The organism is Kineosporia mesophila (assembly GCF_021129235.1).
GTDB classification, from domain to species: Bacteria; Actinomycetota; Actinomycetes; order Actinomycetales; family Kineosporiaceae; genus Kineosporia; species Kineosporia mesophila.
Genome location: NZ_JAJOMA010000032.1, coordinates 1 through 80,918, shown reverse-complemented (window position 1 = coordinate 80,918; position 80,918 = coordinate 1). Strand labels below are relative to the sequence as shown.

At 69.0% G+C, this 80,918-nt stretch carries 81 protein-coding genes and 2 pseudogenes; 40 read left to right on the top strand and 43 right to left on the bottom strand.

Annotated features, from left to right (window positions below):
- Together LR393_RS31345 and LR393_RS31340 are read left to right on the top strand one after the other, a co-directional pair.
- Positions 1-404, top strand: a 404-nt coding sequence (locus tag LR393_RS31345; RefSeq protein ID WP_407937370.1) for a DeoR/GlpR family DNA-binding transcription regulator, incomplete at its 5' end; no start/stop codon positions are given.
- Between the two features lie 13 nt (positions 405-417).
- The gene (locus tag LR393_RS31340) at positions 418-909 is read left to right on the top strand and encodes a nucleoside deaminase (RefSeq protein WP_231488818.1); all 492 of its coding nucleotides are present in this window, start codon (positions 418-420) and stop codon (positions 907-909) included.
- Positions 910-1,087: 178 nt separating this feature from the next.
- Here LR393_RS31340 and LR393_RS37290 read toward each other — a convergent pair whose 3' ends face one another.
- Together LR393_RS37290 and LR393_RS31335 are read right to left on the bottom strand one after the other, a co-directional pair.
- Entirely contained in the window at positions 1,088-1,213 is a 126-nt protein-coding gene (locus tag LR393_RS37290; RefSeq protein ID WP_407937371.1) for a DUF2613 family protein, read from the bottom strand.
- 290 nt (positions 1,214-1,503) lie between these two features.
- Positions 1,504-2,589 carry a glycosyl hydrolase gene (locus LR393_RS31335; protein ID WP_231488817.1) on the bottom strand — a complete coding sequence of 362 codons (1,086 nt, stop codon included), beginning with the start codon at positions 2,587-2,589 and terminating at the stop codon, positions 1,504-1,506.
- A 447-nt stretch (positions 2,590-3,036) separates the two neighbouring features.
- Here LR393_RS31335 and LR393_RS31330 point away from each other — a divergent pair, with 447 nt between their 5' ends.
- Positions 3,037-3,312, top strand: coding sequence for a hypothetical protein (locus LR393_RS31330; protein ID WP_231488816.1), 276 nt, complete (start codon positions 3,037-3,039; stop codon positions 3,310-3,312).
- A gap of 447 nt (positions 3,313-3,759) precedes the next feature.
- Here the strand turns inward: LR393_RS31330 and LR393_RS31325 are convergent, their stop codons facing one another.
- Positions 3,760-5,358: a methyl-accepting chemotaxis protein gene (locus tag LR393_RS31325; RefSeq protein ID WP_231488815.1), complete on the bottom strand. Its 1,599-nt coding sequence runs from the start codon at positions 5,356-5,358 to the stop codon at positions 3,760-3,762.
- 189 nt (positions 5,359-5,547) lie between these two features.
- Entirely contained in the window at positions 5,548-6,567 is a 1,020-nt protein-coding gene (locus LR393_RS31320; RefSeq protein WP_231488814.1) for a zinc-dependent alcohol dehydrogenase family protein, read from the bottom strand.
- A 346-nt stretch (positions 6,568-6,913) separates the two neighbouring features.
- Between LR393_RS31320 and LR393_RS31315 the strand changes: the two genes are divergently transcribed.
- Positions 6,914-7,804, top strand: coding sequence for a helix-turn-helix transcriptional regulator (locus LR393_RS31315; RefSeq protein ID WP_231488813.1), 891 nt, complete (start codon positions 6,914-6,916; stop codon positions 7,802-7,804).
- Positions 7,804-8,385: a sugar O-acetyltransferase gene (locus LR393_RS31310; protein WP_231488812.1), complete on the top strand. Its 582-nt coding sequence runs from the start codon at positions 7,804-7,806 to the stop codon at positions 8,383-8,385. The genes LR393_RS31315 and LR393_RS31310 overlap by 1 nt, the downstream gene beginning before the upstream one ends.
- 226 nt (positions 8,386-8,611) lie before the next feature.
- Here the strand turns inward: LR393_RS31310 and LR393_RS31305 are convergent, their stop codons facing one another.
- Positions 8,612-8,881 carry a GntR family transcriptional regulator gene (locus tag LR393_RS31305; RefSeq protein WP_231488811.1) on the bottom strand — a complete coding sequence of 90 codons (270 nt, stop codon included), beginning with the start codon at positions 8,879-8,881 and terminating at the stop codon, positions 8,612-8,614.
- A gap of 240 nt (positions 8,882-9,121) precedes the next feature.
- Here LR393_RS31305 and LR393_RS31300 point away from each other — a divergent pair, with 240 nt between their 5' ends.
- The 5 genes from LR393_RS31300 to LR393_RS31280 all read left to right on the top strand — a co-directional run bounded on the left by LR393_RS31300 (position 9,122) and on the right by LR393_RS31280 (position 15,075).
- The gene (locus LR393_RS31300) at positions 9,122-10,024 is read left to right on the top strand and encodes a formate/nitrite transporter family protein (RefSeq protein WP_231488810.1); all 903 of its coding nucleotides are present in this window, start codon (positions 9,122-9,124) and stop codon (positions 10,022-10,024) included.
- Positions 10,025-10,172: 148 nt separating this feature from the next.
- A complete protein-coding gene (gene chvE, locus LR393_RS31295) occupies positions 10,173-11,216 on the top strand; it encodes a multiple monosaccharide ABC transporter substrate-binding protein (protein ID WP_345718915.1) in 1,044 nt (347 codons plus the stop codon).
- A gap of 7 nt (positions 11,217-11,223) precedes the next feature.
- Positions 11,224-12,822, top strand: a complete 1,599-nt coding sequence (locus tag LR393_RS31290; RefSeq protein ID WP_231488808.1) for a methyl-accepting chemotaxis protein — start codon at positions 11,224-11,226, stop codon at positions 12,820-12,822.
- 268 nt (positions 12,823-13,090) lie between these two features.
- Entirely contained in the window at positions 13,091-14,368 is a 1,278-nt protein-coding gene (locus LR393_RS31285; protein ID WP_231488807.1) for an ATP-binding protein, read from the top strand.
- 83 nt (positions 14,369-14,451) lie between these two features.
- The gene (locus LR393_RS31280; RefSeq protein WP_231488806.1) at positions 14,452-15,075 is read left to right on the top strand and encodes a peptide deformylase; all 624 of its coding nucleotides are present in this window, start codon (positions 14,452-14,454) and stop codon (positions 15,073-15,075) included.
- Between the two features lie 85 nt (positions 15,076-15,160).
- Here LR393_RS31280 and LR393_RS31275 read toward each other — a convergent pair whose 3' ends face one another.
- The 3 genes from LR393_RS31275 to LR393_RS31265 form a co-directional block, all read right to left on the bottom strand.
- Positions 15,161-16,420, bottom strand: a complete 1,260-nt coding sequence (locus tag LR393_RS31275; RefSeq protein ID WP_231488805.1) for a DUF1501 domain-containing protein — start codon at positions 16,418-16,420, stop codon at positions 15,161-15,163.
- A 7-nt stretch (positions 16,421-16,427) separates the two neighbouring features.
- Positions 16,428-18,227: a DUF1800 domain-containing protein gene (locus LR393_RS31270; RefSeq protein ID WP_231488804.1), complete on the bottom strand. Its 1,800-nt coding sequence runs from the start codon at positions 18,225-18,227 to the stop codon at positions 16,428-16,430.
- 284 nt (positions 18,228-18,511) lie between these two features.
- Positions 18,512-19,945 carry an FtsK/SpoIIIE domain-containing protein gene (locus LR393_RS31265; RefSeq protein ID WP_231488803.1) on the bottom strand — a complete coding sequence of 478 codons (1,434 nt, stop codon included), beginning with the start codon at positions 19,943-19,945 and terminating at the stop codon, positions 18,512-18,514.
- Positions 19,946-20,118: 173 nt separating this feature from the next.
- Here LR393_RS31265 and LR393_RS31260 point away from each other — a divergent pair, with 173 nt between their 5' ends.
- A complete protein-coding gene (locus LR393_RS31260; protein ID WP_231488802.1) occupies positions 20,119-20,307 on the top strand; it encodes a hypothetical protein in 189 nt (62 codons plus the stop codon).
- A gap of 35 nt (positions 20,308-20,342) precedes the next feature.
- Positions 20,343-21,602 carry an AAA family ATPase gene (locus LR393_RS31255; protein ID WP_231488801.1) on the top strand — a complete coding sequence of 420 codons (1,260 nt, stop codon included), beginning with the start codon at positions 20,343-20,345 and terminating at the stop codon, positions 21,600-21,602.
- On the opposite strand, the gene LR393_RS31250 is transcribed toward LR393_RS31255, so the two are convergent.
- Entirely contained in the window at positions 21,511-22,128 is a 618-nt protein-coding gene (locus LR393_RS31250; RefSeq protein ID WP_231488800.1) for a sigma-70 family RNA polymerase sigma factor, read from the bottom strand. The two genes, LR393_RS31255 and LR393_RS31250, sit on opposite strands and share 92 nt — an antisense overlap.
- Positions 22,129-22,276: 148 nt before the next feature.
- On the opposite strand from LR393_RS31250, the gene LR393_RS31245 reads away from it, so the two are divergent.
- The gene (locus tag LR393_RS31245) at positions 22,277-23,035 is read left to right on the top strand and encodes a DeoR/GlpR family DNA-binding transcription regulator (RefSeq protein WP_231488799.1); all 759 of its coding nucleotides are present in this window, start codon (positions 22,277-22,279) and stop codon (positions 23,033-23,035) included.
- 130 nt (positions 23,036-23,165) lie between these two features.
- On the opposite strand, the gene LR393_RS31240 is transcribed toward LR393_RS31245, so the two are convergent.
- Positions 23,166-25,745 carry a LuxR C-terminal-related transcriptional regulator gene (locus LR393_RS31240; protein WP_231488798.1) on the bottom strand — a complete coding sequence of 860 codons (2,580 nt, stop codon included), beginning with the start codon at positions 25,743-25,745 and terminating at the stop codon, positions 23,166-23,168.
- A 148-nt stretch (positions 25,746-25,893) separates the two neighbouring features.
- Positions 25,894-26,058: a hypothetical protein gene (locus LR393_RS31235; protein WP_231488797.1), complete on the bottom strand. Its 165-nt coding sequence runs from the start codon at positions 26,056-26,058 to the stop codon at positions 25,894-25,896.
- Positions 26,059-26,184: 126 nt separating this feature from the next.
- Here LR393_RS31235 and LR393_RS31230 point away from each other — a divergent pair, with 126 nt between their 5' ends.
- Entirely contained in the window at positions 26,185-26,343 is a 159-nt protein-coding gene (locus LR393_RS31230) for a hypothetical protein (protein ID WP_231488796.1), read from the top strand.
- A 31-nt stretch (positions 26,344-26,374) separates the two neighbouring features.
- Positions 26,375-26,689: a hypothetical protein gene (locus LR393_RS31225; RefSeq protein ID WP_231488795.1), complete on the top strand. Its 315-nt coding sequence runs from the start codon at positions 26,375-26,377 to the stop codon at positions 26,687-26,689.
- On the opposite strand, the gene LR393_RS31220 is transcribed toward LR393_RS31225, so the two are convergent.
- Together LR393_RS31220 and LR393_RS31215 are read right to left on the bottom strand one after the other, a co-directional pair.
- Positions 26,686-27,621, bottom strand: coding sequence for a discoidin domain-containing protein (locus LR393_RS31220; RefSeq protein ID WP_231488794.1), 936 nt, complete (start codon positions 27,619-27,621; stop codon positions 26,686-26,688). The two genes, LR393_RS31225 and LR393_RS31220, sit on opposite strands and share 4 nt — an antisense overlap.
- A gap of 138 nt (positions 27,622-27,759) precedes the next feature.
- On the bottom strand, positions 27,760-29,010 hold the full coding sequence (locus LR393_RS31215; RefSeq protein ID WP_231488793.1) for a glycoside hydrolase family 18 protein: 1,251 nt from the start codon (positions 29,008-29,010) through the stop codon (positions 27,760-27,762).
- Positions 29,011-29,210: 200 nt separating this feature from the next.
- Here LR393_RS31215 and LR393_RS31210 point away from each other — a divergent pair, with 200 nt between their 5' ends.
- Positions 29,211-29,567 (top strand): hypothetical protein, encoded by a 357-nt coding sequence (locus LR393_RS31210; protein ID WP_231488792.1) that lies wholly within the window; start codon positions 29,211-29,213, stop codon positions 29,565-29,567.
- The gene (locus LR393_RS31205) at positions 29,564-30,244 is read left to right on the top strand and encodes an ankyrin repeat domain-containing protein (RefSeq protein ID WP_231488791.1); all 681 of its coding nucleotides are present in this window, start codon (positions 29,564-29,566) and stop codon (positions 30,242-30,244) included. The genes LR393_RS31210 and LR393_RS31205 overlap by 4 nt, the downstream gene beginning before the upstream one ends.
- A 51-nt stretch (positions 30,245-30,295) precedes the next feature.
- Here the strand turns inward: LR393_RS31205 and LR393_RS31200 are convergent, their stop codons facing one another.
- From LR393_RS31200 to LR393_RS31170, 7 genes are all read right to left on the bottom strand, one after another.
- Positions 30,296-30,697, bottom strand: a complete 402-nt coding sequence (locus LR393_RS31200; RefSeq protein ID WP_231488790.1) for a type II toxin-antitoxin system VapC family toxin — start codon at positions 30,695-30,697, stop codon at positions 30,296-30,298.
- Entirely contained in the window at positions 30,694-30,990 is a 297-nt protein-coding gene (locus LR393_RS31195; protein ID WP_231488789.1) for a type II toxin-antitoxin system Phd/YefM family antitoxin, read from the bottom strand. Before LR393_RS31195 ends, LR393_RS31200 begins: the two co-directional genes overlap by 4 nt.
- A 132-nt stretch (positions 30,991-31,122) precedes the next feature.
- Positions 31,123-32,178, bottom strand: a complete 1,056-nt coding sequence (locus tag LR393_RS31190) for a glycoside hydrolase family 18 protein (protein WP_231488788.1) — start codon at positions 32,176-32,178, stop codon at positions 31,123-31,125.
- A gap of 47 nt (positions 32,179-32,225) precedes the next feature.
- Positions 32,226-33,254, bottom strand: coding sequence for a Gfo/Idh/MocA family protein (locus tag LR393_RS31185; RefSeq protein WP_231488787.1), 1,029 nt, complete (start codon positions 33,252-33,254; stop codon positions 32,226-32,228).
- Between the two features lie 73 nt (positions 33,255-33,327).
- Entirely contained in the window at positions 33,328-33,912 is a 585-nt protein-coding gene (locus tag LR393_RS31180) for a TetR/AcrR family transcriptional regulator (protein ID WP_231488786.1), read from the bottom strand.
- 48 nt (positions 33,913-33,960) lie between these two features.
- Positions 33,961-34,725 (bottom strand): SDR family NAD(P)-dependent oxidoreductase, encoded by a 765-nt coding sequence (locus LR393_RS31175; protein ID WP_231488785.1) that lies wholly within the window; start codon positions 34,723-34,725, stop codon positions 33,961-33,963.
- A 93-nt stretch (positions 34,726-34,818) separates the two neighbouring features.
- Complete coding sequence (locus LR393_RS31170; protein ID WP_231488784.1) at positions 34,819-35,184, bottom strand: cupin domain-containing protein; 366 nt, start codon at positions 35,182-35,184, stop codon at positions 34,819-34,821.
- A 72-nt stretch (positions 35,185-35,256) separates the two neighbouring features.
- Between LR393_RS31170 and LR393_RS31165 the strand changes: the two genes are divergently transcribed.
- A complete protein-coding gene (locus tag LR393_RS31165) occupies positions 35,257-36,240 on the top strand; it encodes a GlxA family transcriptional regulator (protein ID WP_231488783.1) in 984 nt (327 codons plus the stop codon).
- Between the two features lie 35 nt (positions 36,241-36,275).
- Here LR393_RS31165 and LR393_RS31160 read toward each other — a convergent pair whose 3' ends face one another.
- Positions 36,276-37,064 carry an SDR family NAD(P)-dependent oxidoreductase gene (locus LR393_RS31160; RefSeq protein WP_231488782.1) on the bottom strand — a complete coding sequence of 263 codons (789 nt, stop codon included), beginning with the start codon at positions 37,062-37,064 and terminating at the stop codon, positions 36,276-36,278.
- Here LR393_RS31160 and LR393_RS31155 point away from each other — a divergent pair.
- Positions 37,063-37,896 carry a helix-turn-helix domain-containing protein gene (locus tag LR393_RS31155; protein ID WP_231488781.1) on the top strand — a complete coding sequence of 278 codons (834 nt, stop codon included), beginning with the start codon at positions 37,063-37,065 and terminating at the stop codon, positions 37,894-37,896. The genes LR393_RS31160 and LR393_RS31155 overlap by 2 nt on opposite strands.
- Before the next feature lie 39 nt (positions 37,897-37,935).
- Here LR393_RS31155 and LR393_RS31150 read toward each other — a convergent pair whose 3' ends face one another.
- Positions 37,936-38,073, bottom strand: a complete 138-nt coding sequence (locus LR393_RS31150) for a hypothetical protein (RefSeq protein ID WP_231488780.1) — start codon at positions 38,071-38,073, stop codon at positions 37,936-37,938.
- Between the two features lie 238 nt (positions 38,074-38,311).
- Between LR393_RS31150 and LR393_RS31145 the strand changes: the two genes are divergently transcribed.
- Together LR393_RS31145 and LR393_RS31140 are read left to right on the top strand one after the other, a co-directional pair.
- A complete protein-coding gene (locus LR393_RS31145) occupies positions 38,312-38,638 on the top strand; it encodes a hypothetical protein (protein WP_231488779.1) in 327 nt (108 codons plus the stop codon).
- 370 nt (positions 38,639-39,008) lie between these two features.
- On the top strand, positions 39,009-40,082 hold the full coding sequence (locus LR393_RS31140) for an outer membrane protein assembly factor BamB family protein (protein WP_231488778.1): 1,074 nt from the start codon (positions 39,009-39,011) through the stop codon (positions 40,080-40,082).
- Positions 40,083-40,218: 136 nt separating this feature from the next.
- Here the strand turns inward: LR393_RS31140 and LR393_RS31135 are convergent, their stop codons facing one another.
- On the bottom strand, positions 40,219-40,812 hold the full coding sequence (locus LR393_RS31135; RefSeq protein ID WP_231488777.1) for a GrpB family protein: 594 nt from the start codon (positions 40,810-40,812) through the stop codon (positions 40,219-40,221).
- Between LR393_RS31135 and LR393_RS31130 the strand changes: the two are divergent.
- Positions 40,762-41,508, top strand: a pseudogene (locus LR393_RS31130) (carboxyl transferase domain-containing protein); the annotation flags it as partial. The gene LR393_RS31135 and the pseudogene LR393_RS31130 sit on opposite strands and share 51 nt — an antisense overlap.
- A gap of 4 nt (positions 41,509-41,512) precedes the next feature.
- On the opposite strand, the gene LR393_RS31125 reads toward LR393_RS31130, so the two are convergent.
- Positions 41,513-43,060: an FUSC family protein gene (locus LR393_RS31125; RefSeq protein WP_231488775.1), complete on the bottom strand. Its 1,548-nt coding sequence runs from the start codon at positions 43,058-43,060 to the stop codon at positions 41,513-41,515.
- A gap of 305 nt (positions 43,061-43,365) precedes the next feature.
- Here LR393_RS31125 and LR393_RS31120 point away from each other — a divergent pair, with 305 nt between their 5' ends.
- The 3 genes from LR393_RS31120 to LR393_RS31110 are packed head-to-tail and all read left to right on the top strand — an operon-like array spanning position 43,366 to position 45,862.
- Positions 43,366-44,061, top strand: coding sequence for a helix-turn-helix domain-containing protein (locus tag LR393_RS31120; RefSeq protein ID WP_231488773.1), 696 nt, complete (start codon positions 43,366-43,368; stop codon positions 44,059-44,061).
- A 13-nt stretch (positions 44,062-44,074) separates the two neighbouring features.
- Positions 44,075-44,506, top strand: a complete 432-nt coding sequence (locus tag LR393_RS31115) for a MarR family winged helix-turn-helix transcriptional regulator (RefSeq protein ID WP_231488771.1) — start codon at positions 44,075-44,077, stop codon at positions 44,504-44,506.
- A 57-nt stretch (positions 44,507-44,563) separates the two neighbouring features.
- Positions 44,564-45,862, top strand: a complete 1,299-nt coding sequence (locus LR393_RS31110) for an alpha-amylase family protein (protein ID WP_231488770.1) — start codon at positions 44,564-44,566, stop codon at positions 45,860-45,862.
- Positions 45,863-45,866: 4 nt separating this feature from the next.
- On the opposite strand, the gene LR393_RS31105 is transcribed toward LR393_RS31110, so the two are convergent.
- The gene (locus LR393_RS31105) at positions 45,867-46,631 is read right to left on the bottom strand and encodes a TFIIB-type zinc ribbon-containing protein (protein WP_231488768.1); all 765 of its coding nucleotides are present in this window, start codon (positions 46,629-46,631) and stop codon (positions 45,867-45,869) included.
- Positions 46,628-48,133 carry a hypothetical protein gene (locus tag LR393_RS31100; protein ID WP_231488767.1) on the bottom strand — a complete coding sequence of 502 codons (1,506 nt, stop codon included), beginning with the start codon at positions 48,131-48,133 and terminating at the stop codon, positions 46,628-46,630. The genes LR393_RS31105 and LR393_RS31100 overlap by 4 nt, the downstream gene beginning before the upstream one ends.
- 327 nt (positions 48,134-48,460) lie before the next feature.
- Here LR393_RS31100 and LR393_RS31095 point away from each other — a divergent pair, with 327 nt between their 5' ends.
- Complete coding sequence (locus LR393_RS31095; protein WP_231488765.1) at positions 48,461-49,711, top strand: ATP-binding protein; 1,251 nt, start codon at positions 48,461-48,463, stop codon at positions 49,709-49,711.
- A 327-nt stretch (positions 49,712-50,038) separates the two neighbouring features.
- On the opposite strand, the gene LR393_RS31090 is transcribed toward LR393_RS31095, so the two are convergent.
- Positions 50,039-50,389, bottom strand: coding sequence for a hypothetical protein (locus LR393_RS31090; protein ID WP_231488764.1), 351 nt, complete (start codon positions 50,387-50,389; stop codon positions 50,039-50,041).
- 204 nt (positions 50,390-50,593) lie between these two features.
- Here LR393_RS31090 and LR393_RS31085 point away from each other — a divergent pair, with 204 nt between their 5' ends.
- The 3 genes from LR393_RS31085 (at position 50,594) to LR393_RS31075 (ending at position 52,511) form a co-directional block, all read left to right on the top strand.
- A complete protein-coding gene (locus tag LR393_RS31085; protein WP_331283007.1) occupies positions 50,594-51,439 on the top strand; it encodes a helix-turn-helix domain-containing protein in 846 nt (281 codons plus the stop codon).
- Complete coding sequence (locus LR393_RS31080; RefSeq protein ID WP_231488761.1) at positions 51,436-51,651, top strand: DUF397 domain-containing protein; 216 nt, start codon at positions 51,436-51,438, stop codon at positions 51,649-51,651. The genes LR393_RS31085 and LR393_RS31080 overlap by 4 nt, the downstream gene beginning before the upstream one ends.
- 113 nt (positions 51,652-51,764) lie before the next feature.
- Entirely contained in the window at positions 51,765-52,511 is a 747-nt protein-coding gene (locus LR393_RS31075) for an SDR family oxidoreductase (protein ID WP_231488760.1), read from the top strand.
- 4 nt (positions 52,512-52,515) lie between these two features.
- Here the strand turns inward: LR393_RS31075 and LR393_RS31070 are convergent, their stop codons facing one another.
- Entirely contained in the window at positions 52,516-53,052 is a 537-nt protein-coding gene (locus LR393_RS31070; RefSeq protein ID WP_231488759.1) for a TetR/AcrR family transcriptional regulator, read from the bottom strand.
- 73 nt (positions 53,053-53,125) lie between these two features.
- Here LR393_RS31070 and LR393_RS31065 point away from each other — a divergent pair, with 73 nt between their 5' ends.
- The 3 genes from LR393_RS31065 to LR393_RS31055 all read left to right on the top strand — a co-directional run bounded on the left by LR393_RS31065 (position 53,126) and on the right by LR393_RS31055 (position 56,198).
- Complete coding sequence (locus LR393_RS31065) at positions 53,126-54,172, top strand: aldo/keto reductase (RefSeq protein ID WP_231488758.1); 1,047 nt, start codon at positions 53,126-53,128, stop codon at positions 54,170-54,172.
- 176 nt (positions 54,173-54,348) lie between these two features.
- Positions 54,349-54,876, top strand: coding sequence for a SigE family RNA polymerase sigma factor (locus tag LR393_RS31060; RefSeq protein WP_231488756.1), 528 nt, complete (start codon positions 54,349-54,351; stop codon positions 54,874-54,876).
- 89 nt (positions 54,877-54,965) lie between these two features.
- Complete coding sequence (locus tag LR393_RS31055; protein WP_231488755.1) at positions 54,966-56,198, top strand: Kelch repeat-containing protein; 1,233 nt, start codon at positions 54,966-54,968, stop codon at positions 56,196-56,198.
- Positions 56,199-56,223: 25 nt separating this feature from the next.
- Here LR393_RS31055 and LR393_RS31050 read toward each other — a convergent pair whose 3' ends face one another.
- From LR393_RS31050 to LR393_RS31035, 4 genes and pseudogenes are all read right to left on the bottom strand, one after another.
- The gene (locus tag LR393_RS31050; RefSeq protein ID WP_231488754.1) at positions 56,224-57,963 is read right to left on the bottom strand and encodes a hypothetical protein; all 1,740 of its coding nucleotides are present in this window, start codon (positions 57,961-57,963) and stop codon (positions 56,224-56,226) included.
- Positions 57,964-57,993: 30 nt separating this feature from the next.
- Positions 57,994-58,395 (bottom strand): hypothetical protein, encoded by a 402-nt coding sequence (locus tag LR393_RS31045; protein ID WP_231488753.1) that lies wholly within the window; start codon positions 58,393-58,395, stop codon positions 57,994-57,996.
- 329 nt (positions 58,396-58,724) lie between these two features.
- Positions 58,725-58,844: pseudogene (locus LR393_RS31040) on the bottom strand (FAD-dependent monooxygenase); the annotation flags it as partial.
- A 161-nt stretch (positions 58,845-59,005) separates the two neighbouring features.
- Positions 59,006-59,614, bottom strand: coding sequence for a TetR/AcrR family transcriptional regulator (locus tag LR393_RS31035; RefSeq protein WP_231488751.1), 609 nt, complete (start codon positions 59,612-59,614; stop codon positions 59,006-59,008).
- Positions 59,615-59,692: 78 nt separating this feature from the next.
- Between LR393_RS31035 and LR393_RS31030 the strand changes: the two genes are divergently transcribed.
- Positions 59,693-60,895 carry an MFS transporter gene (locus tag LR393_RS31030; protein ID WP_231488749.1) on the top strand — a complete coding sequence of 401 codons (1,203 nt, stop codon included), beginning with the start codon at positions 59,693-59,695 and terminating at the stop codon, positions 60,893-60,895.
- Between the two features lie 51 nt (positions 60,896-60,946).
- Here LR393_RS31030 and LR393_RS31025 read toward each other — a convergent pair whose 3' ends face one another.
- The 4 genes from LR393_RS31025 to LR393_RS31015 form a co-directional block, all read right to left on the bottom strand.
- Positions 60,947-63,172, bottom strand: coding sequence for a putative bifunctional diguanylate cyclase/phosphodiesterase (locus tag LR393_RS31025; protein WP_231488747.1), 2,226 nt, complete (start codon positions 63,170-63,172; stop codon positions 60,947-60,949).
- A gap of 152 nt (positions 63,173-63,324) precedes the next feature.
- A complete protein-coding gene (locus tag LR393_RS31020) occupies positions 63,325-64,458 on the bottom strand; it encodes a MalY/PatB family protein (protein ID WP_231488744.1) in 1,134 nt (377 codons plus the stop codon).
- Positions 64,459-64,524: 66 nt separating this feature from the next.
- The gene (locus LR393_RS35935; RefSeq protein ID WP_269328168.1) at positions 64,525-64,653 is read right to left on the bottom strand and encodes a hypothetical protein; all 129 of its coding nucleotides are present in this window, start codon (positions 64,651-64,653) and stop codon (positions 64,525-64,527) included.
- A 26-nt stretch (positions 64,654-64,679) separates the two neighbouring features.
- Positions 64,680-65,657 carry an NADP-dependent oxidoreductase gene (locus LR393_RS31015; RefSeq protein WP_231488742.1) on the bottom strand — a complete coding sequence of 326 codons (978 nt, stop codon included), beginning with the start codon at positions 65,655-65,657 and terminating at the stop codon, positions 64,680-64,682.
- Between the two features lie 70 nt (positions 65,658-65,727).
- Here LR393_RS31015 and LR393_RS31010 point away from each other — a divergent pair, with 70 nt between their 5' ends.
- Positions 65,728-66,699 (top strand): GlxA family transcriptional regulator, encoded by a 972-nt coding sequence (locus LR393_RS31010; RefSeq protein ID WP_231488741.1) that lies wholly within the window; start codon positions 65,728-65,730, stop codon positions 66,697-66,699.
- Positions 66,700-66,703: 4 nt separating this feature from the next.
- Here LR393_RS31010 and LR393_RS31005 read toward each other — a convergent pair whose 3' ends face one another.
- Positions 66,704-66,961, bottom strand: coding sequence for a hypothetical protein (locus LR393_RS31005; RefSeq protein ID WP_231488740.1), 258 nt, complete (start codon positions 66,959-66,961; stop codon positions 66,704-66,706).
- A 225-nt stretch (positions 66,962-67,186) separates the two neighbouring features.
- Here LR393_RS31005 and LR393_RS31000 point away from each other — a divergent pair, with 225 nt between their 5' ends.
- Positions 67,187-68,413: an MFS transporter gene (locus LR393_RS31000; protein WP_231488739.1), complete on the top strand. Its 1,227-nt coding sequence runs from the start codon at positions 67,187-67,189 to the stop codon at positions 68,411-68,413.
- Between the two features lie 15 nt (positions 68,414-68,428).
- Complete coding sequence (locus LR393_RS30995) at positions 68,429-69,442, top strand: LacI family DNA-binding transcriptional regulator (protein ID WP_231488738.1); 1,014 nt, start codon at positions 68,429-68,431, stop codon at positions 69,440-69,442.
- Here the strand turns inward: LR393_RS30995 and LR393_RS30990 are convergent.
- The 6 genes from LR393_RS30990 to LR393_RS30965 are packed head-to-tail and all read right to left on the bottom strand — an operon-like array spanning position 69,423 to position 77,464.
- Positions 69,423-70,829, bottom strand: a complete 1,407-nt coding sequence (locus LR393_RS30990; protein WP_231488737.1) for an aldehyde dehydrogenase family protein — start codon at positions 70,827-70,829, stop codon at positions 69,423-69,425. The two genes, LR393_RS30995 and LR393_RS30990, sit on opposite strands and share 20 nt — an antisense overlap.
- Positions 70,830-70,844: 15 nt before the next feature.
- Complete coding sequence (hpaD, locus tag LR393_RS30985) at positions 70,845-71,918, bottom strand: 3,4-dihydroxyphenylacetate 2,3-dioxygenase (RefSeq protein ID WP_231488736.1); 1,074 nt, start codon at positions 71,916-71,918, stop codon at positions 70,845-70,847.
- Entirely contained in the window at positions 71,915-73,417 is a 1,503-nt protein-coding gene (hpaE, locus tag LR393_RS30980) for a 5-carboxymethyl-2-hydroxymuconate semialdehyde dehydrogenase (protein ID WP_231488734.1), read from the bottom strand. Before hpaE ends, hpaD begins: the two co-directional genes overlap by 4 nt.
- Positions 73,418-73,442: 25 nt before the next feature.
- Positions 73,443-74,876, bottom strand: coding sequence for a fumarylacetoacetate hydrolase family protein (locus tag LR393_RS30975; RefSeq protein ID WP_231488732.1), 1,434 nt, complete (start codon positions 74,874-74,876; stop codon positions 73,443-73,445).
- Entirely contained in the window at positions 74,861-75,646 is a 786-nt protein-coding gene (hpaH, locus tag LR393_RS30970) for a 2-oxo-hept-4-ene-1,7-dioate hydratase (RefSeq protein WP_231488731.1), read from the bottom strand. Before hpaH ends, LR393_RS30975 begins: the two co-directional genes overlap by 16 nt.
- 15 nt (positions 75,647-75,661) lie before the next feature.
- Positions 75,662-77,464: an FAD-dependent monooxygenase gene (locus LR393_RS30965; RefSeq protein ID WP_231488729.1), complete on the bottom strand. Its 1,803-nt coding sequence runs from the start codon at positions 77,462-77,464 to the stop codon at positions 75,662-75,664.
- A 114-nt stretch (positions 77,465-77,578) separates the two neighbouring features.
- Here LR393_RS30965 and LR393_RS30960 point away from each other — a divergent pair, with 114 nt between their 5' ends.
- The 4 genes from LR393_RS30960 to LR393_RS30945 form a co-directional block, all read left to right on the top strand.
- The gene (locus LR393_RS30960; protein ID WP_345718914.1) at positions 77,579-78,229 is read left to right on the top strand and encodes an IclR family transcriptional regulator; all 651 of its coding nucleotides are present in this window, start codon (positions 77,579-77,581) and stop codon (positions 78,227-78,229) included.
- A 17-nt stretch (positions 78,230-78,246) separates the two neighbouring features.
- Positions 78,247-78,552: an O-methyltransferase gene (locus LR393_RS30955; protein WP_231488726.1), complete on the top strand. Its 306-nt coding sequence runs from the start codon at positions 78,247-78,249 to the stop codon at positions 78,550-78,552.
- A complete protein-coding gene (locus LR393_RS30950; protein ID WP_231488724.1) occupies positions 78,540-78,713 on the top strand; it encodes a hypothetical protein in 174 nt (57 codons plus the stop codon). Before LR393_RS30955 ends, LR393_RS30950 begins: the two co-directional genes overlap by 13 nt.
- 343 nt (positions 78,714-79,056) lie before the next feature.
- The coding region (locus tag LR393_RS30945) for a glycosyl hydrolase family 28-related protein (protein ID WP_231488722.1) at positions 79,057-80,918 on the top strand (1,862 nt) is incomplete at its 3' end.

The window sequence follows — 80,918 nt, the reverse complement described above, 5'->3', positions numbered from 1 at the left end:
TCACCAATGCGATCAACATCGCGGGGGAGCTGACCGTGCGCCGGCACGTGAAGCTCGTGATGACCGGCGGGGTGGCCCGGGCCCAGGCGTTCGAGCTGACCGGGCCGCTGGCGTCCGGCACCCTGGCCCAGATCACCCTGGACTGGGCGATCATCGGGGTCAACGCCCTCGACCCGGCCGCCGGGGCCCGGGCCTCGGACGAGGACGAGGCCCAGGTCAACCGGCTGATGGTGGAGCGCGCCGGGTCGGTCGCAGTGGTGGCCGACAGCTCCAAACTCCGGGCCCGGGCCTTCGCTCACATCTGCCCGGTGCAGGACATCGACGTGGTGGTCACCGACGTCTCGGCCGACCCGGGCACGGTGCGGCAACTGCGGGCCCAGGGTGTGCAGGTCATGCTCGCCTGACTACTGTCGTCTCATGGAACCTCAGACGTCAGACGCTGTAACACTTCTGGACGAAAAGCATCTCGAGCGGGCTGTCGTCCTCGCCTGGACGGCCCGGGAGCGGGGCGACCATCCGTTCGGATCGCTGTTGCTCACCCCGGACGGCACCGTGCTGGAGGCGAACAACACCGTGGTGACCGGTTCCGACCCGACCGGTCACGCCGAGAGCAACCTGGTGCGCCTGGCCGGGAAGCTCGACCGCGCCACCCTCACCGGCAGCACGCTCTACACGAGCACCGAACCCTGCGCCATGTGTGCCGGCGCGATCTACTGGTCGGGCATCGGCCGGGTGGTGTTCGCCCTGTCCGAGGCCGATCTGGGCACGCTGGTCGCCGAGGAGGAGGGCGTGCCGCCGCTGAACCTGCCCTGCCGTGAGGTGTTCGCCCGTGGCGGCCGCCCGATCGTCGTCGACGGTCCCGTCGACCTGGCGAGCGCCACGGACGTTCACCGTGGCTTCTGGGACTGACGACATCACGTCGTTCTCGCGCCGAAAACGTTGATCGGCCGTGCTTTCGGGACCGATCGAGGTGGCTCCCGCCAGACGGGGAGGCGAAGGAGAACCGGTTCAGGTCGCCGACGAATCATGAGGGAGACCGCCGAGGAACTCGTTCACGGAACTCGGACGATGCGCCACTGCTGCGATTTCAGACTCCGGCAGGGAGCTCTACCTCAAGAGGAAGACGATCGGACTTGGTGAGGTCAGTGGCCCCCAGGCACGCCTTCGCCCCGGCAACGATCCCGAGAACGACCGAGGCCGTCGCGGCTGCCACCAGGATCAGTCGCCGGCGCCGGTCGTGCGGCACTGCTGGAAGAACCGGCAGGATCCGCACCGCAAACCCTCGCCAGGACAGTGCTTCCCCGGGGCGGTCCCGAGGAAATATCTGGGCTAATCATGCCGTAAGGGTATGTAAAGGCGGCACTCGTGCTCCGGGGGAGGGCTCTTGACGGATCTCACCCCGATCGCCAACGGCTGGCGGGCGGGTGAGAGCACCGTGCCTGGGAGCCGGTCTTCCCGTGGCTCCCAGGCCGGTGTCCTGGCCGGGGTGGAGAGGCAGGCGGTTCAGCTGGTGGAACGGGCCTGGGCGAAGGCTTTCCCGATCTCCGTCAAGGTTCCATCACCGGCCACCAGGTTGTTGTTGGTGTTCCAGGGGTACCAGGCATAGCGTTCGACCTGTTGGTGGCGTGCCAGCATCTTCACCGCACCCTGGTAAAAGGCGCTCACACTCGTCTGGCTGGGGTTGCTCTGATTCATGCAACCCCATTCGGTGATCCAGATGGGCCGGCCGCCGGCCTTGCTCTGGACCCAGTTCAGGTAACTCTCCAGCTGGCTCGCACTGGCGTCGCACGAGCCGGCGTTCCATCCGTACCAGTGAACGGCAATGAAGTCCACGCGCAGGTTCTTGGCCGCGACCTGGTCCATGAAACTGGAGAACCAGGCCTGCCCGGCGGTGTCGGCCGACGTGGCCGGGCTTCCCACCGCAACAGCGGGGTTCGAACTCAGGGCCGGCCACATCGACACGACCTGCTGGACGCTGAGATTGGCCTGATCGGCCTTGTTCGGCTCATTGAAACCCAGCACCGAGCGGTAACCGGCCTGGGCGATCCGGTCGATCGCACTCCGCACGGCGGCTTCGGTCTTCTCGCTCTTGCCGGCAACCATGGGGACGAATCCGTGTCCGGGGCAGTCCGTAGTGGTGGTCCAGTTGTAGAACCAGGAAACGGACAGCCGGTCCATGTCCGAGCAGCTCGAATTGGCCACCCCCTTGTACGGTTTCGACAGTGGATCGGGACTTGCGCTGGGGGTCGGCGTGACCGCGGGACTTCCCCCGGCCGGCGTGGTGGTGGGGCTGTAGCTGGTCGTGGCGCTCATCGAGGGGGAGGGCGCCGGCGCAACGGTCGTCGTCGCGCTCGGGGTGACCGGCCGGGTCGCGTGATGCCTGCCCGGACGGTGCGAGGGGGTGGGCGGGGTGAGCGTCGCGGCGGCCCGGACGGCGCCGTCATCGCTTCTCGAAGGGGCCAGGGTGTACGCCGATGCGCCGGCGGCCAGGACGATCACCCCAATCAGGGAGGCCACGCCGGCCGAGAGGGCACGCCGGCTCAGCCGGGTGGGCCGGCGGCGGCGGACGGTGGACCTGCTCTGAGTCATCTTCTGCCCTCGTAGTGTCGAGATGCCGGACCGGGTGGCCGCCACGAATGAGGACAGTAATGAAAATGCTTCTGCCGATGGATTTCCCGATATCAAGACCGTACTAAGACTGCGGGATGCCCGGGAAGCTTCAGCGCCGCGCGGGGCCCTGGTACGCGTCCACGCGGGTCGGTGCCGAACTGCGGCAAAGGTGTCGTCGATCGTCCGGGGTCATGCAATCCCGGCGCAGATCCGGTGAACGTCGGAGGCGCTCATCGGGGCGAGGCCCGAAGACCAGGCTTCGGTCGCTGCCTGTTTTTCCTGGCCGTTCTCGCCTCCGTCTTCGAGCAGTGCCGGTCCGGAGTTCGGCGACACCTGACGGTCAGGGCCTGGAAAAGAGGATGATCCAGCTTTTTGAATAGATACGAAAAGGATTTCTCCTCGCGATTGTGGTGCTACGATTCTCCCGTGGCTTTTGAGTGGCTGGAAGATTCACTGCGACAGCTGAATCGCATACAACCGCAAGAGGTACATCAGGCTCTGGCCACCGAACGCCGTTGGCCGCGAATGGCTATCGACAGTGAGTCGGGGCTTCGCGTGCTGACCATCTGGGCGCGCACGGCTGGGAATCGTCCCCTGGTCATTGCGACCAGGAAGCGCACGGAGTGGGATTGGCAGTGCCTGGGTGCGCGCGACATGAAACCCGCTGAGGTCGCTGAGTTCGAGAAGTGGGAGAACGGCTGATGGCCAACACCGTGCCCGACGGGCTGATGCAGCGTCTGGTATTCAGCGGTGAGTCAGTCGTCGCGGCTGAGGTGCCACCACGTATTTCTCCGACTCTGCCGGTAATATTTTCCCCTCATGAGGACGACCCGGCGTCCTGACCGAGTTGCCTCGCCGGGCGCCGGCGGTCAACCCGGATGGGCCTGCCGTGGGGCTGACCGAAATTCTTTGCGGTGCTACTGCGATGGTCGCTACCGGCTGTCCTCCGCCTCTGGTTCGTCACCTGGGCCGAGAGAGCGCCGATCCGGCAGCGTGCTCGTCGAACAAGTGGAATTGCGTTGGCAAACAACTCCTTTTACCCCATCGGTCGGGGAGAACGCATCAGGTGATCGGGTGGGAACCTGCCGGCAGGTGTGCCCTGTCGGTGAGTAGATCTCCGGGAAAAGGATTTTGGAGGCCGTTCCGGTCTCAGATCCGGAACTGCCCGACCAGTTCCCGTAGATCGGCCGACATCTGCTCCAGTTCGCCGGCCGCCCGGTAGGCGTCGGTCGTGCCCGCGGTGGTCTGTTCGATCGACCGCGAGACCTCGGTGACCGTGCGGGCCACGCTGCCACCCGCGTCCGCCGCCTCGTTGACGCTGCGGCTCATCTCCGCGGTGGTCGCGCTCTGCTCCTCGACCGCCGAGGCAATGGTGGTCTGGAACTCGTTGATGTTCTGAATGATCTGGCTGATCTCCTCGATGGCGGCCACGGCGCCGCCGGTGTCGGCCTGGATCGCGGCCACCCGCTGCCCGATGTCCTCGGTGGCCCGGGCGGTCTCCTGAGCCAGCTGCTTCACCTCGTCGGCGACCACGGCGAATCCCTTACCGGCGGTCCCGGCCCGGGCCGCCTCGATGGTGGCGTTCAGAGCCAGAAGGTTGGTCTGCTCGGCGATCGAGGTGATCAGCTTGATCACGTTACCGATCTCGGCCGAGGAGTTGCCCAGCTTGGCCATCACTGCGGTTGTGCCGGCGGTGACGTCCACGGCGCGCCGGGCCACTTCGACCGCCCGCGTGGTGTTCTGCGATATCTCCCGGATCGAGGCCTCCATCTCCTCCGCACCGGCGGCTACGGTCTGGATGTTCATCGACATCACCCCGGCCGTGTCGGCGACGCGGGAGGCCTGCTCGGCCCCGTTGCGGGCACCTTCGGCCCCTTGCTGACTGAGGGCCTTCAACTGGGAGGAGGCCGACGACAGCGTGCTGGAGTGATGGCCCAGTGCCGTGATGGTCTCCCGGAACGCCGAGACGGCCCTGCGCGTAGAGCTGGCCATGCGCCCCACCTCGTCCCGCTGGTGCACCCCGGAATCGCGGGAGAGGTCCCCGTCGGCGACCGCATCCAGCGCTGACGACACCCGTCGCAGCGGCAGGACGATGGACCGTCCCATCACCAGGGCCAGCAGGATCGCGAACAGCAGGGAGAAGGACAGCAGCAGTCCGACGGTCCACCGGGTGCGGCGGGCGGTGGCGGCGAACTGGGCCCCCTGAGTCAGATTCTTCTCTGCCCGGTCGATCTCGGTGATGAACAGTTGCTCGTAGACCTTCCGCAGATCCCGGTTCGCGTTGAGGGCCACCTCCACGGCGGCCTGGCGGTCGGTGTCGTAGGTGCCGAATTCCTTCTCCAGAGCGCTGAACCAGGCGTCGGTGGCTATTTTGATTTTCTGCACCTGGGCCTTGCCGGTGGCGTCGGTGCTGGCGGATGCGGTGGTCAGGGCCGCGTCCACGGCGTCCTGCCGACCCAGCGCCTCGTCCCGGTACTTGACGTCTCCCGCGATCAGATAACCCCGCTCGTCGTTGGCGGCGGCCTTCGCGCTCAGCGCAGCGGAGTTGAGGCTGGTGATGTAGGGGACGGAACGGCCCACCTCGGTGTTCCGGGTCGTCTGCAGATTATTGACCCCCATCAGGGCGATCAGCCCGATGGCGAGCGTGCCGACGATCGCCACGCCGGCCACCATCAGGATCTTGGTGGCTACCCGGCGGTCCCCGAGCCAACGACGCGTCGTGCCGTTGCTCGCCTCAGTGCTGCGCATGTTTCTCCCTCGTACTGGCCTCCCGCCTTCCTCGGAACGTCAGCGCCCGGCTTGAGGCTGTTCATCTACTGGACATCTACCGCCGCCCGGCCGGCTCACGGGTGAGTTCTGAGGGAGAGAGCCGGTTCTCCTCATCCTGGCCGACGTTCACCGAGGGAGTGTGACTGCACCGGGCAGTCACGGTGGGAGTCAGAGGGTGAGCAGCACCTTAATGGCCCGCCGCTCGTCCATCGCCTGGTATCCCTCGGCGGCCTGCTCGATGGGCAGGGTGAGGTCGAAGACCTGGCCCGGGTCGATCTCGCGGTCCCAGATGAGCTGAATGAGCTCGGGCAGGAACCGGCGCACGGGCGCGGGGCCACCGTGGAGGTGAACGCCGGAGAAGAACAGCTGCTCGCCGGGCAGCTGCACGTCGTGTGAGACGCCGACGTAGCCCACGTGCCCGCCGGCGCGGGTGGCGCCGATGGCCTGCATCATCGATTCCTGGGTGCCCACGGCCTCGATGGTCGAGTGCGCGCCGAGCCCACCGGTGAGCTCCCTGATCTTCGCGACACCGGCGTCGCCGCGCTCGGTGACGATGTCGGTCGCCCCGAACTTGCGCGCAAGGGCCTGCCGGTCGGCGTGCCGGGACATGGCGATGATCCGTTCGGCGCCGAGCTGCTTGGCCGCCAGGACACCGAGCAGGCCCACGGCGCCGTCACCGACGACGGCGACGGTCCGGCCCGGGCCGGCCTCGGCGGCGACCGCTGCGAACCAGCCGGTACCCAGCACGTCGGAGGCGGCCAGCAGGGAAGGGATCAGATCGTCGTCCGGCAGGCCCGGGGTGGCGACCAGCGTGCCGTCGGCCAGCGGGATGCGCGCGAAGTCGGCCTGCGCCCCGGGCAGGGCGCCGGGCTGGCGGTGCACGCAATGGGTCTGATAGCCGGCCTGGCAGATCTCGCAGGTGTTGTCGGAGGCGAAGAACGACCCGACCACGAAGTCCCCGACCTTCACGGTTTGCACCCCGGACCCGACCTCGTCGACGATCCCGACGTACTCGTGGCCCATCGGCTGGTGCTCGACCTGGTCGGCGCCGCGGTAAGGCCACAGGTCGGAGCCGCAGATGCAGCTCGCGGTGAGCTTGATGATCGCGTCGGTCGGCTCGACGACGGTGGGCCGGTCGGTGTGGTCGACCCGGACATCGCCGGGCGCGTACATGACGACTGCTCGCATGAAGATGGTGCCTTTCGCTGGAGCGTGATGCCTGCGGCGCAGGCCGATGATGCTTCGTTTCTCACCGGGTGCCAGCGTGCGCCCGGCCGGGTGGGGTGCGGGAGTCTCTGATGAGGGGCGCACCGGCGGTACACCCCTGAGACGCTCCGCGGGGTGCCACACCGTCCAGCCCGGGCAGTCCCACGGCTGACGGCAAGGCCCTGCGCGCCTCCGATGCGCCCGCGCGCAGGGCCTTGAACAAGCGTCCCCACCGACTGACCGGTGCCGAAGGTTGCCGGGGTGGCCGATCAAGGGGTGTACCGACAGGCTCTCCCAACGTCGTGCTCCCCGGCCTAACCTGCTGGTCATGGACACCCGAGCCGAGGTTCGCGAGTTCCTCACGACACGCCGCGCCCGGATCACCCCCGAGGGGACGGGTGTGGTGACCGGCGGCAACCGGCGCGTGCCCGGCTTGCGTCGCAGCGAGGTCGCCGCGCTGGCGGGAGTGAGCGTGGAGTATTACGCCAAGCTCGAACGCGGAGCGATCGGCGGCGCGTCGTCCTCGGTGCTGGGGGCGATCGCGGGCGCGCTGCAGCTCGACGACACCGAGCGTGCCCATCTGCTCGACCTGGCCCGCGCCGCGGACGGCATCCCGACCAGCGGCCGCTCCCGGCGCCGCTCGAGCAGGGCACCCGCTTCGCGACCCAGCCTGCAGTGGGCGCTGACCGCGATCACCGACGCTGTCGCATTCGTTCGCGACCCCCGGCAGAACCTGCTGGCCACCAACCCGCTGGGACGGGCTTTCTACTCGCCCGTGATCGGCGACGGCGGTCGCACGCCGAACCTGGCCCGGTTCCAGTTCCTCGATCCGGTGGCTCGCGACTTCTACCCCGACTGGGAACTGTTCGCGCAGATGTGCGTGGGCATCATGCGGGCCGATGCCGGTCAGGACCCGCACGACAAGGAGCTGCAGGATCTCGTCGGAGAGCTGTCCACCCGCAGCGAGACGTTCCGGAGGTTGTGGGGCGCGCACGACGTCCGCACCCATGGCACCGGGACCAAGAAGTTCCACCACCCCGTCGTCGGCGATCTCACCCTGGCCTACGAGGAACTGGCCATCACCGCTGCCCCCGGCCAGGTCCTGATGATCTACACCGCCGAACCCGGATCGCCGTCAGCCGAACGTCTCCGGCTACTCACCTCCTGGTCCGCGACACCTGCCCCGGCCGGCACCATCTCCCCGCCCAGGAGCAACTGATGGATCTGACCGTGCTGCTCGCCCACCTGGCGGCCGGGCACCTGATCGAAAGTGGCTCCGAGCAGATGGCATCCATACACGACCTCGCGCAGGACGCGCTGCTGATCACCGCCGAGCTCAACGCCGGCTACCACGCGCCCGCCGAGGTCCGCGACCTGATGCGGCGGCTGACCGGACGGCCCGTGCACGAGTCCGTCACCCTGTTCCCACCGTTCCACTGCGAGTTCGGCAAGAACCTGACGATCGGCCGCGAGGTGTTCATCAACCAGGGGTGCCGGTTCCAGGACACCGGCGGCATCACGATCGGCGACGGATGCCTGATCGGCCACGGCACCACGATCGCGACCCTCAACCACGCGGTCGACCCTCAACGGCGCGCCGACCTGCTGCCCGCACCGGTGATCATCGGCCGCCAGGTCTGGATCGGCGCCGCGGTCACGATCGTCCCCGGAGTCACGATCGGCGCGGGATCCGTCGTCGCGGCCGGCGCCGTGGTCACCAGGGACGTGCCACCCGACACGATCGCCGCCGGGGTACCCGCCCGGACCCTGCGGGAGACCGGATTCCGCACGACCCCATAGATTGCCGTCGTTGACAGGCCGCCTCGGCTCCGTCGGCCGGCTATTTGACGAATCGCCGGAACAGGTAGAAGGCCACGAGGACGAGAATCAGGATGACCAGGACGCGCACGGGAACACCTCACGGGGACGGCAGCAGAAGCACCTCATCGTCACCGCAGTCCCGCGCCCGGGCAAGGCGACCCGGACGCATCGGGCCGGTAGCCGTACGGTCGCACCCGCGATCTGCTCATTCCGGGCGCTGCCGCAGATAGGCCTCAATGAGGTTCTGCATCGAGACCCACTCCTCGTCGGAGTGCTCGGTGACGTGGTAGCCGGTGCCGGGCCTGATCTCGGCCCAGCCGTGGCGAACAAGCCATCGCAACGCATCCCGGGCGGCACCCGGCGGGTAGCCCTGATGCTCGAGGTCGCCCGGTCCGGGAAGGAGCGCGCCGGGGGCGTACTGACCCGACAGGATGCGTGCCGCGATCTCGTCGGCGATGAAACGGTAGGGGGACATGGGCACGGCTCATTCTGAGGCATGATCATGTTCTTTTCCTCCTGATCGGTGGCCGGTGCGACGCAGTTCACCCGTACGCAGTCGTTGCCTGAGGTCACCGAACGGTGAGGTGAAGTCCAAGGGCACCTCATGGTGAGTCAATAGTCCTGTCCATCAATGAATTTCGTTGGCCGTGGGAGATTCGGGCGTACGGTGTCGGGCAGACCCGCTTTCTGCGCCACGAACCGACGGAAGACCGCGATGACCACCCTGCCCACTCTCGTACCCCCGCCGGCGACCTCCCCGGTGCCACCCGCGTCCTCCATCGCGCTCGACCCGCACCAGATGGCCCGGCGGGCCGTCACCGTCGGGGTCGGCAAGGCGCACGAGAGCGTCCTGACCACGTTCGTGCTGGCCGTGCTGGCCGGCGCGTTCATCGGGTTCGGGGCGATGTTCGCCACCGTCGCCTCGTCGACCGTGCCCGGAGCGGCCGGACTGCCCTACGGCGTCTCCAAAGTACTGATGGGCCTGGCCTTCTCCGTCGGCCTGATCCTCGTGGTGGTCGGCGGGGCCCAGCTGTTCACCAGCAATGTGCTGCTGGTGATGGCCTGGGCCTGCGGCCGGGTGAGCGGCCCGGCGGTGCTGCGCAACTGGGCCGTCGTCTATGCGGGCAACTTCGCCGGGGCCGTCGGCACCGCCGGGCTGGTCCTGCTCTCGCACGAGTACCGCTCGGCCGCGGGCGGGGTCGGGCTGAACGCGCTGCGGATCGCTGACGGCAAGGGCGAGCTCGGGTTCGTCCAGGCGCTGGTGCTCGGCATTCTCTGCAACATGCTGGTCTGCCTGGCGGTGTGGCTCAGCTACTCGGCCCGCACCACGGCCGACCGGGTCGCGGCCGTCGTCCTGCCCGTGGCCGCCTTCGTCGCCGGCGGGTTCGAGCACAGCGTGGCCAACATGTACTACCTGCCGCTGGCCGCCCTGATCAAAAGTACCGCGCCCGCCTCGTTCTGGGCCTCCACCGGGACCACGCCCGGGGAGTTCACCCACGTCGGCTGGCCGATCTTCTTCGAGAACCTGGTGCCGGTGACCATCGGGAACATCCTCGGCGGGGGCCTGATCATCGGCGGCCTGTACTGGCTGGCCTACCTGCGCGAGAACCGTACTTAACCGGCCGGTAGCTCACCCCTCAAGGTGACACCCGATCGTGACGAAGGTGATGGTCGAACCGCGTCCTGGGGTGGGAGGCGGCCTGGTGGAAGGGACCGCTTTGTCACGCACAGGCATTGTCTGGGTATCGCTGGTTTCTGCGGGTGCCATGTTGCTGGCCGGGTGCGGCAGCGATACGGAAGCAGCGTCGGCCGTCATCTCGTCCGGGACCATCGGGGTGGCCATGCCGAACACCTCCTCGGCCCGGTGGGTCAGCGACGGCGACAACATGAAGAAGCAGTTCTCCCTGCTGGGCTACGAGACCGACGTGCAGTACGCGGAGGACAAGTCGGACGCCCAGGCCTCGCAGATCGCGGCGATGATCAAGAACGGTGACAAGGCCATCATCGTGGGAGCCGTCGACGGGACGAAACTGACCGCCGTGCTGGCCCAGGCCGCCGACGCCGACATCCCGGTGATCTCCTACGACCGGCTGATCCGCGACACCCCGAACATCGACTACTACGCCAGCTTCGACAACTTCCGGGTCGGGGTGCTGCAGGCCACCTATCTGGTGCAGACGCTGGGGCTGAAGTCCAAGGACGGCCCGTTCACGATCGAGCTGTTCGCGGGGGACTCGGCCGACAACAACGCCACGTTCTTCTTCAACGGCGCCATGAGCATCCTGCGCCCCTACATCACGTCGGGCAAGCTCGAAATACCCAGCGGGCAGAAGGCGTTCGCCAAGGTCACCACGGCCGGCTGGAGCGGGGACGTGGCCCAGGCCCGGATGACGAAACTGCTGGCGCAGGACTACACCTCCGACCGGCTCGACGCCGTGCTCTCGCCCTACGACGGCATCTCCCGGGGCATCGTCGCGGCCCTCAAGAAGGACGGGTACGGCACGAAGTCCAAGCCGCTGCCGGCCGTCACGGGCCAGGATGCCGAGCTGGAGTCGATCAAGGCCATCGTCGCGGGCGACCAGGGCGAGACGGTCTACAAGGACAGCCGCGAGCTGGCCAAGGTCACCGTGCAGATGACGGACGCGCTGCTGTCCGGCGGAACCCCCGAGGTCAACGACACCAAGCAGTACAACAACGGGGTCAAGGACGTGTCCTCCTTCCTTCTCCAGCCGGTGAGCGTGGACAAGGCCAACTACAAGACGGTCCTCATCGACGGCGGGTTCTACACCGCAGAGCAGATCGGAAACTGAGCCCACGATGACTTCCGAACCCACACGCCGGGGCCCGGTCTCCCGGTTCCTCGACCTGCCCACCTGGACCAAGCTGACCGCGCTGGTCGCCGCCAGCGTGCTCGCCCTGCTGACCTGCCTGGCCCTGAGCGCCGAGACCAACAGCTCCAGCACCAGCACCAGCAAGCAACTGCGTGACCTCAACGACGCCGACACGATCGTGCTCCAGCTGAACGAGATCGCCACCGAGCTGAAGGCCCAGGCCCTGAGCGCCATCCTGAGCTCCAGCCCGGCGACCCAGCAGAAGGCCGTCGAGGTGCAGGCCGCCGCCGCGAACGACCTGATCACCCAGCTCGACGCGGTCCCCCTGGCGGCCGACAACCAGGTCCCGGTCGACCGGATCAAGACCGTCTACGCCGACTACCTCAGCGTCGTGAACCGGTTCGTGGCCGGGGCGATCGCCGACCCGACCACCGCCCGGCTGAACTGGGAACAGGTCGGCGTGGACAACTACCTGGTCAGCGCGGTCACCAAGAACGGCCGCGCGTACTTCGCCGAACAGGTGAACCTCGCGCAGGAGCACCAGAAATCGACCCAGAACCACCGCTTCCTGACCATGGTGATGGCGGTCGTCATCGCCTCGCTGGTCCTGGTGGTCATCGCCCGGTTCGTCGTCACGGCGGTCACCCGGCCCCTGGTGCGGGTGCGCCAGTCGGTGGACGCGATGGCCGGTGGTGTGCTGACGGTGCCCGCCGACGTCCACTCTCGCGACGAGATCGGCCAGATGGCCGAGGCTCTCGACCGTGCCCGCAACCAGGTGCGCTCGATGGTGACGTCGGTGTCGGCCTCGGCCACGTCGCTCGCCGACGCGGCCCGGCAGATGACGTCCAACTCCTCCACCATGGTCGCCTCCGCCCAGACCTCGTCCGGACAGGCCAAGGAGGCCTCGGCCGTGGCCGTGGACGTGTCGGACAACGTGCAGGCGATCGCCAAGGGCTCGGAGGAGATGGACTCCGCCATCCGCGAGATCGCCCGCAGCGCCAGCGAGGCCGCGGGCGTCGCCGGTGAGGCGGTGGACGTGGCCAGCTCGACCACCAGCCGGGTGGCCCGCCTCGGTGAGTCGTCCGCCGAGATCGCCACCGTGGTCGAGATGATCACCTCGATCGCGGAACAGACCAACCTGCTGGCCCTGAACGCGACGATCGAGGCGGCGCGCGCCGGGGAGAGCGGCAAGGGCTTCGCCGTGGTCGCGAACGAGGTGAAGGACCTGTCCCGGGCCACCGCCCAGGCCACCGGGGAGATCACCAAGTGGGTGACGTCGATCCAGGGCGACACCGAGGAGGTCGTCACCGCGATCAGCGACATCAGCGCGGTCATCGACCGGATCCGTAACTACCAGACCGTCATCGCCAGCGCGGTGGAGGAGCAGTCGGCCACCGCGGCCGAGATCAACCGGGGAGTCACGGCCCTGTCGCACGGTGCGCAGGGCATGGCCACCAACGTCTCGACCATCGCCGAGGCGTCGCGGGTGACCACCGACGGCCTGTCGGCCTCGGAGGTGGCCGTGGCCGACCTCAGCCGGATGGCGGCCGAGTTGCAGGGGCGGGTCAACCAGTTCAGCGTCTGATGACCAGCACGAATGGTGGACGTCGTCCTCGACCCGAGGACGACGTCCACCATTTCGCTGTGGTCACCTGAGGTGTGCTGGGCCACGTGTGCCCGTCCGGTCCGACCTCCACCATCTGATGGCTCCATTGTGGGGAGTCCAGAGGGCTCCAAATTGTGGAACAGAACCTCTCCAAAATGGGGAACAGGGTTCCTCGAATTTGGGGAGTTCAAGGTCCTCAAATTCTGGTACCTTCGTGGCCAGAGGCGTGACGTGGCGGAGGCGGAACATGGTTGGTGCACTGGATGGGATTGCCGCGAGGCGGATCTCCCCCCTCCTGGAGGGCCTGCTGGTCGAGGAGCCCGTTGTTGCGTTGCACGGCCCTCGATCGGTGGGCAAGTCAACGGTGCTGAGGGCTCTGGCCGGCAGCCGCGGGGTCCCGGTTCTCGACCTTGATGACCTGGGTACGAGGGACGCTGTCGTGGCCAACCCGCAAACTGCTGTAGACACTCATGAGTTGGTGTGTGTCGACGAATATCAGCATGCTCCGGAGATTCTCGATGCCCTGAAAGCCCGGCTGAATCGAGAAGGCACCCTGCCCGGCACCGCGGTGCTGACAGGTTCGACCCGGCAGGACGCACTGCCGCGCACGGCTCAGGCACTCACCGGCCGACTGCACACCATGACCATCTGGCCACTGTCACAAGGTGAGATCGGTGGGGTCATCGAAAATTTTCTGCCGGCCCTGCGGGCGGACCCGGATGTCACGGTGGCGGCCCAGCCCACTTCTGCGACCACTCGGGCTGAGTATGTCGAGAAACTTTGCGGAGGAGGTTTTCCGTTGGCATTGCGTCGCGTCGGCGCGGCCAGGGATCGCTGGTTCGACGACTACGTCCGCCTGTCGTTGGAGCGTGACGCCATCGAGCTCGTCCGGATACGTCAGCGCACTGTCCTGCGTGAACTGCTGGAGCGGCTGGCCGGGCGGACCGGGCAGGTGCTGAACCTGGCGAAGGCAGCCGAAGGTCTGACCGGCGATCGCCGAACCATCGAGGATTACGCTCGCCTTCTCGAGGATCTGTTTCTCATCGACCGGCTTCCGGCGTGGGGTAAGACTCTCCGGTCACGAGCAGGGGCAACTCCGAAACTGCACGTCGTCGATACCGGTGTGGCGGCCCGGCTGATGCGGGTCACGGCGACGAAGCTGGCAACTCTTGATCCCACTGCCTTGGCAGAATTCGGTCACCTGCTGGAAAGCTTTGTCGTCGGCGAGCTGCGCAAGCAGATCTCCTGGCTCGAAGAGCCGGTTTCCACCGGGCATTGGCGTACGCACGATGGGGACGAGGTCGACTACGTCATCGAGTTCGACGATGGTCAGGTCCTGGCGTTCGAGGTCAAGGCGAACGAACGGGTCACCGGTAACGACCTGAAAGGCCTTCGTAAGCTGCGGGAATTGCTAGGGGACAGGTTCCTGGCGGGCGTTGCGCTGAGTACGGGGCGGCGCTCGTTCACCTACGAGGATCGCCTTCACATCATGCCGGTCGATCGGCTGTGGACACCGGTGGCATAGCAAGTTCAGGCGCGCCCCGCATCCGGTCCAGGACGCCGGACCGACTCTGGAACGTACCCGCTTTGGTCACCTAGGATTCGGCCGTGACGAACGACAGCGAACTCGTCGATCTGGTCGCGGATGTCCTCGCCCAGGACCGCCCCTGGCAGATCACGCAGGCCGGGGCCCCGGTGCTCCGGCAGACCACGGCTCCCTACGACGGGCAGTTGCCCGAGACGATGCTGCACGAGCTGCTCGACGCGATGCGGGCGCATCTGCCCGGCGTCGGGGTCGGGCTGGCGGCGCCTCAGATCGGGATCCCGCTGGCCCTGGCCGTCATCGAAGACCCGGGCAGCGCCGATCCGGACGTCACGGCGGCTCGGGAGCGCACCCCGCAGCCCCTGCTCGAGCTGATCAACCCGGTCGTCACCCCGCTGGGCGCCGGGCAGGTCGCGTTCTACGAGGGCTGCCTGAGCGTTTCCGGTTATGGTGCCGTGGTCTCCCGTTACCGGCAGGTGCGGCTGAACGCCACGGACCGCGACGGCCGGCCCTACGAGCTGGAACTGACCGGCTGGCCCGCCCGCATCGCCCAGCACGAGACCGACCACCTGAACGGGATCCTCTACCTGGACCAGGCCGAGATTCGTTCGCTGGCGACGGTTCCCGCCATGATGGAGCTCTGGAACCAGCCGACGCCGGCCGAGGCGGCGGCCGCGCTCGGTTTCTGAACGCCAACCTCCTGTTCGTGATCAGGCAAAGTCTCCCCGGGGAAACTTTGCCTGATCACGGCGGCGTAGGAGGGGCGTCACCGCATCAGGCGAACAGCCCCACGGCCTTGGGCTTGAAGCCGGGGAAGATGTTCGTCGTCGAGCTCACGCCGCAGCGTTTCCTGAGCACTTCCGAGACGATGCTGCGGTAGTCGGTGGTGCCGGCCAGGTCGCCGTCCACGCGGTCCTTGGCGGCCAGGCCGGGCCAGGTGCCGTGCACACCCTTCCTCAGTCCGCCGCCCAGCAGCAGGACCGCGTTGCCGTGGCCGTGATCCAGCCCGCCCGAGCCGTTCTCGTCGATGCGCCGGCCGAACTCGCTGAGCGTCACCAGGGTGGTCCGCTTCATCCCGGCGTCACCCAGGTGCTTGGCGAAGGCGGCCAGGGCGGTGCTGAGCTCGGTGAGCTGCTTGTACATCCAGCCGGCGTCGGACTTGCCGAGACCGGCGTGCATGTCCCAGTCACCCTGGTCGACCGTGGCCATGCTCAGGCCCAGGTCGGCCTTGATCAGCCGGGCGACGTCGTGCAGGGCGTGGCCCAGGGGGGTGTCGGGGTAGCCGTACTGCGCCGGGTCGTCGGCCTGCTTCGCCAGGGTGCTGAGGTTGCTGACGGCCTGGAAACCGGCCGTGAGCGGCTGCCAGACCGTGGCGGGAGTGCCGGCCCGGGATGCCTTCAGCGCGGACTTCCAGCCGCTGAGCGGAACCCGGGCCCCGCTGCTGCCCAGCTTCACACCCGCGATCGTGGAGATCGCGAACTTCAGGTTGCTGCCGTTCATCGACGTCGGCATCTGGCTGCCCGCGCCGACCTGGGTCGCGGTCAGGCCGCCCGGGTTGCCGAGACCGCCCAGGGTGCGGTCGATCCAGCCGGTGCGCAGACCCGAACCCGGGGCGGCGCGCTCCATGGCCTCCTGCGCGGCGAAGTGCGACCGGCTGGGGTCGTCCTGGCCGACCGCCTGGACGGCGGCCATGCTGCCCGCGTCCCACAGCCCGAAGATCGGCTTCATCGCCGGGTGCAGGCCGAACATCGAGTCGATCTTCTTGGTCACCGAGGCCTGCACACCGATGTTCGGGCGTGACTTCAGGTAGCCGGCGTCACCGTTGGGTACCACCACGGACAGGCCGTCCATGCCGCCGTGCAGCGAGAGCACCACCAGCGTGCCGGTTCCCGCGGCCGCGCCGAAGGCCAGCTCGACCCCGGAGGCGGTGGTGAGGCCGGCGGTCAGGCCCGTGGCCACGGCACCGCGCAGCAGGTTGCGCCGGGACATCCCCCGGCCCTCGGGACAGCCGCAGTTGGTCTCAGTCGTCGTCATCACGGGCCTATCGGGTCAGGTGGGCGGGTGACGACAGCAGCAGCATCGCCGTCAGGTACAGGGTTTCGTGCTGCTGCGGAGATCCGGCGGCGAACGTGGTGGGCAGCTTCTGGCCCCCGAGCGTCGCCGAGTTCAGCAGGGTGGTGACGGCCTTGCGCTCGACCGTCGTCGGGTTGCGGCCCAGCAGTTTCCGGGAGGTCGCGGTGACGGCGGCCGTGCGGTTCGTCGGGGGTTTCTTCAGGAAGCCCCCGAAGCCGGGGTTCTTCAGCCGGGCTCCGCCGCCGAGCAGCCAGGCCGAGGTGGCGTTGAAGATGATGAGCGCCGCGGCCGGGGACTGGTACGAGGCCGCCGAGTCGTCGTACCCGTTCGGCTGGGGCCAGGAGACCGGGCCGTGCCCGGCCTGACGGCTGAGCTGCACCAGGTCGAGCAGGCCGATCGGGTCGGTGGCGGGCTTCAGGTCGAGGGCCCGGGCGGTGGCCACCAGCGTCTCCATCGGCCGGCGCAGCTTCTTGCCCTTCGAGACCGAGAACTCCTTCGAGGAGAACAGCATCCGTAGTACCGGCGCGATCTTCGTGTCGTTCTTGGTGTAGGCGGCGGCCAGTTTCTTCACCAGCGACGCGGGCGGGTTGTCACTCACGAACCGCACCGCGAGCTTGCGGGCGATGTGCTGGGCCGTCTTCGGGTGCCGCGCCAGGTACTTGACGTAGGCGCGCTGGGCCGTCTTCCCCGAGGCGGCGGTGGCGTTCGCCGTGGTGAAGCCGAAAACCCGGAGCTTGCCCACGTAGTGGTTGGCCGGGAGGTAGGTGGCGCGCAGCTGGTCGTCCAGCTTCCAGCCGGTCAGCAGCAGGGCGCCCTTCTGCACGTCGCGCTCGGTGTACCCGGCGTCGACGCCGACGGTGTGCAGCTCCAGGATCTCCCGGGCGTAGTTCTCGTTCGGCTCCTGGCCGGTGGAGCCGTTGCCGTTCAGGTAGGCCAGCATCGTCGGGTGGAAGGCACTGGCCAGCAGCATCGACTCGAAGTCGCCCAGGGCGTGCTTCCGGATCACGTCGCGCTGGTAGGCGTGCCGGGTCTCGTAGGTGCCGCCGGGGCTGTCGGAGGGGAAGACGTTGAGGTGGTTGGACCAGAAGTCGACCATCACCTCGAACAGCTGGCGGCGGCTGAAGATGGCGCGACCGATGTGGTCACCCATCAGCGGCATCCAGTAGTCCTTCCTGTCCGTCGCGGCCTTCACCTGGCTGATCGTGCGGCTCAGATGCGGCCAGTACTGCTCCAGTACCTTGACGCCCGGGTCGGAGATCTTCGCCGGCTGGAGCTGCCGTTCGAGCCACTTCTTCGGGCCCAGGCGCTTGAGTTCGGCGGCGGACGCGGTGGTGTGCCCGTACGTGGCGCGGCTGAGCAGGAGCGCGGGGTCGAGGTCGCGGTTCATCGAGTACGTCGCGGCCGCGGTGGTGGTGCTGTCGTTGGAGGACGAGGTGGTCGCCTCGGTCGCGGTGCTCTCGGCGGTGGTGGCTTTCGCCGCCTGGGCGACATCGGCCGCCTCGGCGGCGTTCGCCCTCCGCCGGGCGGCGGTCAGCGTGATCTGACCGGTCTGGCCGCCCTGACCGATCTGAGCGGCCTGCTCGGCGCTGGTGGCGCTCCCGCCGGAGGGCTTCAGCAGGAACGTGGCGGTGGCGGTCGCCGCCGCCACACCGGTACCACCGGCCGCCACCAGCGTGCGGCGCGAGAGTCGCCCGGCGTCGTGGCTCGGCTCGGCGGCGACCCGTCGGGACCGCCGGCCCGGTGCGGGCGGCGGGGGCAGCTCGGGCATGGGTGGGGGAGTCCTTCCACGTCGCTGAGAATCACTGGAAATCACTGCGGTCCGGGACCGGAACGCACTCAGGACATGAAGCCGCCTGATTCCTTACGGGCGCATCACCCGGCCGTCAAAAGATTCCTGACCGCCCGAGGGCCGAGAAGCATGGAAGACAGGGGAAAATTCACAGCGAACGGCAATAAGCCATTGCTCAAGGTCATTTTCGGCCCGCCGGGGCCCGAAATTTATCGACCCGAGATTTTCTGGCGTGAACCGTTCACGCGATTTTCGAGTAACGACTAATAAATCCAGGTGAAGCCGGTCTTCCGGCCGCCCGCGCGGTAGGTCGCCACCGGCACGTCGGAGCCGGGTTCGGGCAGGTCCACGGTCGCCGCGCCGATGTCCAGCAGCGCCTCGCCCAGCGTGATGCTGCTGACGTCGTCCGGCATCGGCGCGGGCTGATCGACGGCCTCGGCCAGCACCAGGTGCACGCCCGCGTCCTGCTCACCGCCCAGGTGTTCCAGCACGGGGGCCCAGATGTCCTCGTCGTCGGGGGCGTGGACGTGGTCGTCGACCAGCACGTAGAGCCGGGGGCCGCGCCACTCGGCGCTGTTCCGGCCCCCCGATCCCTTACACCGTCCGGCCAGGGCCCAGAGCGTGCCGTCGATCAGGTCGCGCAGCGCGTTGGCGTGGAACGCGTGCCCCAGCAGGAAATCCTCGGCCACACACTCCATCAGCCCGGCCCGGTAGTCGACCAGAAGGATGCGGACCTGGGCCGGGGTGCGGCCGCGCACCAGGTCCTCGGCGATCGAGCGCAGCAGGGTGGTGCGGCCACTGGCCTTCGGCCCGCGCACGATCAGGGCCCGGTGCCGGGCGAAGTCGTGCAGCACGGAGGCGGGCCGGCCGGGCGTGGCGCCCAGCGGCACCTGCAACGTGGTGCTCCCGGTCGGGAGGGACGACGGGCGCACGGACGCGGTCGGGCTCACCAGGCAGGGTGCCCCGGCCCGCGGCTGCCAGTACTCCTCGACCGTCGCGGCCAGGCGGCGCCGGGCCGCGTCCGCGGAATCAGGGGAGAGCGGCACGCCGATACGCGCGGCGACCGGCGTGAACGGCGTCGAGCGCCCGTCCGGCCCGATCACCCGGCCCCCCACGGACCCCTCGAGATCGACGCGCGTGGTGAACCACGTCCGCAAACCGTCGGGGACCTGTGCCTCACCGTCGGCCGCGACCAGAAGGTGCACCTCGCGACCCGGGGCGGCGTCGGCGGTCGCGATGAGCTCGGGACCCAGCGCCGACAACTGCGCCGGGTAGTCGATGACCAGGTAGATCTCGGTGTCGAGGTTCGGCCGGGTGCTCAGCTGCTGCAGCAGGCCGATCACCGCGGACCGGTCGTCGGGGGCGATCACCGTGCCGACGTGCGGAAGGTCGGCCAGGTCGGCGGGACCCGGCCCGGCGGCGAGGCAGTGGAACTGCACCTCGTCGGGCGTGCGGGTCAGGGCCAGACCGGCCATGAGCACGGCGATCGTGCTGCTGCGTCCGCTACCGGGCGGGCCGGTGACCAGGGTGTGGCCACCCAGGTCGGCCCGGCCGACGGTGTTGTCGGGGCCGATGCCGACGGGGACGTGCAGTGGGGCAACAGAGGACGACGCGGTCGCCCCGAGCCCGCGGTCGGGATGGGGGAGCAGAGGGGGGAGGAGCCGGTCCAGACCCAGCAGATCGCTGTCGTGAAGCAAGGTCTGGAGATCCTCTCGTACGGCTGAACGCGGGCTGGGGTTCACCAGTATTCCGTGTTTCCGGAGGCCTCCGGTACGCGGCGGTTTTGAACCGGTCTCCGGTCGAGCCCCGTTGAATCGTCTGGATGTCCGGGATGCCGGGCCTCTAGGGACGACGGCGGGAAGGACGACGCGTGGGTACCGGTGACGATGCCGTGGTGGTCGCCGAGCAGGCCGGGGGCGCCTACCAGGACCTGACCATCAGCCGGGCCGGTGGGATCGGTATCAGCGTGACGTCCGGCGGCCTGCCGGCCTTCAGCGGGGTGACGATCACGAACCCGGTCGGTCCCGGGGCCTGGTCCACGGGGGCCATCTCGACCTGAGCGGGACCGAGATCACCGACGCGGGGGCCGAGGGCGTGCTGGTGACCGAGGAGGGCACCGCCCGGCTGAGTCGCACCCGGGTCCGCCGGGCCCGTCGCGCCGGGCTGGAATGGGCCTTCGGAGCGGGCGGTTCGGCCGCCGAGTGCGAGGTGACCGACGGTGGGGCCGACGGCATCCGGGTGCGGTCGAACGCGGAACTGCACCTGACCGACTGCACCGGCCGCAACAACGGTGGGTCCGGGCTGCGGGTGCAGACGTCGGGGGAGCAGCTGAGCGTCACCCGGTTCCGGGGGACGGGCAACGGCGCCGCGGACGTGTTCGGTGACCACACCACGCTCGTCGACTCCCTCCACGAGCCGGGCGAGGACACCGGCCAGGAGCTGCGGGCCGGCGCGACCGAGACCACTGCGGTACCGACCCCGCGAGCGGGGGAGACCGAGGTGGCCACGGCGTCCTCTGCTCCACCGAAGTCCTTCGGCAACGGGCGGCTGGCCCAGCTGCTGGGGGAGCTGAACTCCCTGGTCGGTCTCGGCGAGGTGAAGCGCGAGGTGGAGACCCTGGTGCGGCTGCACCAGATGGCCGATCGCCGTGCGGCGGCCGGGCTTCCGTCCCCACCGCTGTCCCGGCACCTGGTGTTCGCCGGGTCGCCCGGTACCGGCAAGACGACGATCGCGCGGCTGTACGGGCAGATCCTGGCCGCGCTGGGGGTTCTCGCCGGCGGACAGGTGGTCGAGGTGGGGCGTCCCGACCTGGTCGGGGAGTACGTCGGTCACACCGCGCAGCGCACCTCGGAGGCATTCGACAAGGCGCGGGGCGGAGTTCTTTTCGTGGACGAGGCGTACGCGCTGACGAACCAGGGCGGAGGCTCGGGGAATGACTTCGGCCGGGAAGCCATCGACACCCTGGTGAAGCTGATGGAGGACCACCGGGACGAGGTGGTGGTGATCGCGGCCGGGTACGCGGACGAGATGGAGTCGTTCCTCAACGTGAACCCGGGCCTGGCATCACGGTTCTCGCACCGTGTGCGGTTCGCCGACTACAGTGCCGACGAACTGGTGACGATCGTCTGTCAGCACGCGGCCACGGCCGGGTACGAGTGCACCGGCCCGACCGTGGCGGCGCTGCGGTCCCGCTTCGCCGCCACCGCGCGTGGGAGTTCCTTCGGCAACGGCCGTTTCGCCCGGCAGGTGCTCGACGAGGCGGTCACCCGGCATGCGAAACGGCTACGGGGTATGAGCTCACCGTCGATGCCGGACCTGGTGCTGCTGCTGCCGGACGACTTCGCGGGGTCCTGAGGTTCCTCCCCGGCCGCTCGGAGACCAGCCGGATCCGCAGGCGCCGCAGGGCGTGGTGCGTGCGGGTCTTCACGGTGCCCACCGGCACTCCCAGCACGGCCGCGGCCTCGGTGGTGCTGTACCCGTGCAGATAGACGTGTTCCAGCGCCTGACGGTGCTTGGGCGACAGGCCGGCGAGGGCCTGGGTCAGGAGCACCGAGTCGACGACCGCGGCGGCATGGTCGGCGGTGACCTCGACCTCCCGTTCGGTCTCCTCGACCTCGGTGGGCCGGGCGTTGCGGGCGCGGATGCGGTCGAAGGCGACGTTGCGCGCGACGGTGCTGAGCCAGCGGTGCAGCTGGACGCGGTCGCAGGTGAGCCGGTCGGCGTGCTGCCAGGCCCGCACCATGGTCTCCTGCACCACGTCCTCGGCCTGCTGGGGGTCGTTGAGGATCCGGGTGACGTAGGCCAGCAGCGAGGTGGCGTGGTGGGCGTAGAGGTCGCGGACGAACGCGTCCTGGGAGCGGGATTCGTGAGAGGTGGTCATAGGGTCAATGCTTCGCCCGGCAACGGGCAATTTCGCCCGTAGCAATACCTGTTTTGTGGGTTTCGATACCCACATCACAACTTGGGTTGAGGCGGATGCATGACTTTGACCTTGGGCGAAGATACCTTGATTCGGTGAGAGGAGACCGATGAACGCCGACGAGCGCCAGAAGGAGATTCTTCGTCTGGCCCGCGACGAGGGTCGCGTCGACGTCGTCACCCTGGCCACCGACTTCGCCGTCACCACCGAGACCATCCGCCGCGACCTGACGGTGCTGGAGCGCTCGGGCAACCTGCGCCGGGTCTACGGCGGCGCCGTCCCGGTCGGCCGTGCGCCCGATCCGGTGCTGGCGGTGCGGGATTCGGTGATGACCACGGAGAAGGAGCGCATCGCCAAGGCGGCGCTGGCCGAGGTGCCCGACGAGGGCTCGATCGTGCTCGACGCCGGTTCCACCACCAGCCGCATGGCCGAGGTGCTGCCGACCGACCGCGAGCTCACCGTCATCGTGAACTCCCCGGCCATCGCCATGATGCTGACCCCGCGCCCCAACCTGACTGTGATCATGCTCGGCGGGCGCGTGCGGCGCAGCACCTTCGCCACCGTGGACGAGTGGCTGCTGCAGCCGCTGTCGCGGATGTACGTGGACGTGGCCTTCCTGGCCGCCAGCGGCGTCTCCCTGGAACGCGGCCTGACCACACCGGATCCGGGAGAGGCCTCGGTGAAGGCGTCGATGATGAGCGCCGCCCGCCGCACCGTGCTGCTGGCCGACCACTCCAAGATCGAGAACTACTCCCTGGCCCGGTTCGGGTCGGTGTCCGACCTGGACGTGCTGGTCACGGACTCGGGGCTGGAAGACAGCGCCGCAGCTGCGCTGGGCCTGGCCGGCCCTCGTATCGTTCGCGCCTGAGCCCTCTCTCTTCTGTTCGTGATCATGCAAAGTCTCCCCAGCGTTCTAGAACTCTGAGCGGTGGCAGTTCCAGAACTCCGGGGACACTTTGCATGATCACGAACAAGATGGTGGGGGTGCCGCCTCAGCCTCATCCGGCGAGGGCGGCTGTCCGTTCCGCGGACCGGCGTCCTGCGTCCCGGGCCAGTTCGACCCGGGACCGTAGGCCGAGTTTGGCCAGGACGTGGGACACGTGGCCCTCGACGGTGCGCCGGCTGACGAACAGGCGGGCGGCGATGTCGGCGTTGGTGTGCCCCTCGGCCACCAGCTGGGCGATGCTCACCTCGGCCGGGGTCAGGGACGGCCAGCCGCTGCCCGGGCGCCGGGGCCCGCGTCGGCGGTGCACGCCGTACGGCTTCAGACGGGTGTCGAGGCGGTGCAGTTCTCCCTGCGCGCCCAGCGCCAGATAGAGCTCCCCGGCCCGGTTGTGGGCCGTGCGGGCCTGGGCCAGATCGCCTCGGCGGGCGTGGGCGAGAGCCCGGTTCTCCAGGTGCTGCGCCGAGGTCAGGGGATCGTCGTCGGGGAGGTCCTCCGGCCCGTCGGCCGGGATCTCGTCGCCGGTCAGGGTCAGGCGCAGCCGGGTGAGGGCGGTACGCCAGAGGGCGGGGGCCACCGGTACCGCGGTCAGCACGGCCAGGGCCTCCTCGGGATGTCCCCGCTGCTCGGCCAGGAGCGCGCGGGCCAGCGTGAGGTGTTCGCCGGTCCCGTCGGTCCCGATCTCCCGGGCAGCGGTCGCGATATCGCCCCGGTGCAGGGTGATCAGGGCTTTCAGGCCCCATCGGCAGTGGTGATCGCGCGGGCTGAGGGACGCGGTGGCCGCCAGCAGTTCGAGCGCGCGGTCCCAGTCCCCGTGGCGGTAGAGCAGGTCGGCGCTGATTACCCTCGCGGTGTCGATCGCGACCGCGGAACCGGAGCGCTCGGCCTCGGTGAGCAGGTCGCGGGCGGCCTCCCGGGCGGCAGGTCCGGTCAGCCGGGCCGTGCGCCGCCGATACAGCCACCGGCGCACCGGCGAGGCCGCAGGATCGGTGATGCCGGTCGTCAGACCGAGCGCTCGCTCGATGTCGGTGTCGTCGTGGCCCAGCCCGAGGCCGACAGCGACGGCCAGCGGGTCGGAACCGCTTTCGACGACCGGGGCCGCGATCGAGACCGCTCCCTCGTGGTCGCCGGCGTCCTCCAGCCGCCGGGCGAGCGTGGCCCGCAGGCGCTGCGCCCCCAGAGCGCTGAGATCCGGCGCGGCGAGGACACGGCGTAACACCGACGTACGGACGACGTCCGCGGCGGCGTCGGTCGCTTCCCTTCCGGTCGGGTCGGCCCAGGTCAGGATCCAGCTCATCGCCGCGATGACGTCGGCGTCGCGGGTCGCCCGCAGGACCGGCCCGGCCAGCGACCGGGTCTCGGTGGTGCGGCCCTGATGGAAGAGGGCCTGGGCGAGGAGGACGGCCAGCGCGTCCTGCGGGTTGCTGCTGGGGGCGCTGCGCAGTGCGGCCCTCAGCAGAAGCTCGGCCCCGGCCGGGTTCGCGGTGATCAGCGCGGTTCCGGTCTCCAGCAGCCAGGTGATGATCCAGTCCGCCACCGGGGTGGCGGGGTCGAGAGCGGCCAGCAGTTGCTCGCACACCACGCCCGGCCGGCTGCCCGCCCGGGCCAGATCGTGGGCGGCCTGCCGGTGGAGCAGGATGCGTGCCCCGGCGGGTACCCGTTCGGCCAGGGCATCCCGCAGGATCGGGTGGCGGAAAGCGAGGTGGGTCTGCTGTTCGGCGAGCAGTCCGGTGGAGCGGGCCTCGTCCAGCATCGGCAGCAGCTCGGTGACCGGGAGGGCGGTCAGCGCGGCCAGGTCGGCGACCGAGAAGCGGTCGCCCAGCAGGGCGGCCGTACCCAGCAGCCGGCGGGTGGGGGCACCGAGGAAGGCCAGGCGGTGCTCGAGGCGCTCGGCCAGACCCGGGGGAAGCCCGGGTGTTCCGGGTGTCTCGGCTGTCCCGGGACCGGCCAGGTCGATGACATCGGCGAGGTAACGGGGATTTCCGCCCGCGCGGGCGGCCAGGGCCCGCAGCCGGGCGGTGTCCGCGCAGGCACCGACCCGTGTGCCGACCACCGTGCCGACCACTGTGCTGACCAGCGTGTCCACCGCCGTCTCCGGCAGCGGTCCCAGCGTGAGCACCTCGGCGCCCGCGCCGGCCAGGGCCCGGCGCAGCATCGGCAGGTCCTCGCGGTGGGGTGCGGGGCGGTGGGCGCCGACCAGGAGCAGCGGGGCCGACCGGGCCAGGCGGGAGAGCCGTTGCCAGGCCAGGATTGTGGTCCTGTCGGCCCACTGCAGGTCGTCGACGCACAGCAGGACCGGGCCCGAGGCCGTCAGCCCGGCGACCCGCGACAGCACGTCGTCGATCGTGGCCAGGCCGGTGTCCTCCAGCGCGTCCTGCAGCACCTGCAACGGGAAGTGCGGGCTGAACTCGTCGGCCGCGGCGTGCCGCACGGTGAGGCCCGCAGCCTCCGAGACGGCGTGCCCCAGCAGCGTGGACCGTCCGGAACCGGCCTCACCCTCGACCAGCAGCACCCCGCCGCGTCCCGCGCGGAGCTGCTGGAGGTGATGACGGACGGCGCGGACCTCGGGTTCCCGGCCACCGGCCGTGAACCCGAGGAGCCCGGGGCGCCCCGGGTGCCCGTCCGCGTCCGCCATTCGCCTGCTCCAAATCTGTGTTTCCTTGCTTTTGGAACCCAAGTCCCACAAGAAATCGGATTTGATGGTGGGCCGTCAAGTGAGCGATCTGGTCACGGCCGCGCCGTCGTTCCCGCGCCGGTGTCGGTCCGGTGGCCCGTCCGGGTGCTCAGCGCTCCGCTCCCACGGTCGTGAAGGCGTGCCGGCGGCGGCGCCTCGCTTCGCGGACCAGCGCGAAGACCACCGCCAGCACCGCAGTGACGCCCAGGGCGGTCCCGGACGCGAGAGGGGAGACGGTGCGGGCCTGGGTGTCGGGAAGTGTGGCGAGCAGCAATTCCAGGGACGGATGTGACAGCGGATCTGCCCGATAGTCCTCTTCTGCCTCTCCTCCGGTGGCCGGCCCGTTCTCGTCGACGAGAACGGCAAGGCGGTCCGGTCGGCCGCCGCCATCGGCGACTCCATGTCCTTCCAGGGTGACGGCAAACCGGTGCTGTATTCGGGCGGTAACTATGTGCGGGCCACCGCCACCATGGACCACGCTGGGGCGATCCTCACCCTTCAGGCCGACGGCAACGTGACCATCGCGCTGAACAACACGCCTGTCTGGTCGGCTCGCTGAGCCGGGCCCGAACCGAATCTGGGCGCAGACGGTGCGCATCCTCACGCCACTGCTCGACAACGATCCGCGGGCGGGTGGCGTGATGTTCGTCCCGGGCACCCGGATGGTCGTGCTCGACACCCGTCTCGGTGGCCAGAGCGGCCTGGACCTGGTCTTTCTGCAGGAGGTTCCGGCCAACGCCCCGAATGCTGGCCCGGCCCACGAACGCACCCTGGAAAAGCTCCGCGACGCCATCGACTCCGCCTCCCTCCTACCGAGCGGCGGCCGAACGGTATGGCCGCCCTACGCGCTCGGCCTGCTCGGTGGAGAGACTTTCGTGGGAGCGGCCACCACGAACCAGAATTAGCTGGAGTGCACCGACAGGTCGGAGAGCTGGGCCGCGTACCAGCCGTTGACGGCGGTGTAGGTCAGCCGCAGGTAACGGATCTCGGACTGCGGCAGGGTGATGGTCACCTGGTTGTCCGGGCTCTCGCTCTCGAAGTGGTAGCTGGCCGAACCCTTCAGCCGGGTGTAGGAACTGCCGTCGGCGCTGCCCTGCACGGAGAGGGTCTGGGTGCGCTCGGACCACCGTTCGGGGAGCGAGAGCACGAGTCGGCCGACGGTGGTGACCTCGCCGAGATCCACCGTCAGGGTCTGGGGGTAGCCGGGGGAACTCTCCCAGTAGGTGCCCACACTGCCGTCGGTGACGTTGGCGGCCGACAGGCCGGGAAGCTGGCTGCTCGCCCTCACCACGGCGGACGCGGCCAGGTCGACTCCGGGAGCTGCCACCTCGTCCTCTGCGGGAGTGTCGGCGGGCTCGTCCGTCTCGTCCTCGGTAGGAGTGTCGTCGGAGGTGGCGGTCGTCTTCGTGGGTGCCTGGGGAGTGGCGACCACCGGGGGCGCCGCCTGGCCGGTGCTCGGCCGTGACGAGGACGGCCGGGTCGTTGCCCGGGCCGTCCCGGTGGGGGAGGCCGCCGGGGTACCCGAGGGGGTGGCCCTGGCCGATGCCGTGGGTCGGGACGAGGTGACTGACGACGTGGGCGACTCCCGGTAGGGGATGGTCACCTCGATTCCGGACAGGGCCGATTCCTGGGTCGATGACTCCGAGGATCGGGTCGCCCACTGGACGGCGACGACCCCGCCGACCGTGACCGCGAGCACGGCCAGCACCGACCAGAGGGTCAGGCTGATGCCGAGGGGCTTGCGGGCGGGGCCTTCGGAACGCAGCACCGGGCTGCGGCCGGAAGACATCACGTCGTCGGGTTCGGCCTGCTCCGGCGTCAGGTCGGTGGTGTCCACGTCTCCGCTCCTCGTCGAGTCGAGCGGGACCGGAAGATCACGCTGCCCGGATATTCTGGCAGGCCCCACGAGCGGCCGGGATCGCCTTCAGGAAAGTGCCTTTGGGTCAGCGGACGACTTCTTTCCGTGACGGCCCGCTCACTTCAGGCCCTGCGCGATGGCCTTCGTCAGTGACGCCTGGGCGGTGTCGCCGGAGTAGTCCCAGAAGAACGCGCCGCCGAGCTTCTGGCCCTTGGCGTACTTCATCTTCCCGGCAATGGTTTTCGGGGTGTCGTAGCTCCACCACTGGCTGCCGCAGTGGGCGTAGGCGGTGCCGCCGACGGTGCCACTGGGCGGGCAGGTGCGGGCCAGGACCTTGTAGTTCTCGATGCCGGCCTCGCCGGTGGTGGTGCCCGTCGCCGGTCCGGTGGCCGTGCCGCCGGGCGTCCTCTGGGTGACACCGGTCCAGCCGCGCCCGTAGAACGGGATGCCCAGCAGCATCTTCCGGGCGGGCACACCCTGGCTGCGCAGCTTGGCGATGACGGTCTTGGAGTCGAGGCCCTTGACCGGGGCGCCCACAAAGTTGCCCAGCGGGGAGTTCGGCGCGGTCGGTCCCCGCGGTTCCCAGCTGCCGTAGTAGTCGTACGTCATCGGCATCAGCCAGTCCAGGTACTTGACCCCACCGGCGTAGTCGGCCTGATCCAGCGTGCCGCCGGCCAGGCCGTTCCCGGTGATCGCCGACGTCACCAGGTCTTTGCCGAACTTCGCGCGCACAGCCTTCAGCAGCTTGGGGTACGCGGTGCGCCCGCTCGCGTCGCAGGTGACCCCGCAGGCGTTCGGGTACTCCCAGTCGATGTCGATGCCGTCGAACACGTCGGCCCAGCGCTTGTTCTCGACCAGCGCGCGGCACGACGAGGCGAACTTGGCGGGGTTCTTCGCGGCCTGGGTGAATCCGCCGGAGCCGGAACCCCCGCCGAACGACCAGAGCACCTTGAGCTTCGGGTACTTCTTCTTCAGCTGGCGCAGCTGGTTGAAGTTCCCGGCGACCTTCTGGGTGCCCGAGTCGGCCTTGCCGCTGACCGAGGCCTTCGCCGTGAACTTCTGCTGGTAGTCGGCGTAGGCGTCCCCGATCGCGCACTTGCCGTTCTTCACGGCCCCGAACGCGTACACGATGTGGGTGAGCCGGCTCGCCGCCCCGCTGGTCCCGATCTGCTTCACCTGCACGGCATCGTCGCCGTAGGTCGACCAGTTCGTGTAGTAACCGACGACCTTCGGCTTCGCGACGGCGGTGGTCACCGTGGCGGCAACCGGATTCGCCGCGTTCGCGCCGAACGGCTGCAGCGCGGCCACCAGGGCGACGGCGGCGACACTGACTGCCAGCCCCGCGACCACGACCCGTGTGCGTCTCACCGAAAATCCCCTCCAACTGTACAGATGCCCGCTGGACGCTAGCAGGGGCCGAGCGCGATTCCACGTCACCAAGGCCTCTTTAGGAAGGATTTAGCCGGGCCGAAAGAGCCACGAGACGATACGGCCCGTTCTGTGCCCGGTCACCGGACGCGATCGCCCATCAGGTTGCTGACCTGCGACGACGCCGGTAGAACCGGCGGGTGGACATTTGGAACTGGTTCCTGACCGTGACGGGCAGCAACGACATGTCGAGCGCCTGGTACGGGTTCTGGTCGGGTTTCGGCGCGGACCTGGGGGAGTTCGCGATCGTCGGTGGCCTGATCTCGGTCTACCGCCAGCACATCTGTCATGCGCGCCGTTGCTGGCGCCGGGGCCGCTACCAGGTGGAGGGCACGAAGTACCGGACCTGCCGCAAGCATGACCCGTCCGCGTCGGGGGAGGACGACGACCCCACCGCCGAGGAGATCGCCGCCAGCTACCGCCGGGCCCGGGTCGCGCTGCACCGTCCCCATCTGCGCGGGTCCGGGCACCGTAGCGAGCGGGGGGACGAGGAATGACGGACGACCCGGCCCGGGAGGCCGGCCTCGCCGCGCGTTCCGGTGACCTGGTGGCGCTACGCCGGCTGCTGGGTGAGCATCCCGAACTGGCCGATGCGCGGCTGGGCCCGTACGGCGGCCGAACCCTGCTCGCCGTCGCCACCGACTGGCCCGGCCACTTCCCGGCCGCCGCGGACGTCATCGCCCTCGTGGTCGCGGCCGGCGCCTCGCCCGACCAGCCGTGCCTGCCCGACGGCGGGGAGCGACCGTTGCACTGGGCCGCCAGCAGCGGTGACCTGGCCGCCCTCGACGCCCTGCTGGACGCCGGAGCCGACCTGCACGCCGAAGGGGCGGTCATCGCAGGAGGCACCGCGATGGCCGACGCCACCGCCTTCGGGCAATGGGCCGCGGCCCGGAGGCTACTCGAACGAGGCTCGCGGACCACCCTTTTTGAAGCCGCCTCGCTCGGTCTGGCCCCGGTCGTGGAGTCATTCCTGGCCGGTGGGGCGGGGCCCGACGAGATCACCAGCGGCCTGTGGGGCGCCTGCCACGGCGGTCAGCGAGCCACCGCCGAACTCCTCCTCGAGCACGGCGGCGACCTGAACTGGACCGGCTACGACCAGCTGACCCCGCTGGACGTGGCCCGGCGTTCGGGGGCCACCGACCTGATCCAGTGGCTGGAGTCGCGCGGCCGCTGAACCGAGGGCCCGTCCACCGCGTCAGGAACCTCGGGGTAAGGAGATTGCCGGTCAATCGCGCGGGGCGATCACCATGATCCCGGCATCGGTGGCCGCAGTCGCCAGACGATCGTCATAGGTAACCAGTCCGTCGAGTTCCTCCCCGAGTAACCGTGCCGAGGCCAGGTGGATGGAGTCCAGCGAGCGCAGCATCCGGTCGGGCTCGTTCATGGCGCCGTCGACGACCTCGTCATCCATGCTGAGGTAGTTGAAGGCATGCAGCAGTGCCCGCGCTTCGGGCAGAGATCCGGCCATGACTCGTCCGACGGCTCGGATCAGTTCGATCCGGAGAAGCGCCGAACTCACCCATGAGGCTCCCTGATTGCTGTCGTAGAACGATGCCAGCGCCTTCGAGTGGGGTTCTTCGGCCAGGAACTTCAGCGCTGCGGAGGTGTCGATGTAGTAGAGGCTCACCAGCGTTCCTCAGAGCGGAGTTCGGCGAGTGCGTCGCTCAGGGGTGCCGTGCCGTCGGCAGGTCGCATTTTCGGCCGAAAGCCCGGCCGTAGGGCAAGAGTTGCGCGGCCGTCGGCGACAAGGCGATCCAGGACCGGTGTCGGCTCGTGCTCGTCCACCGGCACGATGCGGGCCACCAGTCTGCCGTATTCGGTGATGGACACCGTTTCACCATGACGGACCCGGGCGAGCACATCACTGGTGTGATGGCGCAGCTCCCGCAGTCCCACCGAATGCTCGTCGTGACTGGTCACCTCGCCAATGTATAACAAATTTGTGTACACCTCCAGGGCGGAGATGGACCGCCGGGGAAGATGGCGTTGTCCGATGCCAGATCGGATATTCCGTTTCCCCATGAAGGTCAGTATGCCCGACCTCGGGCCTGGTCACGCCTTCCGGGACCAGCCCTGCTCATAGGCGGCCCAGTCGGCGGGGGTGGCGTCGAAGTCGACGTACAGGGCCAGGCCGATGCGGCGGGAGGTGCCGGCCAGGGCGAGCTGGACGCCGGTGATGGAGGCGGAGACGGTCTCGGCGCCGTCGTACCGGTTGATCTTCTTGTCGTGGTAGGCCGGGGCGCCGATGAGCAGGGTGACGTCGTCGGGGACGGCGGTGAGGGCGACCTCGGTCTGGCGGCGCACGTAGCCGGCGTAGGCCTTCTCGCTGGGCAGGCCGGAGTCGTAGGCCATGATCGCGATCTGGTCGACGTGGCCGGCGACCTGGCGCATGTAGTCCGGGGTCCACTGTAGGTAGACCGGCGACAGGCCGGTCGCGAGGCCGAGACCGGGCAGGAGCTCCACGCGGGGTGTGGCCACCGACAGCAGGGCCTGATGGGCCCGGGTCTTGGCGCGGGTCGCGGCGAGCAGGTCGACGAAGTTCTGGTCGTCGTTCGCGGAGGGCTCGAAATCGTAGTGCACGCCGTCGAAACCGTCGGCCAGGATGCCGTCCACGCCGGTCAGTACCCGGGCCCGGGTCGCTGCGGACGACATGTCCATCCGGTCGTCGGCGAGCACGTTGCCCAGCCAGGCCTGCACCCGCACCTCCGGCAGGGCGGTGTGCAGGGCCTTCACCAGCCAGGCGGCGCGGGGGCGCAGGGCCGGGTCGAGGGTGCCGTCGTCGGCGTACGGCCCGGCATGCACGAACAGGTCGCGCATGCCGGTGCCGGTCAGCTGGGTGGCCAGCGCGTCGACGTCGGCCTGGGTCTTCCGGCCGTCCACCCACGCGTGCCCGAGCCAGTAGGCGTCCTGCCCGGAACTGCGGATCGAACGGTCTGGACTACCGGAGCCTCGTACCACGAGAGTGCCGAAACCGGCACCGGCGGTGAGCACTACCAGGGTCAGCAGGGCGGCCAGCGTCCACAGGCCCCGGCGGACCGCCCGGCGCCACCGCGCAACCTTCTTCTGCTGAGCCGGTTCTGCAGTGGTGCCGGTCGATTCGTCGTCCATGTCCGGAATCATGGCGCATGGCGATCATTCCCGGGGCCGGATTGTCGTCACACCGCACCGAGCTGCTGCCGTGCCTCCTCGAGAATCCCCACCACGGAGACCACTTCGTCCATTGTATGAATCGGCGACTCGGTCAGGCCGTCACCGATGTAGCGGGCCATCGCGTCGGCCTCGTAGCTCAGGGCCGCGGACCCCTGCGGGCCGAGAGCGCCCGACCAGTGCGCGGTCTGCGCGGACGCCGGGAAACCGGCACCCATCGTCACCCCGATGCCACTGGGAGCCAGGAACGGGCCGTCGATGTCGATGCGTCCTTGTGTCCCGATCACGCTGGCGCGGGTCGGCGAGGCGGTGCGCAGCGACGTGAACGCGACACCTTGTGCCTTTTCGTACGCGAGCGTCACCGAGGCCTGCTCGTCCACCCCGGTCGGGGCGAGCGTGCCGACCGTGTGCACCGCCGAAGGTGCCCCCAGCACCGACGAGACGAACGAGACCGGGTAGACCCCCGCGTCCAGAAGCGCGCCACCGGCCTGACCCGGGGCCCACAGCCGCGACGCCGGGTCGTACTGCGACGGGAACCCGAAATCGGCCGTCACCAGACGCACCTCACCGATGTCACCGCGCTCCAGCAACTGCCGCAGCACGTCGGACTGCGGCAGGTACCGCGTCCACATGGCCTCCATCGCGAACACCCCGGCCGCCCGGGCCGCGTCCACGACCTTCTGGGCGTCCGCGCGGGTGGTGGTCAGCGGCTTCTCGACCATCACGTGCTTGCCCGCCGCGATCGCCAGCAGCGCCAGCCGCGCGTGACTGTCGTGGGTGGTGGCGATGTAGACCGCGTCGACCTCCGGGTCGGCCAGCACCTGCTCGTAGGTGTCCGACGAACGCGTCACCCCGTGGGCCTGCGCGAACGCCGTCGCCCGTTCCGGGCTGCTGCCCGAGGCGACATTGACGAAACGCTGCTGCGAGTGGCGGTGCGCGGCGTCGACGAAGCTCGCGGCAATGCCACCGGGGCCGAGCAGGCCCCAGCGCAGGGAGGGGGCGGTGGGCAGTTCACGGGGGTTCGGCAGGAACGTCATGACCAAGAAACTACGGGGGGACGTTCACCACGGCACACGCGGGGATCACCAGTTCCGGGTGGCCTGGCGGACCTCAGGACAGGATCTGGTCGGCCAGGGTCTCGGCAACGGAGCGTAACTCGGTGACATCGAGGCCGGTCCGGCCCATGAAGACGATGCCCTGCTGTGCGGTCACGATGGCGCGGGCGGCCTGCTGCGGGTCAGTGCCGGTGGAGAGGTCGCCCTCCCGCTGCGCCCGCGCCACGGCCTCGGCCAGGATGTTGCCGCGCTCCTCGAAGGCGTTGCGGGACAACGACAGCACGTCGGCGTCGGCCGCGGCCAGTTCGCTGGTGCTGTTCACCAGAAAACATCCCCGGAGCGCGTCGGCGCCGCTGGGATCCTGGGCGGGAGCGGTCAGATAGCGGCGGAGGCCGTCGATCGCCCGCGGGGAGTCGGCGAGCAGGGCCCGCAGCGCACCGTGCGTGGCGTCGACATAGTCGCCGAGCACGCGCAGATACAGGCCGCGCTTGTCACCGAAGGCGGCGTAGAGGCTGCCTTTGCCCAGGCCGGTGACGCGCAGCAGGTCGTCCAGCGACGTGGCCGCGTAGCCGGTGGTCCAGAACTGGTCGCGGACCGCGGCCAGCACGGTCGCCTCGTCGAACTGCCGGGGTCGGGCCATGTGAGCACTCTAGCCAGTTCTTGACCGTTCGGTTCACGACAGTCCTGATCAGGCCCCGGTGAACGTCTGCACCTCGCCGCCGTCGGCGAACAGTTCGCTGCCGGTCATGTAGCTCGACTGGTCGGAAGCCAGGAAGAGCACGGCGGCGGCGATCTCGGAGGGGTCGGCGACGCGGCCGAGCGGCACCGTGCTCGCCATCGCATCCAGCAGGGGCTGCACGTGAGCGGGCTCCTGGGCGATGCCGCGCAGTCCGGGGGTGTTCGTCGGGCCGGGAACGATGACGTTCACACGGATCCGCCGGGGCGCCAGCTCCGTCGCCCACACCCGGGCGAACTGCCGGATGGCGGCCTTGGATGCGGAGTAGTCGCCGAACCCGGCGTTGCCGCGACGGGCGCTGCTGGACCCGGTGATGACGATGCTGCCCCCGTCGGCCAGCAGCGGAAGTGCCTTCTGCACCGTGAAAACGGTGCCGCGCACGTTGATGCCGAAGGTCTTGTCGAAGTTCTCCGGGGTGAGGGCGTCGATGGTCGCGAGCGCGCTGCCCCCGCCGGCGTTGGCGAACACGATGTCCAGGCCGTTGCCGTCGCGGCGGATGCGGTCGAACAGATCATCGAGGTCGTCCAGGCGGGAGATGTCGCTGCGGACGGCCGTTGCGCGGTCGCCGAGCAGGGCGGCTGCGGCGTCGAGCTCGGCCTGACGTCGGCCGGTCAGCCAGACGCGGGCCCCCTCCGCGACGAAGCGCTGCGCGGCGGCCAGGCCGATGCCGGTGCTGCCTCCGGTGACCAGGGCGGTCTTTCCGTCGAGCTGTCCCACGAAATCTCCTCGGTGGTCGGTACGTACAAGTTCTTGACCGTTCGGTCCACCATAATGATGGTGGACCGCACGGTCAAGAACTCGCGTCGCTCGTCACGGGGTCGGCGCAGTGCCGCCCCCGTGGCTCCACTCCGGCTTGCCGCCGGCGGCCGTGGACGTGACGTCCGGACCGACCAGCAGGAACCGGGCCTCCTCACGGGCCAGGGGGCAGTGCTCGACACCGCGCGGAATGACGAAGAGGTCGCCGGCCCCGAGCTCGACATCGCCCGTGCGCAGCTGAATGGTGATGGACCCCTCCAGCACCAGGAAGGTCTCCTCCTGGTCCGCGTGACTGTGCCAGGTGGTGGACCCGATGCCCTTGGCCACCTTGAACAGGTTGCCGTTGGCGCTCGCCAGCACTCGCTGCGACCAGAACTCTTGCAGTCCGGCGGCTTCCGTGGCGAGGTTGATCTTGTTCATCGTTGCTTCCCTTCGACGGTCCGACCAGGTTTTCACCCGCCTGATCGGACCGGTGAGTGGTAGGAATGCCACGTGGCGCAAGAATCCGACCAGCCGCCGATCCCGGTGGCCCTGCTGGTCGACGAGAATTCCAACCCGTTCGAGGTCGGCTGCACGTGCGAGGTGTTCGGCGCCCGGCGCCGGCCCGAGCTGGGCCGGGAGCTGTACGACCTGCGCGTCGTCGCCCCCGGCGGCCGGGCCACGGCCCGCGACGCCCTGTTCACCTTCGCCGATACCGGTGACCTGGACGAACTCGAGCACGCCCACACCGTGGTGGTGCCGAACCGCCCCGACGTCGACTCGCCCCAGCATCCGCGGGTGCTGGACGCCGTGCGCCGGGCCCACGCCCGCGGCGCCCGGTTGATAGGGCTCTGCACCGGTGCGTTCACCCTGGCCGAGGCCGGCCTCCTCGACGGCCGCCCCGCGACGGTGCACTGGCAGCTGGCCGACGAGTTCCGCCGCCGGTTCCCGTCCGTCCAGCTCCAGCCCGACGTGCTGTTCGTCGACGACGGTGACGTGCTGACCTCGGCGGGCAGTGCGGCGGCCCTCGACCTGGCTCTGCACGTCGTGCGGAGCGATCACGGAGCGGAGATCGCGAACCTGGTGAGCCGCCGGCTGGTGTTCGCCGCCTTCCGGGACGGCGGCCAGCGGCAGTTCGTGGAACGCCCGGTGCCGGGCGTCCCCGCCCAGCCCCTCACCTCGACCCTGGCCTGGGCCCAGGAACGCCTGGACGGCCCCCTGCCCGTCGCGGCCCTGGCCCGGCACGCCCACCTGAGCGTCACCAGCCTGCACCGCCGTTTCCGGGTAGAACTGGGTACCACCCCGCTGGCCTGGCTGACCGCTGAAAGGGTCGAGCTGGCGCGGCGTCTGCTGGAACAAGGGAGAGCCAGCATGACGTCCGTGGCCATGAGCAGTGGGTTGGGTACTACGGCCAACCTGCGGGCTCAGTTGCACCGGCACACCGGGCTGAGCCCGACGGAGTACCGGGCCCGGTTCGGTGGGGGCCACGCGAACTGATCCTTGACCGTCAGGCTGAAACCTTGGTCAGAGTGTCATTTCCAGGCGTCCCAGGTCTCCATCCGCTGTCGGTAGACCTTTTCCACCACAGGACGCGGGTACGCACCGACGAAGGCCCGCAGAGGTGGTTGCGGGGCGTCGACCAGGGCCAGGATCGTCGCGGTCGTGGTGCGAGGGTCTTCTGGTGCGCGGGCGGTGGAACTGGCCCGGCGGGTCTCCCGGATCGGCTCGTACGCCTCGATCGGTTCGGTGCGCACCGCCGAGTCGCCGGACCAGTCCGTGCCGTACGGACCGGGTTCGACGATCGTCACATTCACTCCCAGAGGCCCGACCTCCTGGGCCAGCGCCTCGCTCATCCCCTCCAGCGCCCACTTGGAGGCGTTGTAGATCCCCAGAGTCGGGAAGGCCGCGATCCCGCCGAGACTCGACACCTGCAGGAGATGTCCGCTCTTCTGCCGACGCATTACCGGCAGCACGGCCTGGGTCACCCAGAGCGCCCCGAAGAAGTTCGTCTCCATCTGCTCGCGCGCCTGTTGCTCGGTCGTCTCCTCGATCATCCCGAAAAGCCCGTAACCGGCATTGTTGACCACTACGTCGATCGTTCCGCACCGCTCGACCGCCTGGTCCACCACGTCGAGAACCGCTGTGCGGTCGGTGACGTCGAGCAGCAGAGGGACGACCCGGTCACCGAACGCGCTCACCAGGGGATCGAGAACCCCCGGCCTTCGGGCGGTGGCGACCACCCGGTCCCCACGTTCCAGGGCGGCCTCCGTCCAGACCCGCCCCAATCCTCGTCCTGCCCCTGTGATCAGCCATGTCTTCATGAGCCCCACCCTGGCCGCGGCGCCGGAAGACAACCAGCACCCCGCCGGGGTTAGCCTGCTGGGCATGGAGAATCTGCTCGGCGAGTTCATCAAGGCCCGCCGCGGCCAGGTCAGCCCGCAGGAGCCGGGCACGAAGCATCGCCGGGTGACCGGCCTGCGCCGGGCCGAGCTGGCGTCGCTGGCCGGGATCAGCGAGCCGTACCTGGTCAGGCTGGAGCAGGGCATCGACCGGCAGCCCTCACCCCAGGTGCTCCAGGCACTGGCCCGGGCCCTGCGGCTGGACGACGATGCGACCCGGCACCTCCTCGGCCTCACTGCTCCAGAACCTGTCCGGCGAGTCACCCCCGATCTCGCCGACAACGTCCACCAGCTTCTCGACTCCTGGCCCACAACACCTGCTTACGTGCGTGACCGGCATTTCGGGATCCTCGCCGCCAACAAGCTCGCCCAGTCGCTGTCCGACCTGTACACCCCCGGGCGCAATCTCGTCCGGGAGATCTTCCTCGGCCCACGAGCCCGCACCCTGTTCCCCGACTGGCCGCTCGTCGCCGCCCAGACCGTCGCCGCGGTGCGCGCCGAGACGGAGGCACGAGACCCGGAGATGATCGATCTGATCGCAGAACTATCGCAGGACAAGGATTTCCGTCAGTTATGGGCGCGCCACCACGTGCGGCCGGCCCGCGACGAGACCAAGCGCTTCGAGCATCCGGTGGTGGGCCCATTGACACTGCGGCGCCAAGCCATGGCCATCGCCGGCGCCGACGGCTTTGTCGTGATCGTCTATCAAGCAGAGCCGCAGAGTGCCTCGGCGGCAGCCCTCTCCCGGCTCTGACGTAGTGCCGACTTCGTCATCCGCCGGTTCTTCCGTCAGTCAGGGCCGCTGGACGGTGGTGGGGTCGACGTGGTGTTCGTCGTCGATGCGGGCGGCCACGTCGTCGGCGGCATCCAGAGAACCGGTGCGACGACCGCAGTAGGCGCGCACGGCGTCCTTGCGGCGGTCGTAGAGCACAGAGAACGCTTCGCCGTCGCCGTCGCAGGCCCGTCGCCACCGCGGCCTTCACCGACCAGATCTGGCCCGCCCCGTTCGGCATTGACCGATCGTGGCGCATCCTGAGCGCCGGTACACGCCTCCAGAATGAACCATTGATTCAGTCGCCACCGACCTCGACAGTAGATTCCATCCGATCCGGGGGACTCCGGAAGCTGTTTTCTCTCAGGAGAACAACTAGTCTGAACGGGGAAACGTCATGCGTGAGATCGAGAACGGAGAAGAGAGCCACTGGTTCAAGACATCGGTTGTCGACGCGGAATCCATCGATCATGAGTGCCAGATTGGGGCTGTCAAGGTCACCGGCGACATCATCAGAATCCGGGTGGCCCAGCGCATCGATTTTGATCTCTTGGCCGAGCCCGTTGCTATACGACCCAGCCTGGCTCGCATCAACTTGGGCGAGACCTTCGAGATGGACGCTTCCCAGGCCATTGAGATCTCAGACCGACTCCGCGACGCTGCATCGTTCGCCAAGCACATCAACGGCATGGCCCAACGACCGCGACTCATCGCGGAAGGGTAGCTGCTCTCTCCGCCCAGCGTGCTCGGATACGGCTGGAGTCAGCATCGAGGAGACGGCGGCGCTCCCAAACCCTGATACGCGATGTCGAATCCCGAAGCCGGTTCGCTGCGAATTGATCCGCCACCCGAGAGGCGTTATGCCGGGATCTCCCTTAAATTGATCAAGCTCTGGCGGTTGGTCAGCGGCGGGGTTCAAGCAGAGGACGGTCGTGCGCCGATTCGTGGTGTCAGTTACGTGTGTCTTGCTCGGTGTCACCCTGGCTGGGCCGGCCGAGGTGGCGTCAGCGGCTCAGAAGCCTGGTGATGCAACGAATTACCAGATCAACGCCACGCACACCGGCTTGGCCACCGGCCCGGCACTCTCGAACACGATGCGTCGGCTGTGGGTCAAGGACTTCGGCGCAAGCACCTCGTACCCGCTGATCGTGGGTAACCGGGTATTCGTCGCCGCTCGGCCCAGGGCCGCGGAGGGGGTCGATCCGGGGCCCGTCCGGGTCTGGGCCTTTGACAGGCGCACGGGTCGTCAGCTGTGGAAGTCATCCGCCCTGGGCCACGGCACGGCGACCCTGGCCTACGGCAGCGGCAAGCTCGTCGTGCTGCACTCCAACTGGAGCGTCGACGGAGAGCACGCGAGTCTGAGGGCACTGAGCACGACCACGGGAAAGGCTTCGTGGAAGCGGAAGATCGCGGCGCCGAAATACGCGTCGATCATTCACGACGCCTCGAAACCCGTGACCGTTCACGGGGGAGTGGCCTATCTCAACTTCTCGTACAGCGGCGACAACTATGTGGCCGTCAACGTCGCGACCGGAAAGATCAAGTGGGCCAAGTACGCGACCAACGACTTCTCCCTGGGCCAGGCCATCAGCGGCACCCGAGTGTTCTACGGCTCTGATTGCAACTGGGCGGCCCGCACCCTGAACGGCAAGCAGGTCTGGCGTGACGACTACCAGTGCTCAGGTGGAGTGTGGGGGACCACCTCGGTGCTGTCCGGCACCCGTCTGTGGCTGCACACGGGCCTGCGGGGCAGCCGGGTGATGGATGCCCGTAACGGCAAGCTGCTATTCGACTTCGACTCCACCGACGTCCCCGCGATCGTCGGCACCAAGGCATTCCTCACCCCGCAGGAGCCCCACAGCTCTTACGACGTCTCACTGCGGGCCGTCAGCAGTTCCACCGGTGCCAAGCTGTGGTCGCGCGATCCCTCGTCCGACACTTACGGAGAGATCATCGCTCCGCCGGTCGCCACATCGAAGGTCGTCTACGTGACCACCAGCCAGGGCTGGGTGCTGGGCTACAGCACGACCACGAGCAAGCTGGTCTGGAAGGGCAAGGCCGGTGGCAGCATCGTCCCGGGCACCGACCATCTGGCGAATGAGGGCTCGGCCATCGGCCGTGGGGTGCTGGCGGTGTCGGCGACCAATCGTCTAGCCGTTTTCGGCTGATCAACTCGTCCGGAAGCGAGCGCTCCCGCCTGTCGCCGGGCGGGAGCAGAGCTCGAATTGACTGGTTGTCAAGACAACTGCGTGCCCGGGCTACCGTCAGAAGCATTCGCGATGAAAGAGGTCGTGGACAAGAGGCTCACCGTCCACGAGCTTCTCTCGCTCGTGCTTTGATCGTGAGGATGACGTCGGTCTTGGCCTTGGTGTAGTCGTTCATGTCGTCCCACTCCTTGCTGAGCAGAGCCCTCTTGGCGATTTCGTAGAGGGCGCGATCGTCCGCGTCAGACCGTAGGTGGTCGCGCAGGAGAAGGTATTCGCCCACCTCAGGGTCTCCCCGTTCGAACAGATGCACGTGGACGTCTTGCGCTGAAGTACGCACCAGGCGATGCCCCGGCTCGCGCACCCGTAGCCCATACCCGGCGGCCAGCAGCGGGTCCAGGAAATCCTCCTCGGCGGTGATGTCCTCGACCGTGACCACGATGTCGATGATGGGCTTGGCGGCCAGTCCGGGAACGGACGTCGAACCGATGTGTTCGATCTCGACGTTCACTGCTACGAGGGCACTCCGGATTCGCTCCCGGTGATCACGGTAGATGTCTGCCCACTGGTCGTCGTGACTGTGCAGTTCCAGGCCCAGGCCGGACGCACTTCCCACGAGCTCGGAAGTGGTGACGTCCGGGCGGCGCTGATGCGTATCGTGCCCGCCGACCACGTGCTCGGTTACGACGTGCACGACGTGATCGAGCAGATCGTCGATAACGGTGACTATCTGCCGGTACACGAGCACTGGGGACGCAGCGTCGCCTGCGTGCTGGCACGGGTCGGCGGAGCCGTGGTCGGGATCGTGGCCAGTCAGCCGGATGTGCTGGCCGGGGTGATCGACGTCGACGCTTCGCAGAAAGCGGCGCGATTCGTGCAGTTCTGTAACGCCTTCCGCCTCCCGATCGTCACGCTGATCGACGTGCCGGGCTTCATGCCGGGGCGGGACCAGGAACGTGGCGGCATCATCCGCCATGGCGCGAAACTGCTGTACGCCTACTGCGCGGCCACGGTGCCGCGGGTCTCGGTGGTGCTGCGCAAGGCCTACGGCGGTGCGTACATCGTTCTGGACTCACGTTCTGTCGGTGCCGACCTCGCCTACGCCTGGGCAGGCAACGAGATCGCGGTGATGGGGGCCGAAGGTGCCGCGAACGTCATCTTCCGCCGGCAGATTCGTGCGTCCGACGATCCGGATGCCACCCGCGCTCGCCTGATGGAGGAGTACGAGGGAGAGCTGATGCATCCCTACTACGCGGCCGAGCGCGGGTTGGTCGACGATGTCATCGATCCCGCCGACACCCGTCGCGTGCTCGTACAGGCCCTCATCAGCCTGCGCCGGAAGGACAGCCTGGGTCCGGGGCGGACCGGGCCTGCTAACCCGCCTCTTTGACCGGTCAGCCTGGACTTCCGCTCTGGGACCGCTTCGCCGCCACCGGTTGGGACACAGTGGCGGTCATCCGTACGGCGGCTTCGTCGATGACGTGCAGCAGGGTCAGAACCTGCCCGGTAGCTCCTTCGTCCGGGACCCCGGACAGGACCGGCCGTACATCGGCTCGCTCCCGGCTCCGCAGCGACTGGCGTAGGCCGGTCAGGTTCTGCACCGTCTGCGCCTGCGCAACCGAGATCCGCTCGTGATCTAGCGGTTCCCGGGTCGTGCGCACGAATCGGACCAGCGTCCGGGACTTCTCGGCGCAAAGATCGGCTGCGGGAATCACCGGCTCCCAATGATCGCGCAGCCGCAGCCGGCGCAGCCACCGACCCCGAGCGGTCAGGGGCTGCATCACGCGGGTGATGGCGACGCTGGCCACCACCACCGGCCGGACCTGATCGGCGCCCACGCTCGAGGGGTTCTCGCCGAGAGCGACGAGCAGGTTCTGCAGAGCCTCCAGCAGGGCACCCATGCGCCGGCGCAGCACATCTTCAGTGCGGATCGGCAGAACGAGCCAGGTCACAGCAATTCCGGCGACCGCTCCGAGACCGATTCCCTCGAGCCGCTGTCCGAGTACGGCCGTACCACCGTCGCCGAAGAATCCGTAGACCAGGGCCAGCGCAGCGGTGACGCTGCCCGCCCAGTAGGCATAACTGGCCCGGCGCACGGCGAGCGCGAACCACAGCACCACGAAGATGCAGGCGACCGCGCGGTGGTCGCCGATGCCGAAAATGCCGGTGAGCAGCGCGGCCACGACGGTTCCGAGGCCGGCCCCCAGACCACGCTGGATGCCCTTGTAGAGCACGTCGCCGCGCCCCTGGTTGGCGCTGCTGACGATGTAGGCCGTCAGGACCGGCCACTGCCAGTGGTCGGAGTTGACGTGCCGGCCGATGGCGAATCCGAGAACCAGGGCACCCGCCAGCTGGATGGCCATCCGCGTACTGGGTGACAGATTTCGTGACGCGGCGGGCCGGTCCGAAGGGCGCGGCGCGGTGGTGCCGGGGAAGTGTGCCGGTGCGAGTCGGCGCGCAGCGGTCAGGCACAGAAGAGTGATCAGCGCCGATGTTGCGCCGAGCACGGCCGACCAGCTCGCGCGCTCGATCTCACCCTCCGGCACGTAGGGAGTGATGAGCGCGGCCACCAGAGGAAGAGTGGTGAGGGTGCCGAGCGTGGTGCAGCCAGGGCCGAAGCGCCTCACCCAGACGGCGACCGAGAGCACCACGACGAAGAGCACGTCGCCGAGGCGGTGGTCACGGGCCATCTGGCTGCCCACGAAACTGGCGAGCGCGGCGGCGGGAGGAACAGCCAGGAGCAGCCAGGGCGGCCGGGCCGGGCGCTCGAGCTGGTTGCGGGCGAGGGTGACCGAGAGCGCGACGGTCATGACCACAAGATCTACGTGCTGGCCGGCGTGGGACTCGACCAGCAGGGAGACCCCCCACGCGCTGAGGGTTGCCGCCGTGACGACGGTAGCGATCAGGAGGTCGCCGGTCAGGAGCGCGACTCGACGCCGCAAGATACTAAGCATGCATCACCTATATATGAGGCCGAAGTACCGAAAAACTCTATAGAACGTTTCCTTTTCGAACTAACTAGTTCATGGTAACTTACCACTGCTGGAGCTGGGGGCCACGCTTTCCGGTCGGTGCACGGTCGATGTCGATCCCTGCCGGCCGGTCGTCCTGGCGCGAATTCGCGTGTTTGGCCCTCGGTGAATCTGTAGCTGGACCCTGCCCGGTCCTGATCCGGATCGGACATCCGCCGCCTCCGGGTGGCCGGCACGGAGGGGTGCGTGCAGACATGGGTAGGCAGAAAAGACCTTTGAGCGAGGAAGCGCCTTTCGGCGAGCTCGCGCGTAGCCTCCGGGCCCTGCGGGAGGACGCAGGTCTCACCTATCGCACGATGGCGGCCCAGATCGCCGACCCGGGCTGCTCGGCGGCGACTCTGAGTCGCGCCGACTCGGGTGATCTCCTACCGCGCAAGGAGGTGGTCGTTGCCTACGGCACCGCCTGTGGTGCGTCCCGGGAGCAGATGGTGCACGTGTGGAATCAGGCCGCCGGCCGGGCTCGCCGGCTGAATGCCGCGACCGGCGGAGCCCGGGTTGAGACGCTTCACGCCGGAGCCGTGTTCCGTCCGCGACTGCTGGAGCTGATCTGGGAGCCGGTGCATCTGCTGCTGGCGATGCATCACCTGCGATCCAGTGCCGGGGAGCCCTCGCTGCGGGAGATCCAGAGCCGGGCCCGGCGCCTGGGCCTGCCGCCGCTGCCGAAAAGCACGGTAGCCGATCTGCTCAGCGGAATTCGGCTGCCGACCGAGCAACAGTTCATGACCTATGTGACCTGCTGTGGGGTGCCCGAGGCGGAGGAGCGGCGCTGGTTGCTGGCCTATCGGCGCACGATGGGCTCGGTGAGGACGGCCTCCAGGTGGAGAGATGATTCATCACAGCTTAATATTTCGCTGGAAAGAATCGAACAAGAAGGTGCTATTCGGCGGTTCGCCCACCAAACTAGTTCCTGATAGCTTAACAACTGTGAGAGATGAGGCGGGCGAGATCGCTCCCGAGGTCGTCAGTGAGATCCGCCGGGGCACCACGCGTCTGGCCCGACGGCTGCGGCTCGAGCGCGACCAGGGCGGTGTCTCGGGTACGAAGATGGCGGTGCTCGTGCACCTGAACACGCATGGGCCCAGCGCCCCCAAGGCCATTGCCGTCGCGGAACGTCGCCTGCCTCAGTCGCTCACACGTTCCCTGGCCGAGCTGGAACACGACGGGCTGGTCGAGCGGAACGACAACGAGGCGGACGCCCGCAGCAGCATCATCAGCATCACCGAGGCGGGGGTCGAGGTACTGCGGCAGGACATGGCCAGTCGTGACGCCTGGCTCGGTACCGCGATGGACGACCTGTCCGACCTGGAGGTCCAGGTATTACTGCTGGGCGCGCAGATCATGAACCGGATCGCCTGATCCAGCGGCCGGGGGCATCACCCGGCCGGTCAAGCTCTGACGAGAGGAACAGCGTCCATGCCCGGGTGGGTCGATAACGTCATCTGGTGGCACGTGTACCCGATCGGATTTCTGGGGGCCGATGCGCGCGGTGCCGAGCGGGCTCCCGTGCGCACCCTGCGCGACCTGACCGTCTGGCTCGACTACCTGGTCGAGCTCGGGGCCAACGGTTTGGCTCTGGGGCCCGTCTTCCGGTCCTCGACCCACGGTTATGACACGCTCGACTACCTCAGCATCGACGAGCGCCTGGGTGACCGGGCCGATTTCGACACCCTGGTCGCCGAGTGCCGACGCCGGGGTGTCCGGGTACTGCTCGACGGCGTGTTCAACCATGTCGGCCCCGACTTCCCTCGGCTCCAGGCGGCCCGGGCCGGTGACGCCGACGCGGCCCGCTGGTTCGTGCGTGACGAGAAAACCGGTGAGCTAGGCACCTTCGAGGGTCATTCCGGTTTGATCGCCCTCAACCACGCCGAGCCCCAGGTGGTAATTTTCGTGGCCGCGGTGATGAATCACTGGCTCGATGCCGGAGCCGACGGCTGGCGCCTCGATGCCGCGTACACCGTCCCGCGCTCGTTCTGGGGCCAGGTACTGCCCGCGGTGCGGGAGCGTCATCCGGAGGCATACATCGTCGGTGAGGTGATCCACGGCGACTACCCAGGCATCGTGCGGGAGTCGGGCATGGACTCGCTCACCCAGTACGAACTCTGGAAAGCGATCTGGAGCAGCGTCAACGACCGCAACCTCTTCGAGCTGTCGTGGGCCCTGAAACGGCACTGCGAGATGCTGCAGACCTTCGTCCCGATGACTTTCACCGGCAATCACGACGTCACCCGTATCGCCAGCCGCATCGACGACGAGCGCCATCTGCCGCACACGATCGTGCTGCTGTTGACCCTGCCCGGCACGCCGAGTGTCTACTACGGCGACGAGCAGGGGTTTCGTGGTGTGAAAGAAGACCGCGCCGGTGGCGACGATGCCGTGCGTCCTCCATTTCCCGCCGAAGGCCCATCAGATCTGGCACCTTTCGGCTGGGATCTCTACCGGTTGCACCAGTTGCTGATCGGCTTCCGGCGCCGGAACGCCTGGCTGCGGAGGGCCGAGGTGGAGGTCCGGCGGCTGACGAACCACTTCCTGTCCTACGAATGCCGTTCCGGTGCTGAGCATCTCGTGGTCGCTGTCAATCTCGGCGACTCGCCCGAGAGCGTCGAACTGCCGCCGGGGGAGTACTCCGTGTTCGACAGCACCGCTGACCGGAGTGACCGGATCAGCGCCCGCCTGACGGTACCGGCCCACCGGTGGGCGATCGCCCACCGCTGACGGGTCAGCCGGCTCTCAACACCAATTCGGTGATGGCGCTGTAGTCGTCCGCCCCGAACCCCGGAGTGGTCTGCTCATTGATGCGCAGCTGCACGGTCTGGGCCTGCACCGGCTCGATCGTCTTGAGCTGGATGCTCCGGTCCCCGTCTTCCAGCTCCTGATTCACGCTGACGCCGTTGTCGAAGATCCAGGTGACCGACAGGATGCGCCGGCCCTCCTCGTATCGGTCGGCCCCCGATTCAGCGTCCTTCTTGGTGTAGCCGTTGGTCAGACCCACCACCGAGATCTGCGATCGGGCCGGCAGTTTGATGGTGATCAGCTCGTCGTAGTAGAAGCCGGTCGCCCGCCAGGCCGTGGTGAGGTCGCCGTCCACCAGGTTCTGCGTCCCGTAGCTGACGGGATGGCCGGCGTCGTCCGTCGACGGATCGGCGGTGCGGTCCGCGGTGATGGTGGCGTCGGCGGCGAGGTTCACGCCCGTCGGTACGTCCGTTCCCGTGCTGGGTGAGGCCGTCGGGGGAAGGTCCGCCGGTCGCCAGGTCGTGGCCGGGGGCGCCTCACCGGGGCCGATGAAGTGCAGCACCAGGAAGGCCCCGAGCAGAGCCCCGACGACGGAGACTCCCCGGACGATCCACGGACGCTCTGACGCCCGGGTCGTGCGGACCGTCGCCGGTTCCGGGGGAGGGGTGACGGCGTCCGGGAACGGCAGGCCGCACCGCGGGCACTCGGGATCGGCCGGCAGACAGGCGCTGCCGCAGCGGGGGCAGGTCATTGGGCGGGTCCGTCGAGAATGATCTGTGTCCTTCGCCTGAACTCGCCGGTGCTGAATCCGGCCTGCTCCATCGAGACGGTGATGGTCTCGAGGATCTGCTGCTCGATCATCCGGACGTGCCGCTGGATCGCCAGGCCGGCCTGGAAGTCCTGCGACTCCAGATCGGTTCCCAGTTCACGCACCCCGGTGCGGGCACCGCGATCGGTGGACGACTCGTCCGCCATTCGCCGCAGTCGGGTGCGCAGGTTCCCGGCACCCTGGTCCTGCCGGGTGGCGGTGAGCAGCAGCCTCAGCGGCGCGCGGAGCAGCAGCCCCAGCAGACCGGGAAGCGTGGCGAGGGCGGTGCGCCGTACGACGTCGAGGTCGGGGGCGGTGTACTGGTCGATCTCGCGGTACCGGGCCCGGATCGGCGGGGTGCTGCACCCGATCAGGTCCAGGTGCAGCGTCTGGCCCTGGACCTGGCAGCGCACGAAGACCCAGATCTCGTAGTCGCCCTGGCCCGGGGCCGCGCGGACACAGAGGTAGCGGTGGGTGCCGGTCGCGTCCGTGCTCTCCAGCAGTTCCATCTCCGCCGGCGACATCCGGGGCCGGGGGAGGCCGGTCGCCGGGTCGGTCCGTGGGTCACCGGACCGTTGGGACGTCTGGGTCACCAGACGCTCCTGCACCGACACCTCGCCGACGCCGTCCATCCGGACCAGGGCGATCGAGAGTGTGTCCTGGATGCTCTGCGTCGTGAGCGACGGCGCCCCGGCATCCTCCGTCGTGACCAGCGGGACCGCCCGCGTCCAGGTATGCAGAGGAGTGCCGGACCCGATGAACGGCTTCTCGGACGCGTCGTGCGGGTAATAGGTGACGTTGCCGGTCTGCGCCTGGTCGATGTAGCGCAGCCGGGCCTGGTACCGCTTCGGCCCGGTGGGGCTCCCGGCGGGGGAGAACGTCGGCGGCAGCAGGTGGTCGACGATCGTCTGGTGGTTGACGAGCCGCTCGACGGCGACAGCGGTCCAGGCCGCGCCCAGTACGACCACCATGACCCCGATCACCCGAGCCACGAACGTCGTGAACGTCGGTGGGGTGGCGTAGGGGTCCGAACCCCCGAACGAGAACAGGCCCTGGGAGCTGGACTCGAACAGCAGTGCGGCCACGACCAGCGTGATCACGGCCGGCACCAGAAGGGCGAGCGCCCCGGCGACATGCAGACGCAGGAGCGCCCGCAGGGACCGGTAGGCCAGCAGCACCGCGCACAGCAGCGCCGCGACGGCCAGCAGCAGCTTGCCCTCGACGACCAGGAAGACCAGCAGGATCGCGGTGAGGACGAGGTCACGGACGATCTGGTGTCGTCGTGCGTTCAGTGCGTGCCGGACCACCGGTGCGGCATCGGCGCTGAACGACGGCGCGACGGCGCGGTCTCTACGGCCCAGGAGCTCGTGCAGAACGGCGTTACGGAAATCGGGATCGAGGTAGGCCCCGGCCGACAGGTACCGCGTCGAACTACTGCGCAGCATGCGCCGGTGCGCTGACGTCGGTGCCGGACCGAGCGGCGCGTCAGTTGCCTCTGCCGACCTGCCCACTGCAGCCCCCGGTGATTCCTCGACTACCCAAAACGGAGCATACCAAGCAGGTGTTTTCCGCCCTGAGGTCGGGCTGACTGCGGACTTCCAGCCCGGCGGTTGGCGAAATTGTAGCTCAGATCCGTCGAATATTGTAGTGTAGGAGCTGGCGTAATTGTAGTGTTGCTGATGTCTGGGGGGGCGATGGACGACGATCACGGCTCTGCTGGGCTGGACGGCCGAACAGGGGGGCATGATTTTCGTACGGGATACGTACGGCGAGTGGTCGATGACGTGCTGGACGATCTCCTGCCGGCATTGCCCGCGATTCTGCTCGACGGGCCGAAGGCGGTCGGGAAGACGGCCACAGCCTTGCAGCGGGCTCAAACGGTGTGGCGTCTGAGTCGTCCTCCTCAGGCTGCTGTGGTGTCCGCCGACCCACAGCAGGCCCTGAACGCTGCGCCTCCGGTTCTACTGGACGAATATCAACGAGTGCTGCCGGTTTTCGATGCAGTAAGGGAGGCCGTGGACGAGGACTCGGCGCCCGGCCGGTTCCTGCTCACCGGTTCGGCGCCGCCGCCCGGGTCACACTCGGGGGCAGGTCGAATCACGACAGTGAGAGTGCGGCCGCTCACGCTGCCCGAGCGCGGGGTCAGTACGGCAATGGTCAGCCTGGCGTCGCTCTTCGAGGGGTCCTTCACGGCACCCGTCGCCGGCGTCAGCGCCCTTGGCCTGGCCGACTACACCGACCTGATCCTGGCCTCCGGTCTGCCGGGCCTGCAGCATTTGCAGGGCAGGCCGCTGCAGATCCAGCTTGACGGCTATCTGGACCGGATCGTTGAGCGTGACATGAGGGAGGACGGGCACGATGTGCGCCGCCCGGCCACGCTGATGGCGTGGTTGCGTGCGTACGCGGCGTCGGTGTCGACCACCACCAGCTGGGACAAGGTCCGTGACGCCGCGAGCGCGGGATCGGCGGTCAAACCGGCCCGCTCAACAACGGGCCCCTACGTGGACACGCTGACCCGCCTGCGCATCCTGGATGATGTGCCCGCATGGATCCCCAGCCACAATCATCTCAAACGTCTAACGCGGTCCCCGAAGCACCATCTGGCTGATCCCGCGCTCGCGGCTCGGCTCGTGGGGGCTACTCGCGCAAGCTTGTTGCGGGGGGCCGGAGAGACCTTCACCCCCTTGGACGGGACGTATCTGGGGCAACTTTTCGAGTCGTTGGCCACATTGAGCGTGAAGGTCTTCGCCACGTCTCTGCCGGCATCGGTCTCGCACCTGCGTCTGGACTCGGGACGTCGTGAGGTGGACCTGATTGTCGAACGGGACTCCGATCGGGCCATCGTCGCGTTCGAGGTCAAACTCGCCGGCGAGGTGAATTACGAGGACGTCAAGCACCTGCACTGGCTACGGGAGCAGCTTGGTGAACAGCTCGTCGATGCCGTCGTACTGACAACTGGACCGGCGGCATACCGGCGCCCTGACGGGATCGCAGTCGTTCCCCTGGCCCTACTCGGGTCCTGATTTCGGTACCACTGGCTTTCGCAGTTACTTGATGAAACGAGGGGCGGGCCCGCCGTGCGGGCCCGCCCCCGCTGCGCCCCGCTGCCCCTTCGGGGCCCCATATCTCCGCTGGGCGTCCGGCATCGGTTCCGTGCCGGGGGCGGATGGGGATCGGTGATGGTGGGGGAGGGCAGGGGCGGACACGAGTCCTTCCCCACCGAATCCGTCCCTGCTCTCCCCGGTGCCGCGCGCCCTTCTTGTACGGCACCCTTCGTACCCGCGATGCAATGGCCGGCTGGCAGCATCTGAGGGCGGTGGACCGTGCGGTCCTCCATGACGGTGTGTGATTCAGAGCCGTCGGGTCGACACGGCTCCCGGATCGCCTTCGCGGCGTTCGGCGAGACCACCCGTGGACAGCCATCCGGTCACGCAGACGCGCACGGCCGCGGCGGCCGGGCACGCCTGCCACCACCGGCAGCGCCGGCAACGGCCGTCCGGGCCGATCGGGTGCTCATCGAGCAGTTGCTCAAAAGCGTTGACCACGTGACGGGTTCGCCGGAGCGCGACCACCTGGTCGTTGTCCTCGCCCGGTAGACTAGGTGTTTCCACCTGGTGCCGAAGATTCTGCTGGAGGTCGGCGAGTTCGGACCGCATCTGATCCCGCGGAAAGGTGGCGCCGGAGAACTCAGGTCTGGCCACGGGCATCACGATTCGGGGAACGTCGTCGGGTTCCCATCTGCACTTCCACTGCTGGCTGTAGTCATCCCCGTTGCTCCCTCACAGGCCGTATGGTGCTCGCTACAAGAGTGGCGACCGACTTGGCCTCAAAACAACCTAGCGTTTTGCTAGCTAAGTGCGTCACTCTGAAAGCGGTTGCGGAGCGGTCAGTAAGGGGACACCGGGGTGAAGTTGGCACAGGGGAAAACACCTAGTCGGCGGCGATCGATACCGCAGCAACAGCTAGGTGTCAGGCTGCAGGCGCTGCGCGAAGGGGCTGGATACACGCAGGAGACCGTGGCGAAGTTGCTGCGGTGCCACGTCGTGACCCTGTCGAAGATGGAGAACGGCCGCACCAGTCTGCGCCCTGCTGTGGTCCGCGAGCTGGCACGAATTTACGAGGCGTCGGCGGAAGAGGCGGAAAGGCTGGTCGGCCTCTGTGACGACGGTGACGGCGCCGGCTGGACGGTTCCCTATCGAGACGCCATTGCCGAACCGGTTTCGGCGCTGGCCGACATCGAGGCCCGGGCGGGTGCCATCTTCGACTACGCCCCCGAGCTCGTCCCGGCCGCACTGCAGACCAGCTCCTACGCCGAATACCTGGTCAACCTCGCGACCGAGGTCCGCGCCGAGCGACGGCGTCAGATCCTCGGGTTCAAGATGGAACGTCAGCAGCGGCTCTTCACCCGAAACCCGCGTCCATCCATGAAGTTCGTGATTCACGAGGCCGCGCTACGGGCCCGGGTGCGCAGCGAGCGGGTGATGGCCGACCAAATTTCCCATCTGGTGGAACTGTCGAACCAGAAGGATATCGAAGTCCGGGTGTGGCCCTTCGAGGCCGGACCGCACCGGTGGATGAGCGGCGCATTCACCCTGCTGCAGTCCGGCGACAACAGGTATCCGCACGTGGTCTACACCGAAACCCAAGTGGATGAGAGGTATGTGGAGAAGCAGGAGCACGTCGAACAGTACGCCCGTCTGTTCGCTCAGATACGCCGTAAAGCTGTCCCGATCAAGGAGTTTCCGCTGTGACGGAAAACGTCAACAACCCCTCTGAATGGGTGAAGGCACGAAGGAGTACCAACTCGAACGCCTGCGTCGAAATGCGTCGTCTCGGGCACGTCGAAGTGCGCGACACCAAGCAGCGCGGGCAGGGGCCCACACTGCAGCTCGGCCAGGCCGCCTACGCGACCTGGCTCGCCGGCGCGAAGTCCGGCGAGCTCGACCACCTGACCGGACTCTAACCTCGTCCACTCGAAGCGCCCCCGGCCGCACCCAGCTCGGCCGGGGGTCCTTCGTGGGTAAAAAGTGTCAATTGTCCGTAATGATACCCGGAAACGCGCTCTAGGGTGGGCGGATGAAGAACATCCTGGTGGTCACCGGCGGCGGCCGCGGTATCGGTGCGGCCGTGAGCCGGCTCGCGGCCGCCCGGGACTATGCGGTGTGCGTGAACTACCGCACGGACGCGGAATCGGCCGGAAAAGTGGTGCAGGACATCATGGCCAAGGGTGGCGAGGCGTTCGCCGTGGCCGCCGACGTGAGTCGGCAGGCAGAGGTCGAGAGGCTGTTCCGGACGGTCGACGGCACCGTCGGCCGGGTGACGGCGCTGGTGAACAACGCCGGGGTGGTGGCCCCTCAGGGCCGGGTCGACCAGGTGGACGAGGAGCGGCTCACCCGCCTCTTCACCACGAACATCAGCAGCGCCTTCCTGTGTTCGAAAGAGGCCGTGCTGCGGATGTCCACCCTCCACGGCGGTTCCGGAGGGGCGATCGTCAACGTGTCCTCCGCGGCCTCCCGTCTGGGATCACCGGGGGAGTACGTGGACTACGCCGCGTCGAAGGGAGCGATGGACTCCCTCACCACCGGGCTCTCGCTGGAGGTGGCGGCGGAGGGCATCCGCGTCAACGGCGTGCGGCCGGGCTTCATCCGCACGACCATGCACGCCGACGGCGGTGACCCCGGCCGCGTCGACCGCCTGCAGCATCTCCTGCCGATGGGCCGCGGCGGTGAACCGGAAGAGGTGGCCGAGGCCGTCGTCTGGCTGTTGTCCCCGGCCTCCTCGTTCGTCACCGGCACCTTCATCGACCTGGCCGGCGGGAAGTAGGGCCCTAACCCTCGATGATCGCCATCAGCGCCGCGGCGTACGGCGCGGAGTCGACGTCACCGCGCATCGCGAGCTGCTGGCTGTAACTGGAACAGAGCGCGACGAAGGCCTCGGCGATCTCGTCGGCCTGCTGACTCCGGCGCGGCGGCACCATCTCGGCGATCGTCGCCCGCAGGGCGGCGAGCTGTCCCTGCACCACGACCGCCAGCGCCGGTGACACCGTCGCCTCGGCGTAGATCTGGACCACCAGCCGGGCGTGATCGGTATCCCGGGCCCGGGCCCGCACGTGCTCGAGGAAGGCGGCCACGGACTCGGCGGTCAGGGCCGTCGGCAGGGCTTCGGTGCCCTGCTCGCAGACGGCGATGACGATCTCGTCCTTGCTCTTGAAGTACCGGTAGATGGCGCCGTTCGAGAGTCCTGACCCGTCCACGATGTCGGCCATCGAGGTGCGGGCGAACCCGTGACTCGCGAACCGGGCGCGAGCCGCGTCCACAATCTGCTGACGTCGGGCGTCAAGGTGTTCCTGGCTGACCTTGGGCATAAAAAGAGTGACTCCTCGTTTTATTTGCTACTGTCGGGAGCTTACCCCAGACCATCGACCTCCAGGAGCTGTCATGCGCTACCAGACCTTCGGCCGCCTGACCGGACTGCGCGTGTCGGAGTACGCGCTGGGTACGGCGAACTTCGGAACATCCGACGGCAGTGCCGGTCTCGATGCATCCCGGGAGATCTTCGAGGCCTTCGTGGCGGCCGGCGGCACCACGATCGACACGTCCAACATCTATCGCGACGGCGAGGCCGAGACCGTGCTCGGCGGGCTGCTCGGCGACCGGCGGGACGACCTGGTGGTGATCACCAAGTACAGCGGCACGAGGCAGGCCGAACCCCGCCCGGGCACGACCGGAAACGGCCGGAAGGTGATGATCCGGTCGCTGGAAGAGAGCCTGCGCCGGCTGAAGACTGACTACGTGGACGTTTTCATGCCGCATTTCCCCGACGGCACCACCCCGGTCGAGGAGATCCTGGGCGGCTTCGACGACCTGATCCGGGCGGGCAAGGTCCTGCACGGCGGGCTCTCCAACTTCCCCGCCTGGCGGGTCGCCGGCGCCACGCTCCGCGCGGACCTCCAGGGCCTGGCCCCGCTGGTCGGTATCCAGTCCGAGTACAGCCTGGCCGAGCGCTCCGCCGAACGAGAGATGCTGCCGATGGCGGAAGCTCACGGTCTGGGCGTGGTCCTGTACTCCCCGCTGGCGGGGGGCCTGCTCACCGGCAAGTACCGGCAGGGTGAGCCGGGCCGGCTGAGCGCCCGCGGCGACGCCCTGGAGGGCACCGCCCAGCGCACGGCGATCGTCGACGCCGTCCTGGACATTGCGGACGAGGTGGGCACCAGTGCGGTCCAGGTCTCGCTGGCGTGGCTGCGCCGCCGGGCCGACGTGGCCTCCACCGCCCTGGTCCCGATCGTCGGCCCCCGCACCCTGTTCCAGCTGGAGGAGTACCTGAAGGCCCTCGACCTCGAACTCGGCGACGAGCACTACCAGCGCCTGGACGAGGTCAGTGCCGTCCGGCTCGGAACCCCGCACGAAGACGTCGCCGCCGCCCTGAAGCACGGGTTCGACGGCAACCGCTCCCTGCTCCAGGCTCTTCCCGTGCCTGTCGTCTGACCGGCCTGGCCGACGGCTACTCCAAGGTCGGGAACATCGGCCTCGCCGCCGGTTGCCTGGTGTCATTTCTTCATGACCAAGCACAACCTGTGAATTGGTTGTGCGGCTCCTGCAACATCCAGGCCGGGCCGGACGTATGGACCACTGAGGGGTGAGCCGACGGGGAGGTGGCAGTGGTGGGGACGAGCGATGCGGAGTTCGAAGCCTTCGTGGCCGCTCATGGGCCTGGGCTTCTCGCGTTCGCCCGGGCCCTGACCGCGAACCGGTCCGATGCCGAAGACCTGATGCAGAGCGCCCTGACCTCGGCCTATGCCCGCTGGCCCAGTATCCGCGTCGACGAGGCCCTGGCCTACGTGCGCCGCAGCATCGCCAACGGCCGGGTGAGTCTGTGGCGCCGTCGCAGCAGCCGTGAGGTCCTGGGATTCGAGATGGACGTCGTCTCGTATGAGCATCACGACGAGGACACGGTCGAGCGCCTGGCCCTGCGGGCCGCGCTTCTGCGCCTGCCCAGGGGCCAGCGGGTGGTGCTGGTGCTGCGGTACCTCCTGGATCAGTCCGATGCGCAGATCGCGGAGATCCTCGGTATCAGCCTGGCCGGCGTGCGCAGCCAGGCCCATCGCGGCCTGAAGACTCTGCGCGAGCAGGTGGAGTCCCCGGGCCGGCAGGACAAGGACGAGCCGACACCGGTGAGGAGGTTGTCATGACTGGCGACCCGCAGGCGCAGACGGAGGTTCTCCTGCGTCGCGCGCTGGCCCCGCTTCTCCAGGAGACGCAGGAGGTCCCGAACACGATCGTGCAGGGGGCCGTCCGGCAGGGCCGCCGCCGGCGCCGGTTCCGCCGCGCCGGCATCGCCCTCGTTCCTCTGGCTGCGGCGGTCGCGGTGGCGGTGACGGTGGTGTCCATCCGGTTCTCGGCCACGTCCCCCGACGGCCCACCGACCGATACGCCGCGGACGAAGGGATGGCAGACGGTCGCCGAGTCACCGTTGTCGCCCAGGGGCAACCCGACCCTGGTGCAGGTCGGCGAAGACGTCGTGGTCCTCGGCGGAAGCGAGACCGACCCCTGCCCACCCACCGCTTTCTGCGCACTCGACCCGGACGATCTCGCCGACGGGGCCGTCTACGATCCCGATCGCGACGTCTGGCGCAGCATTACCCCGGCCCCGATCCGGTTGACGAACATCTCGACGGCGTCGTCCGGCAACAGCGTGTACGTGCTCACGCATCCCCTGAGCGGATCAGGTCCGAAGCAGCAACTCTGGGAGTACTCACTCACCGAAGACCGATGGACCCAGATGCCGGCACCGCCACAACCAATGGACTCACTCGTATCGGCGGGAACGGATCATCTGGTCGCCTATGTCACCGCGCACACGAAGACGTGGACAGCGGACCAGTCCTACGACATCGCCTCCCGGACCTGGAGGTCAGTTCCACGCGACCCACTGGCTCCGTCCGAGGACAGGAACCTGATCGCCACCGAGTCCGGTGACCTCGTAGTGATCGCTGTCGATCGTCATACGCAGCGAGGGAAACCGACATGGTCACCCTGGCGGACAGCACAATGGAATGCCGTGACCAAGACCTGGAAGGAAGTCCCGACTCCCGACATCGTCGACTCCGGCCCGACGTGGATGTGGGTAGCCGGCCGCGTGGTCAATCCGACCACTCAAACGATCGATCTGGGCAAGCGCCTCGTCGGGACGGGAGGAATCTTCGACCCGGCCGACGAGACGTGGCAACCGGTGCCGTCCGCCCCCGTGGGCCCCGAAGGGGTCCTCCCGAACCTTGATTCCGCAGGATCAGGAAGGGTATTCGTCAACGATCAGATCCTGGATGTCCGTTCGGGAACCTGGACCCAAGCCCCCCGCCCCCCCACTCGGTTCCCGACCCAGGACGCCGCGGCGATCATCGTCAATGACCGACTCATCGTCTTCGGCGGGGCCACCTTCGAAGGCTCCCGAGGAACCCTGACCAACGACACGTGGGTCCTGCCCCTTCTTGCAACGACAGCATCCCCGCCGTGAATTTCCTGTGGCGCTGGGGCCCGGACTATTTCAGCCAGTCTGGGCAGGGAGTGCCTCGGGGGAGACCGTAGCGCGCGGCGATGCGGTATGTACCCGGTTCGGGCGCTACCAGGGTGGTCCAGCGGTCTCCCTCGGAATCCTGGTCGTTCTCGATCAGGCAGCCGTTGACATTGCCGAAAACCTCAGAGGTATAAGCTGAATCGATGGATGGGGTGTTCTCCGGTGGCGCGTCGAGGCGTCCGCCCCTCTCGTCCACGAGGCTGAGCCAGGGTGAGTACGGGATGCGGACGAGGATTCTTCCGGCTTTACGTACGTCCAGGGTCAGCTCGTCCTGCCCGGCCCGCTGTACTTGCGTGTCCGGCTCGGCCAGGGGAGTGGGTGTGTCCACCCGGTAGACCTTCCAGTTCCGGTCCGACCAGGCCAGGTTCAGGTAGGGCAATCCCTGCTGAACCAGCGAATGTTCCTGCCGGGCGGCGGAGTCCGGTTGCTCGTTCGCCACCACCACGAGGTGTACGGCCCAGCGGTCCAGCCACTGGCCGTAGGTCTCGGTGTTCAGGCCCTTGTCGTAGAACAGCGGGTTGCGTTCGGCGTCGGCCTGACGGTTCCAGCCCCGGGCCAGATTCACGTAGGGGGCCAGGGCAGAGGCCTCGCGATGGGACCGGACCGGGATGACCTCCACGCGGCCCTGTTCCGCGTGTTCGGCCTCCAATTCGCTCAACAGCGGCGTCAAACCGCTCGTCCAGAGTTGTTCGGGGCGGGTGCGTGCGACATCGCTGAACGTCTTGGCCCCGACCCAGCTCACGAACAGCGCGAGGCAGACCACCGTCACCTGCCACTTGCGACCGCGGGGAGCCACGCGGGGTAGCGCAGCGACGAGCACCACCCCGGCGAACATCAGCGCCATCCGGGTGATGTTGGAGCCGATCTGGGAAGGAATCAGCCAGGCGAGCAGAACACTCAGCCCATAGATCACCGACGTGATCCGTACGGTCTTCCAGTCCTGGGGAACGACCAGGAACGAGGCCACCGACAACGCCACCGGGATCAGGGTCGACCCGAATGGCATCGGCTGGACCCCCGAGAACGGAAACGCCCAGGTCAGAAGCAGTACCACCACGGTCGGGGCCAGGCCCAGGCTGAGAGCCTCGACCCAGCGCTTCTGAAGAAAGAGCGCCGCCGCGAGCAACCCCAGGAACAGGCCCGCCACCGGCGAGCTCATGGTGGCCAGGGCGGCGAAGAGCGCGGTGGCGGCTATTTGTGAACGGCGCCAGGAGATCCAGCGGTGAGGCCAGCAGAACACCACGGCCACCGCACACAACGCGAACACGGTGCCCAGGGCGAAGGTCGCCCGGCCGGACAGGAGGTTGCCCACAATCCCGCACACCCCCAGCAGGGCCGGGCCGGCCAGGTCCTGCCGCAGGGGCAGACGCAGCAGAATTGCGGTGAACAGCGCCGCCGACAACGCGTCGGCCAGCATCAGCGTGGTCCGCACCCCGAGCGCCGACATGATGTACGGCGCCACCACGCTGTACGACATGGGATGCATTCCGCCGTACCAGGAAAGGTCGTACGCCGACGTGGGGTAGCGCGCGACGAACGCCGTCCAGGCGTCCTGGGCGGCGAGGTCGCCTCCACCGTTGGCGATGGTGGCGTACCAGCCAAGACTGAGGACGCCGGTCAGGACCGGGATCCAGACCAGCAGGTCCCGGTTGATCTGGCGTTGTGTTCGACCGGCCGGGCGGTCCACATCGGTATTCGTTGACATACGTGTTCCGGGATCCTTACGAAAAACTGCTCAGCGCCGGGAAAGTCCGCCCAGGAGCGACCCCAGCGCAAGGGCGGTCGCGGGCAGCGGGGGCAGGAGGGCGAAGACGGTGATCGCCGCGGCGGCCGCCGTGACGACGAGAAGGGCCGACAACGGTGCCCGTTGGATCTGCCACCCGGCCACGGACGCGGGCAGGCACCAGACCAGGTCGAGGAGGCCGGGCTCGGACTCGCGGTTCCACCACCAGTACCCCAGGCCGCTGAGAAGGGCCACCGAGGTACCGGAAAGACGTGGCGCAGCGTGAACGACGGGCAGCAACAGGCAGGTCAGGAAGTAGAGCGGCCAACCGCGCTGGTCGAGGCAGACGCCGGCGGCGGTGAGCAGCGCGGCCAGGACGACCGTCTTCCGGAAGCCTGACCGGTCATGCGCCATCAGCGACTGGTGGAACGCGCCGGCTGATCCGTACAGGTGATGGCACCACGCAAACAGGGGCACGTGATACCTGAGCCGCACTGGTGCTCCTCGTGATCGGGCGAAGTCGCGCTGGACGCCCGTTCGGCACCACTGATACGCACGGTGGATCTGCTGCTACCGCAGGTTTGCAGCCTGACGGCGGCGCTCGTCCTACGGAGCCACACGGCTGGTGGCCGCCTCGAGTTCAGCGTGAATCCCGGCGCCCGATAAGGTGTTACCCCGGGTACACGTCCCGTGACGGGCCGCAGTTCTACGGCGTGGTCCATCCCAGCGCGTTCAGTAGCCGGTCATCGGCTTCCGGCCGACGTGCGGACGACGCTGCGGGAACCGTCGCAGCCCACCACGAAGGCGGCCCGGCGGATGCGCTCGTTCCCGTCCGCACCACGAGCGTGCAGGGTCATCTCCTTGGAATGCGGATCGCGCTGAGCCCCCGACCACGATCACCTCGGGTATGGCGCAATCCTTCCGACGTCACGAACCCCGGCAGGCGACCTCGCTGCACAGAAACTGCGGGAAGGGCCGATCCGGGAGTCGCTCGCACTGCATTCGGCGCGAAGGGCTCTTGACGTCACCGCCGGGACGCGGCGCACCCGTCCCACATCGACATGGCCTGCTCGACGCTCGCCGCCAGGGTGGCACCGGAGGCGCCGTCCCGCGCCTCCACGGACAGTCCCATCAGAAAAGCGTGAAGGCTCGAAGCGAGGACGTTCGGGTCCACGGATGCGAGGAGCTCACCTTCGGCGATGCCCCGGCTCACGCACTCCCGCAGGGCCTGGCGGGTGACATCGCGCCGGCGGGCGAGCAGGTCTCGCGGTGCCGAGCTCTCCGGCGCCCCGATCGCCCCCAGGGCGATCAGGCAGCCGCTGGGGTGAGAGGCGTGCGTCTGCATGGCGGCCGATGCTGTCAATGCACTGCGCACCGCCTCTCTCGGCGGGAGAGAGGTGTCTTCCAGTGGCTCGCTGACGGTTCCCGGCCCGCTGAGATACCGGTCGAGGACGCGCTCGAACAGGGCCTCCTTGGAGCCGAAGGCGGCGTAGAAGCTCGCCGAGGAGATCCCCAGGCCCTCGCGCAGCATGGTCAGAGATGTCGCGTCGTAGCCGAACTCCCAGAAAATGCGCAGGGCGGCATCGAGCTTTTCGTCCATGTCGAACTGTCGTGGCCGGCCGGTACGGGGCATCGAGGTTCTCCCTTCTCGACTTCCAGAATAGTCGATCCAGATTTGACGGGGCGACGGCTGTCAGATCACACTTATGGAATGATTGATCCAGAAGTGCAAGAGCGCCCGGCGCTGCACCCCCGACCCGACCGGCTACCCAGGGTGGCCCTGTCCGCCCTGGCCCTCAGCGTCTTCATCGTGATCATGACCGAGACCCTCCCGGCCGGTCTGCTTCCGGAGATCGCGGCCGACCTCGGCACGTCGGAGTCGGCGGCCGGCCAGCTGGTGAGCGTCTACGCCCTGGCGACGGTCCTGGTCTCCATCCCGGCCACCACGGCGACGCGTGGCTGGCGGCGCAAACCGGTGCTCCTGCTGGGGATCGGCGGTTTCCTGGTCGCCAACGCCGTCACCGCCGCGGCCACCACCTACCCACTGGCCCTCGCCGCCCGGTTCGTCGCCGGTGGCTTCTCCGGCCTGCTGTGGGGAATGATCGCCGGCTACGCCATGCGGATCGTTCCGGACGAGCTGCGGGGCCGGGCGCTGGCCGTGGCCATGGTGGGCACGCCCCTCGCCCTTTCGCTGGGAACGCCGCTGGGCAGCGCGGCCGGTGCCGCGATCGGATGGCGCTGGAGCTTCGCCGCCATGTCGCTCATCAGCGCGCTGCTCGTCGCCTGGATCGCGGCCAGGATGCCCGACGCCCCCGGCCAGGCGGCCGAAACCCGCACGCCCCTCAGAAGAGTGCTGCTGATTCCCGGGCTCCGGCCGGTTCTGCTGGTCGTCGTCACCTGGATGCTCGCCCACAACGTGCTCTACACCTACATCTCGACCTTCCTCGACGACACCGGAACCGGCCTGCGGACCGACCTGGCGCTGTTCGTCTTCGGGGTCTCGGCCCTGGTCGGGATCGCCGTCACCGGAGCCCTCATCGACACGGCGCTCCGCCGGCTGGTGCTGGGCTCGCTGACCGGATTCGCGCTGGCCGTCCTGGTACTGGCGGTCGCGGCGGGCTCGCTGATCGCCCTGTGCGCGGCGATCGTCGTGTGGGGCATCACCTTCGGTGGGGCGGCAACCCAGCTACAGACTGCCTCGGCCGATGCGACCGGGGCGGACGCCGATGTGGCGCAGTCCATGGTGACCACCGCCTGGAACGCCGCGATCTTCGGTGGCGGGGCGATCGGGGGCGTGCTGCTCGACCAGGCCGGCCCCGGCACCTTCCCCTGGGCGATGCTCGCCCTCGTGGTCGCCGCCCTGGTCGTCTCCGCGGTCGCCCGCACCCACGCATTCCCGCCGGCTGATGACTGATGAGACCGGATCTGGGATGCCCGGAAGGCAGTCTGACGACGGAGGAAGGGCTCAGGTCGAGCTCTGCTGCGGTTCCAGGGATCTGGCCGCCAGCCAGGCGTCGAGGGCCGGGGCCGCCAGCGGCCGGGAGATGAAATAGCCCTGCGCCTGGTCACAACCGTTGTCGGTGAGGGCTTTCAGCGAGATCTCGTCCTCCACGCCCTCGGCGATCATCGTCAGGCCGAGGCTGTGGGCCAGTTCGATGGTGGAGAACACCAGCGCCGCGGCGCGGGGGTCCTCGGCCATCGGGAACACGAAGGAGCGGTCCAGTTTCAGGTCGTCCACGGGCAGTTCGCGCAGGTAGGCGAGCGAACTGTAACCGGTGCCGAAATCGTCCACTGCTATCCGGATCCCGAGGTCACGCAGGCGGGCCAGGATGTGCCGGGTGCGATCCCGGTCGGCCATCAGGAACTCCTCGGTGACCTCGATCTCCAGCACTTCGGGAGGCAGGCCGCGGACGGCGAGCATGCTCGCGATCTCGTGGGGGAGCTCGGCGTCGACGAGGGAGCTGGCCGAGAGGTTCACCGCGATCGTCAGCGGATGATCGCTCTGCCGCCAGAGCACGGCCTGATCGAGCGCCTCGGTGAGGACGACCTGGTTGAGCCGGCGCATCATGCCGGCGTCCTCGGCCAGACCGAGGAAGAAATCCGGGTAGAGCAGGCCGCGCTCGGGGTGCGCCCAGCGCACCAGGGCCTCCACGTGGTGCACCTCGCCGGTGCTCAGGTCGAGCTTCGGCTGGTAGTGCATGGTGAGCTGGCCCTGGTCGAGGGCGGTGTGGAGTTCCTGGAGCACCCGCAGCCGCATCGGGCCGGTGTCGTCGCTGTCGCCGGAGTAGATCTGGTGCCCGCGCCGCGCCTGCTTGGCCTGGTACATGGCGATGTCGGCGCGGCGCAGCAGAAGACTCAGGGTGTCACCGTGTTCGGGGGCGAGCACCAGGCCGATGCTCGCATCGGTGCGCAACGCGATGTCCTCCAGGGTGCAGGGGCGGGCGATCTCGGCGCGCAGCTTCTCGGCCAGGCTTTCCGCCTCGGTGGCGTCCAGGCCCTCGACCAGCATCGCGAACTCGTCCCCACCGAGGCGGGCGAGCAGGTCGACCGGGCGGGTGAGGTGGGACAGGCGCTGGCTGATCTCGACCAGGAGCTGATCGCCCACGTGGTGCCCGAGACTGTCGTTGACCTCCTTGAACCGGTCCAGGTCGAGCAGGAACAGGGCACCGCGGGCCCGGCGGCGCAGCCGGGCCTCGGCGTCGGCGTAGAAGGCCCGGCGGTTGGCCAGGCCGGTGAGGTCGTCCGTGGTGGCCTGGCGCCGCAGATCGGCCAGGCGGCCCAGCTGCCGGAAGGCGTAGAGCGTACGGACGCCGGCGGCCACCTGGGTGAGCACGGCCAGGGTGAGGGCCAGCGGGGAGACCTGGTCTTTCGTGACCGCGGCGGCCACCAGCACCCCGAGCCCGGCCACCGTGGCCAGACCGGGCAGGAGCAGCGCGGGCCGGTGCTCGACCTCCTCGGCCACCCGGTGACGGGCGTAGGTCCAGGTGGCCATCAGGGCGATGCCGGCCGACCAGAGGGCGTCGGTGAACCCACCGGGCACGTAGGCGTTGGTGAGCAGCGAGACCGCCGACATCACGTCGATGACGATGAACGCGGCCAGCCCGGCGAGCAGGTAGAGCCAGAAGGGCTGCAGCCGCCGGCCCTGGATCGTCATCACGCCGACGACGAGCGCGGCCAGGAACAGGTCGCAGATGGGGTAGAAGAGGGCGAAGCTGGCGCCCAGGGGATTACCCGAGGCACTGACGAATACGCTGTCCAGCAGCACGGCGAGCACGGCGCCGGACCCCAGCGCGCCCAGCGCGCTGTCCAGCCAGACGTCCGGGCCGGACCGGCTGTTCAGCTCCCGGCGGGCGGCCAGGCCGACCGCCAGCACGGCGATCGGGTAGAACGTGGCGAAGCCGAAGTCCGGTGGACCCGGGAAGTCGTACTCGACCCCGTGGGCGTAGAGCACGAGGTAGAGCACGTTGCTGAGGGCGAAGACGGAGACGCCGGTGGACAGCACGGCGATCTCGGGTCGCCGAGGTCCCGCGCGGCGCAGGTTCGACCAGGCCAGAGCGGCGGCCACGATCTGGGAGCCGCCGCCGAGGAAGCCGTCGATGAGCAAGCTGAACTCGTCGCCGCCGTGCAGGCCCAGGGCGATCGCGTGGAGGGCGACCAGTAGCCAGGTCGCAGCCAGCAACAGGCGGTTCACGACCCTCCCCGGGCACGGTGCTGTGCACTCTTTCCCAGGGGTGATCGGAACGTTCGGGGCGGATCTTCAGGGCCCGCCCCGATCAGAGTCGTGAGCTGTGCCGCTCGTCGCTCGCCGGGCGTCCGGCCGCAGCCGGACCTCGGGGTCGGTGATCACGGCACGAGGGCGGCGATCCGGCTCACCGCCTCGACGATCGTGCCCGGCGCGCAAGCCAGGTTCATCCGGGCGAACCCGGCGCCCTGCGGCCCGAAGTCGGTGCCGCGGGTCAGCGCCACCCGGCCCTCCCGCAGGGCGGTGCGCGAGGGGTCGGCGCCCCAGCCCAGCGCCGACATGTCCAGCCAGGCCAGGTAACTCGCCTGCGCCCGGCGCACCGTCACCGACGGCAGACGGGCGGCGAGCTCCCGGTCGAGCACGTCGAAGTTCGACTCGATGGTGGTGATCGTGTCGTCGAGCCACGCGCGGCAGTGGGTGAAGCCCTCCCGGGTGGCGATCAGCCCGAAAAGCCCGGTGCGCACGATGACCTCCTCGGGCAGCGACCGGAGCAGATAGTCCATCCGGTCGGACTCCACCACGAAGAAGGCGCACTTGAGCCCGGCCAGGTTGAACGCCTTGCTGCCCGACACCGCGGCCACGCCGTGCTCGCGGGCCTCGTCCGACACCGTAAGGTACGGCGTGAACTGCTGCCCGTGGTGGGTGAGCGGTGCGTGAATCTCGTCGCTGACCACGAAACCGTTGTGCCGCGCAACGATCCGCGACAGTTCGGCCAGCTGTTCGGAACTGTGGACGAGGCCGGTCGGGTTGTGCGGGTTGCACAGCAGAACACCGCCGGCCCCGTCGGCCAGGGCCCGGTCGACCGCCTCCAGATCCATCGCGTCCTCGAGCATGGGCACCTCGACCACGCTGCCCCCGGCCTCGGAGACCAGGTCGTAGAACGGCGGGTAGACGGGCGGCATGATCACCACCCCCTGACCCGGGACGATGAGCCGGCGCAGCGACTCCACGACGACCACACTGACGTCTGTCGCCGGGCTCATCCGCTTCACCGACGGAAGCCAGCCCCACGCGTCCTGGGCATAACTGGCGAACGCCCGGGAAGCACTGCGATCGTGCGGGTTCACATAGCCGGTGTCGCCCCGCGAGACCGCGGCGACCAGCGCGTCCGCAATCGGTGGGGGTAACGGAAAGTCCATCTCGGCCACGAACATCGGCAGCACGTCGTCGCTGTAGGTGGTCCATTTCTCACTGGTGCGCCGGCGGAGTTCGTCCAGGGGGTCGGCCGTGTTCATGCCTCAACGTTAACCGTGCCGTTGCCGGAACCGCGCACAGCGAGCTCCGGGCGCGGTTCGGCCGGTTCACCGATCGGGCGTGACCTCGGGCTCGGCCTCCGGGCAGGCGACCGGGCCGAGCTGCGAGGTGTGCCACCAGCGGCCGAGCACCCGCCGCAGCCGGACTCCGCAGTTACGGCAGTAGACGTCACTCATCCCTCTATAGTGACCCGCAGCAGGCGCTAGACGAGACTCAGCACAATCTTTCCGCGGGTGTGGCCGCTCTCGGCCGCGTCGTGCGCCTTCGCCGCGTCCTCCAGCGGCAGCACCTGCTCCACCTCGACGTGGATGCTGCCGTCGTCGATCAGGGCGCCGATCCGGCGCAGCGCCTCACCGTCGGGCTCGACCAGGATGCCGGTCGCCCGCACACCCTGCCGCAGGGCGGCCTCGGCCAGCCCGGGTGAGACCCCACCCGGCACGGAGACCAGAAGGCCACCCGGGCGCAGCGTTTTCAGCGACCGCAGGCTGGTGCTGTCCTGCGCGTCCCCGGCCAGGTCGATGACGACGTCGATGTCCTCGACCTCGTCCTCGAACCGCACGGCGGTGTAGTCGATCACGGTGGTGGCGCCGAGTTCCCTCAGCCAGGCGTGGTTACGCTCGCTCGCCGTGCTGATCACCTCGGCGCCCCGGCTGCGGGCGATCTGCACGGCCAGGTGGCCCACGCCGCCGGCTCCGGCGGTGATGAGAACCCGCTGGCCGCTGAGCACCTGGGCGGTGTCGACGATGGCCTGCCAGGCGGTGAGGGCGGCCAGGGGTACGGCGGCGGCCTGCTCGAAGCTGATCGAGGCCGGCTTGGGGGCGAACTGGCGCGAGGGGGCGGTCACGTACTCGCCGTAGCCACCGGCGGCGCGCGGGAACCACGGCATCCCGTAGACCTCGTCGCCGACCTGGAAAGTGGTGACGCCGAAGCCGATCTCCTCGACCACCCCGGCCACGTCCCAGCCCAGCACGAACGGCGGGGAGCCGAGCACGCCGGCCATGCCGGTGCCCTCGCGGGTCTTGTAGTCGACGGGGTTGGTGCCGGCGGCGTGCACCTTCACGAGGATCTCGGTCGGCTTCGGGGAGGGCTTGGGGACGTCCACCACGCGCAGGACGCTCGAGTCACCGAAGGTGTCCTGGGAGACGACGCGCATGGTCGGGTTGCTGGTTGCTGAAGTCATGCAGCCATCGTGTTCGCCGCGGGAAACCGCCACTAGTGGCCCGATGGACATGGTGCGTAAAATTCCGGCCATGGTTCATCGCGTGGTGGTTCTGCTGCTCGACGACGTCGTCCCCTTCGACCTGGGCATCCCCTCCCGGGTGTTCAAGGAGGCCCTGGACGCCGACGGCGAGCGCCTCTACGAAATCGTCACCTGCTCGATCGGGGGCGGCCCGGTGCGTACGAACGCGGACTTCTCGGTCGTGGTCGACCAGGACGAGCAGGCGCTGGCCACGGCCGGCACGGTCGTCATCGCCACCCAGGAGCCCACCGAGCGGATCCTGCGGGAGGGCACCCTGCCGCCGGAGGTGCTGAACGCGCTGTCCCTGATCCCCGACGGCGCGCGCATCGTCAGTCTGTGCACGTCGGCCTTCGTGCTTGCGGCGGCCGGTCTGCTGGAGGGTCTGGCCGCCACCACCCACTGGGCGCTGGCGGGCGAGTTCCGGCGGCTGTTCCCGCACGTGCGCCTCGACCCCGACGTCCTGTTCGTCGACAACGGCCGCATCATCACCAGCGCCGGTGCGGCGGCGGGCGTGGACCTGTGCCTGCACCTGGTGCGCAAGGACCACGGTTCGGGGGTGGCGAATGCCGCCGCGCGGCGTTGCGTGGTGGCGCCCTGGCGCGAGGGCGGGCAGGCCCAGTTCATCGAGCGTCCGGTGCCGCAGCACCAGGACAGCTCCACCGCGCGGACCCGCCAGTGGGCCCTGACCCGGCTCGAGGAGCCGCTGACCCTCCTGGACCTGGCTGCCCACGCCACCATGAGCGTGCGCACGTTCAGCCGCCGGTTCCGCGAGGAGACGGGCGTCAGCCCCAACCAGTGGCTGATCCAGCGTCGCGTCGATTTGGCCCGCCACCTGCTGGAGGTCAGCGACCTACCCGTCGACCGGATCGCCACCGAGGTCGGGTTCGGCAGCGGAACGTTGCTGCGCAAGCATCTTCAGACCACGCTGGGTGTCACGCCGACGAACTACCGGCGCACGTTCCAGGTGCCGGCCGGGGTCTGAAAACCTAAGCGAACGCGGGCACGGCGATGTTGACCTCTTCGCCGTCGTCCGTGGTCTCCAACTGCTCGGTGACCAGGTAGATCCCCTCGGTCGACCAGGCGTCCTGGTCGCCGCAGAACACCCGGCTGCCGACCGCGACCACCCCTGTCCAGATCTTGCCGTCGTGAACTCCACCGCGCAGAAGTAGTTTTCGGTCGTCCATCTGGTACCCGGACGTTCTGCGGTACTGGTTCCGGGTGGATGCGTCCTGGTTGTTCGCCATCGGCGTCGCCCCTGCCTGGGGCGCGGCGCCGGTCCGGTGGATCCGAATCCGTCACGCGCCACGCCTAACACCTTGACGGTACGCCATGTCGGGACATCCCGATTCCCGGGCGGTCCCGGGCTGTCGCCCGAAGGTCGACTAGAACGTTATAGAAAATCGCCGGGCTAGAACGTTATAGTCCTCCGGGCGTCCAGACGTGGTGACGCCGCCGACCCGGAGGAACCCGTGACCTCGTTGCGCCGCAACGCCGCCCTGCTCGCCCTCGCCCTCGGTGGATTCGCGATCGGCCTGACCGAGTTCGCCGCCATGGGCCTGCTGCCCCAGGTGGCGCAGGACCTGCTGCCCGAGCAGTACGCGCACTCGCCGGAGCAGGCCATCGGGCAGGCCGGCTGGCTGATCAGCGCCTACGCCCTGGGCGTGGTGGCCGGCGCCCCGGCGATCGCGGCCCTGAGCGCCCGGCTGCCCCGTAAACGCCTGGTGACGATGCTGCTGGCCTGGTTCGTCGTCGGCACCGCGGCCTCGGCGCTCGCGCCCACGTTCGAACTGGCCCTGGCCGGAAGATTTCTCGCCGGGATCCCGCACGGCGCGTACTTCGGCGCGGCCGGCCTCCTGGCCTCGCGCCTCCTCGGCCCGGGCAGCCACGCCCGGGGCTTCTCCCTGGTCATCGCCGGGCTGACCGTGGCCAACGTGGTCGGGGTGCCGGCGATCACCTTCCTCGGGCAGATCAGTAACTGGCGCGTGGCCAACCTGGCGGTGTCGGCCGCCTTCGCCCTGACCCTGGCCGCGGTGCTCGCGCTGGTGCCCGAGGTCGGTGGCTCGGGCCCGGCCTCGCCGCGCGCCGAACTGGCGTCGCTGCGCTCGGGCCAGGTCTGGCTGGTGGCCCTGATCGCGTCGGTCGGCTTCGCCGGGTTCCTGGCCGTCTACACCTACGCCGCACCGGTCACGACCGTGGTCGCGGGCCTGTCCGAGTCCACCGTGCCCTGGGTGCTGGCCACCGCGGGCGTCGGGATGACCGTCGGCAACGTCCTGGGTGGGGTCGCCGCCGACCGCAACCTGCGGCTCTCGCTGATCGGCGGTTTCACCGCGGTGCTGGCCGCCGGCGCGTTCTTCTGGGTCGTCGCCCGCACCCCGCTCGGCCTGTTCGCCGGGATCTTCCTGGTCGGGGCCACCAGCATGTTCCTCAGTCCGGCCCTGCAGGCCCGGCTGATCCAGGTCGCTCCCGGTGCCCAGCTGATGGGCGCGGCCGTCAGCCAGTCCGCGATGAACGTGGCCAACAGTCTCGGGGCCTGGCTGGGCGGCCTGGTCATCGCCCAGGGCCTCGGCTACCTGTCCCCGGCGGTCGTGGGCATCGCGCTCGCCGCCCTCGGCCTGGCCCTGACCGTGGTCAACCTGCGCCGGCCGGTGGAGCGGGCGGATCAAGCCGTGGTGGTCGCCGGGGCACCGGCCGTCTGAGTAGGGTTTCCGCCGATGACCTCCTCGCGTGTGACCCTGGCCGACGTGGCCGCCCGGGCCGGTGTCTCCACCGCCCTGGTCTCGGTCGTCATGCGTGACGCCCCCGGCGCCAGCGCGGCCACCCGCGAGCGGGTCCGCGAGGCCGCGGCGGAGCTGAACTACCAGCCCGACCGCCGGGCCCGGTTGCTGCGCAGCGGGCGGTCCCGGCTGCTGGGCGTGGTTTTCAGCGTCACCGACGCCTTCCACGGTGACCTGGTGACCGGTCTGTACAACGCCGCCGGGGCCGCCGGGTACGAGGTCACGCTCAGCGCCGTCACCCCGCAGCGCGACGAACGCGCCGCCGTGGCGAGCCTCCTGGCCGAGCGCTGCGAGGGACTCATCGTGCTGAGCCTGGAGAGCTCCACGGCCGAACTCGCCGACCTGGCCGCCCGCATTCCGCTGGTCGTACTCACCCGGGCCGTCCGCAGTCGTGCGGTGGACGTGGTCCGCAACGACGACTGCGGGGGCCTGCACCTGGCGGTCGACCACCTGGTGGAGCTCGGGCACCGGCGCATCGCGCACATCGACGGCGGGCGCTCACCGGCCGCGGCGCAGCGGCGGCGGGGCTACGGCGAGGCGATGAGCCGGCACGGCCTGGACGCGCAGATCCGGGTCATCACCGGGGGAGCGACCGAGGTGGAGGGCGCGATCGCCGCGCGGGCCCTGCTGGACGACCCGCCCACCGCGGTCACCGTGTTCAACGACCGTAGCGCGACGGGCCTGCTCGAGGTCGCCCGCGGCGCCGGTCTCGACGTGCCGGGAGACCTCAGTGTCGTGGGCTTCGACGACGACCGGCTGGCGCGCCTGGGCTACATCAACCTGACCACCGTGGGCCAGGACGCCGCCGCGATCACCGCCTCGGCCGTGGCCCGGGTGGCCGACCGCATCGAGGGCCGCCCCGTCGACCAGCGCGAGGTCGTCGCCACCCCCCGCCTGATGGTGCGCGGCACCACCGGCCCGGTGAAGGGCCTCACGAGCTCGCCCGCGTGACGATCTTCGGCACCGCCACCGATTTCAGCCCCTCGACCCCGAATTCCAGCCCGTAACCCGAACCCTTCACCCCACCGAACGGCACCATCGGATTCACGCCACCGTGACTGTTGATCCAGACCGTGCCGGCTTCCAGGCGATCGGCGACCGCCCGCGTCCGTTGCTCATCACTGCCCCACACCGACGCGCCGAGCCCGACATCGAGACGGTTGGCACTCGCGACCGCGTCGTCCACCTCGGTGTAGGCGATGATCGGCAGCACCGGGCCGAACTGCTCCTCGTCGACCAGCGGGTCGCCGTCGTGCAGACCGGTGACGAGGGTGATCGGGTAGAACAGCGGCCCGAGTTCGGTGGCCGGGGCCCCGCCGGTGACGATCGTGGCGCCCCGCTCCCGGGCGTCCTCGACCAGCCCCGCGACGATGCCGAACTGCATCGCGTTCTGCACCGGCCCCAGCACGCTCTCCTCGGCCAGGCTCGGTCCCATCGGCATTTTCGCGGCGATCGCGGCCAGCGCCTCGACCACCTGATCGTGCCGGGACTCGTGCACGTACAGCCGTTTCAGGGCCGCACAGGTCTGCCCGGTGTTGATGAACGCACCCCAGAACAGGTCCTGCGCGATCTTCTCGGGATCGGCGTCGGGCAGCACGATCCCGGCGTCGTTACCGCCCAGCTCCAGGGTGAGCCGCGCCAGATTGGCACCGGAGGCCTCGACGATCTTGCGCCCGGTGGCCGTGGACCCGGTGAACATCACCTTGCGCACCGCCGGGTGGGAGACCAGCCGGGCGCCCAGGTCGCGGTCGCCCGACAACGCGGTCAGCACGCCCGGCGGCAGGTCCTCGTTCATCAGCGAGATCAGCGCGAGCACGCTGAGCGGCGTGAACTCGGAGGGTTTCACCACCACGGCATTGCCCATCCGCAGCGACGGGGCGATCTGCCAGATGCTGATCATCAGCGGCCAGTTCCACGGCCCGACCGCGGCGACGATCCCGATCGGGCGGTACGTCAGCGTCGAGACCTGGGCGCCGTCCTCGATCACCTCCTCGTCCAGCACGGTGGCGGCGGTCGCCCGCAGCCAGGCCGAGCAGGCACCCACCTCGAACCGGGCGTTCGGGCCGTTCAGCGGCTTGCCCTGTTCCCGGGCCAGGAGCCGCGCCAGTGGCTCGGCCCAGTCGTCGATACGGTCGGCGATGCGCAGCAGGCGCGCGCTGCGATCGGCGTGGCCGAGGGCGTCCCAGGCGGGCTGGGCCGAGCCGGCCTGAGCCACGGCCCGTTCCAGGTCGTCGATCGTGTGCTGCGGTGCGAGGCCGAGCAACTCGCCGGTCGCGGGCTCGAAGATCTCCCGCCCCTGCGCACCACTGACCCGGTCCAGAAGTTCACTGCCGGACATCGTCGTCCTCCTTCGTCAGAGCTGGTTCCCCAGCTTGAAACCCTGGTCGGTGTCGCCGTCACGCGTGTACGAGAACCCGTCGGCCCCCACCGTCACGGCCATCTCGCTGGTGTCGGTCCGGGTGGTCAGGGGCACCGGGTTGCCGTCCAGGTCGAGGACGGGGGAGGCATCGGTGTACCAACTGGGGACGACCGGGTTGCCCCACCAGTCCCGGCGCTGGTTGTCGTGGACGTCCCAGGTCACCAGCGGGTTGTCGGGGTCACCGGTCCAGTAGTCCTGGGTGTAGATCTCCACCCGGTGCCCGTCCGGGTCGAGGATGTAGAGGTAGAACGCGTTCGACACCCCGTGCCGGCCCGGGCCCCGCTCGATCCGGTCGGAGATCCGCAGCGCACCCATCGTGTCGCAGATGGCGATGATGTTGTGCTTCTCGTGCGTGGCGAACGCCAGGTGGTGCAGCCGCGGCCCGTCGCCACCGGTCATCGCGGTGTCGTGAACGGTCGGCTTGCGGCGCAACCAGGCCGCATACACCGTCCCGGCCTCGTCCTCGATGTCTTCCGTGACGCGAAAACCCAGGTCTTCCAGGTGCGCCGCGGCCCGCGGGACGTCCGGCGTCACCTGGTTGAAGTGGTCCAGGCGCACCAGGGCGCCCGGGGTGTGCAGGTGGTAGCTCCAGGACAGGCGCTCCACGTGCTCGACCTCGTAGAAGTACTCGACCGGGAACCCCAGCGGGTCCTGCACCCGCACCGCGTCACCGATGCCCTCGACGAAACCCGTGGGCCGCCGCTCGATCCGGCAGCCGAGCTCGGTGTGGAAGGCCACCGCGCGGTCCAGGTCGGCGGGGGAGCGCACCCGGTAGGCCAGGGCCGCCACCGCCGCGACCGGGCCCGGCCGCAGTACCAGGTTGTGGTGGATGAACTCGTCGAACGTCCTCAGGTAGATCGCGTCCGGGCTCTCCCGCGTCACGACCAGCCCGAGCAGATCCACGTAGAAGGCGCGCGAGGCCGCCAGGTCGGTGACCACGAGATCCAGATAGGCGCAACGGACGATGTCGGGCGCCGGTGCGGTCGGGGTGGGGATGCGGTCGGTCATCGGGGATCCGTCCTGGTGGGCTCGCCCTGGCCGAAACGCGGCGAATGGGCGTCGTTCAGGGCGATGTGCACGGCCTGCTGATCGGTGTAGAAGTCGATGGAGCGGTACCCGCCCTCGTGGCCCAGCCCGGACGCCTTCACCCCGCCGAACGGGGTGCGCAGGTCGCGGACATTGTTGGAGTTCAGCCACACCATGCCCGCCTCGAGATTCTGGGCGAACGTGTGTGCGCGTCTCAGGTCGTTGGTCCAGACGTACGCGGCCAGGCCGTACGTCACCCCGTTGGCCAGTTCGAGCGCCTCCGCGTCGCTGTCGAACGGGGTGATCGCCACCACCGGACCGAAGATCTCCTCCTGGAAGATCCGGGCTTCCGGCTTCACATCGACGAAAACCGCCGGATTGATGTAGTTCCCGTCCGGAAGATGCTCCGGCCGATCGCCACCGGCCACCAGGCGGGCCTCACCCCGGCCGATCTCGACGTACCCGAAGACCTTCTCGGCATGCTCCGGATGCACCAGCGCACCCACCTCGGTCGCCGGGTCGTGCGGATCACCGACGATCACCCGCCGCGCCCGCGCGGCGAACCGCTCCACGAAATCGTCGTAGACCGCCCGCTCCACCAGCACCCGGCTCCCGGCGGTACAGCGCTCGCCGTTGAGCGAGAACACCCCGAAGACCGTGGCGTCGAGTGCCGCGTCGAGATCGGCGTCGGCGAACACCACCGCCGGTGACTTGCCGCCCAGCTCCATCGAGAGGCCCTTGAGATACGGGGCGGCGTTGGCGAAGATGAGCTTTCCGGTGCGGCTCTCGCCGGTGAAGGAGATCAGCGGCACGTCCGGGTGCTTCACCAGCGCGTCCCCGGCGGTCTCCCCGAACCCGTTGACGAGGTTGAACACCCCGTCCGGAACACCGGCCTCGCGGAAGATCTCCGCCCACAGCGAGGCCGACAGCGGCGTGAACTCGGCCGGTTTGAGCACCACGGTGTTGCCGGTGGCCAGGGCCGGCGCGAGTTTCCACGACTCCAGCATGAACGGGGTGTTCCACGGCGTGATCAGGCCCGCGACTCCCTTCGGCTTGCGGTTGACGTAGTTCACCTGCCGCCCGGGCACCTTGTAGGCGTCGTCGCGCTGGGCCACGACGAGATCGGCGAAGAACCGGAAGTTCTCGGCCGCCCGCTGGGCCTGCCCGAGGGCCTGGGCGATCGGCAGACCGGTGTCCCACGTCTCCAGTTCGGCCAGGCGCCGGTCCTGGCTCTCGATCAGGCCGGCGACCCGGTGCAGTACCCGGGACCGCGCCCGGGACGTCATCGTCGGCCACGGCCCCCGGAAGGCACGCCGGGCGGCGGCGACGGCCAGGTCGATGTCGGCCTTCTGCCCGGAGGCGGCCCGGATGTACGAGGTGTTGGTGACCGGATTGATGACGTCGAAGGTCTCCCCACCGACGCTGTCGGTGAAGGCCCCGTCGATGAAGTGCCGGAGTTGGTCGGGCAGGTTGTCGGGCAAGGGATCTCCTGTGACGGGGGCGGGGTCAGGGGTCTTGGGTGCGGGACGCCTGGTACCTCTCCAGCCAGGCGGTGTTCGGGGGGAACAGGCCGTCGACCGGGTGTCCCTCGGCGATCCGGGCCGCGACCCAGGTGTCCTGGGCCTCCTGCTCCACGGCCGCCCGGGTGATCTCGTCGAGAAGGTGCGCCGGGACGACCACCACGCCGTCGTCGTCCCCGATCAGTACGTCACCGGGCACGACCGCCGCCCCGCCGCAGGTGACGCCCACGTCGGTCTCCCAGGGCACGTGACGCCGCCCGAGCACCGAGGGATGCGATCCGGCGGCGAACGTGGGCAGGCCGAGCCCGGCGACCGCGGTGCTGTCGCGCACGGCGCCGTCGGTGACGATCCCGGCGGCCCCCAGGGTCTGGGCCCGCAGGGCGAGGATGTCGCCGACCGTGCCCGCCGTGGCGTCCCCCCGGGCCTCGATCACCAGCACCTCGCCTGGCTTCAATGAGTCGAAAGCTCTTTTCTGGGCGTTGTACCCACCGCCGTGCTCCTGGAACAGGTCGGGCCGGTGGGCGACGAACCGCAGGGTGCGGGCCGTGCCGATCATCCGGGTGCCGGGCACGAGGGGGTGCACCCCGTCGATGGTGGCGTGCGGATACCCTCGCCCGCGCAACTGAGAACTCAGGGTGGCGACGGCCACCCCGCCCAGAAGCGTCCTCAATTCGTCGGTGAGAACTGGTTCCGGCGCCGTACCCCAGGCCTGCGCGCGCTGCCGGTCGTCCACCGACGGCTGCGCCCCGTAGCCGGCGAACGGCACCGTGCCCTCGACCACGTGCGTCACCAGGCGACCGCTGGAAGGCCCACCGGGCACGTCCACCTCGACCTCGACCGTCTCGCCGGGCACCGCGACGGACGATCCGGCGGGGGTGCCGGTCAGGATCACGTCACCGGGCTCCAGCGTGATCAGCTGGGACAGGTCGGCGACGAGAAGGCCGAAGGGGAAGAGAAGTTCGGCCGTGGTGTCGTCCTGCACGAGACGGCCGTCGACCCACGTGCGCACCCGCAGGGCCGCCGGGTCGACGTCCCGGGCCGGGATGACGCCGGGCCCGAGCGGGGTGAATCCGTCACCGCCCTTGTTGCGCAGGTTCGATCCCGCATCGACGGTCCGCAGATCGTAGACACCCCAGTCGTTCGCGGCCGTGACACCGGATACGGCGGCCCAGCCCTGTTCCGGGGTGACCCGGCGCGCGGTGCGGCCGATGAGGAGGGCGATCTCGCCTTCGTAGGCGAGCAGTTCGGTGCCGGCCGGGCGCTCGATCACGTCACCACTGACCGCCAGCGAGGTGGTGGGTTTGAGGAAGTACGACGGGTGCGCGGGCCGGCGTCCGCGTTGCGCGACCCGGGAAGGGTAGTTCAGATGGACGGCGACGATCTTGCCCGGGCGCGGCAGCCCGTCTACTCGAAGCGGCACGTGATCGCCCCCAGGCTTCCGTAGTCGGCGTGGATCGTGTCGCCGCGCTCGACCCACAGCGGCCGGGTGAACGACCCGGACAGCACGATCTCGCCCGCGGCGAGGAAGGTTCCGTGCTGGTGCAGCTTGTCGGCCAGCCACGCCACCCCGGTCGCCGGATGATTGAGGACGCCCGCGGAGACTCCGGTCTCCTCGACGGTCTGGTTGCGGTACAGCAGGGCGGCGACCCAGCGCAGGTCGACGGCGTCGACGGCGACGGGCCGGCCCCCCAGCACGACGGCGCCCAGGGCGGCGTTGTCGCTGATCGTGTCGACGACGGTGCGGCCCTCAAGAGCGATGTGGGAGTTCAGGATCTCCAGGGCGGGCACCACGTAGCGGGTCGCGGCGAGCACGTCGAACAGGGTGCAGCCCGGACCGGTCAGGGGTTCGGCGAGCACGAAGGCCAGCTCCACCTCGATGCGCACGTTCGAGTAGTCCGAGAACGGCACGCCGGTGCCGTTCTCCAGCACCCGGTCGTCGAAGATGACGCCGTAGTCGGGTTCGGTGATGCCGGTCGCCGCCTGCATGGCCTTGGAGGTCAGGCCGATCTTGTGACCGACCACGCGATGCCCTTGCTCGATGCGCCGCCGGGCCCAGAGAGCCTGCACCGCATAGGCGTCCTCGATCCCCATCCCGGGATGACGGGCGCTCAGCAGGGGCACGGTGGTGCGGTCACGGTCGGCCTGGACGAGCTCGTCGGCGATCGCCTCGATGTGCTGGGCGTTCAGCAAGCGGAACTCCTGGGGTCAGAGGAAGATGCCGTCGAAGAAGTGGCGCAGTTCGTCGTGGGCGGTCAGGGGCAGCACGTGGGCCACGTACTGGTCGGGGCGGACCACGACCACGGCGCCGTCGCGGCTGATCTCCCGCTCGGCGAAGATGTCGTGCTCCGGCCCGGTGGCGTGGACCTTCTCCCAGTCGGTCAGCCGGAACGGCCCGCCCCGCGGCCGGAAAACCGCGGGCACGCGGCGCAGGTCGACTTCACCGAAGGGCTGCTGGTAAATCACTTTGAGGTCGAAGGAGGCCTGGTGGCCGAGCTTTTCCGGCTCGCCCACCTCGCCGTGCGGACCGGCGAAGACGTAGATGCGCCATCGTCCGTCGGCCCGCGCGTGGTGCCCGAGCTGGACCGGGGTGGTGTCGCTGACCCGGTGCACCCAGGCTGACCGGAAGCGTTTGCCGATCGGGAAGCCGGGCGCCAGTGACTGGTACACCGGCTCCGCGATGAGCATCGACGGCTCGTACCGGGTCATGAAACCGGCGGGGAACTCGAAGGTCCGCACGTAGAAGTCCTCCAGGTACGTGGGACCGGGCAGGTTCTGCGCCGGGGTGGCCATGAGCGACGACCATTCCTGGTCGAAGGTGATGAGGTTCTGCGCCACCACCTGACGCTCGGCCGAATAGGTGCCGAGCAGGCTCTTCCGGGCCCGGCCGTCCAGCACGAGCCCGAGCTTCCAGGCGATGTTCCACCCGTCCTGGATCGAGACGTTCATGCCCTGGCCGGCCTTGGCGCTGTGCGTGTGACAGGCATCGCCGGCGATGAAGACCCGCGGCTCTCGTCCCCTCTCGTACACGTCGTCGAACCGGTCGGTGAGCCGGTGCCCGACCTCGTACACGCTCCACCAGGGCACGTCGCGCACGTCGAGGGAGTACGGGTGCAGGATCCGGCCGGCCCGGGCGACGATGGTCTCCAGCGAGGTCGAACGGACGTCGTGGTCGCCGTTCTCGGGCACCTCGCCGAGGTCGACGTAGAACCGGGTGAGGTAGCCGCCCTCGCGGGGGATGAGCAGGATGTTGCCGCCGTCGTGCGACTGGATCGCGCACTTGGTGCGGAAGTCGGGGAAGTCGGTCTCGGCCAGCACATCCATGACACCCCACGCGTGCAGGGCGTCCTGGCCCACCAGCCGGCGCCCGATCGCCTCGCGCACCCGGCTGCGGGCGCCGTCGCAGCCGACCACGTACTTCGCCCGGATGCTGTGCCGCTCACCCTGCCGCGGACCGGTCCGGTGGCGAACGTCCACGCGAACCGGGTGGTCGGCGTCGCCGGTCACCTCGAGCCCGAGGAACTCCACGCCGTAGTCGGGCGCGGCCCGGCCGGGGGAGTGTGCGGCGAACTCGGCGAAGTAGTCGAGAACCCTTGCCTGGTTGAGGATCAGGTGCGGGAACTCGCTGATGCCCGAGGGATCGTCAGGAACCAGGCCGGTGCGGACGATGTGGGTCGGCTCCTGCGGGGAGGGGCGCCAGAACGCCATCGAGTAGATGCGGTAGGCCTCTTCGACCAGGCGCTGCGCGAAGCCGAAGGCCTGGAACGACTCGATGCTGCGGGCCTGCAACCCGTCGGCCTGCCCGATCTCCAGGCGACCCGGCCGGCGTTCGATGAGACGCGTGCTCACCTGCGGGAACTGGGAGAGCTGGGCGAAGGCCGCCATCCCGGCCGGCCCGGCTCCCACGATCAGCGCGTCGACCCGATCGGGCAGCTCGACCGGACGGGCCGGTCCCGCGGCGGGCTGCACCCGGGGGTCGCCCGACACGTAGCCGCTGTCATGGAACTGCACCAGAACCCCCTGCCGCCATTGGCACGTTCTATAATCGAACACGTAGACCGATTATCGGGCTGATGCGGGAACGGTATGTTTCGCGCGAACGCGGCGCAAGGGATATGAGGAGTTCTGGTGACGGACGGCAGTGCGGCAGCCCCGCTGCAGACCCTTTCGCGGGGCATCACGGCGCTCGAGGTGCTGGCCGGGGCCGACACAGCGCTGTCCATCGGCCAGCTGGCGGCCCGGCTCGGGCTGCACCGCTCGATCGTGTACCGGATCGTGCGCACTCTCGAAGGTCACGGGCTGGTGAGCCGAGACCCGGCCGGTGACCTGAAACTCGGCGCCGGGCTGGCCACCCTGGCCCGTAACGTCTCGCGCGACCTGCAGACGGCGGCGCTGCCCGAGCTCACCACCCTGGCCCACGAGCTGGGCATGACCGCCTTCCTCGTCGTCCTCGACCAGAACGAGGCCGTGACCCTGGTCAGCGTGGAGCCGCGGGCCGCGTTCGCGGCCGTCGCCCAGCGGCCCGGCACCCGTCATCCCCTCGACCAGGGTGCTCCGGGGCGCGCGGTCCGCCGGCTGGTGACGCGGGTGCCGGGTGAACGGTTCTACGAGACCAGCCACGGCGAGGTGATCCCGGGGCTCTCCTGCGTCGCCGTACCCCTCGAGGTCCCGGGCCAGCCACCGGCCGCCCTGGCCGTCGTCTACCTGACCGGCGCCGACGTGGAGGTGGAGGCGATCGGCCGTCGTCTCGCCCAGGCTGCTCACCGGACTCGTTGAGATCGGCCGGGTCAGCATTGCGCACGAAGACTCTGACCTCGCCCCGCACCGTGACCACGCTGGAGAAGCTGTACACGCCGGCCGAGGAGGCCCGGAAGAAGCCCCGTTCCCCGGCCCGGCGGCAGGACATCGCCGCGATGTCGCCGGCGGAGCGGGCCGATGCGCCGGCCGACGCCTACATGCCGATCTCACCGGAGGGTGGGCGGCTGCTGTACGCCCTCACCCGGGCGGCGCGTCCCACCACGGTCGTCGAGTTCGGTACTTCCTACGGCCTGTCCACCATCCACCTGGCGGCCGCCGTGGCGGACCGGTGCTGCACCTGACCGAAGACCGGTTGGCGCCGGGGGCTGCGGTGATCGCCGACGACACATCGTTCGGCACCGCGGCCGCGTGCCTGAGCCACGTGGAGAACCCGGCCAACGGCTACGTGAGGGTCAACCTGCCGGTGGCCGAGGGAATGTCGATCAGCAGCGGGGCCGCCTGACCGCTCGGCGCCAGGCCGGGGGCGGCCGGGGCCCGGACCCCGGCCGCGCAGCAGCTGCGGCGCAAACGGCTTGCACCCACGTCCCGGGACTTTCGTAAAACCGACGCTCGCCGACGTCCACAATTCCGCCTTCCCGGACACAAGTGCCGCTGGGCGCCCGAAACCACCGCGCCGGGCCGCCGGTCGCCCGGGGAGGCACGAAAAGCCGAGCGTCCGGTAGCTCAACTTCTTTCACCGCAAGACTTCTTGTGACCGATTCGCGCCGATCGGTACGGTCGGCCTACCGGTGACTGCGGACCGCGCCTCCGCACCCCTGAAGTCCCGAAGTGAAGGAAGTTCAGCCATGAAGAGATCGAATCGACGCCTCACGGCCGCGGTTTCAGCCGCCCTCCTTCTCGCTGCGGGAGTGGCGACCGTGGCTGCGAGCGCCGCGGAGGGGAAGTCGGTGAGCGCCACGGGGCTCTCGCCGATCGGCATCGCGGGTCGTGGGGCGAGTGTTCCGTTCAAGGAGATCGAGGCGGAGGACGCGTCGACGAACGGTACGGTCATCGGTCCCGATCGCGTCTACGGGCAGTTGCCCTCGGAGGCCTCGGGCCGCCGGGCGGTCACGCTCGACGCGGTGGGGGAGTACGTCGACTTCACCCTGCCCGCTGCCGCGAACTCGATGGTGCTGCGCTACAGCCTGCCCGACAACGCCGCCGGCACCGGCCGCGACGCCACCGTGGCGATCGAGAGCGGCGGCCAGAAGCTCACCGACCTGCCCGTGACCTCGCGCTACGGCTGGTATTACGGCGGATACCCGTTCAGTAACTCACCGGGCAGCAATCCGCACCACTTCTACGACGAGGTCCGCACGAAGTTCTCCAGCACGCTGGCCGCCGGTACCACGGTGCGGGTGCGTGTCACCTCGGTCAGCGCCTCACCGACGTTCACCATCGACCTGGCCGACTTCGAGCAGGTGGGCGCGGCGGGTACGGCCCCGGCCGGTTCGCTGAACGTGGCCACGGCCTACGGCGCCGACCCGACCGGCGCGGCCGACGCCACCAGCGCCATCCAGAAGGCGGTGAATGATGGTGCGGCTCAGGGCAAGACGGTGTGGATTCCGGAGGGCCGGTTCAAGGTCACCGGGCACATCGTGGTGAACAACGTGACGGTGGCCGGGGCCGGTCCCTGGTACAGCGTGCTGACGGGTGCCGGGGTCGGGCTGTACGGGAAGTACGTCGCCGACGGCGGGCCGAGCACGGGCGTCACGCTGAAGAACTTCGCCATCCTCGGCGAGGTCAAGGAGCGTAACGACAACGACCAGGTGAACGCGATCGGTGGGGCCATGAGCAACTCCACCGTCGACAACGTCTGGATGCAGCACAACAAGGTCGGGGCCTGGATGGACGGCCCGATGACGAACTTCGTGATCAAGAACAGCCGTATCCTCGACCAGACCGCCGACGGTGTGAACTTCCACCAGGGCGTCACCAATTCCTCCGTGCAGAACACGTTCGTGCGCAACACCGGGGACGACGGCCTGGCGATGTGGGCCGAGACGAACGACAACCAGAACAACGCCTTCACCAGCAATACGGTCGTGGCCCCGATCCTGGCCAACAACATCGCGATCTACGGCGGCGAGAACATCTCGGTGACGAAGAACGTGGTCTCGGACACCGTCACGAACGGCGGCGGTATCCACGTCGGCAACCGGTATCCGGGCGTGCAGGGCGCGACCGCGGTACAGGGCACGTTCGACATCGGCGAGAACACCCTGATCCGGGCCGGGAACTCGGACTACAACTGGAACTTCGGGGTCGGTGCGGTCTGGTTCAACGGCCTGAACGAGCCAATCAACGCCACGATCAATGTCCATGACACGGACATCCTCGACTCTTCCTACGAGGCGATCCAGTTCATCGAGGGCAGCACCTCCGGAGTGCACTTCACCAATGTGAAGATCGACGGCACCGGAACGTTCGCCCTGCAGATCCAGAGTCCGGGATCGGCCTCGTTCAAGAACGTCACCGCCACCGGTATCGGTGCCCCGAACCCGGTGTACAGCTGCACCGGAGCCAATTTCACCATCATCGACCAGGGCGGTAACGGCAACTGGCTCACCAGCACACCGTTCTGCGGCCCGTGGCCCACGCCGGTGTACGGAGGCGGAGGCGGTAGCACCCCGACCCCCACCCCCCCCCCCCCCCCCCCCCCCCCTCC

What these genes read in the sequence shown, in the direction of transcription:
- LR393_RS31340 (WP_231488818.1), top strand. Translation starts at nt 418, where the DNA reads ATGGAACCTCAGACGTCAGACGCTGTAACACTTCTGGACGAAAAGCAT.
- LR393_RS31335 (WP_231488817.1), bottom strand. Translation starts at nt 2,589, where the DNA reads ATGACTCAGAGCAGGTCCACCGTCCGCCGCCGCCGGCCCACCCGGCTG.
- LR393_RS31325 (WP_231488815.1), bottom strand. Translation starts at nt 5,358, where the DNA reads ATGCGCAGCACTGAGGCGAGCAACGGCACGACGCGTCGTTGGCTCGGG.
- LR393_RS31320 (WP_231488814.1), bottom strand. Translation starts at nt 6,567, where the DNA reads ATGCGAGCAGTCGTCATGTACGCGCCCGGCGATGTCCGGGTCGACCAC.
- LR393_RS31315 (WP_231488813.1), top strand. Translation starts at nt 6,914, where the DNA reads ATGGACACCCGAGCCGAGGTTCGCGAGTTCCTCACGACACGCCGCGCC.
- LR393_RS31310 (WP_231488812.1), top strand. Translation starts at nt 7,804, where the DNA reads ATGGATCTGACCGTGCTGCTCGCCCACCTGGCGGCCGGGCACCTGATC.
- LR393_RS31305 (WP_231488811.1), bottom strand. Translation starts at nt 8,881, where the DNA reads ATGTCCCCCTACCGTTTCATCGCCGACGAGATCGCGGCACGCATCCTG.
- LR393_RS31300 (WP_231488810.1), top strand. Translation starts at nt 9,122, where the DNA reads ATGACCACCCTGCCCACTCTCGTACCCCCGCCGGCGACCTCCCCGGTG.
- chvE (WP_345718915.1), top strand. Translation starts at nt 10,173, where the DNA reads ATGTTGCTGGCCGGGTGCGGCAGCGATACGGAAGCAGCGTCGGCCGTC.
- LR393_RS31290 (WP_231488808.1), top strand. Translation starts at nt 11,224, where the DNA reads ATGACTTCCGAACCCACACGCCGGGGCCCGGTCTCCCGGTTCCTCGAC.
- LR393_RS31285 (WP_231488807.1), top strand. Translation starts at nt 13,091, where the DNA reads ATGGTTGGTGCACTGGATGGGATTGCCGCGAGGCGGATCTCCCCCCTC.
- LR393_RS31275 (WP_231488805.1), bottom strand. Translation starts at nt 16,420, where the DNA reads ATGACGACGACTGAGACCAACTGCGGCTGTCCCGAGGGCCGGGGGATG.
- LR393_RS31270 (WP_231488804.1), bottom strand. Translation starts at nt 18,227, where the DNA reads ATGCCCGAGCTGCCCCCGCCGCCCGCACCGGGCCGGCGGTCCCGACGG.
- LR393_RS31250 (WP_231488800.1), bottom strand. Translation starts at nt 22,128, where the DNA reads ATGACCACCTCTCACGAATCCCGCTCCCAGGACGCGTTCGTCCGCGAC.
- LR393_RS31245 (WP_231488799.1), top strand. Translation starts at nt 22,277, where the DNA reads ATGAACGCCGACGAGCGCCAGAAGGAGATTCTTCGTCTGGCCCGCGAC.
- LR393_RS31240 (WP_231488798.1), bottom strand. Translation starts at nt 25,745, where the DNA reads ATGGCGGACGCGGACGGGCACCCGGGGCGCCCCGGGCTCCTCGGGTTC.
- LR393_RS31230 (WP_231488796.1), top strand. Translation starts at nt 26,185, where the DNA reads ATGTCCTTCCAGGGTGACGGCAAACCGGTGCTGTATTCGGGCGGTAAC.
- LR393_RS31205 (WP_231488791.1), top strand. Translation starts at nt 29,564, where the DNA reads ATGACGGACGACCCGGCCCGGGAGGCCGGCCTCGCCGCGCGTTCCGGT.
- LR393_RS31190 (WP_231488788.1), bottom strand. Translation starts at nt 32,178, where the DNA reads ATGGACGACGAATCGACCGGCACCACTGCAGAACCGGCTCAGCAGAAG.
- LR393_RS31185 (WP_231488787.1), bottom strand. Translation starts at nt 33,254, where the DNA reads ATGACGTTCCTGCCGAACCCCCGTGAACTGCCCACCGCCCCCTCCCTG.
- LR393_RS31180 (WP_231488786.1), bottom strand. Translation starts at nt 33,912, where the DNA reads ATGGCCCGACCCCGGCAGTTCGACGAGGCGACCGTGCTGGCCGCGGTC.
- LR393_RS31170 (WP_231488784.1), bottom strand. Translation starts at nt 35,184, where the DNA reads ATGAACAAGATCAACCTCGCCACGGAAGCCGCCGGACTGCAAGAGTTC.
- LR393_RS31155 (WP_231488781.1), top strand. Translation starts at nt 37,063, where the DNA reads ATGAGCCCCACCCTGGCCGCGGCGCCGGAAGACAACCAGCACCCCGCC.
- LR393_RS31160 (WP_231488782.1), bottom strand. Translation starts at nt 37,064, where the DNA reads ATGAAGACATGGCTGATCACAGGGGCAGGACGAGGATTGGGGCGGGTC.
- LR393_RS31145 (WP_231488779.1), top strand. Translation starts at nt 38,312, where the DNA reads ATGCGTGAGATCGAGAACGGAGAAGAGAGCCACTGGTTCAAGACATCG.
- LR393_RS31140 (WP_231488778.1), top strand. Translation starts at nt 39,009, where the DNA reads ATGCGTCGGCTGTGGGTCAAGGACTTCGGCGCAAGCACCTCGTACCCG.
- LR393_RS31110 (WP_231488770.1), top strand. Translation starts at nt 44,564, where the DNA reads ATGCCCGGGTGGGTCGATAACGTCATCTGGTGGCACGTGTACCCGATC.
- LR393_RS31105 (WP_231488768.1), bottom strand. Translation starts at nt 46,631, where the DNA reads ATGACCTGCCCCCGCTGCGGCAGCGCCTGTCTGCCGGCCGATCCCGAG.
- LR393_RS31100 (WP_231488767.1), bottom strand. Translation starts at nt 48,133, where the DNA reads ATGCTGCGCAGTAGTTCGACGCGGTACCTGTCGGCCGGGGCCTACCTC.
- LR393_RS31075 (WP_231488760.1), top strand. Translation starts at nt 51,765, where the DNA reads ATGAAGAACATCCTGGTGGTCACCGGCGGCGGCCGCGGTATCGGTGCG.
- LR393_RS31070 (WP_231488759.1), bottom strand. Translation starts at nt 53,052, where the DNA reads ATGCCCAAGGTCAGCCAGGAACACCTTGACGCCCGACGTCAGCAGATT.
- LR393_RS31065 (WP_231488758.1), top strand. Translation starts at nt 53,126, where the DNA reads ATGCGCTACCAGACCTTCGGCCGCCTGACCGGACTGCGCGTGTCGGAG.
- LR393_RS31050 (WP_231488754.1), bottom strand. Translation starts at nt 57,963, where the DNA reads ATGTCAACGAATACCGATGTGGACCGCCCGGCCGGTCGAACACAACGC.
- LR393_RS31045 (WP_231488753.1), bottom strand. Translation starts at nt 58,395, where the DNA reads ATGGCGCATGACCGGTCAGGCTTCCGGAAGACGGTCGTCCTGGCCGCG.
- LR393_RS31035 (WP_231488751.1), bottom strand. Translation starts at nt 59,614, where the DNA reads ATGCCCCGTACCGGCCGGCCACGACAGTTCGACATGGACGAAAAGCTC.
- LR393_RS31030 (WP_231488749.1), top strand. Translation starts at nt 59,693, where the DNA reads ATGATTGATCCAGAAGTGCAAGAGCGCCCGGCGCTGCACCCCCGACCC.
- LR393_RS31020 (WP_231488744.1), bottom strand. Translation starts at nt 64,458, where the DNA reads ATGAACACGGCCGACCCCCTGGACGAACTCCGCCGGCGCACCAGTGAG.
- LR393_RS35935 (WP_269328168.1), bottom strand. Translation starts at nt 64,653, where the DNA reads ATGAGTGACGTCTACTGCCGTAACTGCGGAGTCCGGCTGCGGCGGGTG.
- LR393_RS31015 (WP_231488742.1), bottom strand. Translation starts at nt 65,657, where the DNA reads ATGACTTCAGCAACCAGCAACCCGACCATGCGCGTCGTCTCCCAGGAC.
- LR393_RS31010 (WP_231488741.1), top strand. Translation starts at nt 65,728, where the DNA reads ATGGTTCATCGCGTGGTGGTTCTGCTGCTCGACGACGTCGTCCCCTTC.
- LR393_RS31005 (WP_231488740.1), bottom strand. Translation starts at nt 66,961, where the DNA reads ATGGCGAACAACCAGGACGCATCCACCCGGAACCAGTACCGCAGAACG.
- LR393_RS30995 (WP_231488738.1), top strand. Translation starts at nt 68,429, where the DNA reads ATGACCTCCTCGCGTGTGACCCTGGCCGACGTGGCCGCCCGGGCCGGT.
- LR393_RS30990 (WP_231488737.1), bottom strand. Translation starts at nt 70,829, where the DNA reads ATGTCCGGCAGTGAACTTCTGGACCGGGTCAGTGGTGCGCAGGGGCGG.
- hpaD (WP_231488736.1), bottom strand. Translation starts at nt 71,918, where the DNA reads ATGACCGACCGCATCCCCACCCCGACCGCACCGGCGCCCGACATCGTC.